Origin of the sequence: Coprococcus sp. AM100_B19A (assembly GCF_027662015.1) — a bacterium.
GTDB lineage: Bacteria > Bacillota > Clostridia > Lachnospirales > Lachnospiraceae > Allocoprococcus > Allocoprococcus comes.
The window spans coordinates 1-115343 of sequence record NZ_JAQDKN010000006.1; the positions used below are offsets into that span (position 1 = coordinate 1).

The following is a 115343-nucleotide window of genomic DNA, read 5'->3' on the forward strand; positions in this document are numbered from 1 at the left end:
GTTAGATATAGCAAAAACGGCCTTTCAAAAACAGTTAACTTCTAAATCAACTGTTTTTTTTCTCTCTTTATTACATTTTTTCTATATAAAGAAATTCCCAGAATACTTACTGCTATCACAATAAGGAATTTTCCGAACCCTGATATTGTATATTCTAACCCTCTCCCATAAATAATCTGGCTTATCGGTTGAAACATATTGGTTATCATAGATACAAATCCCATAATTCTCCCCATATATTCTTCTTTTGTTTTTCTCATAATATCAGATAAACATACTATTGAAAAAATATTAATATTAAACTGAATTATGCTACATAGCACCAAAATAGTAATAAATATTACATTCCTTGTTTGACACATCCACAAAATAATTCCCGTTATCATAACGCACCCGCCTATTCCAATAACAAGATTATTTGTTTTATTACTATCCCACTTTCTTCTTGTAAAAGAATAATAAAAAGTTGCACCGATTGCAGCTATTCCCAGGCTTCCTTCTGCATATCCATAGACTGTTGTACTATACTGTAACGTATTTCTTATGATATATGGAAATGCAATTGTAAGCAGCCCTGTTATTTCACAGGAAATTACGCCTGCATACAACACTAATTTAAGAATTTCTTTTTCTTCCACAAACAAATACTTTATTCCCTGTTTTATTCCCAATATCGCACTATCCCTTATGCATTGTTCATTTTTCATTTTTATTAAACTTTCCAAAAAAGCGGTAATCCCAAAACCAATTATAGAAAAAATAATAATCTTATTTATGGAAAATGTATTATATATAACTCCACCTAGAATTGGTGCTAATATTGCTGAAATAGACGATATCTGTGCTATTTCTGTATTAGTTTTATTTAAATCATCTGTAATTAGTGGTACTGCCGCCTGAGTAGCTGGTGTTTCTAACGTCCCTAATATCCCTAATATAAATAAAATGATGCAAATTGCTATTACTTTATTAGATAAAAGGAAAAACAAGCTAAGTATTATGCCTGATGTAAAGTCTAACATAACTATTAATTTTTTCTTTTTCACATAATCACAGATCCAGCCAGCAATTGGACTAAAGAAAATTATTGGTAGCATAGAAAATGCTATGATATTCGAATATATAACTGATGAACCTGTATTATCTAAAATGTACATATATAACGCAAATTTTAGCATTTGATTAATTACCAGCGAGTTTGCCTGTCCTATTAAATATAAATAATATGTATTCATTTTTTTCTCCTTTACATACCGATGGTATGTTATGTTCAAAAAATAAAATGGGGAAATTCCCATTTTATTCACAATATTCCATAAAGACGTGTTTCAATTTCTCTTTTAATTCTTTATCTAAAAAATCTACTCCCATATTTTTTGTCCATTCTGAAATAAATTCTATTTTTCCTGTTAATTCTTTCTCTGTAATATCAGAAATCGCGAGTAACAAACCTATATTTATTTGTAATAATATCTGTTCCGAAATCTCCATCGGATATTTTGTATCTACAGATCCATCCTTAATACCCTTTTCTACTATTTTGCATAAATCAGGTGCCAAAATATTTTTATTAATTTCAATCATTTTTGCAATCATCTTAGGACTTTGAATCTTTTCACTTTGGCGCCAAATTTTCATACTTATTTTGTTATAATATTGCTGCTCTTGATCTTCTATTCCTAACAAAAAAGCCTTTTTTATCAACTCAATACCTGTTAATTCAGAATATACTAATACCTTTTTAAACGGATTATTCTCTACTAATAGTTTATCCTCTATAGCATCCAATATATCATCTTTTGATGAAAAGTGATGATACACCGCTCCCTTAGTTAATCCATCCAAATTATTTACAATATCCTGCAAAGATGTGTTTTCATATCCTTTTTCAAAAAATAACTTACTTGAAACTTCTAATATTTTTTCATATGTTTTTTCTGGATCTCTTCTCATATTTTCCATCCTTTCTTACATACCTTTGGTATGTTCATTATACTTGTTATATTTGAAAAAAGCAATCTCTTTAATGTACCCGATGGCTACTCAACTGAGCAGCCATCTTTTCGATTTTCCAGACACCGTCTGGAATTTTTAATATGCCGGAATACCGTATCCATAAATATTGCTACTTCCGACTGTGTACTGTCTTTGCTTGCAGGCATCGCTTGAGTTACCCTCTACGGTATAAACTGTGCCATTCTCGCATTTCTCTACGATACCAACGTGGTCTGTTGTACCGTTGCCCTCCCGATAATATCTCCCGTCTTTGGTTCATAAGTGCGGCTTTGCCATTTCCCGTTTGACTTAAACCAGTTTGCACCGTCCACGCAAGGGTGTTCCATTCTCTGCCACAATCCTTACACTTCCACCAAGCCTTTCGATTGGCAAAGACCATAACCTGAGTTGGAAGTAACGGATAATTTCTGTCCGACCACTGCTTTTCCAGTAGCGGCTCTAATGTTGCCAAATCATTAATCCCTGCAATCACTCTCGCACCGGAACATATCGGGCATTTCTCTCCATTGGAACGAGCCTTAACGCTTGTCTTCCATTCGTGACCACAAGCACCTTTCCACCATACTTTTTTATTTGAACCGAAAGTAATGTCATCAGGTGTAAGCGGTAAGTTCTTCTCCGACCACTCCGAAACAAGCTCCGGGTGTACTTCTGCTAAACTGTTACTCATATCAAAACCTCCACTTCCTCTGTGATTAGAGTATATGAAGTTTTAGCTTTATCTTGTAGTTTGCGAATATCTGTATAAATAGAAAAAGCCCTTTGAGAAAAGGATTTCTCCTCTCTCAAAGGGCAAGTTGGCAAACTGGAATTTGGAACGTGCTTTATAAATTTTTTCCGATCCCCTCAAGTTCGTTCATGGAATCCTTGTTTTTTTCAAGTTCATCTTTGGCTGTTGCGTAATATGATTTTTTGAAAAGCATATCCCATGAAAGATATTATGCCATACAGTCAAACTGCTTATCAATCAGCTCATACTGGATACTGTCTATGGGAGAACCGCCTACAACAATCGTGCCAACTTTTTTATTTTTTAACCGTAATGAGTACAGACATGATCTTCATACAGAAACTTACGATCAAAGTTTCCAATGCCAATATCACAAGTTCCCCGATCTCCATGCTTTCCAATGTAGTAGATAAATCTGTGATCGCAGAGCTGATATCAATGGATGTATCTCCAGAAACCAGCCCTGCCGCCGAGTTTACGACGCTTTGTCCTACATCAAAGACTGCCATCGTGATGGTAAACGTATTGCTTACCAGATAAACGGCGATCCACATTTTTACAAAATACTTAAAGAACATCCATGTATCAATATCATGCATATTATTTCGCTCTGTCAGCATGGAGATCAATTCATAACACAGTACAAATGTTATGATGATACCTGCAATCGGCATGATAACTGAATTTGACAGTCCTTCGATCATACTAAAGATACTGCCATTCCATCCTTGTGGTGTCTGTCCAACCTGGCCCGCAATCTCGCTTGTCTTCTGATTGACATCCGTAAACATACGGTCCAGGTTAGAACTGATCATACCTGTTAGAAGTTCCCTCATCCATTCCTCAATCGCATCAAAAATTTGATTGAACATGGATCTCTACTCCTTTCTTTTAACCAAATAATCCACTCAAAAGCGGAATCAACTGTGTACCGATCAGGATCACACCACCGCCACTCATAAGCTGCTTAATTCCCTGTGATTTAGCACCCGGATTATCATTTCCGTAACCTTCCATCAGGTTGATGACTCCCCAGACACCAAGACCTGCACCAATCGCTACGACTAATGTCTGTAAGATTGTAATTGCACTTCCGAAAAATCCCATATTCTTTTCTGAATAAACGCTGTTTCTATGGTCTGTCAGCGTTTCCTCTCTCCTTCCCCTATTATTCAGACCTCTTTTTTTACTGGTTTTATTTGCAAGGTGATCTTATTTTTATCTTCACTTTCCTCTCCTTTCTGCCTGATCATCAGGGCTTTTCTTAAAAAAACGCAAAAAAAGAGCACATAGACGGATATCTACATGCTCTAACGCTTTTTATTTAATTTTTAATACTACACTTCAATTTGACAAACTGAAATTTGACAATCCATGTGAATAATAGTTTCCACATTCAAGAAAAAATTGCCTTGAAAATAGCACTATAATTATGAGTTCCTATTTTTAAATTTGCTGATAATTGTAGTTATACCAACTGTAATAAAAGAAATCAAACCACTAAACACGCATAAAAATCCAATTGGGACAAGAAAGAAATTCTCATGCAGCACCCCTTGTGCATCAATATACTCTACCGACAGTCCCTTCACAAAAAGCAGTATAATTCCGATTAAAATCAAGAAACTGCCTATAATCGAGCACACCATATTATACTTGGCTCTTCTGGTTTCACTTCCATCTTTGATTACTTTTTCTGTCATGTTGTTCATTTCGTTTTCTCCTTTAATCAAATAATCCAGAGATATTTGAAACACATCAGACATCAAAATAAGCATTCCTATATCTGGAAGATTTTTGTTATTCTCCCAGTTTGAAACAGCTTGTCTACTCACATTCAGTTTCATAGCAAATTGTTCTTGTGTCAATTTTTCTTTTTGACGAATGTTTTTAATTTGTTCTCCAAAATCCATGTATTTCACCTCCGTGTTTCCAGTCTATAATTCAACCAAGTTTTTTTCAAGAAAGTGCCTCTTGCATATCAAAAAAACAGACGCAAGAACCTCTTGCATTCCTATATTGAGGCTAATATTCCCTTCTCCAACATTTAAATTTCCCGTTTTATCTATTTCCTTTTTTTTACTGATATATCTTCCAGCAAAACTATAAAAGCACAAAACATTATTAACCAAAAATTAGGGTACATTGCCATTTCACCTTCACAACTTGAAATTTAGTTCAATTCAAATTTGTTTTTATAAAAGAATATCACATTTCTAACCCAAAAGATACTCTTTTTAGTTTACTTCTTCCTCTATCACTTCTTTCACATCCTCTTCTGTTACATTTACTTCATACATCTCAAACTCTGTATTCTGAGAAAAGACCAGTTTATGCTCCAGATATTTTTCCACATCAAACGCATTCCTTTTATCCGCATCCGACAATTCCTTATATCTCTTATGCTTTGTGATATCATATTTGTTACTAAGAAATGGCCGTACGCCTCGAAGCTGTAAGATACATTTATTTCCATCCATTACAGCCAGTTCATCCCGGCTCATCAATTCTTTCCCTGTCTTCTGATAATTCAAACCATAGGACTGACTTGTTCCTCTGGTATCAGAGGTATTGTAAAGATCGATGGTCTCTTTTCCCAGCGTTTCCGAGATTTCCTTTAACGTGGAACTTTCTTTTCCTCCAAGAAATAATACGGTATCGCAATTCCCCGTGATGGTTTCAGCAGCATCCTTATAAATGGTTTTCAACTGACTCTGCGACTGTAAAATAATAGAGGCGGAGATCTCACGGCTTCGAATCGTTGCGATCAGTTTATCAAATTTCGGGATCTGACCAATATTACTGAACTCATCCAGCAGTAATCGCACATGGTACGGAAGTCTTCCACCATGCTCATCATCTGCTTTATCACAGAGCAGATTAAAAAGCTGTGTGTACATGATTGCCACCACAAAGTTGAAAGTATCATCAGTATCACTGATAATGACAAACATTGCTGTCTTCTGATCTCCGATCATATCCAACTCCATCTCATCATAGGACATGATTTCCCGAAGCTCCTGGATATCAAAAGGAGCTAATCTGGCTCCACAGGAAATAAGGATCGACTTCGCTGTTTTTCCGGCGGCCAGCTTATATTTTCGATATTGTCTGACTGCAAAGTGTTCCGGATTCTCTGCTTCCAATTCTTCAAACAGTTCATCTACCGCATTCTTAAATTCTTCATCATCTTCTCTCGTTTCACTGGCATTGATGAATTCCAAAAGAGTAGAAAAGTTCTGCTCTTCTTCCGGTGCTTCATACCAGATATAACCGATCAGGGCAGAATACAGAAGACGTTCCGCTTTTACCCAGAAATCCTCCGTAGATTTTTCTCCTTCCCCTTTCGTATTTGCTATGATGGTATTCACCAGTTTTAAGATATCCTTTTCACTACGGATGTAATGGAATGGATTATAGTGCATGGACTTTTTAAAATTGATCGTATTCAGCACCTTGATCCGATAGCCGCCATTTACCAGCATCTTGCCACATTCCACAATGATGGTTCCCTTTGGATCAGTACAGACATAACTGACATTTGGAGTCATCTGCATAAGCTGAGGTTTCAAATAGAACCTTGTTTTTCCAGAACCTGAACTTCCGATCACAATCACATTTTTATTCCTGGCATACTTCGGCTGTTTTGGTCTGCTATTCAGCGTAAGCCGTTCTGTTTCGGTCAGAATAATGTTATTTTCAAATATCGGATCTACAAACGGTTCAATATCCTTCCGGTTGCCCCATCTGGCCGATCCATACTCTTCTCCATGCCGGAACTTCTTCGCATTCTTCGCTTTATAATACAAGATCAACCGAAAGATAAGCGCGGTCACCAATCCTCCTAACAGATCTTGCATATGAAAGCTTGGAAGCCAGTTGGTAAATGCCAGTTGGAAATTCATCAGCATCACACCGATTTTTTCAATCATACTGTCACCAATGCAATGGCGGTATAGCCAAAAGCATTTATCTGCAAGATAGAAGATGATCAGATACGGAATGCTTAATATCACCACTCTCTTCATCTGGATATTCTGCATCTTTTCCCGGATCATCGTTCCTGCCCTCTGACTTTCTGCCTCGTCTTCACTCTCTGACGTTGTTTTGCTTTCCTCTCCTGTGTCTTCTGTAGTTTCTTTCGGACAGAAGGCTTTTTCTTTTTAGACTGATCCAGCTCTACGCCTGCATATTCTTTAAAAGCAGCCGTCATCACGTCCACATCTTTCGATTTAAAAAATACCAGATACAACGGCGGTTCCATATGGGAATCCTTTTTCAGACTATAATCGATCCCATATTTACGGGCTACCCGGTCAAATGACTTGATATTTTGATCCGTGATCTGAATATTTGTAAGCTGTGCTCCCTGTGCGATCAGTTGTTTTATCGTCTGCTTTCCATGAGGCTTTTTCATCTCCTGTCGTTTTCTTTCTTTTTCTCTGCCCTTTTCCTGTGCTTTTCCTGTTTTGACAGCCTGTTTTACCTGTACCCGTTTCTGTTTCTGTCTGCTCATTCCATCCAGAAATTTTCTCATAGATGCCTTTAGCACACCGGTACTCATCCGGGTTGTCTGGACACACAGAGCTATGATTTTTTCATTCACTTCATCCTGCAATTAACCACTCCCTTTCTTCCCTTGATCCTTTTGGGGAAGCAAATAATAGCACTGCTTCTCAATGCAGCCCTTTTTTCTACCTTCCCACCAGTAACAATATTTACAAGACCAGGGTTTTTCTTCACTGTATTTTCTCCCCGGCATTGTTGCATTTGGTTCCACGATCAGGTTCTTATCTCTTCTCCTGTCCATCCTCATGTTCCTCCTAACAAAAAAGCGTTCACAGATTCCCTCAGGTTTCCATGAACGCTTTTTCTTACCTTATTTCTTCTTTATTTTTCTTCCAAGGACTACCACTCCACTTAAGCTCATTCCAAGCACAATCAGCCATAACAGCAAGTTGGTGTTATCCCCAGTCTTCGGTGCATCTTTAGAAGGTTTTCCCCCTTCCGGAGTACTTTCTTTTGGTTTTTCCTCATCAATCATAACAACCTTCTGCACTTCGGCGGTATCTTTTACTTCAAATTCCACATCCTTTGCAACCAGATAACCTTCCGGTGCCGTTTCTTCCCTGAGCGTGTACTTTCCGATCGGAAGCCTCTCTATATAATGTGCCTCTTCTGTAGATGTCCAGCTTTCTACCACTTTTCCACCTTCATCTAAGATCGTAAGTTTTGCACCTGGCAACTCTTTTCCTGCGATATCCTGTTTCGAGATCAACACCTTTGTCACATCATCTTTCATCTCCTGTTTCTGGATTTCTGCAGTATTTTCTACTGTAAAGGTAATGCTCTCAGCAGTTACATATCCATCTGCCGGTTTTGTTTCTGTCATCCTGTCTTGAACAGACTGAAACATAAGATCACCGTATATGCCATTACGCCAAATAATGAGGAACTCAGATTATCTGAAAACTGGATGCCTGCCACTAATACTGCATAAATCGCAACACATACCATCATCAGAAATGCCTGGAATGCCAGGGCAAAGAGTCCTCTGAAATAATTCGTTCCGATCTGTCCCCACTCTCTGTTGCTCATCGTTGCGAATGGGATCGGTGCAACTGAGGTATAAAGGTAAATTTCTATCATACGGACATACAAGATAATCATTCCAAATCGTTCACTTAAAAATAAAGCTACCGGAATCTCCCATAACTCAGAAACCGTCAGAAACAATACTGCAATCAACGCTCCTCCAACTGGAACATGTGTCGTTAGAAGAAAGCCTCCAAGCGTTGCTCCTGCAAACACAATCACATTAGAAAACAAAATCATGTACCCAATATAAATAATTTTCCCCAGCAACAATTTTCTTCTGTCTGTGGGAATAGTCATTAAATGATAGTATTTTATCTTTTTCTCCTGCGCCACAGAAAGATAACAAAATAGAGCAATCATCCCCGGCAGCAAAAGTGTATACCACCAGTTCCAAACACTTTCTGCATAAGCATTTGTCATCCCAAGAGTAAATATAAATGCCATGACAAATGTAAGAAGAGGAAATCCCCAGATAAACTTTTTTCGCATGGTTCTTTTGGCTTTTTGATGTTCTGCTTTTATAATATTAACCATGGATTTCACCTGCTTTCTGGTTTTTTCTTACCACATTCATAAACAAATCTTCAAGATTATCTCCCTGCTTTAATGCTCCTTCGTATCCTAAGATTCCACCTGAAATAATCCCGACTTTATCTGCAAGTAACTGTACCTCTGAGAGAATATGACTGGAGAGAATTACAGTGATTCCCTGTTCCGGAAAAGACCGGATCAGCTCTCGTAATTCCTCGATGCCTATTGGATCTAATCCATTCGTAGGTTCATCCAATATCAAAAGTTCCGGTTCTCCAAGCAATGCCATTGCAATGCCTAGTCTTTGCTTCATCCCCAAAGAAAACTGTCCTGCTTTCTTCTTTCCGGTGTTTGTAAGTGATACAATCTGCAAGACCTCATCAATTCTGTTTTCATCTGTACCAAGCAATAATTGTCTTACCTTCAAATTCTCTCTGGCGGAAAGATTTTCATAAATAGGCGGATTTTCAATTAACGCTCCTATTTTTGATAAATCTTTCCTATCCAAAAGTTTTCCATCAAAGTAAATCTTTCCTGCAGTTGGTTTCATCATACCGGTCAGCATTTTCAATGTGGTAGATTTACCAGCGCCATTCGGTCCAAGCAGTCCATAAATCTGTCCCTTTTCGATATTAAGTGAAACATTATTTACCGCTTTCTGTTTTCTAAAATATTTACATAGATTTTGTGTCTGTAACATCATTTCCATCTTTACTATCCTTCCTTCTATATTTCATTTCTTACTGAAATATAACCTAACAGAAAAAAATAAAGATTTGATGAAGATTTATTCCCGTATGGAATAAACCATCAATTGAATATCATTATCAGAACTCGGCTTTCCACTGAAATCAGCAAAGCTGTTACAAATACGAAGTCCTAATTTACAGAATATCTCCGTGATTTCATCCAAACTATATAACCTTATAGGATTTCCTTCTTTCATTTCAGGCTTATAAAGTGCTTCTCCATACATATAGTCTACCTGCCCATATATCAGCGTTTTTCTATCCTTCTCCCATTCAAAAGCAGATAATGTAAGTCCCTTTTCTCCTGCATCCCATAACTTGCAAGGGAAATGTGTTTGGGCATAGCTTCCATTCATGATAGCCATACTGTAAAATACGACCAACGAAAAGACGGATTTCATCTCCGGAAATAACCCCATTGGCTGCAAGGTTATTAAAATAATTTTCGTCATACTTATTCATTGTCTGACCGACCTTGAGCGAAATTCCCGGCTCAATACAATAAGCAACATTACCTGAGTATGAGCCAATAGCCTTAAGATTGGTAAAATTGGAACGTCCGGTATCTATCATATTTATCTGCATGAACAAAGCGGACAAGTCCGCTTCAAACTCCCTGAATCCCTCAGTCTTTGAGGGACTTGTTACGCTTTGCGCGCCAGATGCAGTCTGCTTTAGCAGACATATTCCACATGCATCTGGTCGCATCCTCGCGGAGCGTTTTTGCTTTATTGGAACATTACGGAGTAATTTCCTATAAAGCAAAAAAGGACAATTTATCTGAATTTCAGATAAGCTGTCCCTTTTCTATCTACATGTTTTATATTTTTGCTATAATACTTTCGCAAGAAAACTTTTTGTTCTCTCATGTTCCGGCTGTTCAAACAGCTCTTTCGGCGGTCTGTCTTCCACAATCGTTCCATGATCCATAAATATAACACGGTTACTTACATTTTTGGCAAATCCCATCTCATGCGTTACAACAATCATTGTCATTCCCTCTTTTGCAAGAGAACGCATAACTTCCAACACTTCTCCTACCATTTCCGGATCCAAAGCAGAGGTTGGCTCATCAAATAACATCACTTCCGGATTCATTGCCAATGCACGCGCAATTGCCACGCGCTGTTTCTGTCCACCAGATAATTTATTCGGATAGGTATCCGCCTTATCCTCCAGTCCTACCCTTTTCAAAAGCTCTACTGCTTTTTTATCCGCTTCCTCTTTTGTCCATTTCTGGAGACGTACTGGTGCAAGCTTGATATTTTCTTTCACTGTCATGTTCGGAAATAAATTAAAATGCTGAAATACCATGCCAAGATTCGCCCGAAACGCATCTAAATCTAACCCTGGTTTCAATATATCCTTTCCGTTAATAAGAATCTCTCCTGCATCAGGCTGTTCCAGTAAATTAATACACCTCAAAAATGTAGATTTTCCGGAGCCAGAAGGTCCAATGACACAAACACATTCGCCTCTTGTTATTTCAATATTTACACCGTTTAATACATGGTTATTTCCGAACGATTTTTCCAAATTATGAATCTTAATCACTTTCCTTCAGCCTCCTCTCAAATTTTCCAAGCAGAATCGACAATACTTTTACAATCAGATAATACACGATACCTGCTGCCAATAAAGGGATAAACATCTGATAAGTACGTGATGATACATAACTTGCCGCTTTTGTAAGATCAACAATTCCCACATAACCCAAAATGGATGTTTCTTTGATCAACTGGATAAATTCATTTCCCATGGCAGGAAGAATATTTTTTACTGCCTGCGGAATCACAACAAAACGCATTGTATCATTATAACTAAGACCCAGGGAACGTCCCGCCTCAGACTGTCCTTTATCTATTGCCTGAATGCCACCGCGAATCACTTCAGAAACATAAGCACCACTGTTAATTCCAAAACTTACCACTGCAGCAATATATCCCAAACGACTATGGAAAACTGCAAAATATACAATCATCAGCTGTAGTACTGATGGCGTTCCTCGAATCACATCTACATAGAAAGCCGCAACAGAAGAAGCAAGCGTTCTTTTTCCTCTATTGTCGGCATTGATACGTATAATTGCAACCAGCAATCCAAGAATCACACCTATCAATACGGAAAGCAACGATACGATTAATGTCGTACCAAGACCATTTGCATAGTATTTCCATCGATTATCCTGTACAAAAATAAACTTCAGAGTTCCGATAAAGCCATCCTCTTCCTGTGTAGCAATAATCTGTTCGCTCTTTTCTCCTGAAAAATACTTTGCATACAAAGTATCATAGGTTCCATTTTCTTTTACCTTGGCAAGACCATCATTAATCAACTCTGTTATTTCGGTGTTACCTTTTTCAATACAAAATACAGTATCTTCTTCGGTTCCCTTCACCGGGACTGCTTCAATCCCATCGGTCTGTTTGCAAAAAATCTCTGCGATGATCGTATCAATGATCACAGCATCTGCGCCTTTATTCTTTAGTTCCATAATTGCACTGGAGGCATTTTTAAAACGCTTTACTGTCGCATCCTCTACTACACCATAGTCTGTATTTTCACCCGATGCGATCATATCACTTTGGGATCCTTCCAATACAGCAATCGTCCTTCCTTTTATGTCTGAAAAATCAGTATATTTCTCATCTGTCCTATATACAAGGCTCTGGGATCCCGAATAGTATACATCTGAAAAATCTACGCTCTTTGCTCTTTCTTCCGTAGGTGCAATTGAAGCCGCGATCGCCTCAATATCTCCTGCTTCAATAGACCCAAGCAATGAATCAAAAGGTAGATCTACCCACTTCACTTCAAATCCAGCCTCTTTGGCAATAGCATTCATCAGTTCAATATCAAATCCTGTAAGATTTCCGTTGCTGTCAAGATACTCAAATGGTGCATATTCTGCATTTGTTCCGATTGCAACCATTCTCTTTTCGTCTGCATAAGCATTACTGGCTGCTGTACTACTCCTTCCTCTCGCCGCAGCAGCTCAAAAATGTTGAGGAAATCATCGAGACCCTACGACCGCATATTCGTGACATCAGTTTCAGAACCTACTACCGCAAACGCCGGGAAGCTATTGAAGCCCTCAGTTCCGTCCTTTGGGGCTATACCTCCAAGGACAGTTTTGATGACATTGATGGCGCTATCCGAAGCGGGTACTTTCTCAAAGAGGGCCTTGCCAACAACGAGGACTTCTACTACTTGAATCTGCTGATTACCATTACTGCCTCCAACGAGGAAGACTTGGAATGGAAGGTCAGTGAAATGAAAAAGCTCCTGCTCTCACAGGACATGAACGCCTGCACCTGCCATTTTCGGGAGGAACAGGCGTTTTTATCTGCCCTGCCATTGGTGGCAATGGAAAAGAAACTGTATGAGCGGGGTAAGCGCAACCTGCTGACAGGCGGTGCGGCAAGCTGTTATCCCTTTACATCCTATGAGATGTGTGATGATAACGGTATCCTGCTGGGTGTCAACAAGTACAACAGTTCCCTTATTATCGTGGACATCTTCAATTCTGCGGTCTATAAGAACGCCAATATGTCGATCCTTGGCACGAGCGGAGCCGGCAAAACCTTTACCATGCAGTTGATGGCGCTGCGAATGAGGCGGAAAAATATCCCCATTTTCATTGTTGCGCCCCTAAAAGGCCATGAATTCCATCGCGCCTGCTCCAATGTGGGCGGCTCCTTTATCCAGATTTCACCGGCCAGTCCCCACTGCATCAATGTCATGGAGATTCGGCGGGTAGACCGCTCGGTGAATGAACTTCTGGACGGTCCAGGCATCCAGTTATCTGAACTTGCAGCAAAGATCCAGCAGCTCCACATATTTTTCAGTCTGCTGATCCCCGATATGTCTCACGAGGAACGACAGCTTTTGGACGAAGCCCTTGTTCGTACCTATAACACAAAAGGCATCACTCATGATAACGCCTCTTTGGAAGACCCTGCACAGCCCGGCCAGTACCGTGAGATGCCGGTGCTTGGTGACCTGTACGAAATTTTGAAAACCTCCAAGGAAACGATGCGCATGGCCCACATCCTAAACCGTCTGGTAAACGGAAGCGCCAGCACCTTCAATAAGCAGACCAATGTTCGGCTCGACAACAAGTACACTGTTTTGGATATTTCCTCCCTCACCGGAGACCTGCTCACCGTAGGTATGTTTGTGGCGCTGGACTTTGTTTGGGACAGAGCCAAAGCCGACCGTACAGAAGAAAAAGCCATCTTCATTGATGAGTGTTGGCAGCTTCTATCCGGTGCCGGTGCTGCTGGTGTAAGATTGGCCGGCGATTTTCTTTTGGAAATTGCCAAAACCATACGCGGTTACGGCGGCGCCTCGATTTTTGCAAGCCAGGATCTTGCCGATTTCTTTGACCTTGACGGCGGCAGATTTGGTAAGGGCATCATCAACAACTCCAAGACCAAGATCATTCTGAATCTGGAGGACGACGAAGCCCAGCGGGTACAGGAAGCCCTGCACCTGTCCGATGCTGAAACAATGGAGATCACTCACTTTGAAAGAGGTCACGGTCTGATTTCTACCAATAACAACAATATTATGGTAGAGTTCAAAGCCAGCCCTCTGGAAAAGGATCTGATCACTACCGACCGCCGCGAGCTGCGTGAAATCGTAGAGCGAAAACGCCGTGAACAATCCACATCTGCCGAACAGCAGATATAACAATTTGAAAGGCGAGGTGATTCCCATGTGCAACTTTCCTGCCAGACGCCGCTATGCGTCTGCTTTGCGTCTGTATTACGCCTAAAAGCCAGTTTTGCCAGCCAGATCATCTTTTGGGCTTACACTGACTGGCTTTCCTTCCTATTTAATGCGTCTTGAATACGCCTATATTACGCCATTGGAGGTGATACCCATGAAGACCAGGGCTGAAATCTATGGAAATGAAGCTGCGGCTCTGCTGCGGATCGTCACGATGTATCCCGGTCTCAATATGCAGCAGCTTCTTTGCTTTCACCCTGGCAAAGAAGAAATCATCAAGACCCTGCTCTCCCATCTGCAAAAGCAGGGCCGTATTTTTCAAACTGATACAGGCGGTTACTTTCCGTCTGGTTGGGCAGCAAAATCGGACAGCTCCCTGATACGGGCTGCCTGGGTACTCTTGGATTTTATCGGGCAGGTGGAATACCATGCTCCCGGTGATTTTCCGGTCAAGCTTATCTTCTTTGCAAACGGTGAACTATACGAAATCGTCTACGCAGCTTCCGGCCAGGAGGCCCTGATCAACCATGCGCTTCGGGATGACCGCAGCGGTGGACGCCGCATCATTTTGGTCGATAATCCGGAAGACATTCGCCGCATTGACTGCCCTGGCATTTCCGGTTTCTGCACCGTGGATGCAGCGGGCCAGGTGCATTACTTTAAAAAAACAGGAGGAACTTGATTGGAACGAAAAATCATCTCACACCGGATTGGAAGCATTCTTGATGATATATCCCGTTTGAGCAATGCTCTTTACGCGATGGATACCACGGATATTCAGCGCTATCCGGACAACTATGAAGTCTTATCCACTGATGCCGCCCTGCGGGCAGAGAAAATTGCCTGCAGGCTGCGGCATTTGATATATTCCAGCACCACCATCCGCAAAGGCGATTACCTGACATCCGCCGGTATTGTACACGGAATTGAGGTTGTCTATGAGGACGGTGTACTGGAGGTCACCCTGCCTGGCCTGCTCCCAAAACGCAAGCAGAGGCAAAACACTGAGTTTCTGCTCGACCCGTTCTACTTCTCATTGGAGCAATACGCCAAAGAGCATCCCATGCCCCACTTCAGCGATTGTGTGGTGTGCTTTACGCAGGTTTATGACCAGTGCCTTCCCACCCGGCGTATCCGTGACTACGACAATCTGGAAGAAAAGCAGCTTCTGGATGTCCTCTCCACCTTCGTCATGGCTGACGATACCGGCCTGCTCTGCGATGCCTACAACACCGCTGCGCTGGGCGAAAAGGACTGTACCAGAATCAGTGTCATGGAAAAAAAGCGGTTTCCCGCCTGGCTTGCTGAGCATGAAAACACCCTAAAATCCATCTCGGATTTTTGAGCATTTTCAGCCATTGCTTGTCCGACCTGCCGCAACATCGTATTTCGCCCCGGATTTCGGGGCTTTTTTCTGTCGTTACACCACGGATTTTTACCGAAGTTCCTTGCAGTCTCGGTAAAAGCCACACACCACAAGGAGGTGATCACTTGGGAAATTCCCACAGCCAGACACGATGGCGTACAGGCTTCTCTCTCTGACTGCCATCTCCGGCGAGTTCCCCACAGACCAGCTTAACAGACTTCCCGGCAGTCCGTATTATCTGGAGTCTGTTATCACTGCACTGAAAAAAGACGGGCTGCTGCGTACCTATTACCGGGATAAACTGCGCGGCTACCGTCTGGGGCCGCGAGCCAAAGCCACCCTGCTGGAAAGCCGGCCGGACAGGTTTGCCAGCTACCTGACAGGAAATACCGACACCAACCGTTTGAAATGCGAAATTGACCGAAGACTCCGGCTACACCGCCTGGCAGAAACCTATGTGACCATGGATAATGCGGGTGTATGTGTGTATCGGGATGAAAAACCGGCAATTTTTGCGCCGGAGGGTTACGCTGGCGGCAGGATTGTCTATCCTGCTTTTTTCAGTTCCAGAGAAGTGAAAGAAATGGGGATCGACACCACGAAGATCCGCAGTTCCCGCTCCACTGGAATACTCCTTGCGCCCTCCGGCATCTTCGTGACCTACAACAGCAGCAGCGCCCTGATGAAGTGGCGCTACAAATCGGAAATGCGGGTCAAGGCATTGATTTGGAGCGTAATCTGCCAACAGCGCCTGTCCCCACAGTTTCGCCACGAGGATGTTCATGGACTGATTCTGGGCAACAGCATGGATCTGGCTTACCAGATTTTGACCAGCACCGGAGGACGCAAACATGATTTTTTCATGCTGGATGGCAGCTATGAGCATTTTCTTTATCTTACCAACGACCATCAGGGGGAGGTGATACTTGCACTGCTGTGCGACCCTGGGAAAACTGCGGAGCTGGATCGCATTCTGCTCCAAGGTCTTACTGCGAGGCAGCCCGGACTGGCTATTGAGCATGACGGCATTTCACCGGATGGCTCACCAGTCCTATTTGGCTATTTCTGCGATCTGCCCCGTATCGCACGCTTTAACACCTCTCTCGAACTATCCGAGCACCCGGGCACACTGATCTGCTTTGACTTCCAGGCAGAGGTACTTCGCAGCTACTGCGGTTCTCAGGTGCGCTTCCAGACTATTGACTTCACAAAATTCGAGGGGAGGTTGTTCCCATAAACAAGAAAAAACTGATCGTGAGCCTGATTGCAGCGCCCTTTGCCATTCTTGCAATCCTATACGCAGGCGGCTTTCTGGCACAGCTTTTGGGTAACTATGCAACCTGGAAACAGGGCGGCGGTATTCCCGGCGATGGTACTTCACCGCTGGCCGCTTCGCCCGACTTCCTTCTCTGCCTTTCCTCTGTGCTCCGACCGCCTTATGGCGTGTATGGCATTTTGATCTGCATTGGCTTGTTAGCAGTGTTGCTCATCATGGTCATGCGCATGGGATATGGTGATGCCGGCGAGTATGATGAAGACCGTAATTTCTCCTACTCCGCCAAAGGCACTTATGGCACCTCCGGCTGGATGTCCCGCAAAGAAATGTCCGGCGTACTGGATCTGGTGCCCGATCTGCGCAAACACAAGGGTGTTGTACTGGGTATGCTGGATGGCAAAGCAGTCTGCATACCGGAAGATACCAGAATCAACAGTAATCTGGCAGTCTACGGCGCCAGTGGTTCCATGAAAACCCGTTCGTTTTGTATGAACCGTATCCTTCAGGCCACTGTCCGAGGCGAAAATGGCGCCGGAGAATCGTTGATCATCTGCGATCCCAAATCGGAATTGTACGAGAAGTCAAGCGAATTTCTCCGCAGCCGGGGCTATTGTGTCAAGGTATTCAACCTCGTTTCGCCTGAAAACTCAGATTCCTGGTGTTGCCTTGCCGAAGTTGAGGGACAGGAACTAATGGCCCAGCTTTTTGTAGATGTCATCATCAAGAACACCACGAACAACGGCAAGAGCGACCATTTCTGGGATGCCTGCGAGATGAATCTGCTCAAGGCCTTGGTACTGTATGTGGATCAAGGCTATGCGGAAGAAAACCGCAACATTGGCGAAGTCTACCGGCTGCTGACTCTCAATGGGGAATCCCAACTTGACACATTGTTCGAGGCGCTTCCTTCCACGCACCCTGCCAAAGCACCCTACAGCCTGTTCAAGCAGGCCAGCGACACAGTGCGAAGCGGCGTGATTATCGGTCTGGGCAGCCGCCTGCAGGTATTCCAGTCTGAGCTGATCAAAAAAATTACCGCTAAGAATGAGATCGATCTGGAGCTTCCGGGTCAGCAGCCCTGTGCCTACTTCCTCGTTACCAGCGACCAGGACAGCACCTTTGATTTTCTGGCCTCGCTGTTTCTATCTTTCTGCTTCATCAAACTGGTGCGATATGCAGACCACAACTGCGAGGGCGGCAAACTGCCTGTGCCTGTCCATATCCTTGGGGAAGAACTGACAGCGTGCGGCACGATCCCCGACCTCTCCCGCCGGCTCAGCGTAATACGCTCCCGGAATATCTCCATGTCCTGTGTGTTCCAAAATCTCGCAGGATTGCAGAACAGATACCCGCAGAATTTGTGGCAGGAAATCATTGGAAACTGTGACGCGCAGTTGTTTTTAGGCTGTACAGACCAGCTTACTGCCGAATTTATTTCTGCCAGGACAGGGCTTGCCTCTGTAGCAGTATCCAGTAAATCCAAACAGCTGGGCACCTGGCGTATCTCCAACTATACACCGGAGTTTCGTGAGACCTCCGGTGTTGGAAAACGCCCTGTACTTACTCCTGATGAAGTCCTGCGGCTCCCGCTAGATCAGGCGCTCATCATCATCCGTGGCAAGAAGGTTCTGCAGGTAGACAAAATGGATTACTCAAAACACCCGGAAGCCAAGTACCTGCGTTCCTGCAAAGCATCTGCCCATGTGCCGGAATGGCGTCGCTTGGAAGAAGAAGCCGCCAAAACACCGCAGCCCACGCCGAAACCGGCTCCTGCAGCAAAGAAACCGGCAAAGCGCAAAGCCACCAAGCCGGCATCCCCCACGGATAAATCACCCAAAGAGGCTCCGGCCCCTAAATCTGCCGGTACGCCGGAAGGCATTATCACCACAGACAAGGATTCCATCCTGTCTTGAACAAAACTATCAAATTCATAGGAGGTTTTAATCTATGGCAACCAAGAAAAAAGAACTTCTGGAACAGGACGCTCCTGTTACCGAAACCGTTATGTCGGAAGGCGAAACTCTGCTGGCCGATACCGCTCAACCTGAATCCCTTCCTGCTGACGCTGGCGATGGTCTGGATTTGAACGAACTGCTGGGGCAGATGGATCAGCCCCAGGAGGACACCTCTGCCGAAGATATGGCTGAAGATCCCCTTCCTGAACTCACCGAGGAGGAAATGTTCGGGGATACGCCTGCTGAAACAGACGATCAAAGCACTGCTCCCACTGATATGCCGGAAGACTCTGATGTGCAGCCGCCTGATGTTTACGAAAATAACGCCGACGCTGTGCAGGAAGCCCCTGCACCTCCCAAGCCCAAGCGTACCAGCCGAAAGAAGAAAGAAGCCGCTGCTCCTGAAAAAACTGTCACAGAGGAAGTTCCTGCCGAAACAACAGAGTCGGCGGATACAGCCGACACTATTCTTGATACGGAGGAACCTGCTGTGGAGCCTGATGTTCCTGTCGTGGAGGAAGCTGCCGCTCCTGCCCCCACTCCTTCTCCTCCCCGGCGTCAGCCCCGCCCCCAGCGCAGCGAGGTCCCCGTCCTTACCATCCGCAGCCGGGATGATGTCGAGACTGCCGAAGACCGTGATGATGTAATCTGGCATGAAATCCATAATGCCTACCGCACCCGCAAGATCATCACCGGCAAGCTGGGCGGCATTGAACAGCTGGACAACCGCAAGACGGTGGCAGTTGTGGATTACAAGGGGTTCCGTGTTATTATCCCTATCAAGGAAATGATGATCAATCTGGGCCGCAGCCCTTCCGGTCAGGAATATGCCGACCTTATGCTGCGCCAAAATAAGATTCTTGGCAACATGCTCGGCGCTGACATTGACTTCATCGTGCGTGGTATCGACTCCAAAACCCGCAGCGTAGTTGCCAGCCGCAAGGAGGCCATGCTGCGCAAACGCCAGATTTTCTATCTGGATACGGATGCTGCCGGTATGTACCGTGTCTATGAGGGCCGCATCGTCCAGGCGCGTGTGATTGCTGTGGCCGAAAAGGTTGTGCGCGTGGAAGTTTTCGGCGTTGAAACCTCCATCCTTGCCCGTGACCTTGCCTGGGACTGGATCGGTGACGCCCATGAGCGTTTTTCCGTAGGCGATGAGGTGCTGGTCCGGATTCTCAGCGTGCGGCGCAACAGTCTGGAGGACTTGGGCATCAAGGCTGACATCAAGAGTATTTCCGAGAACACCGACAGGGACAACCTGCAGAAGTGCCGTATCCAGGGCAAGTATGCCGGTCGTGTCACAGATGTCCACAAGGGCGTTGTCTATGTGCGCCTCTCCAACGGCGTCAATGCGGTAGCCCACTCCTGCTATGACTACCGGATGCCCGGCAAAAAGGACGATGTATCTTTTGCCGTCACTCGTCTGGATATGGAGCGGGGTGTGGCCGTAGGTATTATCACTCGGATCATCCGTCAGAACCTGTAAGCAAAGTGCCTGGGAAGCAGCGGCGAACTGTTTCCCAGGCTTGCTTTTTATCATTACCGAAACTCCCGCCGCATATCCTCTCCACACGGCTGTTCTCTTAAATCCTCTATATAGATTTTTATTTTTCGTTTGCGTTGATTTTTCACAAAAATGCGGATATAATATATTATAGCAAGGATTTAGGAGGTTGTTTTATGCTGATTCAATTTAGTGTAGAGAACTTTCTCTCTATCAAAGATAATGTCGTGTTATCCCTGCTTGCCAGTAAGGATAACGAACATCCGGAGCACCTGATTGTGGACGGAAACAAAAAGCATTTAAAGTCTGCCGTGATTTACGGCGCCAATGCTTCCGGAAAGTCCAATGTCTTGAATGCGTTTTGGTTCATGGTAAATTATGTGCTGACTTCGCATAACCAGCAGCTCCACAAAACCATTGAGCGTTCGCCGTTCAAGTTTGACCGGGAAACACCCTCTCGCCCCAGCAGCTTTGAGGTCATCTTCACCACAAATGGCATCCGATATGCGTATGGCTTTTCTGTAACAGACAAGGCTGTTATTGAAGAATATCTGTATTACTATCCCAATGGCAGGCAGGCACTCATTTTTGAGCGAAAAGACACAAAAGATTTTCGCTTTACCGTTGATGTCGATGAACAAAACACTCTCAAGGATCGCACTTCGGCCAACAAGCTCTATCTGTCTGTCGCATCAAACTGGAGCTATTCCAAAGTGATTCCGGTTCTGGAATGGTTTGCTTCCTGCCAGATCATCACGAAAAATTCTGTTGCAGATGCCTACGGCCTTGAAGCAGAACAACTCAAAGATGATGACTACCGGCATGTGATCGCCTCTATGCTGCGTGTTGCAGATTTTGGCATACAGTCCCTTCAGATGCGTGATGCAGAACCCGCTCCTTCTCAGCGTAATGATATCTTTACCAATATTGAGGCCATTCACACGGTACAGGATACAGAGGGAAATACTTCTTCCTACGCGCTGAACATGGCAGAGGAATCTGATGGCACCAACAGTTATTTCAAACTGATCGGTGTTGTAAAAAAGGTGCTGGATGAAGGAACGCTTCTTGTCGCTGACGAGATGGACGCTCATCTGCATCCTCTTCTGACAAAGCACCTGGTCTCGCTTTTTAACAGCGTGGAGTTCAATCCAAATGGAGCCCAGTTGATTTTCACATCACACAACACCAATCTTCTTGACTTGGATGTACTGAGGAGAGATCAGATTTGGTTTACCGAAAAAGACGAGCAAACAGCGGCTACCGATCTGTTCTCCCTTTACGATTTTTCCATCCGCAAGGATGCCAAGGTAGAGAAGGGCTATCTGATTGGCCGTTATGGTGCGATCCCCTTTATCAAGGGAGGGCTGTAAAATGGCACGTGGAAAAATTGAAAAGCGTGGACAGCGACGCAGAAAAATAAAGCCTGTCATTCTGATTGTGACGGAGGGCTCTCAAACTGAGCCTAAGTATTTTGAACACTACCGCAACCGTCAGACAAACATTGATATTCGTGTGGTCGGCAGCCGCACCAGCGGAGGTGAAACTGATTACCTCAGCCTGATCCGGAAAGCCGTGGAATATCAGAACAAAAATCAGATTTCCGTATCAGAGGGAGACTCTGTATGGGTAGTTGCAGACGGCGATGTGAACTACAACAACCCTGACCCCATCACTGCAAAGGACAATCTGCTCTCCAAGGCAAGGAAAATGGCAGATGCGAAGGGGATTCAGATTGCACTCTCTAATCCCTGCTTTGAATTTTGGTATCTGTTGCATTTCCAGTACACCACCAAATTTTTCAAAGACTACCCCGCAGTGAAAAACGCATTGACCACTTATCTCCCTGATTATGAGAAAGCTGGCGATGTATATACCCAGTTAGCAGAACATACAGCCATTGCGATTCAGAACGCCAAACGTGTAGAGCAATACCATCTTCAAAATGACAGCAGCAAACCGTTTGGAATTGCTGTCAATCCATTTACCGACATCTATAAGCTGGTGGAATCACTGCTGTAATGTCTCAAAGAAACATGGTTGGCACAAAATTGTCTCTACATTGGCACAGTTCTGCCCTTTCGCCGTAAATCCATATCTGTTATACTTGGTACAGTCAAAACTTTGCATAGCAGCCGCTCCGGTTTGGAGCGGCTGTTTTCAATTTCAGTAAAGGTGGTGGTTTCTATTCTCTTTCAAAAAGCCCGGAAGGTGCTGAACAACGAGCGGGGCGAAGCCAACTATTTCAGTACGGTGGTCTTTATCTTCATCGCTGTCCTGCTGCTGGCCTTCATTATTGACCTGTTCAGCATCATTTCCACCAAGCAGGAACTTGACCATGCTGCCGATCAGATGGTCAAACAGATTCAGCTTTCCGGCGGCGTCAACAACGAGACCGATGAGCTGTTTGAATTTTTGAGTTCTCAGATCGAAGGAGCCGAAAATATTTCCTACTCCATTGACGCTACCTACACATCACCCAGGCCATCCGGTATGACAAATGCCATCCAGTTGGGCACCCCCTTCTTCATTACCATCGAGGGAGATGCCAAACTGGGCGGGTTCTGGAATTTTGACCTGGTAAACATCACAGTGGTTGCCCGTGGCAGCGGCGTCAGTGAGCACTACTGGAAGTGAGGTGACCTATGAAACGCATATTCCTGCGGCTGAAACAGCCGCTGCGAAACGAACGGGGCGAGATCACCTTTTTCGCCTGCTTTTTTGTGGTAGGTATCGTGATGCTGATTTCCTTCCTGCTCCTGTACGCTTCCATCCGGATCACCTGCATCAACATCCGCAATGGCGCTAAAATGGAGTTAAATAACCTCAGCGGCACTATTTATGCAGACACCTACCGCTCCCAGCGTGAAACCAACTTTGAAGAGTACCTAAATACCCTTTACTCCAGCAATGATTATACCGACATGCTGGAGGCTACAGTGGCAGGCGGCCTGGACTCCAAGATTCCGCTTTCAACGGAGGATTACAAGGTTTCCGACATCAGTCTGGAGTTCAATGTAGAGGATGGACGGGTTGAGTACATCTTTTACTGTGACGTGGAGTTCTATGTGCGGATGTTCGGCCACAGTTATCCGGCTATCACCCAACGGGTGGAGCTGACAGGCTACCACAACACAAAATTCTAACAATACTGTTGAAAGCCCGGCACATTCTACCGTATAGGCTTTATATAACAGCAAAAAAGGAGTGTATGTAAAATATGAAGAAGTTTTTCCAATCCAAAGGCTTTATTGTTTCCTCGCTGGCTCTCCTCTGCGTCACTATTCTGGGTGTCTGCTGGTTCGTAAGCCGCGACCGTACCGGAGATTTTAGACCGGATGAATCCCCACCCAGCAGCGTCACCGGCGATTGGTCAGATGGTGGCACACAGACAGATGGTGATAATGGAGCAGATGCTTATGCTCCCGGCCAGTCCACAGATTCCGAAGAAGAATATCCCAAAGTAACCTCCCAAACGGAGGATGAGGTTGTGATCGACTTCACCGATACTGAAAAGCTTGAAGAAACGCCTCCTCCGGTGCCGGAAGGTAAGACCGAAATCAAAGATCCTGGTCAGGAGCATACCATCAATCCCGACCCGTCAGTTCCAGAGGTTACTGCCCCGCCCGCCGAGCAAGCGCCGCCCAGCAATGAGCCGGTTCCAGGCTCCAGCAACGGAAATGGAGCTGTATATGATCCGGTGTTTGGCTGGGTTGTTCCCGGCAATGTACAGCAGTCCACCGGTGACAGCGATGGAGATCTGAACAAACAGGTCGGCAATATGGGCTGATTTACTACAACTGAATATGGCACTACTTGGTCGTCACAGGATTGTGGCGGCCTTCCTATTTTCCAAAGGAATGGAGCGTGATGTATTTGAAACGACTTCTCGCCTTCCTATGCTGCTTTACCCTTGTTTTCTGTCTATTCCCCTCCTCTGCCTTTGCAACGGGCGGAAATGGAAACATAGATGGCGGCGGTGGCAGCATGGGTCACGGCACAAGCAGCAACTTCTGGAACTCAGGCAACGATGGCGTCCGCATTACTGTTGTTGACGCATCCAGCGGAACTGCCGTATCTTCTCCGCTAGACTTTTCAAACCGGACGCAGAAGACCAGTCTTCTCCATTTTGGGAAAGTCAACAAACTGCAATACCTGGGCGGCGCCGGCCTATCCCTCCAGTCCGGCGTTGCCTATTCCTGCATTAGACCTACGCAATCTATGCCCACAATCGTCAGCAGCAAGGGGCAGAGCAACATCGAAGCCATCAAACGGTATTTCTGTTCTGAATATGCGTGCATGATGGTCGCTCAGGCAGCCGGAGTCGATTATGAGCGGATGATTGCCGGCGAGTACAAGCTGCTGATCGAGCCCATTGCCTATTTCACGCACAACGGCCAGTATTACTGTATGACAGCTACTGAAGCCGGCCTGTATGATCAGATGTCCGGCGGCAACCTGCGGAAAACCATGACCTCGCTTACCCATAAAAATCTGCCGCTGTCAATGTTCCTGGAATTCAGCGACCTTGGCATCTCCGCCTGGACAGGCAGCACCACTGGAAAGCAGAACAATTCCGACATCATCAGCACCCTTGGCGTTGGTATCGTCTGGTTTGATGAAGCTCCGCCGGAAGGAGAAATTGAGGCCCCTGATGTCGAATACCGAGTAGATACGGATGTGATCACCGCCGTCACACTGCGGACAGATCAGGATCTGACGCCGGATAATCCGGCATCGGTTACCTTCCATATTCTCGGCACCACCTACTGGGTCAATGATATAGTGATCCCAGCCGGTGACAGTCAGGTAGTCTGGATCAAATGGCATACCCCCTCCACCCCACAGACCGTGACCATTACAGTATCTGTCAGCGGCGCCTATACCGCTCAGGATACCTTTGTTGCAAAGATCGTGGATCTGAATGAGCACATTCCGCCTGACCCTGTGGCAACCGACACGAATCCCGGCTACTCTGTGCCGACCCTGCCCAATGAAACGCAGAAGCTCACTGCCAACTGGGGCGTCTGGAGCTGCTACTGGGTGCCTGTATGGGTATGGTGCGACCACGGTGAAGATGGCGGGCACTGGGTTGATGAAGGATATTGGGAATACGAATATACGGGCTACTCCGCTTCCATCAGCGGCGAGATGTCTCTAATGCCAGATGATATTGTACCCACAGCATCCGGCAAGACGATGAAAAGCGGGTACGGCGTTAAAACCGAAGTGCGGGCAACGCTGTCCACAGATGCCCCGACCAGCCACATTACTTATCCCCAAACTGCTTTTTCCGTATTTCCTGAGTTCCAGTATCAAACCTATCTGCGGCTTCTGCAGCGTTCCGGCGGCCAAAGTGCAAAATTCATCTTCAAGCCCAACGAATTTTCCACCTATGACCGGACAGTGCATTTCACACCGCTGTGGTTCCCCGATGCCACCGACTACACCATCTATACACAGGTGTGGGATACCTGGACTCCTGACGGCATGTTATCCATCAACCTAAATGACTATGTTTCGATCCAAGGGAGCCTTTATGATGACTGGTATACCAATCGAGAATAACCTCTGGACAGCTTACCTGCTTACCATATTTTTTGTGGTGGTCGGCTTTGCTGTCTACGATGTGCTTTACAGACGGGTGCCTGACCGGGCACTCGTCTTTTTTATCCCCTTAGCTTCCCTGGCGCCGGTCCTGCAGGGGTATTTTCTGTTAAATCATGGGCTCCCGCCGCTCTTCCTCTGGCCGGTCGCTACCCATGCCCTGGTAGGCGCCCTGCTCGGCTTTTGTATTCCATTGGCAGCTGCACTGGCAACAAACGGCACCGGTCTGGGCGGCGGGGATATCAAGTTCTGCGGGATATTAGGGCTGGTCTATGGCCCTTCCGGCATGGCGCTGGTCTTTCTGACTGCCGCTGTTACCGCAATGCCTGTGATCTTTCTTCTCAGGCGGCTTTATCGAACTGGGCAGCCCCTTGCTATCCCGTTCCTGCCATTTCTCGCCTGTGGCTGCTGTACAGCGACCCTGGCCCAACTATTTTTAAGATAGGAGACAACGCTTATGAAACTGAATAACCGATTCATCTTCGGTATCCTCTCTCTACTGTTGGCGGCAGTTATCGCCTTTGTGGCACTTCCAACCATCGCCCGTCAGACCAATGGAAAAGAGGAAATCGTCCGTATCACCCAGCCGGTATTGAAAGGCGAGCAAATCTCGTCAGAAAATGCCGAGGTGGTTGAGGTAGGCGGCTATAACCTCCCCTCCAACATCGCCCATCAGCTCTCCGATGTAAATGGTCTTTACGCTACCGCCGACTTGGCTGTGGGTGACTATATCCTTACCAGCAAGATCAGCTCTGTACCGGTTTCGTCCGATGTGGCGCTCAACAGCATCCCTTCCGGTAAGGTTGCTATCTCGCTGACCGTTAAAACACTTGCTTCCGGCCTCTCTGACAAGCTTCAGCCCGGTGACATCATCCGTATTTACCACTTTCTTGATACAGCGGCCGAAGTACCGGAACTGCGTTTTGTCAAAGTATTGTCCGTCACAGACTCAGACGGCATCAATGTGGATAATGCCAAGGAGCCCACGGAGGATGAAGAAAAGCAGCAGTCAGCCACCATCACTGTGCTGGCAAGCCCTGAACAGGCGAAGATCATTACCGGTCTTGAAAATGACGGCGTAGCTCATGTGGCTCTTATCTCCCGCAACAATGACAAACTGGCAGATGAGCTGCTTGCCGAGCAGGATAAGACTCTGCAGGAAATCTACTTCCCCGAAACTTTGATTGAGGAAGAAGCTGCAGATGCGGAAAATTCTGATGTTGAAAGTGAACCCCAGGAAACGGAAACTGCAGAGTCTGCACAATCCACTAATGAAACTGCACCCTCGGCAGAATAATCAAATCAAGGAAGGAGGATCTTCGTTATGGGTAAAGTTATCACCGTCTGGGGAAGCCCCGGCAGCGGCAAATCCATGTTCTGCTGTATTCTGGCCAAAGCCCTGACCCGGGACAAGCGGAAAGCCATCATTATCAATGCCGATATGAATGTCCCTATGCTGCCGGTCTGGCTGCCGGAACAGATCATCCAGACCAATACCTCTATCGGCCAGGTTTTGAGCAGTGTGGAGATTGACACATCTCTGGTTGCCAGTCATGTGACAGTGCTGAAAAACTATCCCTTCATTGGGATGATGGGCTATGCGGCAGGAGAAAATCCGCTGAGCTACCCAGAGGTCAAATATACTATGGTACTGCAGCTCATTCATGCTGCCGCCAAACTGGTAGATTTCGTCATTCTGGACTGCAGCACCAGCATGACCAATGTGTTCACTCCCGCCGCTATTGAAGCCGGCGATGTGGTCATCCGTATCCTCACCCCGGACCTAAAGGGCATCAACTACCTGAAAGCCCATCAACCTCTGCTTGTGGACGAGCGCTTCCGGTTTTCTGAGCATATGACATTCGCCGGTCTGGCACGCCCCTTCCACGCCTTGGATGAAATGGGCTATATCATTGGCGGGTTTGACGGCCTGCTTCCCTACAGTAAGGAGATCGACCGCTGTGCTACCGAAGGCGGTATGTTCAAGGCTATCACCTACTGTAACCCCAAATACACTGCTTCACTGAACAAGGTACTGGAAATTCTGGAGCAAATGGAACTGGCCGAGCAGTCAGAGGATGATGCGGCGTATGAATGTGAGGAGGATGCCGATGAGTAATTTGAATGATATATTCTTCACACCGGCCGCCAATCAGGAGCTGACCTATGACCAGGTACTAGAGGATGTACAGCGGTATTTTGCCGAAAACCATGCCTCCACCATTGCCGAAGCTGGGGAAGGCAATGCAGAGCGTGCCACAAGTCTGCTCAAAGAACTGATGGAACACTACATTGTCAAGCGAAAGTATGCCCTTGACGGGCTCTCTACAAAAGAACTGTGTTCCAAGCTCTATGAAGACATGGCCGGCTACTCCTTTTTGAAGAAATGGATCTATAAGCCCGGTGTTGAGGAGGTCAACATCAACGCCTACAACGACATTGAAGTGATCGAATCCAGTGGGCGTAGCATCAAGATCCCTGATAAATTCAGTTCGCCCCAGCACGCCATCGATGTGATCCGCAGGATGCTCAACGCCTGCGGCATGGTCATTGATGACACCATGCCCAGCATTGTGGGATTTCTGGACAAGAACATCCGTATTTCGGTGGATAAAACTCCCATTGTGGATGCGGATGTAGGCGTCAATGCCTCCATCCGTATTGTCAACCAGCAGACCGTCAGTGAAGAAAAACTGCTGAACTCCGGCAGTGCCACTGCTGAAATGCTTCACTTTCTGACTGCCTGTATCCGATATGGGGTGTCCGTCTGCATTGCCGGCTCCACCGGCTCCGGCAAAACCACGATCATGGCCTGGCTGCTGTCCAATGTGCCCAATAACCGGCGCCTTATTACCATTGAAGAAGGCAGCCGCGAATTTGATCTGGTCAAGCGGGATGCGCAGGGCAATATCCTTAATTCCGTAGTACATCTGCTGACCCGCCCCAGCGAGAACCCTGCGTTGAACATCAATCAGGATTTTCTTCTGGAGCGGGTGCTGCGTAAGCATCCAGATGTCATCGGTGTAGGTGAAATGCGGTCAGCGGCAGAAAGCCTGTCCGCAGCCGAAAGTTCCCGTACCGGCCATACTGTATGTACCACTATCCACTCCAACTCCTGCAACAGTACTTACCGCAGGATGATGACCCTTGCCAAACGCAAGTACAACATGGATGACTCCATCCTCATGCAGATCATGGTAGAGGCGTATCCCATCATCGTCTTTACCAAGCAGCTGGAGGACCGTTCCCGTAAGATCATGGAAATCATCGAGGGCGAGGACTACCAGGACGGGCGGCTGATCGCCCATTCCCTATACAAATATGAAGTGGAAGACAATGTAACTGATGACCGTGGTGAAACCCGTGTGGTGGGGCACCATAAAAAAATCGGCTTGATCTCCGATTCCTTAAAGAAAAGGCTATTGGACAATGGCATTTCCAACAAGGAATTGGACGAATTCATGCAGCCGCCAAAGGAGGTGGGGTAATTGCAATGGATCTATCTTATCTGTTTTATCCTGATCAGTGCTGGGCTTTTGGCTCTGTTTGGTGTGAAGCCGGGTGATTTTATTGATGCCCTCTTCCGCTCCCAGCGAAAATCCGCCACCTTGTCGGATGAACTGAATGTTCTTCTGGGCACACCAGCCAAGGGCTTTTTTAATCAGGATTACGAACTGAAACAGATCTTGAAGGGCACCGGACGGGCGGACCGCTATGAGGCAATAAAACGACTGTCTCTGATCCTGTTCGCTGTGGGGGCTGTACTTGCCCTTTTGATTGGGAATGTGTACATGGTGCCCATTCTGGGTATCGGTTTTTCCCTTATACCGATCTGGTATCTGCGCAGCACTGCCGCCAGCTATAAAAAGCACCTGAATGAAGAACTGGAAACCGCTATTTCCATCATCACGACTTCCTACCTGCGCACCGAGGATCTGATCCGTTCTGTCAAGGAAAACCTGCCCTATATCAATGAGCCGGTAAAAGCCAACTTTGAAGCCTTCGTTTATGAAGCGGAACTGATCAATGCCAACATTACCAGCGCTATCAACAGCCTGAAGATGAAGATTCCCAACCGGGTCTTCCATGAATGGTGCGGCACCCTCATCCAGTGCCAGTCCGACCGCAGTATGAAGAATACCCTTCCTACCATCAACCAGAAATTCTCCGATGTGCGTGTGGTGCAGTCGGAACTGGAGGCAATGATGCAAGGGCCGCGGCGTGAAGCCATCACCATGATATTTCTGGTTATCGCCAATGTGCCGCTGCTCTATTTCTTGAATGAGGATTGGTTCCACACCCTTATCTTCACCACACCGGGCAAAATTGCACTGGCGATCTGTGCAGCCATCATCCTGTTTGCGCTGACCCAGATTATGAAACTGAGCAAGCCCATCGAATATGGAGGTGATAGCGTATGACTTTTCTGGCGCTCATCGCCATCATCTTCTTCGGTTTTGCTGTCTACAACCTGACCTGCGCCTTTGTGGACATCCCGACCAAGAAGACCTCACAAATGATGATGCTCTCCCGCAAACAGCAGGGCACCAAAAACGAAAAGCTGCTTGATGTCTATGTGACAAAAATCGCCGGTTGGATCGCCCCTTATTTGCGGCTGGACCGGCTCAAGCGCAATAAGGTACAACGCGCTCTGGACATTGCAGGTCTGCAGCTTACCCCAGAGGTCTATACGGCCAGAGCCTGGGTAACTGCAGGGGCAGTCGGCCTGTGTGCCATCCCCATGGCATTTCTTATTCCGCTGCTGGTGCCTATTTTGATTGGTCTTGCGGTGGCACTGTGGTTTTCAACCTACTATGCAGCCTTTGATTTTGTTAAAAAGCGCCGCAAGCTGATCGAGGGCGAGATTCCCCGATTTGCTTTGACCGTCGGCCAGAGCCTTGAAAATGACAGGGATGTACTTAAAATTCTGACTTCCTACCGCCGTGTAGCTGGGAAAGACTTCGGCGCCGAACTGGATCAGACCATTGCTGATATGAAGACCGGCAACTATGAAAATGCCCTCATTCGATTTGAAACCCGCATTGGCAGCCCCATGCTGTCCGATGTGATCCGTGGCCTGATTGGTGTCCTGCGCGGTGATGACCAGCGGATGTACTTCAAAATGATTACCTTCGATATGCGTCAGATCGAGCAGAACAATCTGAAAAAGGAAGCTGCCAAACGTCCCAAAAAGATCCAGCGTTACTCTATGATGATGCTGATTTGTATTATGATCATCTACCTGGTGGTGCTCTGTACCGAGGTTATGAGTTCACTCGGGGCGTTCTTTGGCTAATCGGCATCCGCCACGGTACTTCCAGGCGTTTTCATACCTGCTCCTCATATGGAAGACAGATACACAGGGAGGTGAGCGTTTGTACCCAAGCGATTTTCCATAGCGGCAGGCACATCATTTCTTTTCATCTGAACTGAGCCGGACTGTTTCATCAGCCCGGCTTCATTTTTTACAGGAGAATGCCTATGCCCAAAAAGAAATTTTATCCGCCGAATGATACCGGCACCAAAAAACGCCGCTTTCGTTGCTTGCTGTTCCAGCGGCCTAAAGCATATCCGAACCGGCCCCGTTCCAACAAAAACAATCTGATCAAGCCTATCCGCCGCGCTTAACAGACGGTGGACTTGATATACCTATCCACTCAATCATCAAACATATAACAGGAGGTTACCCATGAGAAAATTCACGACCCGTATCTATACCAAAGCCAACTATCTGCTCAACTGCGGCCGTATGGCATTGTCCAATCAGCGCGGCGATTTTTACATTTCGGACGCCGTCAAGATCATTATCGCCGTAGTTTTGGGTGCGCTGCTCCTGTCGGCTCTGACCCTCATCTTCAACGATACGGTCATCCCCCGCATCACTGAGGAGATTGAAAGTCTGTTCTCCTAAGCACCAAATCAGGGGCCAGTTTGCAGAACTTCTGCAGCTGGCCCCCTTTTTATTTTTAGAAATGCAAATGTACTGTAACGGAGGTGAAAGCATGAATCAAAAACCGTGTCAGTTCTATTCCTTTCTGCAGGCAGTCCGGGGTAACTGGCGTAACGCCCTGTTCATCCGCTGCAGCGGTTCACTTTGTCCAATGATCCGGCAGGCATCCTGTGAGGGGTTCCTGATGGCAACAGACGCAGGCTGTCAGCCGATCTTTCTGTCCGTCCAGACAGTGCGGAAGCTGAGTGGAGAAGCAGTAGACCCCGAAGAATGCTCTGCAATTCTGGAGTGCCGCTCGTTCCGGACTGCTTATACCAAGTTTCTGGAATGGCATACCTCTTCGGACCATGTATGTCCATTTTTACAGCTATGCCCAGACCGGGATAACTACTTCGGATGATTCTGCCTGTTAAGACGCAATGCCGCCGTCATCGGCGCGTAATGGAGGTGATTTTATTGAAACAAAAGCAAATCAAATGTCCGTACTGTCATGCGCACGCTTCTCTTCGACCTGCAAGCCTTGTGTATGGATCTACCCCGCAAACCAGAGGGAAGTACCTGTATGTCTGCGACAGATGGCCGGCCTGCAATGCCTATGTCAGTGCTCATGAGCGCACACTGCTCCCAATGGGGACACTGGCGAATGGCGATCTGCGCCACAAACGCATTTTGGCCCATCGTGCCCTAAAAAAACTGCAGCAGGACTGCCATATGGAAAAATGGGAGGTCTATATCTGGCTGCAAGCCAAGCTGGGGCTGGATGCGCGCCAGACTCACATCGGCCAGTTTTCCGAATATATGTGTGAGCAAGTCATTTCCCTCTGTCAGCAGGCTCCGGCGTACACATCCGGGCGTGCTGCCTGAACGGAGGTGAAGCCTGATGAAGCAAAACTTTAAGCTTACCAAAGACCAGCAGACTCTGGTAGAAAAAAACTTGTCCATCGTTCACTGGGTCATTGTCAACAACATCCATGTAAATCCCGGCATCTGTGGTTTGGAGTATGGAGATCTGTTTCAGGAAGGGTGCCTGTGGCTCTGCAAGGCCGCCTTTACCTACCATGCCGGACAGGCACAGTTTTCAACCTACGCCAAAAAGGTTGTGAAAAATGGACTCCTCTCCTACTGCCGCAAAATATGTAGTCAGGGACGGCACATCAGTCGGCTAATCATCGGAGAACAGGGCGAACTGGCTGCAGATGGAGAACAGATAGACCAGCCCGACGACCATTTTGACTCCCACCTTTCTCGTCTGGAGACCCTTGATCTGCTGGAAGCCAGCAAACAGAACTATCAGGGCGTTGCCAGACTCGGCATCGAAGCGCTAGCACTGAAGGTTCAGGGAATGCGCATTACAGACATCGCCGCCCTCTATCAAGTCCCTCCTTCCCATGTGGGTGCCTGGATTTCCCGCTCACTGGAAAAACTTCGCAACGACCCTGACTTTTTGACCTGCCTGCTTTGATTTGTTGAAAATCAGCATCAATAACAGTAAGGGATATGTATAAAAAGGAGGTATCGAAATATGGCAATCAAAACCCTATACACTGCGGTCGGCCGGTTTGAACGAAGGACAAACGGCTGCAACCGCAGTTGTCCAATCATCCTGTTAGGCGGTCAGGAATACATGGTCGATATGCAGGAAATGGTGATTTGGAGCATGCTCAACTGGAGAATCCTGCGCTGGGATGACATCGCACAAGAATACGAAAAGCTAGCCACCGCATCCGGTTACTGTACCGAGCGTTCTTGGGAAGACTGTACAAACCGACTGCTTACCCGCGGTCTTCTGGTATCCGGCAGCGGTGAAACAGAATACGATGCTCTGTATGACCTGCTTGGTTCGCTCAGCATTATCCCAACCAGCGGACCGTTCTTCCTCCGGCTCGCCTCTTTTGTCAAGCTGACGCTGCTGGCACATGTTCCGGTATCCGCTGCGCGGAAACTGTTCCAGAAAGATAAACGCACCAAATACGAAGCTCTGGTCATGCGCCTTGCCGGACAAGCCCTGCTCTCCACTGCAGAGATCATCAAGTGCATAGATAAAAATATTTCCCGCCTCCCCAATGAATGTGCGCTTTTGGATTCCCTCTACGGAGATGAAACGACCACCAGTGACAACATTGCAAGCATGGTCAAAATCAGCCAGAGCAGCAAGCCGGTAACATTAGCCGTTGCCAATCTTTATCTGCGGCAGCAGATTATCTTTGAGAGGGTATGAGCATGATGAAACAATGGACTCTTTTTCCCACTGTATTGCAGCGAAAGTTTCTGCTCACTCTGCTGGCCGGAATCGCCAGTGCGGGAATCAGCGTCATCATCTGCGTGGCGACTAAAGATCATATCCTGCTGGCATTGGGGATTGTCGTACTCTGCGCCTGTCTTATATCCTGTAGAGGAATCTGGGCGACTGCAGCACATAAGAACTACGAGGTAGTGGAAGGCATCTGCGCCGGTATCAGTACACCTATGCTCCGCCGCTACCGCAAAGTACATCTGATAGACAGCCATGGCATAGAGATCACACTGCTTCTCAGTAAATCGGCCCTGCTTAAAATAGGCGAGCCCTACCGATTTTACTTTCAGAAAGGGTCACGGCCTGTCGTTGGAAATGACTATCTGGACGCAGCACTTTCAACGAACAGCTTTTTGGGCTATGAAGCAATCAGCGAGCCGGAGGAGCATCCCGATCCGTCCTCTGAATCCTAAAAATGCGAGGTGGTTTTGAGCCACCTCGCTTTCTTAAAGGGCATTTTGCAAATCACAATGACCAACGCCTGATTTCCTTATATTTTGCAGAATACATTCCTTCTGTCCCTATTTATTGGGTAGATCAAGGAAAGGAGGGTTTCCTATGTATAAACCCCATACCATTGAACAATATAAAGTCTATCGCTTTCTGGAGGAAAACTTTGCGCTGGAGCATTTCCTGCTCGCCCCTTTGTCACGCTTCGGACTGATACTGGAGGACAAAACCGGTGAGAAAATCGCGTTTGCCTTTCTCAATAACTGTGTGCAGGAAATACCCGTACCGGCTCCAGCTGCTCCGGAAACAGTAACCGCTTTTCTAAAACAATTCCGCAGCCTTACGCCCCGCCCAGTCATCCATGACTTTGAAGCGCTGACCCGCTGGTGGCTGAACAATCCCAACCCGCTTACCTACCAGCAGGCACTTGGTATGTCCGATATTCTTTACCGCCATTTTCTGTCCCATCCTTTGATCAGTGAAGATGAGACCCTTCGGCTGGCACGCAAAGGACTCGTTACCGAATCGGAATATAATGACCTGCAGCTATGGTATTTCAACGGCCATACAATGTCCTGCTGGTTTGGTCCTCTGGGAGTAGATGGTACCGGCAGCCTGTACGGTCTGATCTTTGACTATCAAACGGCATCCCCAACAAAGACTCAGTTCTACCTATTGGATGACTACTACCGTGTTATGAACCATCTTACAGAGTAAAACCTTTTCAACTACTACATATCGTACTTGTCACTGGCTACAAATCTATATATAGCGTTTTACATCTTGACAGGCACAAGATGCAGTGCTATACTGTATCTGTAATTGATTTTTGTGCGTATCCCATTTGGGAATACAGGTCTTTTTGATCTGTACCGTAGGCCAAAAGCCTGCATTGCACACGCTGTTAAGTTTGTATGCAAGTGTCAGTGATTTTTTGCGCCCTTTTAGGGCCGAAAAACTACTGGCACTTTTTTATATAGATAATAATGCCAATGGCAGAAAGGAGTGTTATGGCACAGATTTTTGTGTTCGGGCGCGTCATGAACGACCTTGTACCCAAAGAAAGCCAGTCCAAACAAAGCTATGTATGCTTTGATCTGATGGAACGCACCAAAAACTGGACGCAGTTCTATCAGGTATGGGCCTGGGATGCAGATGTCACCCGGCTCATGCAATTCAAGGTCAAAAAAGGCAGTATGATCTGGCTTGCCGGCTCACAGCGGCTGGTAGATGTTCGCATGAAGGACGGTAAATTGGAAAAGAAGCTGAAGGTCAGTCTAAATGACTTTGGTTTCCTCCCCAAACAGCCCGCCGCAGCGAACAGACAGGAGAATGACCCGGACATTACTGCGGAACCCGCACCGCCTCTCACAGAGGTATTGGACGGCGACCGTGAATCCCTGCCGGAGTAGTTTACTTCGGCGCCCAAGAGGGACCGTATCAAGTTTTTCAGAATGAAACTGAAAGCTTGGTGCGGTCCCTCTTTTTTTGTTCTCCAACAAATTCAGAAAAAAGGATGGTATCAAACATGAATAATGACAGAGGACTTTTGAGCGGTAGCATCACGATCCTGATTGGTGCAGTCATCGCAATTATGGCTCTGGTACGCGGGCCCTGGCAGGTTTGGCTGCTTCTGGGCGTTTTCACTCTCTGGGGACTGTGGGTAGTTTTGATCCTGCTGCTCCCCTATATGCAGCAGGCTAAACGGCGTCGCCAGCGTCAGCAGCGCACCAGACAGCTCCATGCAGAAGGCATCCAGACAAGAAGTTTTGAGATCCCTGATCTGGGTAGCACCAGCTCCGATGACCTGCTGGTTCGCCACACCAACCATCGTATTCTGGCATATCTGCGCTCTGCTTATCCGAAAGCCACCTTCGAGTGGTGTGAAAAGCAGCCGGAGCAGCTGATCCGCAATGGCGGTACCGGCCGCATCCGTGTGTTTGGCATTGACGAGTTTGATCACGCTGATGTGACACTGGATCAGAACGCCAATATCAAATGCGATATGGTCAAGATCATTCCGCTATCCAAGGTCGGCGGAGAAACAAACGAGGATGATGCAACACCTCCGAACAGGCAGCCTGTTGATCCCCGTATCTGGTATGAAACGCAGGGACGCTCTGTACTGGAAGCACTGATCTCCGACCTTAATTCCCGTGGACACAGCAAACTGACGCTTCGGGAAGACGGTGATATCTGCATTGAGCAGGGCGAAGATGCTGTTTCTCAGGAGCATCTGAACAACTTTCCCCAGAAGGTCTACTGGCCCCGTCTGACAGAGGTACTGGAAAGCAATGGTCTGGCGGCTGAAGTCACTGCCCAGGGTATTCAGGTATCCTGGTAATGCTTCTGCTGACAAAGAACACAGAGAAAGGAGTGAACTTGACGAATGAAATCAGGACTTACCATCGTGGAAATGGCACAGCAGATTGAACGCCAATCCAAACTCAAGCAAGACTATTTGCTTGATACCAGGCGACTTCAAGTAGAACCTTTTGGTTCTCAACTTTATCTCCACACCTTTGATGACCACGATGACCCACTGGTGGAGCCATTGGAGATCAACCAGATTGCCCATCGGCAGATCGGCACACATCTGAAGATTCCGGCTGCTTACTATGACCGTATGCTTTCCGATTATCCGGAACTGCTGGCAGAGAATGTGAATTCCTGGTTCCAGCGGGAACCGACCCAGCGTATGGTCCGCACCCTGGATGGCACTGTACGGGCGTTTTTGAGCAACCGCTATCGCCGCATTGACAACCTGGACATTGCAGAAATCGTCCTTCCTGTCATTCAGCAAATGGAGGACGCCTATTTTGAAAGCTGCCAGATCACGGACAGCCGTATGTACATCAAAGTAGTCAACAAGCGGCTTGAAGCCGAAGTTGTACCCGGTGACATTGTGCAGTCCGGCGTTATCATCAGCAATAGTGAGGTTGGACTGGGTTCCGTCAACATCCAGCCTTTGGTCTATCGGCTGGTATGCAGTAACGGCATGGTCGTCAACGATGCCCAGACTCGCCGCACTCACATCGGCCGGGTCAATGAGGCAGATGAAAACTTCCAACTGTTCTCACAGGAGACATTGGCCGCTGATGACCACGCATTTGCCATGAAGATCAAAGATACCGTGATGGCCGCCGTGGATGAAACGCGGTTTACACGGGTAGTTGGCATGATGCGTGAAGCCACAACCGTTCAGATGAATACCACTGATATTCCCGGCGTTGTCCGTCTGGCAAGCAAGGATTTCAATATCACCGAGGAAGAAAGCACCGGCGTTCTGCAGCGTCTGATTGAAGGCAAGGATCTGACCCTCTATGGGCTATCCAATGCCGTAACACGCTTTAGTCAGGATGTGGACAGCTATGACCGCGCCACTGCCCTGGAGGGGATTGGATACAATATCCTGTCCATGCCCCGGCAGCAGTGGAACCGTATCAATCAGATGGTCGCCTGACCATCTGCAACCATCACATTTTTAAGGAGGAACCACTATGTATAATCAGAACAGCGATTTGATGAAACAGGAAAAATTCATGCTCCCCACTATGATCGAAGGCGATTTCAGCGCCGAGGAACTGGCTGAGGACGCCGATGGTCTGCAGATGAGCTTTCAGCGTGTCAAGATTCCCGCCGGCGGCACACTCCAATTTGAGATGCCGTCCGATGATCCGGACAATCCCGACTATGAAAAGACTCTGGTAGGCGTCATTCTGCATAACCACGCCACCTGCGCCTACTGGCCGGCTGGCAGCGAATATGACGACGATACCACGCCGCTTTGTTCTTCTGTGGATGGCAAGGTTGGCATCGGCACTCCCGGAGGCGCCTGTGCTGCCTGCGTGATGAACCGCTTTGGTTCTGCACCTGATGGCAGCAAGGGAAAAGCCTGTAAAAATATGCGTGTGCTCTACCTGCTTCGCAGTGGTGAGTACATGCCTCTGCAGGTAAATCTGCCTCCTACCAGCATCAAGCCCTTCAAGGAATTTCTGAACCGGGCCTTCATGCTCCGCCGCCGCGCCACTTACGGCAGTATCGTGCAGATTGGTCTCAAGCGTGAGAACAACGGCACCAATGACTACAGTGTTGCTACCTTCAAACTGCTGCAGGATTTCCAGGGCGAGGAGCTGGCTCAAATCCGGGCTTACGCCAATAGCTTTAAGGAGCAAATCAAACTCCTGCTCCAGCAGCGTGCCGAGATCACTGAGGAGCAGCGCGACACCGGCTGCGATTATGTAATCGAGCCTGGCGCCATGACCAACGAGCCGGCAGACGGTCACTATACTGTCAGCCAGATCAATGGTGACTGCGAGCAGCTGCCCGCATAAGTATCTTGATGTGACCTGCACCACATGACACATGAACAAAGGGATACCTTCGGTTTAACACACCGGAGGTATCCCTCTTTTTTTAAGGAGGAAAACACAATGTTATGTGAAGTACCATTAACCAAAGAACAACAGGCATTTGCCACTGATCATCACGGACTGGTCTACAAGTTCCTGAATGAAAACCATCTGCCGGAAGATGAATTTTATGATGTAATCATTTTTGGCTATCTCCGAGCAGTGTACCGCTATTTCAACGAGCCAAAGCTTCAGAAATATTCCTTCGCCACAATTGGCTGGAAATCAATGCAGGGAGCTTTATCTAATTACAATCGATACCAAAGTCGCCGCAAGCGCAATATGGAGGTTCTCAGTATTCACGTCGGATTATATCCCGATGGTGCGCCTTTAGAAGATACCATTCCTGCCCATGACCCAATCATGCAGCAGTTGGAAATGGATCTTCTGCTCCACGAGCTGGCCGGCAGAGTCTCCAAGCAGCAAATGGATATTGTTCATCTGAAACAGGGCGGCTATGGTCTCCGTGAGATTGCCCGCACCCAGAAGGTTCCCATGCGGCGCATTAAAGAGTTGCTGGCTGAAGTCCACGATGTGCTGCTGGATATTTGCTATGGATGAACCCATTACAGATAAGAAATACCCTTACATCCACATTTTCAAAAAGATTGGAGGTCAAACCGAATGAAGAAAGAAAAGAAACAGATCGTTTTGAATGGCTCTCTGCTGCGTCCGCTGTCTGTTGGGCGTGGTGCGCTTCTGCACGCCGGAGGAAACATCTACCATACTTCGCGTGTGGTGACGATTCTGGAGGAGTCGGAGGATTGCGTCCGTTTTGAAACGCAGAACTCCCACTACCATCTGTCCATGTCCCCTTTTCCGCTGGCGGCTGTCAGTCCGCTCCCTGTGAGATTGGCCGCATGTGCGTGAAGGGACTGTAAATGGTTTGGAACAGCCGGCTCCCGCTGACTATTCCACAAGTTCTGGCCGTGGCGGATACCATTCCGTCACGGCTCTTTTTATGGAGGAACAAAATGAATGAAGAAATCATGAATGAGATCCAACCAGTCCGCCCCAAAGACCAGTTTCCCTTTTCCTGCCGTCAATGCGGGGCATGCTGCCGCAATATTGAAGGCTGTGTAATGGTGGAAAGTCTGGATGCCTACCGTCTGGCTCGCTATCTCCGAACAAAAGGTGAGCTCATCGAAGGAATAGAGGATTTCCTGTTCCGCTACTGCGATCCGGAACCTCTGACCGAAGAAGGCTTCCCTATCTATATGCTCAAGACAAAAGCCCCAAACGGCTCCTGTATCTTCCTTATGGATGGGCGCTGTTCCGTCTACCCTGCCCGTACCCGTACCTGCCGTATCTATCCTCTTACCGTAGGTCCAGGGGAGCGTGGCCGTGATTTTGAATACTGCCTGTGTCTGGACCGGCACCGGAGCCACTTTACCGGCAGCCGGGTATCCGTCAAGGACTGGTTGTATCAGAATTTTAAGAGGGAAGACAAAGAATATGTAAAGCGGGAATATGAGATTGCCACCGAACTGGGCAAACTGATGCGCGCCATTGACCCTGCCATGCGGCAAGGCATTGTATTCAAGGTACTCTACTACCGCTATTACAATTTTGATTTAGACCAGCCTTTTCAGCCTCAGTATGAGCAGAATAACCGACACCTGTTAGCAGACCTGCACCGGATTGCCGGGGAACAGTAAAAGGCAAATGGCTTTTAGAAAGGGGGCCTTATTTTATGAATTTACACGAAACAGCAATGGGGCAAAGATTTTTTAATGTTCAGCTCCCCGCACTGATTAACACACTCAAAGACATTGCGGCGGCGCTTTCCCGCCCTGCACCATCTGCTATATCCTTTCCGGCAGACCCACGCTTTCTCACTTCGCTCTATTACGGCGAATATGAAGCAGATGTGTTCAAGCCCGATAAACGCCTCACACCTTTTAACCAGACAGTACAACAGAAAGAAAAAGCTCTGCTTCCGCTGCTCTCCAGCGAGGCGTCCATCGCTTTTGAACAGTATCAGACTGCGGTACAATGCCGCAATTCTGCTGTATTGGAGCAGGCATACGCCTCTGGTTACCGTACCGCTGTGCAGATGTTTGCGGCAGGCTTAGGCCCACAGCCGCCAATACCGGAACATGAGGAGGATAGCAATGGATGAGAACAGACTGCCCGAACTGCCCCAGGAATCTTTTCGGCCAATGATCGCACAATCAGTCCAACTGGAACAGTTTTTGGGGGAAGAACTGATTTTTTGCTTTCGGGATCTTGATGGCGTCCATACCTTTACTACCTGCCATGGCGATATCTACAAAACAGTCAATGCACTGCGGGACTATGTCCGGCTTTTGGAATCGGTGTGCGATCAGTGGGAGCTGACTGGATTCCATCGTGCTACCTATGAGTACCATGCCGAAAAGCTTCGTAAAATTGCGGATAAGCTGCAAGCTGGTATCGGCTACGACTATGACAAAGCCGTGGAAAGATGCAAAAAGAAACGAGCCAAAAAGTCCCACAGCAGCGATGTCGGGGAAGATGCCCTTCTGCTGACAGTACAGGCTGCCAACAAGTCCGCTGACAATAAAAAGGAGGCTGCGCCTTATGAGGAAGATACCCCTTGGGAACCTGAACTCGAATAACCCTATAAAAACATCTGTTAAAAAGTATCATGCAAGCGTTGCCCGGCAATCTTCCAGAGAACGGAACCGATTGCTGGCCTGCAAGAGCTTTGCGTTTATCCACGCCAATGTGCATAAGCACTGCCGCCACTTCCGGCGCGGATAGCCGCCCGGAAGCTACCCACGGAGGATGCCTATGGAACGAGATGAACTACGCACCACTTTAGTGAACCATCTGGAAACCCTGCGGCGCAATCTGCAGGTCGTATCCATGGAGGTGCTGAAAACCAAGTACAAAAAACCATTTGATGCCCTGCGGCAAGACATCTGTAAAGCCGCTACCGCCTATACCCGCTTTCTGGTATTTGACGGTATGCGGATCAAACACAAATACTTTGATGAGGCTGTACCCTATATCGATACAGCTGTGAAGCAAACCAAGCGGCTCAAACAGATTTCAGATGCTACCTTTCAGCGTCAGGATATTGACGAGATCGAATCACTCGCCCTTGCCCTGCGCAAAGAGATAGAAGCTGCTCTGCAGCCCTTCTATATGGGACATATGTGCCTTTATGTGACGCCGGAATGCTTTGACGACCCGCCCAAGACGCCGGAAGTCTACAATGATGCAACCGCCTGTGTCTGGCGGGATGGTACATGGCAGCTTCTGGAGGATACCAGCAAAGGGTTCCTGCTCTTTGTTCAATCCAAATTCAAGGAGGAAGCTGCCGCATGAAAAAGACATCTCAGCAATATCTAAACAGCGAAGCACACGGTTATCTCATGGAGGCCAAAGCCTGCAAGCTTTTGCTCAAAGACTTGGAGCGCATCCGCGCCAAGCTCAGGCGGCACATCGAAAAGGAAGCCGCAGACCGCGAGGCAGAATTTGAAGCAGCTATGCAATACCATAGCGAAAGTGACATCCAGGAAGCCTACGGCTGGGAATTCATCAGCGAACGGCAGTATGAGCGCTATCTGGAATTGTTCCGTCAGGGCCGCAAGGCACTTGATGAACACAGCCCCACTGTTACAGAGCTGGCTCTCTCCATTCTGAACCGCATCTTTCAGGATATTGATAGAGACTGCCGCCAATGCGAGTTTGAAGCCCTGTCGCCGGAAGAACAGCTTGCCGAGTTGAAGCGTGCTGAAGAATCCAGGCAGGCATGGAAACAGTATATCGCCAGTCTGAAAGAAATGGTCGGCTCTATGACTGGAAAGACCAATGACCACACTGAGTCAAAAAATGTAGCAACTATACACAAGGAGGATGCAAAATGAAAATTCATGAAGATCGTTCTCATATGAATATTGATACCAGATGGTTTGAAAAAGGCTATGCCAAAGAAGACGTCCACTCCCTGCGCCTGCAGTCCCTATGCACCGAAGCAGAGGCAGCAGCCAACAAACAGTTTTATGACAGCCACACCCGCGAAGAATGGGAGCAGTATATCCGTCAGGCAAGTTTTGAGAGCAGCGCAGCAATGAAACCCGTCATGGAAGCCATCGCACAGGACTTTGTCTGCTACCAGTATGACGAAAATATCCCTGTGTCCTATGGCAGCGACCGATGGGATCTGTACTTCTGGTGTAATCCCTTTAACGGCGCCGCAGACGCATCCGAACGGGATTTCTCGTATTTCACGCTGACCTTTAACGAGCGTCAGACGCTGGAGAAACGAAGAAAAGTCTGTCAACAGGTGCTGGAGCTCCTATGCTCACGCTTTCAGGAGCATCCCCATCTCCATGTAGCCGTACAGTGTTCCATATGGTTTGACCATCCGAAGATCCACGATGCGGTGGAGCGCGCAAAGCCCCGTCTGCATGGCCTGCGCTGTATTCAGGACCAAAAAGAAGGAAAGCTGCTCCTGCAGGACGGTACCCTGCTCTTCAGGCCAAAATACGCAAAGAAATATACCCGCACGCTGAGCCAGAGCCAGATTTTGTCCCTTAGTTGGGAACTGGGCGTAGAGGACGGAGAGCCTGATACCGATGCTGCACCTGTTACCTTGCCTTACAAGAAATTTGGTGCCACGCACCCCATCCAGCTGCAGGTGACTTCCTACCTGAATGGAAACCTTGCCATACAAATGGTGACATGGGAAAGCGGTGACCCGGAACCCTGGGCGACTCTCACCGTCAACCTGCCCGGCCAACGGCAAAAAGACCATGCCTTTATCGACACCAATGCCGATTCGGAATTTCCCACCTGGCTCGTCCGACATGGTCTGGCTATCCCAACCGGTCGCACCATGCAGAGTGGGTTCTGCACCTATCCTGAATATCGTTTTCGTGCCAACCGGCTACAGGAGCTGGACCCGGAAGGGTATGCAGGCTACCTGAAAAACTTTGAAAGGCGGTGCAGTGCATGAAATATAAGGCAGTTTATGATGTACTGAATGAAAGGCGGCAGGCTACCCCCGGTTTCTGTTACCATGACCGCAGCGGCTGGCGTGCTTACCCCCAGACCTACATGACCATGCAGTACCCTTTATGGATTATTGCTGAAGATGCTGCCACGGGCAGGCGTCTGTGGATCACCCAGGAGGGCACCCGATTTAGCATTTCCATTCGAAGGATGGATGAACAGAGGCGTAACTATGGCCCTACCTATCGCATTACTTGTGAAAACAGGACAAAGCTGGCTCAGGTTCTGCGCTATCAGTTCGAGTCAAAGACTTTGGCTGTGTAGCTGACGATGACCAGAGAGGAACTGCATTCCTCTCCCTGCTCCGGTTTCCTTGTCCAGAACACACTAAGAAGCACCGGCAATCTGCATTTTTGCAGGCGTCCGGTGCTTCTTTGGAGGAAAACGCTTATGAATACTCTCGCATTTACGCTGGGCGAACACCGAGCCCAGCTTACTTTGAAAATCAGTACATATCCCAACGGCAATCTCGCCATCAAGCTTTATGAAAAGGATCATGGCATCCTGATTTTGTGGGAAACCCTTACCACCAACTTAACCGGAATCCGGCCCGACCACTGCGCTTTCATCAATATAAAAGCCGCAGACGGACTTTTTCCGGCCTGGCTGTCAGACAATCACCTTGCGGAACCCACTGGACAAATTCTTGAATCGGATGGCTGTCTTTACCCTGAATACCTGTTTTATGGCAAAGAACTGGATGCCCTGGATCATGAGGGGCACACCCTCTACATCCGGCATCAGAAAGGCGAACTGGGGTGCCACTTTGAGCGGCTGTATATTGCCCTGCGCAGACTGGCGCGGGAAATCAACGGGTTCAGCTACACCGATTACAGCGGCTGGCGGTGTCTGGATGGGAGTTCCTCCACCCTGCCCCTCTGGATTGAGGCATCTGATCCTTCTCATGGCCGCAAATTCATCTTCACACAGAAAGGTCCCGCACTCCAGACTATCATCCGCTATGCCGATGGTACGGAGAAGCAGTGCATCTATCGGCGCAAAGAGGACATGGCAGGCGATCTGATGACCATGTTCCAGGATGAGCTGCGTGTTTACCCTCCCTGGTCTGAAGACCGAAGGAAACGGTACGAATATTAAACACGATAAAATAGGAGGACATCATCATGAAGATCCGTATCTATCCCAAATCCCTGTTGGAAACCATGTGGCAGCAGGACAAACTGCTGTTTACCCCAGAGGCGGAGCAACCACCCCTGTGTCTTCGGTGTGGTCAGCCGCTGGATTGCAGGCTGGTCATCAACGCCCTGAGCCGCTATGCAGATGTCCATATCTGCGAGGCGTGCGGTATGGATGAAGCCCTGCGTGATGCCAACCGTTGCCCACTCCCTCTAACAGAATGGGCAGCTGTCAAAAACGGTTTGAGCCAGCAGCAGACCGACTTTGAAAATCCGTTGCTGACTACTTCCTGCACCTTTGAAGATCTGTTTCAGCAGGGCTCCCGTCCTGCCAGCGAGATAGCCTATTCCCGTTCTGATTATGACGGATGGAAATGGTGGACCACCTGGCATCAGTGCCAAAAGGATACGCCTGTTCTGGAAGTTGCCCGTGAAATTGATGCTTTCCAGAATGCGCTGTTCCAACTGCCGGAGTTTCTGAATTTGGATACCCTGACACGGTTCTGCCGAGGGTACGCCCAGCCCACCAGCGAGCCCACCGAATTCAATTTGTATTCGGAAACTGCCCACTTTTATATCTGGCTGCGGTTAGTCACCCGGCATCGAGATTATAATGCCTATGTGCATTACTATCTGAAAGGTTAAAAATTTACAACGCACCGGATACAGTATGCCTATCGGCTCTGTATTCGGTGCGTTTTTCTCTCTTTATATACCGCACCATAATCATATCCAAAATATTTATGAAAAATTAGATGCCACAAATTCTATTGAGGGATAAAACAAAGCTATTATTTTAGGATACATTAGCCCCTTACTGTAACCCAGTGATAAAAAACGTCGGCGAAAAGGTGTCAAATCCTCCACATCTGTCTCTCCTTTTTTGTCCGTTTTCCCGCATTTAGAACCTCGTTTTGAGGGGAACAGGATAACTTTATCTAGCCGACCATGCGGAAAAACCTTTGATTTCCGTGGACTTTTACCGTCCTAAATGCGTAGACTTGACTTTTGGGGACTTTCTAACTATAATGATATTCAAGCAGGGGGACTACCTTGTAGTTGAGAAGGTTAAAACCTGACCCTTTGAACCTGTTGGCTAATACCAACGCAGGGAGCTAAAGAATACAGATTCGTATTTTTTGGACATTCTCTGTTTTGGGAATGTCCTTTTTTAATTGAATAAGATATGATATGTGTTTGCGAGGGAACTGAACAAGTTGAAAAAGGTAAGACCTGACCTCTGGACCTGTCGGCTAATACCGGCGTAGGGAAGCAATTTCTTACGCTCGTATTGCGTCTGAAAGAGCTTCTAATTGTTTTAGAGGCTCTATTTTTTTATTTTAGGAGGAACAAACATGGCATTTATGAAAGACATTTTAACCCGCAACATCCCCATTTGGGAAGAATGTGCAGCTACCCCATTTGTGCAGGAAGTGCAAACTGGAAAGCTACCTCTTGAAAAGTTCAAGAGATATATGATTCAGGATAGTATCTATCTGAAAAACTATGCCCGTATATACGGCAAGGCAATTTTTCATGCTGATACATTAAGAGAAATTCAGCTTTACTATTCCATGCTGAATTTTGTAAATGATACGGAATCAGAAGTGCGTCTGGATTATCTAAAGCAGTTTTGCATGACGGATAATGATATTGAACTGATCGCTCCTCTGCCTGAAAATCAAAATTACATTGATTTCATGTTTGAGATTGCGTCACATGGAAAGAATGAAGAAATTTTAATGGCGGTTCTTCCCTGTATGCTAAGTTACAGCTATATATTCCGCAAATTGGCGGCTGTTCCTACAAGCAGACAGTCAAGATATTGGGACTTTATCAAAGATTATGCGGATGAACAATATGCAGAAAGCTGCAAAGAATGGTCTGCTTTTGCAGAGCATAAATGTGCCGGGTTATCAGTAGCAAATAAAAAGTATCTGGCTGATATTTTTGAAAAAGCAAGTTTGTTAGAGCTTGCTTTTTGGAAGATGGCCTATCGGAACGAGAGAATGGAGGAAAATGCAAAATGAAAAAAGTATTGTCCATTGCCGGATCAGATTGCAGCGGAGGTGCAGGTATTCAGGCTGATTTGAAAACTTTTTCTGCTCACGGTGTATTTGGAATGAGTGTTATTGTTTCTGTTGTTGCAGAGAACACCAGCCGTGTTATCGACATCCAAGATATTACCCCGGATATGATTGAAAAACAGATTGACGCCGTATTTGAAGATATTGAAGTGGACGCAGTAAAAATCGGTATGCTTTCTACACCAGAATGTATGAAAGCGGTGGCAAAGAAACTATTACAATATAAGCCCCAAAATGTCGTAATCGACCCGGTTATGTATGCCAAAAATGGCTGCCCATTGATGAATCCTACGGCGGTTTCCACCTTGATAGACACAGTAATTCCACTGGCCGATGTACTTACTCCGAATATTCCAGAGGCAGAGAAAATAGCAGATATGCAGATTTCCACAGTTTCAGATATGGAGGCTGCCGCAAGAAAAATATATGCCATGGGTTGTAAGGCGATTGTTGTCAAGGGTGGACATCATATAGGAAATGCTGTTGATGTCCTATTTAATGGAGAAAATTTCTACCATTTTGAAACATCCCACATTGATACGAAAAATACTCATGGGACAGGCTGTACCTTTTCTTCTGCAATCGCTTCCCAGCTTGCAAAGGGAAAAAGTGTTCCGCTTGCAGTCGAATCTGCAAAGGCATATGTCACAATGGCAATCGAACACTCTCTTGCGATTGGGAAAGGCTGTGGCCCGACGCACCATTTCTACGAATTGTATCAGCATGGTTTATCTAAAGAATAGGCAGGTGCAAAATGAACTTTGATTATACACTTTATCTTGTTACTGATCGTCAACTAATGAGCTGCGATAGCCTGACAGAAGCGGTGGAACAGGCAATTTTAGGAGGCTGCACAATGATACAACTCCGAGAAAAAGAATTGTCCTCATTAGAATTTTACAATCAGGCTGTTGCCGTGAAACAGGTTACGGATAAATACCATATTCCCCTTATCATAAACGACCGGATAGATATTGCAATGGCTGTGCAGGCTACGGGGGTACATATTGGACAGCATGATTTACCTGCGGCTGCCGTCCGCAAAGTAATTGGGGAAAATATGCTGTTGGGAGTATCCGCATCTTCCATTGCAGAAGCAATACAGGCACAACAGGATGGTGCAGATTATTTGGGAGTTGGCGCAATGTTCCCTACTGGAACTAAAACCGACGCTGATTCTGTATCAATGGAAGAATTACAGAAAATCCGCGCAGCCGTTTCTTTGCCGATAGTTGTTATTGGCGGTATCAATAAGGGAAATGCAGGGCGTTTCAAGCCCATGGGAATTGACGGGCTGGCTGTTGTATCTGCCATTATAGCGCAGTCTGATATAAAAGCTGCTGCTGCGGAACTGAAAGATTTATTTTGCGGAAAGGAAAAGAAAAATGGATTTTAATGCGGCAATCTTTGATTTAGATGGAACAATTCTGGATTCAATGGATGTATGGGAGCATATAGATATTCAGTTTTTGAAAAAGAGAAAGCTTCCCGTCCCGGAAAATTATGTAACTGAAATATGTGCAAGGAGTTTTGAGGAAGCCGCACAATACACCATTGATCTTTTTGGATTGCAGGAAACGGTAGAGGGAATTATTGAGGAATGGAATAATATGGCGGTCGAGGAATACAGCAACCATGTCGGTCTGCTGCCCCATGCCCTTGATTATCTTCTGCGCTTAAAAGAACATGGAATAAAACTTGCAGTTGCTACGGGGTTGCCGGAAAAGCTCTATATGCCATGCTTAAAGAACAATTCGATTTTAGAATTATTTGACGCCTTATGTTCAACAGATGAGGTGCAGCGGGGAAAAGAATATTCGGATGTCTTTGAATTGGCTGCAAAAAAATTAGGGGTCGCACCTGAACACTGCATTGTGTTTGATGATGTACTTCCAGCAATTAAAAGCGCAAAGGCAGCCCGTATGTTAGCAGGTGGGATTTATGATAAGTATTCCGCAGATCAGCGTGCAGAGATAGAAAGGATTGCTGATATTTACTTACTTGATTTTCGGCAAGCACCGATCCCACACAAAGAGGCATGAAAATGGAAAAATGGGATTTATATAATGCAAAACGGGAAAAGTCTGGAATAACAGTGTGCCGTGGAGAAATCATACCCAAAGGGCTGTATCATTTATCTGTGAGTGCATGGATCGTCAATCAGCAGGGGCAGTATCTTTTATCACAGCGGCATCCGAAAAAGCAATACCCTCTTTATTGGGAATGTACGGGTGGTTCTGTACTTTCCGGGGAAACCAGCTTGCAAGGAGCAATCCGAGAGGTAAAAGAAGAATTAGGAATACTGCTTACTCCCGGAAGTGAAAAATTGATTTATCAGACCAGACGGGAAAATGTGCAGGATTTTTACGATGTTTGGCTGTTTCATAGGGATATAAAGATTGAAGAAATGCGTTTACAGGAAACAGAAGTTGTAGATGTTCAATGGGTAAGTTCAGATAAGTTATTTGAGATGTTTCGCCTGAAACATCTGCACCCTCTAATTACCTATGTAGATCAGCTAATAGGCTGAAAAACCCTTGATTTCCGTGGACTTTTAACGCCCTAAATGCGTAGACAGGAGGTATCTTTTCCGCTGGCGCTCAGCCTTTTAATTCCGTGTTGCACATGAGGCGGAAATCTTACTGCACCAGACAGCGAAGAATCATTTTGACGAACTGGGAATCAAAAAGCTCCCCTCTGTCAAATCTCTCCGAGAGGAATACACCGATCTTCTGGAACAAAAACGGAAAGCCTATTCTGCCTATAAGCAGGCCAAAAATGATATGAAAGAACTTCATAATGTTCGGGCCAATGTGGAATATCTATTAGAGATTTCTTCCCCACCACAACCGCAGCGCAGCACAGAAAAATCCCGTCAATAAGATTTGTCTGCTTTTGGTTTTCAGCGTTCCAACGGAACGCGCAGCCATTGCCACCGGCAATGATCTCAGGGGTTTGGGGATATGTCACCAACAAGCATTAGCAGGAATTCCGGAAACGGGATTTCTGCTAAATACGCAATCTTACGTAAGATTGCATTGCTTGCCAGTAGTTTACCAGTAGTTTAGCCCCATGTATTGACATCTTATCCTCACTTGTGTTATACTGTTATGCACAACAGCATAACAGTTAAAACACACGGAGGATGCAGCAATGAAACTGATTATTTCAAATGTATCTGGCGTCCCCATATACGAGCAGATTAAACAGCAGATCAAGGCGGCTATTTTATCTGGCGAGCTTCAAGCCGAAGAAACTTTGCCCTCCCTTAGAACACTTGCCAAAGACTTAAAGATCAGCGTCTTAACAGTGACAAAGGCATACACAGAATTAGAGCAAGAGGGCTTTGTTAAAAATGTGCAGGGGCGTGGATGTTTCGTAATGGGGTCTGGTTCAGAACTGATTAAGGAGCAGCTTATTTGCAAAGTAGAAAACAATCTCACCGAAGCAATAAAAGCTGCAAGAATGGCAAATCTATCCACAGAGGAATTACATCGCCTTTTGGACATTTTAACGGAGGTAAAAACAGATGACTAATTATTTAGAGGTAACGAATCTTTCAAAATCTTTTGATTCTTTTCAACTTCATAATATCAGCTTTACTTTGCCAAAGGGATATATTATGGGCTTGATCGGCCCGAATGGTTCTGGCAAAACAACGACAATCAAACTGATTTTGAATATGCTCAAGCGCACCGGCGGTACAGTCAAAGTGATGGGGCTGGATAATATCGCAGAAGAACAAAAAGTAAAATCAGAGCTGGGCGTTGTTTTCGATACAAATTATTTCAGTGATGATTGGAAAGTGTCGCAGGTTGAAAAATCCATTTCGGTATTTTATCCAAATTGGGACAGCCAGAAATTTGCGGATATGTTACGGAAATTTCACATTGCACCAACCAAAAAGGTAAAAGAACTTTCCAAAGGTATGCAGATGAAGTTAATGCTTGCCTGTGCGTTTTCATACGACGCCAAACTGCTGATCCTCGACGAACCGACCAGTGGACTTGACCCGGTTTCCAGAGATGAACTTTTGAAAATTCTTTCAGAGTATATTGAAGATGGTGAGCATAGTGTTTTGTTCTCCACCCATATCACAGGCGATTTGGAGCGTGCAGCCGATTATATTACCTACATCAGTTATGGCGAGCTGTACTTTACTGGCAGCAAAGATGATTTTGTAGATATGTTCCGCATTGTAAAAGGTGGAATTGAGGAACTGTCCGATGATCTGAAAAATAAGGCGGCTGGTATTCGTACATTCCCTACGGGATTTGAGGCGCTGATGAAAACCGAAGATATTAGCGGTTTCCCTAACCTGACCATTGAGCCTGCCACCATTGATGAAATTGTAGTGTTTACAAGCAAGAAAGGTGACGATTATGAGTAATATTTTGAAATCCACAAAATTAGATATTGCATTGGTAAAACCCTATTTTAAGACAATTTGTTTCACCCTGCTTCTGCCGATTGTGTTTGCCGCAATCAATCGTTCTTTGCTGACAGGGGTATCATTTGCTATGTGCTTTATTGCCATGACGACGGGATATACCTTTTCCATCACAGAAAAAAACAGTATGGATCGTCTGTTTGGTATTTTACCTGTTCGTAAAAGTGAGCTTGTGATCGGACGCTATGTTTTCGTCCTTGCAATGGGGCTTCTTTCCTTGATTATTTCTTTGATTGCACAGCCGCTTGTCTTGAAAGTGCTGGGTGAAACAGTTGGCGTATTTGATATTGTAACTGCCGCTATTGCAGGAGTATTCTTATTTGCACTCTATACCGTGTTCCAGATTCCGGGATATTACAAGTACGGCTCAATCAAAGGACGGGTATTTATGTATATTCCAGTGGCCGGTTTTTTGGTGACTTTACTTCTTCTCTCTAAAATGCCAGCTATCGGGAACTCAATTATTTCAGTCGTTGAATCTTCTCCGATACTTCTTGTGTTGCTTGCGGTTTTTGCTATTGTCGTGATGTATGCGGTTTCAATCTTCTTGTCCATTCGGGTTATGAAGAATAAGGAAATGTGAGGTGATTGTATGGATTTCACAATTTTGGCAGTTGTGCTTTTGATTGGTGTTGGCGTTCCTATCCGTAATAAACTCATACGGAAATATCGGGATAAAAAGAAACAAGAAGATAATAAGGATAAGCTAAAATAATATATAAACAGCACCGGGAGGAATATGAAAATATCTTCTTTAGTGCTGCTTTTTAATAGAGCTATATTTTGCTGATAGATTTTTTGAAAAAATCCGTCCGCTGTAACATTTCGCGGACATTTGCCTGTTATACTATCTGAAAAAGATAAGGGGGGATTGATATGGCAGCAGTAAAGACAGTATCTTTAACAAAAGAATATTCTAATGGAGAACACTATTTAAGAGCAGTTGATGATATATCTTTCACAGTTGAAGAAAATGAATTTGTAGCTATTATGGGAAGTTCAGGTTGCGGAAAGACCACGTTGCTCAATTTACTAGGTGGTTTGGAAAATCCCACACACGGATGTGTCTATATCAATGATGTAGATATTACACAGTTATCTATGGAGGAAAGGAGTTCCTTCAGAAGATGGCATATTGGGTTTATTTTTCAAAATTTTAATTTAATCCCAGAGATGAATGTATTTGAAAATATAGTTTTACCTGCCAAACTTATGGAAAGAAATATCAGTAAAAAAGAAGTAATGCGGATAGCTGAAGAACTGGAAATTGAGGAAAAACTATTACAAAATCCTATGACTTTATCTGGTGGACAACAGCAGCGGGTCGCAATCGCCAGAGCTATTTATACACATCCTACCATACTTTTGGGAGACGAGTTGACAGGAAATTTAGATTCTACAACCAGTATATCCGTTATGAAATTTTTGAAAAAGATGTGTAAAAAATATAGCCAGACAATGATTATCGTTACACATGATGAAAGAATAGCAGCTATGGCAGATCGGATTATTCAGATGAAAGATGGGAGGGTTGTATAGGATGGAGAATTACGATTGTAATCAGTCGGCTGAAAGAGTGCTTATGGATGCTTCCAGGAAAAAGAATCAAAACAGAAATCGTCTACTGTTTATCGTAATTACAATTACTGTAGGCGTGATTTTTAGTGTGTTCTCTTTAATCTATGGGAAGATGGAGATTGATATTCAGAAAAATATGAAAGCCGATGGTATGGCTGTATCGACCTATATTGAAAATGGTACAGCGGATATGACACAACAGCTTACACAGCTACCATGCATAGAAAGCATTGGGAAAGAAAAGTTTGCAGGAAAATTATTAGATGATTCCATAAAATATTGTGATTGCGTCATTACAGATGTGACCGGATTTGAAAAAATGATACGTCCTGCATTTACAAATGTGGTAGGGACCTATCCAGAAAAAGAAAATGAAATTATGCTTTCTACGAAAACTCTGCAATATCTTGGAATCAAGAATCCCGAAGTGGGCATGGAAATTGAACTGGATTTTTATTGGAATGACATTTTCAATACCAGTGGAACCGGTATGCAGAACTTTTTACTTTCTGGGTATTTTACAGAGTATCAAAATCAAACCTCCGGTGCTTCTGTGGCTTTTATATCAGAGAAATCAATGGAGAAGAATGGGCTTCAATGGGAGCCATGTAGGATTTTAATAGATCATACAAAGAAATATTCCAGTGGTTCGCAAATAGAACATATGCTGACAAATAACATAAAGTTGAATGAGGGACAGAGAATTGTAAGTATGAACCCAGCAGAATATCGGGCAATAAGTGAAATGATGGGAAGTTATGGATTTGCAGTCTTTTTTTCGGTTATGGTTTTACTTTCTATGTTTTTGTTTATTTACAATATCCTAAATATTTCGCTGGAAAAAGATTTACAACGTTATGGCCTTTTACAAGTAATTGGTGTGGAACAAAAGCAGAATATTAAAGTTATGAATCGTGAGATGCTAAAAATAGGACTTACGGGAAGTATCGCTGGAGCAGTTTTAGGGGGAATGTTTATATGGGGTATTATGCCATTGTTATTAGAAAAAATGTATGCAGAGAATACATGGAAATTAGAAAGAATGGTTTTCTTTCAACCCAAACTTCTTATCCTAGCGATTGTTCTTGTGATTTTCACGTTGGGAGTGGCAGTGGAATGTCTGAAAAGAAAAATGAGAAAATTAAGTCCGTTGGAGTGTATGAAATATACGGAGGCGGTTACTTATCATAAAAGCAGGAAGAAACCGAAGATAAAGAAATTCCGCTGCTGGGGAAAACATCCTGAAATTTATCTTGCAAAGAAATATTTATTTCGGAATAAAAAAACATTTGGGATAACAAGTTTGTCATTATGGCTTGGGTGCGAATTGGCATTATGTTCTGCGGTAATTGTGAACGGAGTGGATTTACAGAATTATTATAGTAAAGAGCCGGACTTCCAAATAGGAATTACAGAGGAAGCTTGCAATTATTTAATTGAATCATCACCGGACACAAAGAATATGAAGTTTTTTCCGAAGTCCCTTATGAATGATATTGAAACGACCATAGGAAACGAACTTCATTCAGTAGAAAACATTAAAGGATTTTATCCGATCGTCGGAAAAAATGGCAAGGAGAATATAAAGATTCTAATCGATGGAGATAAAATATCCACGGTAATTCAGACAGTTAGTATCGGGGAGCAGGAAGAACTAAAAGACTTTATTCAGAAAAATGATAAGCTAGTAAATTGGGAGCAGTTTCAAAATAATCATGGAACAATCGTGCTACATGATCATAGGATGTCAGATTATATAGCAGGAGAAGTGCAGGATTATATAGGAACAGAGATGGAATTTTATGATCTGGTTCCGGTTGGTACGGAAATGAGCAGTTTAGTTCCTGAGAAATTAGTAAATTGTGGTTATCTGGATATAACAGAGGATGATTTCCCAGAGATGAAATTGTGCTGGGATGGTAAAAATATAAATATCCTATTGGTAACAGAGACTACATATGATTGGCTGGTAGAAAAATTAACACCACAAATTTTTGAAATACAATTTAATGTTGACAAAAATCAGGAGTCAGTTATCCGAGAAAGACTGAATCAGATGATTCGCAATTATAATATGGAATTTCAATCAAAATATGGACACGCTGATAAATTGAACTTGTTTTATTTAGATTCTAAATCAGAACGTTTGCTAAAGGAGCAGAACTATATTCAGACAAGTAGATGGCTACTTATGAGTATTAGTGGAATTTTAATATTTATAGGAATTATGAATTTCGCAAATACAAGAATATCGGATATTATGCTTCGGCAATGGGAGTGTAAAATCCTGGAACGTGTAGGGATGACAAAAAAACAAGAATATCGAATGTTTGTAACAGAGGGTCTTTTCTATTGGTTACTGTTATGTGGATTGCTTATGAGTTTTGGAAATTTAGGGATTGGTATCATGCAGTGGTATATGAAAATGCAGATTTCCTATTTCGCTTTCCGCTATCCGGTAAAAGAAATGATTGCGTTGATGGTATTTTTATTATTGTTCAGCATTATTTTTCCAGGAATTATTTATAAAAAACTAAAAAAGAAAAGGAAGTGAGGATATGAAGCAGATTTTAATTGTCGAGGACGACAGTTTTTTGAATAAGATGTTGGCCTATAATCTGACCGCAGACGGCTACGGCGTGACTTCTGCCCTAAATGCCAGAACCGCAGCCGAAGCCATCCGCCAGCGGGAATTTGATTTAGTGTTGCTGGACATCAACCTGCCGGACGGGAATGGTTTTGAACTGTGCAAGCTGATAAAGCCCCGGCACCTGGACACCATCCTAATTTTCCTGACCGCCAACGATCAGGAGAGCAACCAGATACGGGGCTATGAGGTGGGCGCGGTGGACTACATCACAAAGCCTTTTGTGATTGGGGCCTTGCAGCGGAAAATCAAAGCCATGTTCGCCATGCTGGAACACCATAAACCGGCCAAGGACATTTACGACGACGGGCGGCTGTTTCTGGACTTCTCGGAGCAGACCGCTTCCCTGAACGGAAAGCCACTGACCCTATCCCAGATGGAGTACAAAATGTTGAACCTGTTCCGCAAAAATCCCCGGCAAGTGCTGACCCGTGTGCAGCTTTTGGAAAAGCTGTGGGATATAGACGAGAGGTTTGTAGACGAACACACCCTGACAACCTCCATCAGCCGGATTCGCAGCAAGATTGAAGCCGACGGCGGCGCACCCTACATCAAGACCGTTTACGGCATGGGCTATCAATGGACGGGAGGCGAGGCAAAATGAAGTTTCAAAACCTATCGGTAAAGCGGCTGTTTGGCCGGGTGACAATAGGGCTTGTCCTCTCCATGTCCGGGATCACCATAGCCCTGTTTTTTGTGACAAAACAGACGGCGGTGCTGCTGACGGGCGGGGCGCTGCTGCTGTGCGCCCTTGTGGGGATTTTTGTACTGACGCAGGCGTTTGGAAAGCGGCTGTCGCAGTTTACCGCTGACCTGTGCCAGACCTTAGACCACATGATCGCCGGAAATGAAGCACCCCAGCGGCCAGAGGACAGCGAAACCCAGCTTGCCAGAATCGGACACCGGCTGGCAAGGCTTTATCAGATCATGCAGGAGAACCGCCGCCGGGTGGACGAGGAACGGCAGGAGTTACAGACCCTTGTATCGGATATTTCCCATCAGGTAAAGACGCCGGTAAGCAATCTGAAAATGGCGACGGACACCCTGCTGGAAAAGCCCATGACCGAGGCGGAGCGCACCGACTTTATCCGGGGAATCCGCAGCCAGACGGATAAGCTGGACTTTCTCTTTCAGGCCCTTGTGAAAACCTCCCGTCTGGAAACAGGCGTGATCCAGTTGGACAAGAAACCGGGTCGCCTCTTTGATACCGTGGCGCAGGCCATGAGTGGGATCGTGTATGCAGCGGAGAAAAAGGAAATCGCCGTGTCTGTGGACTGCCCGGAGGATTTGACCGTTTCCCATGACAGCAAGTGGACATCCGAAGCTCTCTTTAACTTGCTGGACAATGCGGTGAAGTACACCCCGGCGGGCGGGAAAATCGCTGTGTCGGTGGTGCTGTGGGAAATGTATGTGGAGATCAAAGTGACCGACACCGGCAAGGGCATTTCCGAAAGCAATCAGGCTGCCATCTTCCGGCGCTTCTATCGTGAGGAAGAAGTACACGAACAGCAGGGCGTGGGCATTGGCCTGTATCTGGCTCGCGAGATCGTAACGCGACAGGGCGGCTATATCAAAGTGGTTTCGGAGCCGGGCAAGGGTTCGGAATTTTCTATTATGCTCCCTACAAAATAAAGCACACTTATAACAGGAGAAAACACCATGAAAAAAATCAATTTTTGCAAAGCAACAACAATCATCTTAATAATCAATGTTATTTTATCTATTGTTTTATTTTTCGTTGTTCCTGATAAAATAGCAATTCAATGGGTAGGTACATCCCCCAGCAATGCAGTAGATTCTTACTATGTATTTTGGGTTCCGGTATTGTCAGTGCTTTTTGCTTTTGCGGGAAAACCTATTTTTACAATGTTCCTGTTTAGATTGTGGAATAGAACTAACGAGCATTTAGTGACATACTTAAATTTGTGTCTGCAAGTTGTATTTCTTACTTGTGAAATCTATATCGGATTATATAATCTATGTAATTTTAATGTTGCCATTAGTATAATTCTCATTGTGGAACTTATGATAGATGTGGTGATTGGATTGAAATTATTTCACAATCAATCTATCTAAAAGATTGTGTAGTATGTTTCGGCGGACGGCCATTTCCGGCTGCCCGCCGTAATTTTTTTTGAAATGTCCGAGCGTTGTAACATTTCACCCCGATTTTCAATGAAATTTTTTAGCCGCTGTAACATTTCGCGGACATTTGGGTTTTACAATAGCCTTATCAACAGGCAGAAAGCCTTGAAAGGAGTTTTGAGTATGAGCGTTTTGCAGACGATTGATCTGAAAAAGTATTACGGCACAGAGCCGAACATTACCCGCGCCCTTGATGGTGTAAACTTCTCCGTGAACGATGGCGAATTTGTGGCCGTTGTGGGAACCTCCGGCAGCGGCAAGTCCACTCTGCTTCACATGATGGGCGGGCTGGACACTCCCACCAGCGGAACCGTGATCGTCCGGGGCGAAGAACTGGCAAAGAAGAACGATGAACAGCTCACCATCTTCCGCCGCCGCAACATCGGTTTTATCTTTCAGAACTATAACCTTGTTCCCATCTTGAATGTGTATGAGAACATCGTCCTGCCGGTGGAGCTGGACGGGGACACGGTGGATCAGAAGTTTTTGGACGAGATCGTTCACCTGCTGGGACTGGAAGATAAACTGAAAAATATGCCGAACAATCTTTCCGGCGGCCAGCAGCAGCGTGTGGCTATCGCCCGCGCCTTGATTACCAAACCGGCTATTGTGCTGGCCGACGAGCCGACCGGCAACCTTGACAGCAAGACCAGTGCCGAGGTGCTGGGGCTTATCAAGCGTACCAGTGCGGAGTTCCGGCAAACTGTTGTGATGATTACCCACAATGACGACATAGCCCGCCTTGCAGATCGGATTGTCCGCATTGAGGACGGCAAGATTGTGGAATAAGGAGGTGGTAGGCTATGACATGGCCTTTTGAGAATGATACCAGTGCGATCACGAAAAAAATTGCTAAAAACGATATAGATAAAAACCGAGTTAAAAAAGTTTTCTCGCTTGCTACGATAGTCTTTGCAACAGCACTACTTATGATGTTGGCTATGTTTGAAAGCGGATATGAAACTACAAAAGATAGAATGGCAGAAGGGCAACCACAAGTTGTTTTTTATGATCTTTCCCAGCAGCAAATTGAGTTGTTGTATTCAGAGGAAAATATCGAATCTATCAAAGTAACTGAAACAGAAAATGGATATGACGCTTCAATTACCATTGTTGATGCCACAAAAATGACGCAATATGGTTTTTCTTCTGCGGTCGATAATATATCTTCAAAATATGACATTCATCATGTAAGAAGAAACGACTTATTCATGGATAGTTTGCCCAACGGAGGACTATTAAATCAGAAAAACATGGTTCTTATGGGGGTGGCAATCTTCATTATAATTGTGAGTGCTTTAGTAATTTACAATGTTTTCTATTTATCTGTTGTAAATCAGGTGCGCAATTTGGGCAGCTTCGTACTGTCGGAATGACACAGCAGCAAACAAAGAAAATCATCCGCTACGAAAGAAAATTTTTATGTAGAATTGGGGTTCCGATTGGTCTACTAATTGGTGGCCTTGCTGGATATTTGTTGCAACCTGATGGTTGGGATTGGATCGCTGCGGTAGTCTGGGGGATAATCATTAGTGTTATCATCAATTTCGTTGTAAAAGTATCGTTAAATAGACCTACAAAAATAGCCCTCAGCATTTCCCCGATCCTTTCCAGCAAATATATGATGGAACGCTTTGATTGTAAGGTTACTAACAAAGAAAAACGAAAATTATCTTCTTTGGGGCTGGCAATCATAAGCATAACATCACACTAGAAAAGCATTTTAGTTTCTGTGCTTTCTTTGGGCCTAAGCGGGCTTTTATTTGTCTTAGCTGCAACATATACCGCTTCCATTGATCCCGAATCTATTGTAAAAAAAGATGTCTACCAGTATGGACAATTTGTGATTGATACTACTGGTAAATACAGTGAGAAAGTTTCGGAAATTGAAAACTTCAAACAAAAGATAATGGAGCTTCCAAACATTAGCAATATAAAGCAAGTTGTTGAAACAGATATTAGTTGGGCAGGGAAAAATAGCACAGGCAAAGATCAACTTTCTATTATTACCGATAATGATTTTGCCTCTATTCAGCAATTCAGAGAATCAGGCGATTTGGATTATCAACAGCTTGTTCAATCTAACCAGATCGTTGCTGTAAATGGTGTAGAAGGTATTTCTAAAGGCGATACAGTAGAATTTACATTTGGGGATGGCACCCAAAAAACTTATACGGTGGGAGGCGTATTAGATGGTGATCTGTATTCAAATACAGCAATTTATGGCGGCTGGTTTTTAATGCCTGCTGAATTGATAACAGAAAATTCGGCTTCTTTTGATGTTTCTATCAGGTTGATCGTAAAGGCAAATGATACCGGATTGGAGCACACCATAATATCTTTAGAGAAATTAGTGGATATGTCAGATGGATTAACACTGACGACTATGCAAGAAGCGATTGCTTCAAAAGAAGCTACTATAAGGCAGGTAGGAATATCTATCATAGGCGTAACACTATTCTTGCTGCTTTTTAGTATCATTACTTTCGCAAGTACAATCATTACAAATATAGCAACAAAAAAGCGGGAATACGCTATGTTTCAATCCATCGGTATGACTAGGAAACAAACAGAAAAAATGGCACTATGCGAAAGTTGTGTATTGGCGATAGGGAGCTTGATACTTACTCTGATATTGGGAATTATTTTAGGGCAGATATTGATAAAAGGCTTGATAAGTGCAGGGATTTTCTATTTGTCATATACATTTCCATTAGCATTGTTTTCTGTATATTGCATTGTGGTGGTTCTGATTATTTTGATGATTACTATTTCCGCTTTTTACAGTTTACAAAAAACTCCGTTGGTTGAGAGATTACGGATTGTAGACTAAGGAAGTAGACCCAACTAATATAAAAGTGTCCGAGCGTTGTAACATTTCACCCCGATTTTCAATGGAATTTTTTGGCCACTGTAACATTTCGCGGAGATTTGGGTTTTACAATGACCTTATCAACAAAAGAGCACGCATAACGGAGGCGACGCAATGGAACTGACCCCGACATTGATTTTGAATCTGGTGCTGCTGATCGTCCCACCCGTTGTCCTTGTGCTGGTGTTCCGGCAATGACTGGCCCGGCACATCCGCTGGACGGTTGCCTTGACTGCTCTCTGTGATGTTCTCCTATTTTGGGATGAACTGTTCTACTATGAGAGTTTCGGTCTGTTTGCTGTGCTGCTTCTGGTACTGTTGGCGGCCACTGGCGCAGCAGTTTTCCGCATTTACCCCAAGCAAAGGAGGCGAACAATATGGGCAGAATTTTAATATTATCCGTCACTGACCACGAAGAACATATACTCAATAAAATTATGGAAACTATCGCAAACGAGCCGGAGCTTAACCATATTGCGCCTCCTCTCCCTTGCAACATTCTTTCTTTTACAAATCTGGAAATCCGGCTGAAGGAGCAGACAGTGTCCTGCAGCGGTCAACTTGTTACTCTGACTCACCATGAGTTTGCTGTCCTTACATATCTGGCTCGTCATCCTGGCTGGGTATTCTCAGCCAGCCAGATTTATGAGGCCGTATGGGATAGAGACGGTGAACGCTGCGGCACTGCCGTTGCCAGTATCATCAGTCAGATCCGGCGCAAGTTGACGCCGGATACACCAAAGGGTGGCTATATCCGCACTATACTGGGCAGTGGATATAAATTTAGCAGTTCTCCCTTTTAAGTCAGTAAGAAAGGCTCCGAGGCCGTAATGATCTCGGAGCCTTTCTCATTGACTTAAATCTTAAACAATTTGATCGCCTTCAACAAAATAATGCTCAATTCCTGGTACAGATCCTCATCCAGCACGCCGTCAATAATAGCATACTTGAGCAGCAATGGTCGATACATCTGTAAGATCGCCGTAATGGCATCCTCGTTTCCGTCCTTGGCACTGAGGAGCAGACACTCAAAATTCATCTCTTGTCACCTCCTTCAATGCTCTTTCTGATTTTCTGGATCGTCCTGTAGTAAAGTGCAGCCACCCCTTTGTAGGACAGCCCAAACTTTGCTCCCAGAGTCTCGAAATCTTCTTCCTCCAGCGTTCGAGCCAGAAATATCTGGCGTTCCCGTTCATTGAGTTTCTGCAACGCCTCCAGAAGCGCTCCATTCTCAATGACATCCATAAGCGGTAATCTGTCCAAGACCACTTCCTCTGAGCTGGGTTCAGACTCATAGACCACTTCCACAGTACTCTCTATACTGCTGCGCTTATAAAACTGGATCAAATAATCTTTTCTGCGGCGCTTGACCGCCGAAACTAAATATGCTGTAAACCTGAATTGCAGGTCATCTTCTGCCTGCCCATTGTTCCGTTGCCACATGGCTTTACCTCCAAAAGTCTCAAGAATTCCGATGGATTTCCTGAGCTTCTGGCGGTGACCTGCACCGGACAAAACCTGGCTGTGATAGAGAAAAACAGCCAGCTTTGTACCAATGGACAAAACCAGCTGTTCCTTGAATTGCTGCATCGAGCAGTTCAATAGATACCGTCCGAGCAGGCGGAGGTTTTTCCTTATGTGGAGAGAACTCCCTTGTCCTGCCTCGACGATGCACCCCTATTGAGAGCCGTTCATGAAAAGCCGTGTGTCCTGGAGTTATGAAAGCAATGAACTGCTCGATGTCGTGGAATCCTTTCTCCATAACATCGTTACTCCCTGTCCGCAGTTATGCGGACGGCACACAGGCGGCCTGCATCATCCCCTTTCTTTCGCGATATGGCAGCGCAACGCTGCCGCCCTGCTAATAATTATTAAATTGTGAAATAATACTTTTTTCAAATGCTATTCCAGCTATTCTATTAAATTAAAACAAAAGGCGGCCTCCATCCTTATTGCCAGGATAAAGACCGCCCTCTTCTTCCGATTTTCATTGGGTACTGTACTGATCTCATACCCCCACCTCCACTTATCGAGTTTTCATTGGTTTTGGGATCACTGCCATAATCATAGTGTAACTGACAGTTTTCGGAAACTCTTGGAGTAGCATTGGAATCGCTTTCGAGCAAAAAGAAAATCATTCGACATTATATGACAAAACAAGCTCTAAAACGGACACACTACTTTGCAATCTTTCTTAGTGTTCCGCTTTAGAGCTCTTCCTTTATTTTTTCCATAAAGTTGTATCTTCCATCGCTACCTGTGCCGTATCTGGATGGATATAAATGATTTGGAGTCCTTTCTTCTTGGCGTAGTTGACCGCCTGCTGGGTTCCAGACCGCATATTGTGTGCATTATCATAGACAGCTATCATATATCCGGCCTGCTCCACCATATAGTAATTGCGTTTCTTATAGCTTTCACTTGATGGCGTTTCACACAGTATTAAGACCTTTTCAGCATATCTGCGAATAAAATCCATCCTCTTTCGGTGCCAGTCATCCCAGTCTGAATCGTAACCCTCAAAAGGGAGCGCCAAGCACAATTCCACATCTTGATATGTTTGCTGTTCTTTCATGCGCAGCAGTATCTCCGCTGCCCACATATCAGCGCCCATTGCTCCTCCAACCCAAAAGCATCGTACTCCCTGGTTATAAAGTCGTATGAGTTGCTCCTGCAGACACTTTTTAATCCGTTGGCAGCGTTTATCCTTTTCATTATATTTGAACTTAAATCTGGTCGGCCTGTGGCCTGTAATCACACACGAAAAACTGTTCATATGGTTCTCCTTTCCCGTCATACTCCTCTGCATATTATACTTGCCATAGACGAGATAAATCAACCATGACCGCTTAATAATCCATGTCATAGCGGATAAAATGTAACTATAGCATGGAGGTGACGCATGGAAAATCTATTGAAAGATATGGGTAAACGGATCTTCGACCGGAGGAAACAACTGAATATGACCCAAGAAACTCTGGCAGAGCTGGCTCATGTCACACCACAGACCATCTCCACCGCAGAACTGGGGCAAAAGGCTATGCGGCCTGAGACAATCCTCAAAGTCTGTGATGCACTTCACATCAGCACCGAGTATTTGTTGCGAGGCGTCATCACAGAAGCAGATTCTTCTCTTCTTATGAAGAAGATTTCCACACTAACGCCCAAACAATACAGGCATTTTGAAGATATTTTAGACAGTTTTATCGCGGCCATACAGGAAGAGGCATAGGAGCATCACTGGCTCCCATGCCTCTTTTGATTATCCCCTGCTGCGGAACGCAGATAAAGTACTGGCAATCAGGCTGCGTGTCCTATCGTCCATTTCCGGATCATCGTCCACTTCCTGTGCAGTCGAAAGCATCACAGGCGCTGCAGGCTTCTCCACCAATCTGGCTGTGGGAATCTGCTCTTTTGCTTTTTCCTGTCCCATACCTTCCTGCCGCAAAATCTCTTTGACAATAGCCACCACCGCTTCTTTGCTGATGATTGAAGCATTTAGCGGCTGTGGCTCTTGCCCAAAGTGCTCATTATAGTAGACCACTGCATTTGCCACATATTGCGCTTTTGTGCGGGGACTCTGCAATTCCAGTAATCCAATGGCCGTCTCGTGTATGGGATCGCCCTCATTAAAGCGCAGCGTAAACCGTCCTCGTTCTTTTTTCTCGCCCATACCATCACCTGCCTGCTGTTTCAATCCGGTACAGATACTCATAGCCATCCGCATTTGCATTGATTTTCGATACGAAGAATGGTGCTCCCACCTTGCCCGAAGTTTCGATCTGCCGCTTCAAAAGAATGGCACCGCCGCCTACAAATACTACCTTGCAATATTGCAAGTCCAACATTCGCTCCCGCAACGTGCTGAACAGGTCATTGATAAATTCCTGCGCCATCTGTTCTGTCAGCCGTATGGCTGCATCCGGATATTGAGTCTTTTTTCCCATCAGTATGGCATCCACATCTCCTTCATCCAACAACAGATCCAGCTCCGAATTCACCTTTGAACGCACCTTATTGTACAACAGGATCACGCCATTTTCTAACGAATCACAGGAGGTAAGATCAATCTCTCCGTTTTTCATCAGCAGATAGTCAGCAGTAAACCCACCAATATCCAAAATTACCGCCTTTGGCTCTTCAACAAGCGTGTGAAGCATGGTGGCCGCCGCTGCATATGCCTGTGGAAAGCAGGCCACATCTTCAATATAGATGGAATACGGCTTGCCCTGCACCTCAAATTCTACCATTCCCCGCTGCCCAAAGTATTGTATAAACCGCTCCACCTGGGCGCCAAAGTGTGCCGGCGGCAACCCTACTGCCAGTTGGATACGCTGAACCTCCGAGGAATATGCTCCCCTCGCTTCAATCTCACCAGCCAGAGCAAATAGGGTCAGGATAAAGAAGCGATCGTCCTCCGTTTTATCTTTCCGATAAGGAATCCGCTCAGTAGACAGCGTATAGTAGGTATTCTGATACCTCAGCACATTCTGTCCAAAGGGACGGGTGACACTCTGCTTAAGACCGGACACAAAGGGGTTGCAATGAACCGTTTTAATTTGTTTGTTGCCATGATCAACGCCAATAAGCATATGTAATGCCTCCTTTTTGCTTTATACATATCCTTTACGCCTATATGACGCCTATTCTCAACAATCACACACTATTTTTATGAAAACAAAAAGCAGGAGACCCATCATAAAGGTTTCCCGCTTTTGGCTGCTTCATAATGTGCGCAGCTAATATATATTTGATTGTTCTATTCTGCCATACCTTGCGGAACTTCAAATTTGTATCCGCTCCCCAAAACAGTACGGATATAACCCGCTTTCGGCATATCCGGTGTCAGTTTTCTGCGGATCTGACCAATGACGCTGGCAACGGCTGTTCCGCAGTTTTCACCATCCTCACCCCACACTTCTTCATAAATCTGCCCGGCAGAAAATACCCAGGACGGGTGGTTTGCCAAGTATACCAATGTCGCAAATTCCCGATGGGTCATAGAAATTAACTCGCCGTTTCGGTGTACCGTTCTCTCCTTCAGGCGAAGCTCCAATCCCGGAAAAACAAGAGTATTACAAGGGTGAAATGACACAATATGGTCAAATCCTGGCTCGGCTGCAATAATCTCCATAATTCTGCTAAGTATGTATTCTTCATGGTCTGTTACCGACAATACAAAGATTTTTCCCATATGTCCCTCCCTTATTCATAATTAGAATGCTGATACCCTGCAGCCAATATAAAGTTTACTTGTTTATTTCAGTAATAACGACTGTTCCGTTTTTATCCAGCAAAGGGGTAATCCCCGTATCATGGACAAGGTAGTTTACACCTGTTTCGGTGTCTACAACAATACTCAAGGAAGTTCCCTGTGTATAGATTGTTTCAAAGCGCTTTTCTTTGTTTGCCATAGTAATCCACTCCTTTGCATAGTGTAAGGTATCAGCATTTCTAATTTATTACTCTATGATAAAGGCCAAATGTTGCAGAAATCTCCTAACCGCTTTCTTTTTCGGCAAGAAAACAGGCGGAATTGCTTCATTTTTGTAACAATTCAATTTTTATCTCATTTCAGGCCGAAGAATAACCCGTTTGAATAAGAACATTGTTGCACCAAAATAGGTCAGGTAGATTGCACAGAATAGCAGGATCGTCACCAAACCATAAAGAGGCACAAGTCCCTGCTGCAAGATTGCCTCTCCGAAAAAGAACTGTGCCCCTACTATCAGCAAAACCGTCAGCAAAAGAGGGAATAGCAGTGGGATCAAAAAGACTGTGGACAGTTCCCTGCGTATCAGGGAGGCTTGCCTGTGCCCCGGTACACCCAAACGGTCAATGACTGCATAATTCTTCTGGTTTTTGTCTATGGCAGAAAGCTGCTCGAATGCAAGAACCGAGCAGGATAGAATGATGAAAATAATGCTTAAATACAATCCGCAGAACGAAATAGCTGTAAATCCCGTCAGCGAATTGGCAACGCCCCACGCCTTTACTGTAACACCCATCGTTACTTTTTCCGGGAGCTGTTGACCGGACTGCAATTCCAGCTGCCATTTCCCACTGTTCAGGAATTGCTTCAAGTCGCTTTTCAATTCCGGGTATCCGCCATCTTCCAGTTTCATTGCCAGACGGATTTTTCTCCGACTAATTGTGAAGCTGCTTCATCCGGCAGAACAAGTACATATCCCTTCGTTCCGGCCATTTGATACTGCTCCATCGGCTCCGTCAGGATTGGTGTCTCTGCAATAGTCAAGGTTCGACCATTTAATGTGATCTCCGGCTGCTGCTTCAAGCCCTGCCGGATTCCGTCCATATAGTTCCATGTATCACAATGAACCAAAAACTCGTTGTCGCTCATGGAAACAGGAAAAAGCCCCAAAATCTCACGCAGGTGGTTATAGTCGGACAAGGACAAGGCTTCGATCGGTTTTTCAGGAACCGCATACAGATAATAGCTCACAGAATCCTCGACTCCACAATGCTCCTCTGTAAAGGAAACGATGGAATCCATGCTGGATTTTTCCAAAGGTGCATCAATCGCCACGCCTGCATCATAGGGATAATAGGCTTTCATGTTGGCTTTGTAGCCTGCTCCCATTGTAAGCCCCACAAACATGGTTGTCAGGGATATGGTTAAAAGAATCGCCACCACAGCCATTGTCCGGCCAGCAGAATGGATGCGCCGCCCAATCTGCCCCAGGAAGAACAGATTTTCTTCTTTGTACTTATGGCGCAGATTTTGTTTTGCAAATCGGTGCAGCAAAAGCGGAATCTGGCGATGCAGCTCGTAAACACCCACCAGAATGAGCAGGCAGGCTCCGCCAAGGTACAAAAATGCTTCATTGGTTTGTGTCTGAAGCATCCGCCCAAGCAAAATCACGCCTGCAACCATTGCGGCTATTGAAAGCAATACTACCAAAAGACTATGGCGGAATGATTTGAAACGGTATTCTTCATTCTTGCGGTTATCATACAGCAAATCGATTACTTTCTGATGCCGGATAATCTTTGCTGCTCGGAGCATCCCAAAACCATACATCAAGGCAAAAAACAAAAATGTTACTGCCCAGGCCCGGAGAGAAAAGGAAACCTGATAGGTATGCGGCACCTCAAAGATATTTTTTACTACCTGATTCAGCAAACCGGAAAGTCCTGTACCAACCAAAGAACCAAGCAGAAAGGCCCCTGTACCGATGATACTGTTTTCAGCAAGGAACAAATTCCGTACTGTCTTTGCTTCCATGCCAATCAGTTCGTAGGTTGCAAACTCCTTTTTCCGTCGTCCCAGCATAAAGCGGATCGCATAACCGATTACAAACGAGGACATAAAAGCAACCAGAGCTGACATAAGCAAAATTCCAGTAGTCAGCATCGACATATTTTCTGCCATAGCAAGAACATCTGATGAAAAGCCCAATGCCAAAAATGAGTACATCAATGCCGCAGTCAAGGTAAGCGTCACCAAGTAAATGATATAATCCCGCAGGCTTCTGCGGATATTTTGAATTGCTAACTTCCAGTACATATCTTCCTCCCATCACCTTACGCTATCGGAGTTGCTGCGAATCGAACGCTGGAACAGCAGCCATGTACTGAGAAAATAGCAACTCAGCAGCAAAGCGAAAATCCCGACAATGATACCTATTTGCCGCATCAAGGCTCCGTAGCCAATATAAGCTGAGATTTCAGCAGAAACATTTTGAAGAAAATAGCCAATCACAATAATTGCTACAACGATTGCCGCTGTGATCGGCATCCCAAACCAAACACCAAGCTGTTTTAGAACCAAAGTATGCAGGTCCTTCTCTTCCACTCCCATTTTTCGCAGAACCGAAAATCTGTAGTTGTTTTTTTCTGCATCTAGGAGCTGCTGAAGAGCCAGCACGGTAAGACACATCACCATCAGCACAATTGCACCATAGATCAAGGACGCTTTTAGGATAAAGTTAAGGGCGATTATACGGTTCACTTCCGTAGTATGGACAGTTGTACTGTATCCTGCCAGATTGTCTTTATCAGGATCTTCTGGATAAGAACGCCCAAGAAGCTGTTCCAGCATTTCTGCCGTTTTGAAGGGAAGCGGATATTGGGTCATCACAAATCGGTTGCTCTGTACCGGAAGCAAGACTTGCGCTATCTCGTCAGGTATGATATACACCACATCTGTATAAAGATTATAGATGGATTCCCCCACAGGCTCCTGAAACACGGCGTTCTCACTGAGTTTCAGGGTGCCTGCGTCAGTTTCCAGTAAGGTATGCTCAGCGATGTAGTTTTCAATATCCTTGTCCTCTGCCGCACGATGCCAGTGGGTAGCAAATTCATCCGTTTGTAAGATAATAGGTTCATATCCCAACATTTTCCGAACAGCGTTATAATCCTTCAGTGCAATTGCCAAGGGAGGAAAATCGTACTTTACCCGCTGGTGAAAGTCGCTTTTTTGGGGAAGATATTCCGAAAAAGTCAAATCGTCCTTTATCGCTATGTTGTTTTGTTCTATGAACGCAGTAATTTCCCCATAGTCTGTATCCGGAAGATTTTCCACTTCATAAACATCGTTGTAGCGGCTTGAAATTTGAATATCATAGACTGCCCGACTATCCAAATAGCCCAGACTCCATCCTGTCAAAACTGGCGCAATGACAAACAAGCAGATAGAAAAAGTCAGGGTCACACAAATTATCGTCATCGTTTTCGTATTGGTAGCCAGCTTAGAGGAAAGCTGTCCAAACAGAAATAAACTCGTATTGTGATATTTGCAGGACACTTTAGACTCCTTCCAGTATAGGAGCGCCGCATTCGATAAATAAATGACTGCGGAAATGATAAACAAAATATCCGCAACCCCAAACAGCAAATATTGATTCAGAGTTGGGGCGTCAAATCCAAGGAAGTAGGCTTTTTCCAGTTCTGCGATGAAAAAAATCGGGATAGCGGTCAATACAGCACCAGCCAGAAGCCCGCAAAGATATCGGGAAAATCCTATTTTTCTGTGTAAAACAGCACCTGCGATTGCCCAAAGCAGCGTCAGTGCAGGGAATAGGACATTCCCCCAATACATGAGCTTTACAGGAAGCGGATGTCTGGGATCGAAGTAAAAATGATATTTTACAGCACCTACCTCCAGCATCCACAGCAGCATAATGCCATAGAAAATACAGATCATCGGCATCCATCTGCTTTTATGAAGCGGTTTTTCATTCTGACGGTTTGCCGTCATAAGCTCAATAATCCTGCTTTTGTTGAGAATTCTGACATTCCCGACTCCAACCAGAATCTGGCAAATAACAAAGAAGCCCACGGTCAGTAGCACGGTATCTGGAAAAAAAGACCAAGAAAAAGCGTAGGGTTCCCCAAAAGAAGCAAGCAGCATAGCCGTAATGACCTGAGAAACGATCATCCCCAGAAGGATTCCCACCGATACAGAGAATATGAGCAGGAAAAAAGTCTCTCCAAAAAAGAGCAGTCCTATGGTTTTTTGCTCCATTCCCAGGGTTGCCTCAACTGCAAACTCCGATTGTTTTTTTCTCAGCATGAAACGATTGACATAGTGGATCAGGAACAACAAAAGCAGACTAATCCCGCAAATTGCCAGTTTCATACCTCCAGCCAGCAGGGAAATATTATATTCCGCACCAATGGTCGGATGATAATGGGTGCTGCTGATAGACAAAAACGCATAGAACAGGGTGACACAGAGTGTCATGGTCACAATATAAATCAAACAGTCCTTCACAGACCGCTTTGCATTTTTGAAAATGAGTTTAGCGTACATCGCTCATGCCCCCTCCCATCATGGTGAGGACATCCAGGATTTTTTCAAAGAAAGTCCTGCGGGAATCACCACCCTTACGGATTTCCGTGAAGATCGCGCCATCCCTCAAAAAGAGAATGCGATTGGCGTAGCTTGCCGAGAAAGCGTCGTGTGTCACCATCAGGATCGTGGCTCCGAGATCTTCGTTGATACTCTGAATCGTAGAAAGCAGCATCTGGGACGAATGACTATCTAACGCGCCGGTGGGTTCGTCCGCCAAAATCAGCTTAGGCTGGTTGATAATGGCTCTGGCACAGGCGCACCGCTGCTTCTGGCCGCCGGACACCTGATATGGGTACTTATCCAGAATATCCATGATATTCAGCTTTCCGGCCATTTCCCGCACCCGTCCATCGATCTCGCCTGCTGGAACCTTGTTGATGGTCAGCGCCAGGGCTATGTTTTCCGAAATGGTCAGCGTGTCCAGCAGGTTAAAATCCTGGAACACAAATCCAAGATTTTCCCGGCGAAACCGGGCAATCTGTTTTTCATTGATTTCCGTCACATCGGTCCCATCCAGATAGATATGTCCCGCACTGACGGTATCAATGGTGGAAATACAGTTGAGCAGGGTGGTCTTGCCGGAACCGGATGCTCCCATGATTCCTACAAATTCCCCCTCCTGAACGGAAAAGCTGATGTCCTGAATTGCTTTTGTAACATTCCCACTATTGCCATAATATTTTTGGATATGATCCAGTTTCAAAATTTCTTTCATTGTTATCACCTCTGATCTCTATTGTAAAATAAGAGCGGCTTCGTTTGTATCAAGTTTTCTTACAAAGTTCTAACAAAAATGTAAGAAGTGCAGAACGGTTCTCAGCTCTGCACTTCATGAATCAAACAGTTAATATGAAAAGAAAGGGAAATTGCTGTGCCATGTTCCGACGACTCCGCCGTAATGCCAATGCCCAGCTTTTCACAAAGCCGTTTGCATAGGTACAGGCCAATGCCTGTGGACTGCTGGACCATACGACCATTCTGACCGGTAAATCCCTTTTCAAAGATACGGGGCAGATCGGACGCAGCAATCCCGATTCCATTGTCCTCCACGACAAGAACAACCTGATCCTGCCGTTTATGAGTAGAAATGCGGAGAACCGGCTGTTCCGTACGATACTTGACCGCATTGGCAATCAGTTGGTTCAGAATAAAGCGCACCCACTTTTCATCTGAATAAACCGTGTCCTGCATTTCCTCCACTTCCAGACGCATACCACTTTGGAGCAGCAGATATTTATTATCTGCAATCGCCTGATGCACCACTTGGGACAGTGCCATTTCCCGGACAGAATAATCTTTCTCTGTATGCTCACTGCGGGCATAATAAAGAGCCTGTTCGGTAAAGCGATTTGTCTTTTCCAGTTCCAGCAGAAGTTCTTTTGTCCAGTCCATCCGATGGTTTTCACATAGAAGTTTCATGGCAGTAATGGGCGTTTTGATTTCGTGAATCCATTGTTCAATGTATTCCTTGTACTCCAGGCGTTCCCGCTCGACCTCCCCGATCTGCTCCAACATGGATTTTCCAGCCATTTTCAAAAGCTGATAGTAAACCTGATCCTCGGCCTGTTCCGGCAGCTCCATCACTTCGGAAATGAGGTATCTCTCGGAGAGCTGCTCCGCCATATCCAGAAGTTTTTGCATCTGCCGCTTTCGTTTCCAGTAAGTGAGGACAAGTCCCGTCAGCAAAATCAATGCCCATACGATCAGGATCAATACTACTGCGGAAACCGAATTGCCGCACACCAGCAGAAATACAGTGAGCGCAGCCATACAAACAAGGTTCGTCAGCAGAAACGGCAGCCTGTTTTTCCAATATCGTCTGCTGTTCATATCGTGTACCCCTGTCGGTGCTTTGTCTTGATAAAATCCGTCAGGCCGATGCCCGCAAGTTTTTCCCGGATGCGGTTGATATTGACGCTCAAAGCATTGTCATCCACATATAACTGATTGTCCCACAAATACTCAATCATATCTCCACGAGAACAGATTTTTCCTCCGTTCTTGAAAAGGTAATAGAGAATCTTCAATTCGTTTTTGGTAAGTTCTACGCTCTGTCCATTATAGTCCAAACTACTGGATTCCAGATGCAGCACCGCATCTCCATAGACGATCTGCTCCCGTTGCTGTGCGGGATAGGCTTTCTTCAGCAGGGAAGCGATTTTTGCAAGCAGGATCGCTGTGTTATAGGGCTTCGTGATAAAAGCGTCCCCACCCAGCATGATGCTATTTAGTTCGTCCATATCCGTGTTGCAGCTTGTCACAAAAATAATCGGCACCTCGGAAAATGTGCGAACCTCGGTGCAGAGAGAAAAGCCACTGGTTCCCGGTAGCTTGATGTCCAGTAAAATCAAGTGTGGCTGTTCGGCTTTGATCCGATCAATCACATCAGAAAAATCTTCCGGAGCCGCCGCTTCATAGCCATTGCTTTGCAGCAGCGTTTTCAATTCATTCCGTATCAACGGATCATCTTCTATTATCAATATTTTTTCTTTCATATCAGCCTCCGTGAAAAAAATAATATTCTATGATATAGTCGCTCATGCTCCCATTGACATTTGCATCAGGCGAATATAAAAATGCAGCCTTAATGCGTTAGGAACCTTATCCCTCAACAAATGAAAAATGGTAAACTTATATTTCTTCAACATCAATGACATGATATCCTTTTTGTTTTAATGCCTTTGCAAACAAACCCATTCCAGAAACTAACTTTCCAGTGAAGCTACCATCATATATCTGATTAACACCACAGGTAGGGCTTCTGGATTGTAATATAACTAAATCAATCTCTTCATTCTGAATTTTCGATAATGCAACTGCCACTGCCTTATTATATTCTAAACTAACATCATTTCCGTTTTCATCAACTACTCTCCCATTCACAATTTCTGCGCAGGGTCTGGGAGTTTCCATTCCTGCTAATACTTCCGGGCAGATAGAAATCACTTCTTTATCTTTTAAAAAATGGATAGCTGCTGAATTTTTGTTGTTTTTCCCATTATATTTACAGTTCTCTCCCATAATACAGGCACTAACCAATACTTTCATATTTGTCACCTCAAAGCCCAATGGCTTGCTCGAACAGTCCACAATAAAGTCCTTTAACGAATAGTCGAGATTACCAGTCTGTCAACGCACCATAGACGACAGTTCAAAAGCAAACTATGTGTTAAAGCAAACTACCCTTTAACCCTTTTTTGAAAACCAGTACAGCTCTTTCGGTTCCCCAAAAAGACATCGTAACAAGTCGATAGCTTTCCTTTTCCATTTCTTCTATTTTTGCATTGATTTTCTCTGTTACATTTTCCACGGTAATTCCTTCTACTAATTCTGTCCGATACATTATATTTTACCTCCATAAGCACTCAATTCAAAACCAATTCGCTTTTTCTGCTTTGAATTGAGGGGTATCGCCTTCCTGGTATGGATTATAGGTATTGCGATTACACCCAAATTCTTTTAATGCCTTTATTTTATTATCCTCTGTCCATTCAACCAGCGATATTCCATCAAATTCCTCTATACTTCCATTGTTCATTTCATTTTTGAAATACCACTCCACAATCGTTTGATCTTCCTTATGAAAAAATTGCTTGATTTCCCAAATAACCACCTTGCCACGGGTATTCCATTCCTGAAACCAATGCTTTACTGTTTTTCGGTTGTTATACTGGGGACTCCAGCTTTCTGTATAGATCACATCTTCTGTAAAAATATCATCAATCCCCATATCCTGCTGATTGAGCCACATATCAAACCATAATCGGATTGTTTTTTCTCGTTCATCCATGATATAAACACCTCACCATTCTTTTGTCTTACCTTCGCGTTTGTTCTGCATAACCTGGGTTTGATATACGAGAACAGGAATCAGAGAAACCAGGGCAAGCACACCAAAAACTACCGAACATTTTGCAACCGCAAATATTGCGAACATGAGCAATATCAGCAACCACGGATTACGCAGATTTCTGTAATAGTTTTCCTTGTCCTCATAAGAAGTATGAAGTTCAAACGGCTTACCGTCATTATCTTTTTCTACGATCAACAGTTCCCGATTAAAGGTGGTGGCATTTGTTGCTATGCGTCCGCCTTTTTCAGCCCATGGCCGTAGGCGTACTTTACCAACAGAGTAGTTCAGGTTGATGTTTTTATAAAATACTTTGTAACCCATCCCCTCTAAAAACTCATGATAATCGGATGCGTTGGCCTTCGATTTTTGCCCGATAAACTCCACGCAGTATTTTACCTGATCCGGTTTACACTCCTCAAATTCATACAACATTTTTTCCGCCCGAATCAGACGATAGCCCTTTTCAGACATTTTATTCAGCCAATGTTCCTGGGCAGTCAACAAACCGCCAAAGAAACGATAATACTTTTTGCTCATACCGCACCTCCAATAATTCCATTAGCCACGCCTACAAGTTCATTGAGCCTTATCAGCTCCTTTTCTGCAATTTCTTTTCCTTGCGTTGTAATGAGATATTCTTTTTTCCGTCCCGCACTATCTCCAAAAGGTGCAATCCAGCCTTTTTCCTGCAACGAGTTCAACGCACCATATAAAGTACCTGCCCCCAGCGTGAGCCGCCCTTTTGTATTGTCTTCAATAAATTGCATAACAGCATATCCATGTTTCGGGGTATAAAGGGAGAGCAAAATAAAGAATGTCACCTCTGTGAGCGCACCGCCTTTCGCATTGTCTCGCATAACACCTGCCTCCTTATTACGGTTACTGTAATAAATATATCACTAACCGTAATAGAAGTCAATAACGATCCAAAATATAACAGCAAACTTAAAAAGCGGGGCAGCACACGCCGCCCCGCCGATCCTATATGCTTATTCCATCGCTCGCATTTCTTCCACAAGCGATTGATTTTTCTGCCTGCGCATTGTCCAGAAGGACAGAATCACCTCCAGGCCAAACAGTACCAGAACGAACAGCCCCATTTGCAGGAAGGGGAAGGAATATGGCATTGCTACATGGAAAGTCATTTCGCTGAATTTTCGGGCAAATATCACTGCAATCGGGAGGCCGACTGCCAGGGTTGCCAACGCAGCAGAAAACGCATAGCAAATTCCCTCATAGATGGTCATTTGACAGAGCTGTTTTCTGGTCAGACCGATGGCACGAAAGACGCTGTTTTCCCTCTTTCTGGACATCTGATTGGAGAGGGTGGTGTTGATGAGATTAACCACGCCAAAGAGAAATACCAGCCAGGACAGCGCCTGAAACCCTCCAAAAACGACCCGGTTTTCCATTTCCTCATAATCCTTATGTATCCCAATGGTATCCAAGTCAAGATCCGGATTGGAAGAAATGATCGCACTCAGACTGTTTTCAATCTGCTCCGCCTTTTGGGGATCGCTGACAATGCTCCAGGAATAATCAAAACAATCAATCATAGGCATTGCTTCCTGAAACAGCTCTTCGGTTGCAACCATGCAGGTGCTGTCCAATGCCAGAGGACCATGACCATTTTTAAGCCCATCGTTTATGAACAGACCGGAAACAGTGACAGGAATCTCTTGATCCCCTATGGTAAGTTTTATAACTGACCCCACATCTACACCGATCATATCTTCTGCATATTCCATATCGAGTGCAATACTATGGGAATCTTGAGGTAAAGTTCCGGACACAAGCGCCGCTTCCATCTGATCCCTGTTTCGGTCACTCAACAGATCACACATTCCGCCGGAAGAACTCTCCTCATTTTCAAACCGCACATGAACCGCCTGACGATTCTCTATCACATCTGTTACGCCGTCTACGGCCAGCACTTCCTGCCGAAGCGCTTCATTCAAAGGATTTCCTTTTGACATTACCTCATATTCTGTTTTTTCAGAATGGATATAGATTTTATAATCCCCATCCGGGAAATACTGTCTTGCGATCCGCTCCGGCGAACGAACCAAAAGAATAGAAGCTGTCACCAAAAGGATCACCCCGCCCAGACTCAGGGAAGCCACGATACTGATCGTCTTTTTGCGGTCACGCCTGAAATTTGCAATTCCCATGGAGAGGGGATTTAACCGCATATTCTTCTTATGTGTGTGGGTCTTTCCGCTCTGATTGCCGGTAAAGCGGACTGCTTCAATCGGGGAGATACCGGCGGCAATCTTTACCGGTCTGCGGATCGCAATGGATACCATAAACCAGCCAAGCAGTGCAGTCAAAACAATCGCAGCAACATAAAATGGCAGATGAAACCCACGGGGAAACAGCGCAAACCCGGCTGCACATCCCAGCAAAATACCGATACCAATGCCAGCCCATCCTAAGAAACGGCCTTCTTTTTTGACAATACGGCGGATCTGTTTTGGCGTTGTTCCGATAGTCCGCAGTTGTCCATAACTTTGGATTTTGTCATTGATAGAAATTCGGAAGATACTTTGTATCACAACATACCCTCCGATGATGACCAGAACTGCAATTCCGGCAACCAGCGCCAGCATACTGACATTCACAGGCTGCTTATAGAACTTCATATAGCTGAGGTTCATGATCGGCATTTCCAGCTGATATTCCTTGGCAATCTCCCGGCTGCGGGCAGTCAGCTCTGTTTCATCCATTTGCTGCTCATTCTTAAAATGCACATAGGCACGATAATCAGCGGGGTCATAGCCGCTCCATCCTTTCAGGGCTTCTTTGGAAAGAAGGATGGAAGATCCATTTACCTCTTTTTCCTTATAGCCTTCCATAATGCCAGTCACCGTGTATTCTCCGTGAAAGCTCTCGCTGCTTAGCATAACCTTTTCGCCAATCCCGGCGTCTGCACCATAGTTGGAAAGGAAATAACGGCTCACCACCACCTCATCCTCCTTTTGGGGCAGTCGGCCTTCCAGCAGCTTCATCTGGTCACGGGCAATATACATCGTTTCCTCATCACAATAAATATAGGAGGCATTGTATCCCTGCTCCGTAGGTTCCACAGCCAGCATGTAATACTCTCCTACCCTTGAGAAGTCATCCAGCCCCTTCAGGGTGGACACATCTTCTTCGGTAATTCTGGTATAGACCGCCTCATAGGTATCCTCCACATGATTTTTCTCTATCTGCCGGGTAGACAAAGCCATCACAATCGAAAAACAGATCAGACAGGATGCCAGCGCAACGGCGATCACCACCATCAAATTCCGGCGTTTTTCGCTTTTCAAACTCTTTCTTGCCAGTTTCCTGACAATATTTCCTGTATCATTTTCAAATGGTACTGTCATTTTGATCATCTCCTTTAAGTCTTATATTTCTGCTGTCAGCAAAGCGGCGGCTTCACATCGGAAGCCGCCTCTGGTTAGTCCATGGTCTTGATCCGCTCTACAAGGGAAAGCCGTTTAGAGTAACGGACAGCAACCAAAGAGAAGATTCCGGTCACGACCAAAAGTGCCAGAACAAAAACAACCGTTTCCATCAAAGGGAATTGATAGGACAGTTCCCCAAAAATATTAAAGCTGCTGATCACATAGTCAAAAATCCAGCCCAGGATTCCGCCAATGCCAACCGACAAAAATACCGTAACCCCTGCGTACCACAGGCATTCTGCGATCAGCATACGGGAAACCTGCTTTCCGGTCATTCCCACAGACTGCAAAATCCCAAGCTCCTGCTGCCTTGCCAGCAGATTGGTCATCAGGGTGTTGACCAGATTTACCATGGAGAACACAAACAGGAATGCCAGCAGCAGATAAACACCGCGGGTCATCATCTTTAGCTGCGATTCCAGGGATGCCGCATGGTCTGCTCTGGAAAAGACCGTCAGCACCGGATTTTCCAGCAGGCTGAAAATAGACGCCCTGAGCGCATCCGAGTCCTCCGATGTATGGACATTCCAAACAGCCTCTCTGTTCTCAATGTCCGGGTAGAGCTGATCGGCCAGTTCTTCTGTAAGGGTAAACAGGCCCCATGCGCCGGTGCCCGATGTCACTGACGGTTTCGCAATCCCCATGACCGTTACTTCTATGGCCTTACCGTCCATGGATTCAAAGGTCAGCACATCCCCAACAGCAGGCGTATAGCCATAAAACATACTTAAAAGATGATCTTCCGAATCAGTCACGACCACACCGTTGTTTGCGGCAAGCTCCTCATAATCTGCGCTGCCTTGTTCCAGATTTTCCTCTGGCAGCCATTGTTCCATCTGCTCTCTGTCAAATACAGGGAACTTTAACGCAACACTTTCCTGGGGGAATTTCACCGTTGCGGATGTTACTTCATGGCTGGTGATAGATTCCACACCATCTATGGCAAGAAGCTCCTGACGAAGTTCTTCTGTCAGTGGATTTTCCCGCGCGATGGCAGGCAAGCCTTCCGCGCCTCCCGAATCCATCCAGCTGACCTCATAGTTACAGTGATCTCCCATGGCTTCTATCGCCATCTTTTCGGGGCTGATGGAGTTAAGTACCGTAGCGGCTGTTACCAAAAACACACCCGTCAACCCGAGAGATACCAGGGTGATGACCGTCTTTTTCCTGCTCCGCCTAAAGTTCATCTGTGCCATAGAGAACGGCGTAATGCGGTGGTTTTTCTGATCCTTCCGGTCTGTTGCCGTTTCATAACCACTGGAGCGGACCGCTTCGATGGGGGATACCCTCGCCGCCATGCGGACAGGCGCATGAATGGACAGAAATACCGTCAGGGCGCAGGCTGCTGCGGTCGCAGCCAGATAGGGCAGATTGCCCATCCAGCTCCAATGTGCCGGGAAAATAGCAAACCCGATAGCCCCTCCAACCAAAAGCCCCAGCGGGATACCGCAAAGAGATAACAGCAATCCCTCCCGCCGCACGATCCGCCGGATCTGTTTTGGTGTTGTGCCGATCACTTTCAGGCGTCCATATTCCCGCATTTTGCCCTTTACGGAAATGAAAAAGATACTGTAAATGACCACGGCACAGGCAACCAGCAAAAGGATTGCCACGGGAATGTAATATTTCATCACGCCGGACTTAAAGCCCTGCATATCGAAATAGTTGGAACTGTAAAAAATCTGATCCTCTGAGACATCGTTGGCAGAAAGGAATGCTGCAATACCCGCCTTGAGCTGCTCCAGCTCCATATCATCAGCACCGGTATAACGAAGCCGAAATTCAAACAGCGGCTCTCCCTGCGCCATCTCCTCCACAAATGCTTCAGATACATAAAGCTGGAACATACGGGAGTCATTCTCCACATCCATGATACCGCTGACGGTATAGGTCTGCTTTCCGTTTCCAAGATTCACTTCTATGGTCTGCCCGACTTCTGCGGGGATTTCAAAATAATCAAGAAATGCCCGTTCTACCAGAATTTCATTGGCAGCCTGCGGAAGCGTCCCGGTAAAGGAAGGTTTCTTCCCCAATTCCATCCAGTTGGCATCCGCATACTCCACAGTCAGAACGCTGTCACCATAGCGGGCGGAACCGTAATTCTGGGAAAGACCCCAGCGTTCCACTTCCGGGCAGTCTTTCAGTCTTTCAATCGTATCACGGTCACAATTCACCACAACCGCCTGATACTGTCCCCGGAGATCCGCCTCCAGTTTTCTGTCATTTCCCGCTCCTGCGCAGAAAATCGCCGCCATCAAAGCAGCCGCCAGAGCGATCGTTACGATCACAAACAGGTTGCGCCGCTTGTCTGTCTGAATACTCCTTGCCGCCAGTCTTTTAATAACCGGCCCTGTGTCATTTTCAAAAGGCAATGTCATGTCTGCCACCTCCTTTATCCAACGATTTTGCCATCCTCGATCCGTACAATACGGTCTGCAAGCTGGGCAATGGCATCATTATGTGTGATCATCACCAGCGTCTGGTTAAATTCACGGCTTGTTCTCTGCAAAAGCCCCAGCACATCGGCGCTGGTCCTGCTGTCCAGGTTTCCGGTGGGTTCATCGGCAAGGACGATAGCGGGCTTTGACACCAGCGCGCGGGCGATTGCCACACGCTGCTGCTGTCCACCGGAGAGGTTGTTTGGCATATTCTTCAGCTTATCCTCCAGTCCCAGCATGGACACCACATCCGCCATGAATTTCTGATCCACCGTATCCCCATCCAGCTCCACCGGCAGGACGATGTTTTCATACACATTTAGGATTGGCACCAGATTGTAGTTCTGGAAAATAAAGCCGATATTGCGGCGACGGAATATGGTAAGCTGCTCGTCGTTCATCTTCGCCAGCTCCTTATCCCGCACCATCACGCTGCCGGAGGTGGGTGTGTCCAGACCGCCCATCATGTGAAGCAGGGTGGACTTACCGGAGCCGGAAGTGCCGACCACCGCCACAAATTCGCCCTCCTCCACAGAAAAGTTCACGCCATCCAGGGCGCGGGTAATGTTCGGCTCTGTGCCGTAGTATTTTTTAAGATCAGTTGTCTGCAAAATTTTCATAACAGTTACCTGCCTTTCTTAATTTGTTGAGTATAGGGTAAAGGGCAAATGTTGCAGAATTGTCCTAAAGGGTATGAAAATCCATAATGAATTGCTTCAATTTTAGGACAATTCATTTTCGTGTGTCTTTTTTATAAAGCCGGATAGATATAAGCAAAACCATTGCTAACTGAATTACAACAAAAAACAGCGTCAGCCAAACGCTCTCATAATAAAAAATATCTGTCCAGAAGATCACCAGATCTACCAGAGCCACCACACCAGCCGACCATCTAATTTTTCTTGGAAAGAAGTGCCGGAGCAGCAGCACAACAACAACCGGCGGGATCAGCAAGCAAGCTGCATTGATGAGTAATGTCTTTGTGATTTCCATAAGGCCACCTCCAAATTCATGATGTTGCTGTCAGCATAAATCCCAAATGTTGCAGAATTGTCCTAAAATCCATTGTCCTCTAAAAATTTTTCAAAAAAGGCAGCCTGCCAAAACAGACTGCCTCAGAATTATTTTATGGGCAGGAACACGGAAAAAGTTGATCCTTCCCCAACTTTAGACTCGACGGTAATATAGCCCCCCTGCATGGTAATGATCTCTCGGGCAAGGTATAAGCCGATTCCGACCCCATCTATATCATGCACCGCTTCATCCCGATAGAAGCGTTTGAAGATCGTGCCCTGAGAATGCTCCGGGATGCCTCTGCCTGTATCCGTCACATCTATCCTCAAATACATCTCCCAATCCCGTACCCTCACCTGAATGCTGCCACCAGCAGAGGTGTACTTTACCGCATTATCCAGAATGTTAAACAATGCTTCGGAAGTCCAGCGGCTGTCATGGGATATTGTCAAATCAGATGGGCAGTCCACCGACAGGCTGATCTCTTTTTGTTCCATCGGAGCCAAAACACCATTGATGGCGCTCACCAGCGTATCCCCGATCACAGCATCCTGTTTCTCCAGCGTAATGACACCCGTTTCCAAACGGGAGGTTTTCACCATTCCCTGAATGAGAAAATCCAATTTATCCAGCTGCGTGCCTGTGGCCTGCAAAAACTCCTTGCGCTTTTCTTCTGTCAATGGCCGTGTCAGCATGGTATCGTTGATCAGCTTCAAATTTGCGATGGGGGTTTTGGTCTGGTGGGAAATATCTGATACTAGGGATTGCAGTTCTTCCTTTTCTCCCTCTGCCGTATGTCTGGTTTTCTGCATCACATTATAGAGCCGTTCCAGACGATGGCTAATCCGAGACAGCAGTGTTTCCGCTTCATAGTCTACCTGGGGCCGGTCTGTACTGTCCATCATGTGATCCAATGTCTGGCACAAACCATCGGTGAACAGAGAAAGTTTCTTTTGAAAATAGTGCAGAAAAACCATGCCCCAAATGTAAAATGCAGCTGTCAAAATAATGCCGCAGATGACAACACGCACATCTTTCGTCAACAGGAAAAAAATCAACAGCAGCAAAGCGGCAGTGAGCAGAGTCCCCGCCACAATTTTTCTCAAAAATACCCTGACAGATAAATTTTGCAGCTTCATCGTGGCTCACCGCCGATCCACTGGTATCCCATTCCATAAGCTGTCTTAATATATTTCCGCTCATCTGTTTCGATTTTTTTGCGGATACGGCTGATGATCGTCGTTAGAGTATGCTCATCCACAAAGTCTCCATCAATGTCCCACAGCTTCTCTAAAATCTGCCGCTTGGTCAGAATAATCCGGGGGTTCTTTACGAACAGGAACAGGGTGCGGTATTCCTTCGGTGTAAAGTCCAGGGATTCTCCGGCAAGGGACGCACTTTGTTCGGAGAAGTCGATTTTCAGAAAGCCATCGTCAAACAGATCATGCCGAGGTGTCCGCAGCTCCAGATTTGCAAAAACCGCCGCCACTTTTTTACAAAGCACTGTCACAGAAAAGGGCTTAGTCACATAATCCGCGCCGCCGACTTCATATCCCTTGAGCATATCGCTCTCCTTATCATTGGCTGTGATAAAGATGATATAGGTATGCTGACCGCGATTCCGGATTTCTTCACACAGATCCAGTCCGCTGCCATCGGGCAGGTTAATATCCAACAGTGCCACATCAAATTCATTTTCCCGCAGCTTTCTTACCGCGCTGTCAAAATTAAAAACAGAAATGACCTCATATCCATCAGAGGTCAGATTGTATGCCAATGTCCGATTCAAAAGCTGATCGTCCTCTACAATTAGAATCTTCTTCAAGACATTCACTTCCTTCCTTATTTTTCAACTATACTGATAGGATAAACACAAAATGTTACAGAAATGTCCTAATCAGATATTTTTCTTTTTAATTATAGGATAGCCTACTTTTCAGCACAAGAATAAAAATATGAATACATACAATAGTTTCAATGTCATGTTGGACAACAAGAACACCGCCGCAAACTATACGATTGCGGCGGTGTTAACTATGTATAAAATCTTCCTACAGGTTTTTATGTATGTATCCCGTATTTCGCCGTTTGGATGTTCTCTTCACCATGCAGGATTACTCCGCCACAGGTCTTTGTGCCCTGTACCATGTAGCCCTCAAAAAAGAAGCTGTAAGGCAAGTAATCATCTGTCAGGACGATGCGTTCGTAGTTGTACCAGTTAAAATGCTGATCCAGAAATTTCCCCAGTTTGTGCCGCAGGATAGGATTCTCCACTACAGCCTTGAGATTTTTCCGGCTGTGAAACTCCAGCGTTGGTCTGTTCTGTTCCGGAATGGACAACAGCCGCCACCGTGTTCTATCAACGGTTTCTCCCTCACCTGCCGCATATGAACGGAACGGCTCATAAGGCAGTCTTATTCGCTCGGTATAACCGGAAACGCTGTCTCTGCCAGCATCCTTCAGCCATGTGAAGGAAAACTCTAGCACTTTGGCACCGCCTACGGCATCACACAGCCGCAGTTCTGCATAGGAATGGATATCTTTGGTGATCAAATACTTTTTCTCCTCCAGCCGCTGCAATTCCTTTTTCAAAATAATAAAGTACTGCGGCGAACAGCCACTTCTGGAACGGGTCTTGAGGGAAATACTATCCCGATCCACATAAACTGTTGCCATTGTCCTATTATTCATAATCCACCTCGTTTCTGTTATGTGCTCCTGCATGATGCATGGCAGTCTGTATGACCAGGAATGGATGCTCTACATACTCCTCTTTTGCTGAGGTATATGCTGCTCCTCCCAGAGAGTCCAGATACTGCCATCCGTTTTTGGATTTTGAGATGTACACATAGAACGGTGCAAGCACATACTCATCCCGTTCATAGCAGCCCAGATACCGTCTTGCAAGTACTGCCACAACACCCAGCTCTGCCGCTTTCTGTGTCGTTAGGGAAACTGCCAGTTTCATTACTTCCTCTTTTTCAATATCATTGAGTCCGAAAGTATAGATACTCTCCAGGAACAGCACAGGCTTCTCACTGGTAACAGGCTTTCCGATATCCATGTTCTCCTGCGACAGATCAGCAAAAGAAAAATCGACGGCAGGCGGTTTTTGAAATGCACCTTTTGTCAAGCGGAGACAGGCACGAGCCACCACCGCTTCATCCTTTTTCACAAGGACAATCTTCTTATTAGAGTCAAAGGCAGCTAACAGGCACTCCCTCTGGCTTCCAGTACGGTAAGACAAGCAGGTACTATGAGGAAGTTCACCAAGCCGCAGAGTGTGGTAAAAATCATCCACCTCTTCTGCCCAAAATGCACCTCGCGCCAACGAAAGATTTTTCTTCCAGAGGCTCTCCTGCATCTCGCTGACAGGGTAGCGAATCTCACGCTGCAGGTCACCAGCAAAATATTTGAGTTTATAGAACTGGCCCATCAATTCAGCCTGTACGATCCGTCGCAACGCTTCAACAGCCAGCTCCTGCCCGTCCAGTTCCCCATAGAGAGCGCGTACCATAGCCGCGCCGCCCTGCAGTAAAAATTCCGTGACAGTCTCCCGGTTCTGCTCCACAAAATCGTCCGAAAATGCCAGTTTTTCTTTTAGATCCAGCCAGTCTGCATCTGTTGTCAGAATATCTTTCCGCACCTGCTTCCAATCCGTCCTTTCCAAAAGAGCCGTCATATTATTGAGGGTAAATACCGCATCCGACTCTGTAGTGAAATCCGGTATGAATGCCTGCAGCTGCGTATAGTGTTGCAGCAGCCCCATGGCAATCCGCCGGGTCAGCCCACAGATATGTCCAAATGAACCCCGATACCATTCGCTAAACGGCCTTTCCAACAGACATTTTCCAAGCTGCTCCAACTCTGCATCTCCTGTATACTGGCTGACCAGATCCCGTTTTATCAGCTGCCGAAGCGTCAGCAAACGCTGATCTATGGAAAGAGGTGTCAGCATAGTGTATAACCGGACATAAACCTCTTTCTGATGCCAAAGCTGATACATTTCCTCAAAGGTGTACTGCTGCCCTTCTTCCAGAAGCGTAAAGAAGCTGTCGCTGCGGTTCACAGAATCGCTGGCTTTCAAATTCTTCAGCGTCAGGGAATTGATGTTGCAGTGCTCACAAAAGCCCGGCTCAAACAATAGAGAGTATCGCCCCAAGGACAGGAACACTTCACTGTTCTGATCCACCAATTCCAAAAAATGCTTTTTTCTATGTTCCACCGCATAAATGAGAATTGAAAACTGGAATTGCCGGACAGCATTAAAATCCAGATGGAGCCTGCCGGCATACAGAGCATTCAGATAACTCAGTTGGTTGCATAAAATTTCTTCCCTCTGTTCCTTGCTCAAAGGATGTGGCTGGGAGATAAACCAGTTGAGGTCATATTGTCCGGCATGGTTGTCCAGCCAGAGGCCAAAAAAAGCAGACAAATCCTCTGCGTCATATTCAAATACAGCCAACAGCCGGCGGAATTTTCCCACATCGGTCATTTTCATCCACCGGAGATCTTTCAGTCGCTCTACTGACAGAAACAGCCGCACGCCATACCGATAAAGCAAGATGCAGACTCTCTGGAGCGGACAATTCTGTTCCAACAGTTCCAGAGCTTCCCGTTCATTTTGATGCCAGCAAAAAAGATACGAACCAAGAAACGGCTGCCGCATCATATCCCGCTGGTGCTCCGTCAGCATGGAAAGTCCCTTCCACTCCGCAATGGGAAAAGTCTGCAGGTTATCCAATATGACCTGCTCCTCTTCTTCATACATCACAAAGGGAAAATAGTATTTCAGGTATTCAAACCGCAGGGAAGGCAACAGTTCCAATTTCATGACTGCCAGCACCTGCTCTTGGGGATACGCTGTCAGTCTCTCTCCATACCCGTCTGCCGACTCTAAGGCTGAAGCAATTTCTTCATCGCCAATCTCCTGCCTGCACAACGCACCATAGAGCGCTGCAAAGTCCGGCACCCGAACCAGTTCTTCCTGTATCCGCTTTGTCTTTCGGATGTGCAGCCGTTCCTGTAATTGAAGTGTCTCCACCTGTCCACATGCCTGCGCTATGGCATCCTCTGAAAAGCTGCCTGTAAGCGTCGGAAGCAATCCGTCATCTTTCATTCTGGTCAATAGGGTCAGATGTTTTAATGTATTTCTCATGCTGCTTCACCTCCGATCATTGTCAGTACCATATTCAAAATCTCATGCCTTGGCCGGGGTTCAGACTCTACCAGTTCACCACACAGCTCAAAAAAGGCGTGTGCATCTTTGGCATCCATTGTCTGCACACAACCGGCGGGCCATTCCACTAACTTATCAAATGCCATATCCAGTACCTCTTTCTTCTCATCCCTGTAATAATATCCCCCTATGAATTTCACAAGAGATTCGGCGCTGCCGTTATAAAGTTGCTGCAGCTTTTCCCGTTTCTGTATGGTCCGTTTTTCCTGCTCCAGTCGTTTTTCCTGCTCCTTTCTCTCAGCTTCGGCTCTGTGCTCATCCTCCAACTCTTCCTTGGAATAGAATGTTTCCTTCAGCCGGTTGATTTCATAGCCGTTATACTCCCTGTGGAGCAAAAACTGCCGCAACACCGCTGCCAGCGCTTTTTTATCATAAAGGCGTTGGATCTCCGGTGCTTTTAAGGCACTTAAAACGAAGTCCTCATATTTTTCCGGCTCAGTCTGGAAAACTGAACGCTCCACCCAGTCATAGAGCTGTCGATGCTGCTCTGCAGATAGGAATGGACGGCTGATGTATGTTTTATATTCCCTTCTGCTGTAATACCCCTCACTCCTGACAAAGCATTCGTGAAAGTAAAACCGCTTGCCAAATATCGTTTGAAGTTGGGAAAAAGTGTACTCAGCCAGTAGCCTCTCTACAAACCGGAAACACCTCCAACTTGAAATTCTCAGGGCATACTCCCGCAGCAGTTTCAGTTGTGGCGCATCTTCACCATCTTGCCGATGCTGCTTGAAAAACTCCCATAGATTGATTTCCTTCTTTTCCGCCAGAAAGGCAAATGCCCGCCTACCGTTCGTATGCCAACTTCTGAAATATTCTCCATAGTCAGCTCCGGTCAGTTCCTGATATCTGGAAAGCCACTGTTTCAAAGGGATCGTCTGTCTGGAATGCAGCATCTGCAGGGTAAACAACTCCATGTAGTTATCCCGCTCCAGTTCCTTCGCCAGATTATCGTACTGAGGATCAAACACATCAAATCGGTACGGAAAATCCTTCTGTATCGTTTGATTCATCCATAACAGTGTTTTCGGTGCTGTGGGGTTCAAACCATATTGAACCGCTTCCCAGAGTCCCTGAAATCCTTCGTACTTGACCGTAAAGCTGTTATAGAACTGAAACAGCCAGCCAAGATACTCGTAAAATTCTTCCGAAAGATCCTTTGGAGCATTCAGAAGCATCCGCCCACACGCTGTTGCGATTTTCTCGGCAGTGATGCTCTTGGAACTCAACCGGTCCGGCAGCCTGTCCGCCCATACAGCGAGAGAGTTTGCCAAAATGATTTCATCGCAGCGATACCCTGCTTTAGTCAAAACCGAAAATTCGCGGCTGTCGGGCTTCATATTCATATATGGCAGTTTCATCAGCGTGCGCAGCACCAGGTCGGCTTTCCCGCGGTATTTCTTTGCCTGCTCTTCATAGAACCGGATGAACCATTCCAGCACACCAAAATCATATACCAGTGAAAGTGTCCGATTTTGTGTGAATAGATGACTGAGTTGGGTATGCATCACCTCATAGCCATGTTCCCTATCATCAAATAACGACAGTACAAACAGGGCTTCTTCCGTTCTCGTACACTCTCTTTCTGCCAGTTTCTCCAACAGGGCATGGCGCTGTGCCGCATCTGTTTCCAAAAGATACAGAGCGCCCTGCAGGTACACATCTTCTCCGGCAGATCGCCGCAATTTCTGGAGGAATGCTCCCCGCTGATTGCCCACAAACATATTGTCAGACTGGATCGCACAGGTATTTCCCAGCGCCAGGGCCAGAGCGCGGAGAACTCGGACATCATTGCCCAGTTTTTCCTCAAACCGCTCCAACACCTCGCCAGGATAACGCAGATGATATGGTTCAAAATAGCCGGACACATCCGTTTCCACCTGCCATATCTGCATCGCCCTTGTTTGTCGGTAAGTCCTTCTCGCCGTATCGTCCTGAGAAGTCTGTACTACCAATTCGGCAAAGGCATGGTAAAGCTCCAAATCAATAGCCCTCTGATATACCCGGTAAACCGGTATCCTGTCGATATGCATTAAAATCCCTCCTACCTGAAATCTTCCATAAAAGATATGGGGAGAGAGCCGCAGCATGGCTCTCTCCCCATTGATCAACTGACAGCATACCGATGGTATGCTATATTTTCTTACTCAGCGCCGGCCATGCTGAAGAACTCCGCAGGTGACAGTACCGTAACGCCCAAATCCCTGGCCTTGGACAACTTGCTGCCGGCATTTTCGCCGCAGACCAGATAATCCGTCTTCTTGGACACCGAGCTGCCGGCATGGGCTCCCAGTGATTCGATCAGGTCATTGATTCCGTCCCGGGTGTAGGGTTCCACCTTGCCGGTAACTACGATAGTCTTTCCTACAAAGGGATTATCCTGCACCCTGTCTTCGCTGTGTTCTGCCACAGCAGGCTTTTGAATACTCATCATAGTCTGTAACTCCTCCCAAATACAAAAATTATCTTCCACGCAGAACCAGTCGTGGATATTGTTATGCAATGTCTCCCCGAAATCCGGAAGCTGCCGGAAATCATAGCCGCCATAGACCGCATCCCGAAACTCATCCAAATCATAGTGGAACACACGACCCAATACCTTGCTGGCAGTATTGCCGATCATAGGAATGTCCATAGAAATCAGATACCGCTCAAAGGTGGTGTTTCGGCTCTGCTGGATAGCGTCCCAAAGGCGCTGCCAGGACTTTTCACCAAACCCATCCATGCGGACGATTTCAGCCCGGTAACGATCCAGACGGTAAATATCCAGATAACTATGGATAAATCCCTGACCGATGAATTTTTCCAATGTAGCCTCCGACAGCCCTTCAATGTCCATTGCCTTCTGGCTGACAAAATGGACGAACTTTTTCAGCCGACGTGTCTCGCAGTCAGGGTTATCACAGTACAGCGTCTTGATGATGCGATCCTCGCCATTTTCGCCCTTTCCACTTGATTCATGGATGCGGGTAGGCTGTCCACAGCAGGGACAAACATGGGGAATCGTATCCACCATAGAGAAGCCGCCTCTGTCCAGATTTTCCTCCACGTGGGGGATGATCATGTTTCGTTTGCTTACCAGAATCCGGTTTCCAGCCATCAGTTCCAGATCCTCAATAAAGGACAGGTTGTGCAGACTGGCCCTGCTGACCTCACAGCCATCGATTTCCACCGGCGTAAATACTGCTACCGGAGCAATCTCTCCGGTTCTGCCCGGCGTCCATTCGATGTACTGCAGCAGGCTCTCATGCAGGTCATCTTCAAACTTATAGGCCAGACCGTCCTTATAGTGATGTCCGGTGCGGCCGCAGCTCTGGGCATAGGCGATGTCGTTAAACGAAACCACGATACCGTCAATGGGGATATCTTTGTCAGTGGCATATTGCCGCAGCTGATAGATACCGGCTTCCACATTTTCCAGCGTCAGTTTCTGCTTTGTGACCAGATACTTACAGGGCTGGAACCCCAACGCGCGCAGTTCCCGTAGCTTATCTGATTTCCGGGTCAGGTGCGGAAAGCCCTCCAGCACACCAAACGGCATGAAAACCAGCCGACGCTCCTGGCATATCTTGGCATCCATCAGACGGATGGAACCGGCAGCCAGATTGCGGCCGTTTTTATAGGGCTTACCGCTGCTGTCCTGTAGGCTGGTCTTCAGTTCCTCAAAATCACTGGGTCTGATAAAGCCCTCGCCCGTCACAACCAGTCTCTCTTTGTAGGTGATGTGGGAAGGGATACCGCTGATGGCTCGGGTGTTATGGGTAATGATCTCCCCTTCGTCACCATCGCCACGGGTAGCCGCCTCCAGAAGTTCTCCATTCTCATAGGTCAGCTTTACAGTCAAGCCATCCAGTTTGAGCATCAGCATCACCTGCTGCTCACCCATGAAATTCAGAAGATCCATACTGCTCTTAGTCTTATCCAAAGACAGCAGCGGGATCTCATGTCTGGTTTTCTCCAGCCTGCTCACCGCAGGATAGCCTACTGTCTGGGTTGGCGAATTTGCCATTTGGATTCCCGTTTCCTGTTCCAGCTCTTTCAACTCGTCAAAGAGTCTGTCATAGACCTCATCTGACACACTGGGAGCGTTGTGGTTATAATACTCATCCCGATAACGGTTGAGCCGGTCATTCAAGTCTCTCTGCTTTTCAAAAATATTCCGTTCCATTATGCTGCCTCCTTTTCAAGTACCCGGAAGGACATAACCAGTTCTTCTTCCGTATGCTTCTGTTCACTGTCGAAAACACTGCAAACACCGTCTGCAAACTGCCAGTGGGCGGCTCTGCCCCACCAAAGGATCGGGCCGCGGCCGCCGTTGCCTCTGTTGGCAGACGCATCTGGCTGATTCGCTACGGTACTATAAAAGCCCTGCGTGTTTACCAGCGTAATGTTCCGTATCTGCCCAATACATTCCGGCCGACAGTGATCCAATATCTCCAACTGCGTCCCTTCCCGAAGTGTCCTGCGCAGCTGATTCAGGTTTTTGATCATGCAATTTTCTCCTTTCCCCGCCCCACAGGGCAATCCTGCTGTGCGGTATGCAGCCCATTTCTGCCGGCTGCATATCTGCCAAAATTCAATTCATGGACAATACGCTGAATGGCGTCATCATCGTCCCACGCTGCGTGAAGCGTATTCCGCTCTGGCCCGGCTCCCACATGGACACATACCTTTTCACTGCCAACCTGCAGCAGCACATCCTGTCGCCTGGCGCAAACCACTGCCAGATTTCCAATTTGTTTCATGCTCTGCTCCTTCCTTCTTCATCAATGACCGGACGCCCTCAAGGACGCCCGGCCATTCTCATTTTGTCACGCTGCAGCAGCCAATGCCGGAGACTGGATGCTATCCGTGTTTTCCATCAGGTCAGCCATCAGCACATCCGCCAAAAGCCTTCCTGCCAAATGGCCGGTATGAATGATGACCCGATCCTTCTTCAACTGGATAAACTCCTTCTCACGAAGAATCCTGCTTTCCGCAGCCAGCGCCTTGTCGCTTTCTGTCAGCCTGGCAGTAATCACCCGCTGCCACTTCTGCAGAAACTCGGTCGCCTGCTCAATGTCCTTCTTCTGCCGGTCATATTCCGTCCGTTTCTGCCGCACTGTTCCATCTGGCTCCACTTCCAGCGTGTAATAGGCATGGAAAGGATCAGCCGTTTTACGCAGAAACATCACAAAGCTTTCTCGCCGCTCAATCCGGTCCCAGTAGCGGTCACTGCTGCCTGCACAGTGATGGAGCGCACGCCCCTCGGTAATAATGTCCAGAATACCGTCTGGCACCACTACCATGTAATCCGCATCGGCGTACTCATATTTCGCTTTGATTTCCTGACAGATAGCATTAACATGGGGGAATTTCTCCTCCATCTCCTCGGCCTGCAGTTCAATATCCTTCTCCTGGCATTTGAGCACCAGATCATCGTGGCGCCGCCGCAGTTTTCTGGTGCGATATACGATCTCATCATATACATCCATGTGCAATTTCTTTGCCATGGAAAGATAATCCTCCCAGGTACGCAATACCTCATGGCTGTTTCTCCGGAAGGATGGCATCTGACGCCGTACATAGTTATAGACCTGCACCATGCTCATGCGGTCAGCAATGAACTGGACATCCCTGGGGCTAATGTTCTGCTGACACATCCACAAAAGGACATTATCTGGGATTTCCCTGTCGGTGCCCTTTTCATATTGCAGCCACCGCAGCAGATCACAGCCTCCATTATGGAGCCGAAGTCGCTGAAACCTCCTGCTGTCAAGGCCCAGAGCTTTAATCAGACTCCCGGCACTATGGTTTTTGATTAGTTCACTGACTGTTCCGCAGGAACTGAAACATTCCTTGGTAAGCTTCGGCAGGTTCACCTTGCTGATCTGCTCCATTTGCGGTATCCGTTCAAGCACTGCCAGATATTTTTCCGGGTCAACACTTTTCTGCTTCCGAATCCAGTTGACCAGCCCTGTGCATCGAAGTTCCTTCTGTTCCAGAGTTGGCAGCGTTTTTCCATAGACCCGTCCATCATGTGAACCAGACCAACTATAAGAACAGGGGCTTCCGGAAATCCAGCGCATATTTCGCTGTTTATACAGACCCCAATAGTAGGTTCTTGGTTTTCTTTCCCGGTCATAAATCGTGCGCCGGATTTCCTGACAATAAAGCTTGGAGTTTGGAAGGCTTTCTTTCCCATATGTCCGGTCAGCCTGAAATTCACGAACTACAAAACCGTCTTTGCATCGCTGGATTAGGTAGGCAAAATGTTTTTCTGTCTGCATATACCCCGCTCGTCCATAGGCTTTGAATACCACCGGATGTCGGCAGCAGCTACAGCGGCCTTGTTGATTGTGATGGGGATGCACCTTGATCGGCACTTCCTTTTCGCAGTAGGTACAGTAACCTGTTTTGGCGCCGCCCTTTTTGTAGTGGTAGTAAATGTAATTTTGCCGGATGGCAACCTTATCCACCCAGCGGTTCCAGTCCTTGGGAAGCTCCGGCACCTGTTCCATATCCTTATCCCATGGATCAGTTTCCCGCCGGTGCCGCTGTTCGAGCTGTTCCTCACGCACATTCCGCTGAAACTGCCGGATTGCCTCTACCGCTTTTTTATTGATGTTCAGATATGCCTGTATAGATGTCTCATCTTCCTCGCTGACCCAGTAGGCTTTGATATACCAGTATCGGCGCTTCCAGTCCAATCTGTCCAGTTTGGCCTCACACCATTTCTGGTTCAGGCTATTATAAGTAATAAATTGCCGCTTTTCTTTATCCAGATACACTTCGTAAGCTGGGCTATTCCCGTCTATGCGAAGATGCTCTGGGAAAAAGAAAGCCACCTTCAATATCCCATCCTGCGTGATGCATCTCAGGTAAACATAATACTCACAAACCTCCTGAACATATCCGTAGGCGATTTTTTCTTTTCTTGGCAAGTCTGACGCCGCGATCTGCTTCATCTCATCCGTCGCTGTCAGCTTGGGAAGTGCCATCAGGGCTCTTTTTTTCATCTCAATTCACCGTCCTTCTTGTCAAATCCACGCCATACCACACATCCGGCAGTAATGTGACACCATCAATTTGTCCTACAGCAACCTGTACGATACTTTCCGAATCCGGCGCTTCCTTCGCAAAAGCAAGGATGTCTCCCAGTCTGCCGGTGGCAACGGGGTCTTTCCCCCGTACCACCGCATAACCGCAGTTCGCCATTGCCCGGTTGGCTGCCACATGGGAACTCCACACCCTGCGCGGGTGATCTACCATGTAGGCCAAACCATGTAAAAACAGCTCCTCTTTGGTTAGCCGCTTAATCACAGTCAACTCCGTACAGGCGATTTTGGAGTCATGCTCATCTTCATCGATGTCGCCGCCGGCGTTGACAATATAATATTCCGAATGCTCCAGGCTGGAATAATAGCTAAGGCAGTCGAGCGGATTTTCCGCACAGTGAAATCCATTTTCCCTGCAATTTGCTTTTTCAGTCGTATTGAGCCCCATCACAAACTGATAGCCACGGCATATCAGCCCGGGGCGAAAACCCTTATAAGCAATCATTCTGCATTTTTCCTCCTTTGCCGGCTCAGCCTGCCTTTGCCATCCCAAAATCCAGCAGCGACATCTGCCCATCCTGAGAAGGCTTTTTTTCCTCCTGCTTGGGTGCCGCCTTGGGTTCCGTCTTTTTCTTCTCTGCCGCCTTCTTGGGTTTGCTCTTTGCAGAGGACTTCCCAGCATACGGCTTGGGAACAAACTTCTCCTCATCCTCATGGTCTTCCTTGGCATCAGGGTCACGGAAATAATCTTCCGCCCACTGATAGCACATATCATCCGGCACATCGCAGCCATATGTCTGCTGTCCGGGACCAGGGCGGGTTCCGCTTGCTTTTAGTTCATCCTGCACATAATCCCATGCCTTTCGGTTGATGTACTGGAAACAGCGGATCATGTTCTTTTTCGGATGCATCGTCAGACGGGCAAACGCCGTATCTTCCATACAGAGCATCTGGATATGCTCGGACACACATTCCTTCATATTTCGCCGTGTCAGTTTTTCTACATCGGTACTCACCCTCTGGGTAGAGGCCGCGATTACTTCTTCATCACTCATCGCTTCCAGACGGGCGATTTGCTCCTGCTCCGCGGCTTTCTTCGCCTGCTGTTTGGCGTCAAATTCCGCTTTGCGCTGGGCTTCAGCCGCCTCATGCTCCGCACGCTTTTTTTCTTCATCTTCTGCGGCGGGCGGTTGTGCCGAATTCCCCTCCTCAGCAGACTTCTCTTCCCCAGCAGGCGCTACTTCATCCGCAGGTTCCTCCTCTGCATCAGCCAAAGCAGTCTCACCGGCAGAAACCGAAGCCGCCGATACTGGGACAGTGTCTGTACCTACAGGCGGCACAGGCAAAGATTCCATCTCCTCCAGCTCAAAGGCTTCATCATCCTCAAAGGCTGCAGACGAATCGAACATACTGTTTTGCTGCTCCATTGCTATTTCTGAAAAAACACCCATTGTAAAATCTCCTTTCGCAAAAAATGGCATGGAGTAGGCCGTTATGACCCTTTCCATGCCATTGTGTGTTGCTCACAGCACATATAAAAGTGTGCTGAAGCTGTCAAAACAGTAGCAGACCACGCCAGTATACTGCCTTGACCATTCCTTGATTTTGTCCTGCACCTCCTGCGCAGTCTTTTGATTGCTCATGTTCCAGGGTGGAGGTACCGTTACGGTAAAGTAGCCATTCTCCAGACAACTTCTGACATCTGCCGGAAGATTGGAGCACTGCTCATACAGTGCTGTAATCTGGCTTTTCTTCTTTTCTGCAATACGCATCTGACCCCTATCCCTTCATTCCTGTTTTTGAGCAGGCTCCGGAAGTCTTTTACACAAGAATGGGGAGAAGCGTACCGGCGCAAAATCCCGGCAGTCATTCACATAGAAGTATGTGCGTTTGCCTTGGCAGTCCAGTTCCACCACATCAGATGGAGCCAACGGACGGCCTCTGTAATCTTCCGGCAAATGCTCATTAAAGTCCAAGAACAGGCGCCCCAGCACTTCCATGTCATTCTGCCCCTTTGGGCAACAGACCTCTGCGCTCCATACCGTCTGATAGGCGACGGCAGGCGGCTGTTCATATCCAGCTTTACGCAGTGCATCCAGTTGCTTGAACGCGAAAGGTACCGTCTGTGTCTCACCCAGGCAAAGCTGGTAAATGCAAAATCTCCGGAAAACTCTCTGGCTGTCCAGAATATCCTTCAGCGCCCGATTGCCCTGAGCAAGAAATATCTGATACTCTTCCTTTGTCAGCCCCAGATACTCTGTCAGATCCAAATCTTTCTCCGCTCTGGTGTGCCAAAGCTCGACGCAGCCATCTATATAGGTAAAATCACACTTACCGCACAGATATTGCTGCTTAAAATTCATTCTCTGCACCTCCTTTTCCTTCTGTTCTTTCTCCCGAAGGGCAAGCTGCCAATCATCAAACCCTTTATAATTCGGATTCCAGGTCAGCCGACGACATGCCATTCCATTTTTTCGGGCCATCAGATAGATCTTAGATGCCCCATTAGAGGTCATTTGGTTACTGTACTTATCCATATCATGAGCCTCAATGATCTCCTCAGTGCCATTCTGTGCCAACAGTGCAAACAGCGTATCCAACTGGCTTGTGTTGTTTGCGCCGGCAATCGCCGCAAAAGTCCGGTTTGTCAGGCAGTGTGAGATGTCTGCTTTCAGCAGTCCCTCAATGACATAGACCACTCGAGCAGATGGATGGCCAATAAAATGTACCGGGCTCCCGGATGTGACGCCCATATTTTTGGACGAGGACGAAAACCAGATGTATTTGGCTCCTGACTTATCCGGTGGATCATCTTTTTGCTTGAGCGGACTATCCAAAAGTATCTGCAGGCCATGTATCATACCGTCGTATCCCACAGCCGGAATCAAAATCCCTGCGTTTTTTCGGTAGAAGTTCATGGTCCAGCGCCCGCTGTCATCCAGATAAAAGCCGGGCACCCCCTCCACCTTGCATCCCTGTTTCATCAGCCGCTCGGTAATGGAGCGGCAAAGGAATGGGGGTGGAGTGCTCTTGAACCCAATCCGGTCGATCTGTTCATCAGACAGTCCCCGTTTTGGGGAGTGCAGATGGTTGCGGTGGGCAGGCTGAAGAGGCAGCATAGCGAGCAGCAGCGAAAGCGTTTGATGAATTTCCTGTCCGCTGGCCCGTTCTGCTTGCTGCACTGTTTTTAGTTCGCCCCTCCTCTCATATCCGGCAAGGTCGGTCTGAGTCCCCGAAACCGGGGACCCAGTGCCAGCCTGCTGGTTTCCTGCCATCTCATATCCAGAGTTCGGCCGTTCCCTGTGAAAATCGTTGCACAGGGCTTCTCCTATCTCCCAATACGCATCGGATGTAGTCGTATTGTTTAGCCGCGCATAAAGCGCAAGCATACCGCCATGCTCATCACAATAATTGCACCGCCAGACATTTTTGACGAAATTCACATTCATCTTGCCGCGGCGGTCACCACAAAACGGGCAATCCACATATACACTGTTTGCCTGTCGGCGTCTGATTCGTAGATGTAGAAGTTCCACTACATCCATAATACCGAACGGAAAATCTCCTGGATATGAGTCCATCTGTTCTCCCTCCCTTCTTGACCCCATAGATGGGGCTGCTTATCATCCGGCTTTCTGTGCGGCCATACCATCGAGCATGATCTGCGCCGCAGCACGAACGATATTGTTGGTGCTCTTGTTGCCTGGGGTGAGGTAGAATTTCAGACTCACCGGACGCTCCTTGGCAACTGTTGCCATGGTCTTTCCTTTGCTCAGACCACTATCCACCACCACATTCTGCGCTTCTTCAAAGGTCATTACCTTCAAGATGTCTTCTACCGGAGTGCTCTCCGTATAAGAAGGCGCCACAGGCTGATCGGGTGCTTCCTGTTGGACAACAGGCGCCACAGGCAGTTCTTCCGGTTCATCCGATTGGAATACGGAGGCGGCCGGCTGCTCAGACGCATCATCCTGTTTTGGACTGCTATCCAATGTAACCTCGCGGCTCGGTACCGGCAGCTCCATATTGGGAGCATTCTCCTCTACCTTGCCGGCAGGCAGTGTATCCATATTCTCCTTCTCTTCTGCAACCATCTGTTGGACAACTGGCTGTACCGGAGAAACCGGGGGCTGTTCATTCTGAACCGGCTTTGCCGCAGGTTTCTGAATAGGCGCCGGACGAGCAGGAGCATTACGGCCCTCTACGGCGTTCTGAGGCGCTCTTTCCGGCCGGGCATGAACTTCCCCGCCAGATTGCCGCAGCGCCGCTCCAGGGGCTTCTACGGGCCTCTGCGCCGCATTTGGCATCGGTTGCTGGATAGGAGCCGTCCCGGAAAGCGGAATACTGCTTCCAAACACCTTGCCCGTACTGTCAACAGCAACATCGGCAAACTGCAGACCGAAACCGGCATCCGACAGCGCAGCACTCAATGCCTCATCCTGGGCAGCCTGTACATAGTCGGTACCTTCTTCTGCACTGTGTTGCGAAATGTAACTACTGATAGGCTCTGCATCACTGCGGTCCAGATAAACTCTGGCCTCCATAATCGCAAGCTGTTCCGTGATCCGCAGAGTAGTCAGTTTCATGCGGCCCTGGGGGTGACGCAGGCGAAACCACAGCTTCTGATAGGGCAATTCCAACTGCAGCATTTCCTCATTGGTTTTTCTGGACACCTTATGGCGCAGAAATTTGAGCGGGTCAAAGCCCGGCACCTTGTTCAGTTCTGCCACTGCCGGAATTGTTTTGTACATCATAGGCATCGGATTACTTTTTTCGTTCATGTTGGAAACTCCTTTCTGACATAAAAATAGGAGACGCCAAGTGCCATTTCTGCACCTGACCTCTCTTTTTTAACTTGCGTTCTTTAATTGTTCTTCCAACGCAGCCGGAATTGGGATACCGGCTTTCTTTGCGTAGGCTTTGAAGTACATCTGAATACGCATACCCAGCAGCGTATTCCGCTTGCCGATCTCATTACGATGGATTGCCATAAACAATACCTGTTTCTGCCCAATCAGCACCACCCGCTTTTTGGCACGCGTGATTCCGGTGTAGAGCAGATTACGGTACATCATGATGGTGTGCGCTTTGAGCAGCGGCATAATAACGGTCTCATACTCAGAGCCCATAGCCTTGTGGATCGTAGTAGCATAAGCCAGATCCACATTGCTCAAATCATCTACGCCATATTCCAGCGTCCTGCCAGCACCAAAATCCATGCCGATCTTTTTGCCCTGGTCAGTGTCCTTAATATACCGGATGAAACCCAAATCACCATTAGATACCTTTTCTGTGTTCTTGGTCTGCATGATGCGGTCATTGACCCGGAATATCCTGGGGCCAAACTTGATTTCCTCCTCCGCAGAGCGGAATGGGTTGACCAATTCACGAATGGTCTCATTCAGCTGTTCCGACGACGCGGCACCTTCTGAACGGAAAGGTGAAAGAATCTGCACATTCTCAATGCCACTCTCCTGTATCTCCAAACAATACTGTTCTGTAATCTTTTCAGCGGTGTCTTCCTGACTATCACCAGACACGAAAACAAAATCCGGTCCATAAAACAGTTTGGTATTGCCCTCGTTGATAAATTTGGCATTATAGGCAATCAGACTATCCTTCGACTGACGGAAAATCTGATCCAGCACCGTTACTGGGACGATTTTGGTCTCGATGATTTCACGAAACACATTTCCTGCTCCTACGCTCGGAAGCTGATCTGGGTCGCCTACCAGTACGATTCTGGCATTTATCTTCATGCGTTCAAAAAATTTCTCAGCAAGCCACATATCCACCATGGAAAACTCATCCACAATGATTAAATCGGCCGACAGTGGCTCTGACTTTCTGTTCCGGCTACCCTCATCCTCTTCACTGGTCAGTCCCAGACCACTGTGTAATGTTCGGGCATCCTCAAAGCCGGTACTCTCCGACATCCTGCGGCTTGCCCGACCGGTAGGTGCCATAAGAGCAATTTTGCCATCAGGGTGCAGCCGCCGGTAAACCTCAAGTATCGTCCGCAGCACTGTTGTTTTACCAGTACCAGGAGAACCCGTAATTACTGACAAGCCATGCCTAAATGCTGCATAGACCGCAGCCTCCTGCTGTGCAGACAGGCGCAGTCCCATTTCAACCTTGACCTGTTCCAGCACCGGCGCAATATGCTCTACTGGCATCTGGGCGACCAGACGCTGGGCGATCCGGCGCGCCGTTTCGTCCTCTTGGGCAAACACTCTGGGAAGATAGATATTATCCTTCACGGAAACGACTGCTCCATTCAGGATCATTTCCTGCATCATATCCCTGACTTCCTGCTGATGCAGACGAAGCTCCGGTACAGGTATCTTCTCATTGAGCAGTTTCAGCGCTGATTTCTCCAGTTCTTCAGAACTGATGTACAGATGGCCTCGTTTACTCTTGCCCTCATCCAGCGCACAAAAGATAGCCCCTTTGATACGCATAGAGTCATGGAGATTGCCCCCGCTCTTTTGTACGATTGCATCTACCCGCCGAAATCCAAAGCCGGAGATCTGGCAAAGCTCAAATGGGCTCTTTTCCAAAATCTCTACGCTGGTCGGGCCGAAATATTGATATATTTTCAATGCCGTCTTGGGAGTAATCTTAAACGGTGCCAGCAAGGTCATAATTCCTTGGAGCATACGGTTTTCTGCATAAGAAGCTTTGATGTCCTCCAATTTACTTTCCGTAATGCCCCGGATCTCCAACAGCCGCTCCGGCTGGTGTTCCAGAATATCCAGTGTGTCCACACCGAACCGCTCCACAATGTCTGCGGCAGTTTTGGGACCAATCCCTTTGATAAGCCCGGAGGCAAGGTAGCCCTCTACGCCGTTTTTTGTTCTGGGCACAATTTCACGCCACTGCTCCACCTGGAGCTGGACACCATACTTGCCCTTTGTCCATTCACCATCCAGTTCCAACTCTACCGCATCTGTCCGTGGAATCTCATACCCCACAGCTGTAAAGCGAATCAAATGGTCTTTGTATCGCCTGTTTGACCTGGCCTCGGCTGGCACGCTCTGATCTGCGGTTTTTACACTGACGATACAAAACTTATTGGCAGGATTATAAAAAATCGTCCCGTCGTAGGTACCAATACAATTCATCCTTTTTCACCTCACTAAGCGGCCTCCATAATCGAGGCTCTAACACTGAACCGTCTGGATTCGGATACTGTAACAAACTGCTCGTAAATATCCGGATGCTCCAGTTTCAACCGAAGCAGGTTATCCTTGTCGATGATGGACTTGCGAACAGGGGTATAGGTAACCGTATAGTTCACTCCCTCCTGCTCACAGACTGCAGTGCAGCTGGTACCCATTTCCGCAATCAACAGTGCCTTCAGACGCTGAATATCCTTGTCGATTTCTTTGGAGTACACCTCTGCATTTTTCTTTTCATCCAAAAGCCGCAAATACTGCATGAGTTTTGCAGTCATATCCAGGTCGAGTGCAACGGCCGGGGCATTTTTATCTGCCGGGCCAAAGTGTTTGCGTGCGCTCTCAATAATCAAGGCCCCACTTTCTGTATAGGGCGGCGGCACATGGCGCTGCACATGGTTTTCCCAGAAATACTGCTCCAAAAAGACCATCTCAGCCTCATACTCGAAATCACGCTTGACCTCCCGGATAATAACTTCCTCCTCGTTGTTACCATACAGGCAGCAAAAGAAACATCGGTCAAGATCCGTTACTGCCATATAATGACGCCCCTGAGATTCATAGTAGACTGGAACAGTCTCCTTCCCATTCATCCACCAGTTATCTCTGGCATTATAGTTTGTGGTCTTGATCTCAAGGATCGCTGTGGTGCCATCCGGCAGTTCCACAAAGTAGTCCACATCAGCCAGCATCCAAGGATACTGGGGGTGCTGGAACATCTTTTTGATTTGGTAGACCCGATATCCGGTTTTCCGCTCGAATATCTTTGCTACCAGAGGCTCCAGCAAATGCCCCATTTCCATGGCAACCCAGTTGCCCTCATCATCTTCCACTGACGCTATGTTCAGTTTGTCGTAGTACAGATCCCTGGCTGTCCGGAATGGAGAAGTGCCAAAGATCGCCGATACATCGCTGCCGCCGATTCCACGGCGCCGGTAATCCAGCCAGTCTTCTTCTGAAAGATCTGCCGTTTCTACCAGCACCAGCGGTTCATGCCGCTTTCGTTCAGCACTATTGCTGCCAGACATATCAAATCCCCCTTCGTGATCTTCGGGGCAAAATAACTGCCCTCGCCATTGGTGCAACATTTCGGGGCCGGAGCGAAGATACTGCCTGTCTCTTCATCTTCCAGTCCGTGGAGTGTGCCGGCTTGACCCGCCGACCATTCTGCTTTCTTTTCTGCTTCACATTCATGTACATGACCTGCCTTTCTCAGTTTTGATTTATCCTTAAAGCCCTTTCAGGCTTACAGGCAATAAAAAAGCGAGAATGACAGACGGCATAAAGCCTGGCGTCCATAGTTGCCTATGAACCGATGTCATTCTCGCAATGGTGGGTAAATCCCGTAAAATAAAAAAGCCAGCAATATACCGGCCTGAAAAGGCGCAGTGATACTACTGACACAAGTACAAAATTAACAGCGTGTGCAATGCAGTCATTACTCCGCAACACAAGCCCTAAAGCCTGTGTACCCTGACGGGCAACGCACAAAAATCAATTACATTGCAATTCTAACACAATATATAGTGCTTGTCAATTCAAACATTCTATATATTGATTTTTGGATTTTCTTTAAATTTTCTTTCCTCTTTGCAGAAGTTCTTTCTTCCCCGCCTATTTATAGGATGTATCGGATCATTTGGTAATACCGGATGATCCCTACGCTCTTTTAGTACCTTGACAAATTCATAACCTCTATGGGGAGTTATACAGGAATTCTGGACAGTGTGCGATGACCACAGAAGCGCGCCCATAATCGAAGTGCTGCACAGCAGCAGCCTGAAATACACGGCAGAACCGTTCTGGCGTAGGAAATGGCCCCATTAGAGTTCTTTTGTTATTTCAATACCTCCTGACCTCAAGACCGTTTTCATTGTTTTTGTTGAAAACCTTCTTCTACAAATCGTAAGGGATCATTGTAATCGAAAAAAGGAGGACGATTATGGAGAAAAGAAAACCGAATGACCTACCGCCGGAGCAGTGCTTGGCTGTTGATACCGATACCCTTTGCAAACTGTTGTGCTGTGGAAGGCACACTGCAGTACAGATTGGGGATCTTGCCAATGCACGCATTACCATGAACACCCGTGTCCTATGGAGTGTCCAGCGTATCAAAGAATATCTTTATGATATTTCCGGCTAAATAACCATGCCAGTAAGGCGCACTACACTTTTATAATCAGGAGGTACCAGTAATGGCAAAAGTGAGAAAAGACAACAAAGGACGAAATCTTCGGCCCGGAGAAACACAACGGGCAGATGGCAGCTATATGTATGTCTACAAATTAGGCACTAAAAAGAAATATCTTTACGACTCCGATCTCGCAAGTCTTCGTGTCAAAGAAAAGCAGATCAACAAAGATAAGGATGATGGCATCCGTACTCAGGAAGCCATGAAGCTTACCCTGAATGATATGTTCAAGGTCTACATGAATAACAACATCAAACTGAAGCCCTCTACCAGAGCAAATTATCTTTACCTGTGGGACTTCTATGTGAAAGAAGAGCCTTTCGCTAACATGCCTCTGCCACAAATCCACAGAAGTGATATTCTCGCGTTTTATACCAAACTGCTGAAACACGGCTTTGCTATCAACTCACTGGAGAGCATCAACACCATTGTTCACCCTACGCTTGAAATGGCCGTGGACGACGATTACATCCGCAAAAATCCCAGCAAGGGCATTTACCGCAAGCTCAAAACGGATGGCAGCGCTCCAAAGCCTAAACGGCGGATCGCGCTCACTAAAACGCAACAGCAGAATTTCCTGCGTTTTATTGCCAAGTCCCCTACATACAGCCATTGGCTCCCCATCATGACTGTGCTCCTTGGAACAGGAATGCGTGTCGCAGAATGTACCGGCATTACCAAAAGCGATATTAACTTGAGCGAAAACACAATCTCGGTCAACCACAACTTAATCTACCGGGTCATTGACGGAAAAGCCGGATTTCACATTACCACTCCCAAAACTGAGAGCGGTACACGAATTATCCCTATCCTCTATCCAGAGGTGGCCGAGCAGCTTCGCCTCCAGATTGAAACCATCGACGCATTGTATCCAGACGATCAACTGGTGTTAGGAGGAGTGCACGGTTTTGTTTTCCGCAACCGAACCGGCTCATTCATGAGCGCCCACAATATCAATCGGGCGATTGAGAGAATCAGCGTAACTTACAACATGGAGGAAATGGATCAGGCTGAACTGGAAGACCGTGAACCGGATCTGCTCCCTCATTTTAGTGTTCACAACTTGCGGCACACCTTCTGTACCCGGCTCTGCGAAAGCACCAACGATGTTAAATTCATTCAGCAAGTCATGGGGCATGCCGATTTCTCTACTACAATGGACATCTACACCCATATCACACAAGAGAATATGCAGGAGAAGGCAAAAAACATTAGTGTGAACATGAAGCTGATGTAAAAAAGAAAGGCGAATCTGCATTTTATAAGCAGATCCGCCTTTCATATTGCTTCATCCGGTTTCGTAGGGTCTCGCGCAAAAGTTGTAGAAAAGTTGTAGTAACGCGATTTTTTGTAGTAAATGACCTCTTTAGTACAGCTTTGCTCCTGCCGGAATACTGTCATCCAGCATCAAAAGATTTAAGCCTTCCCGTCCGTCATACTCGTACACTGCGGAAATCAGCATACCCTCGGAATCAATACCCATCATCTTTCTCGGCGGCAGGTTTGTGATTGCCACACAGGTCTTACCAACCAGCTCTTCCGGCTCGTAATACTCGTGAATACCGCTTAAAATGGTGCGTTTCCGGTCTGTTCCGTCATTCAGTGTGAATTTCAGGAGCTTCTTGGACTTCGGCACTGCCTCACAGGCTTCGATCTTAACCACTCTGAAATCAGACTTGCTGAATGTCTCAAAGTCTACATCATCTGCAAACAACGGCTCGATTTTCACCTTGGAAAGATCAATCTGTACGCTTGGCGCGGACACGGTTGCATCCTCTGCAGAACCATTTACCGCTGCTTTTTCGGCTTTGTTTTCAGCCTTCTTTGGGTCCAGGGTCTTCATTGTCGGGAACAGCAGCACATCTCTGATCGCCTCAGCCCCTGTCAACAGCATACACATACGGTCGATACCGAATCCGATACCACCTGTAGGCGGCATACCAATTTCCAGTGCGTTCATGAAGTCTTCATCTGTTGTGTTGGCTTCATCATCACCCTGTGCAAGCAGTTCTTCCTGTGCTTTGAAACGTTCTCTCTGATCGATCGGGTCATTCAGCTCTGAGTATGCATTTGCCATTTCCCATCCGTTCATGAAGAACTCGAAACGTTCTACATAGTCCGGATTTTCCGGTTTCTTCTTTGTAAGTGGTGAAATCTCAACCGGATGATCCATAACGAATGTCGGCTGAAGAAGGTGTTCTTCTACATATTCTTCGAAGAACAGATTCAGAATATCACCTTTTTTATGTCTTTCTTCAAATTCAAGATTGTGTGCTTTCGCAAGTTCTCTTGCCTGTTCAAGAGTTTCTACTTCGTTCCAGTCAACACCTGCATATTTCTTAACAGCATCAACCATTGTGATACGCTCGAACGGCTTTCCGAGATCCATCTCGATTCCTTTATATACAATCTGAGTAGTTCCAAGAACTTCCTGTGCAACAAAACGGTACAGGTTCTCTGTCAGATCCATCATGCCATGATAGTCTGTGTATGCCTGGTAAAGTTCCATCAGAGTGAATTCCGGGTTATGTCTTGTATCAAGACCTTCGTTACGGAATACACGTCCAATCTCATATACTCTTTCCAGACCACCAACGATCAGTCTCTTCAGATAAAGTTCCAGAGAGATACGGAGCTTCAGGTCTTCGTTCAGAGCGTTGAAATGTGTCTCGAACGGTCTTGCAGCTGCTCCTCCGGCATTCTGTACAAGCATCGGAGTCTCTACTTCCATAAAGCCTTCATTTCCAAGATATTTACGGATTGCGGTAAGGATCTTGGAACGTTTAATAAAAGTATCCTTTACTTCCGGGTTCATGATCAGATCCACATATCTCTGACGATAACGGGTATCTGTATTTGTCAGTCCGTGGAACTTCTCCGGAAGGATCTGCAGACTCTTTGAGAGAAGCTTTACAGCAGATGCATGAATGGAAATCTCCCCTGTCTTTGTTTTGAATACTTCTCCTTCAAGACCTACGATATCACCGATATCCATCTTCTTGAATGCTTTATATTCTTCTTCTCCGATACTGTCTCTTGCTACATAAGACTGGATATTTCCCTGTAAATCCTGCACATTACAGAAAGATGCTTTTCCCATCACACGTTTGGACATCATACGTCCTGCGAGTACAACGTGTTTTCCTTCCAGTTCATTAAAGTTGTCTTTCACTTCCTGGCTGTGATGTGTTACGTCATATTTTGTGATCTCAAAAGGATTCTGTCCGTTTGCCTGCAGTTCTGCAAGCTTCTCACGGCGCACCTTTCTTAAATGATTCAAATCCTGTTCTTGTCCATTGTTCTGCTGTGTTGCCACTTTTTTCACTCCTTCTCTCTGCTGTATACCATCTTATACTGAACGATTGATCTTCAGTACTTCGTACTCAATAACTCCTGCCTGTGTCTCAACTGCTACTACGTCTCCGACTTTCTTACCGATCAGGGCTTTTCCTACCGGAGATTCATTGGAAATCTTACCTTCCAGGCTGTTTGCTTCTGTAGAACCTACCAGCTGAAATACGATTTCCTCTTCAAATTCTTTATCATATACATCTACTGTACATCCGATGTTGATGGTATCAAGATCCACGTCATCTTCTACTACAACTTCTGCATTCTTGAGGATTTTCTCAAGTTCTTCGATACGTGCCTCGATATCACGCTGCTCGTCCTTTGCTGCATCGTACTCAGCGTTCTCTGAAAGGTCTCCCTGTTCTCTGGCTTCTTTGATCTTTCCTGCTACTTCTTTTCTTTTCACAACTTTTAAATTTTCAAGCTCATCTTCCAGTTTCTTAAGTCCTGTATAGGTGAGTAATGTTTTCTTTGCTTCCATTATAATTCTCCTTACTTACCGACAAATCATTTTCTATTCAAGCCGCAGATACTGATTTTATCCGCATTTAAAGCTACTTTCACAATTTCATTATTATACATATTTCCAGCGGCTGTGTCAACAATTCTTTGCTGGTTTAATATATGCAAAAACGCATTCTCTCATGCGAAAGAACACGTTTTATGTCTATCCGATTTTTTCCATTAAAAGGTTCTCCAGTTCTTCATAACTTTCCACCTGATTGATCTCATCTCTGAGCTTCGCAGAACCCTGCATTCCCTTGGTATACCATGCCACATGCTTGCGCATTTCACGGATTCCGATATAATCTCCCTTGAACTCGATCTGCAGTCTTGCATGACGCAGCATTGTTTCCCGGATCTGGTCTGTGCCCGGTCTTTCCGGAATGGATCCGGTCTCTTCATATGTCAGTAATTCCCTGAAGATCCATGGATTTCCCTGGCAGCCTCTTCCGATCATCACACCATCACAGCCGGTCTGCTCAAACATATCCAGTGCCTTCTGTCCGCTTGTCACATCCCCATTTCCGATTACAGGAATCTTCACTGCTTCTTTCACCTTACGGATAATCTCCCAGTCTGCATTTCCGGAGTAATACTGTTCTCTGGTCCTTCCATGTACTGCGATTGCCGCTGCACCTGCTTCTTCTGCAACCTTCGCAATCTCCGGTGCATTGATACAGGTATCGTCAAATCCTTTGCGGATCTTTATCGTCACCGGTTTCTTGATCGCTCTCGCTGTCTTATATACAATATCATAGATTCGCTTCGGATCCTTCATCAACGCCGAACCTTCTCCATTGCGCACGACCTTTGGAACCGGACAGCCCATATTGATATCCAGGATCTGAAATGGAAGTTCTTCGATCCGCTTTGCCTGCTCGGAAATGATGTCCGGATCTTCCCCAAAAAGCTGAAGTGATACCGGGTATTCTCTTGGATCGATCGCAAGTAACGCCTTGGTATTCTTATTCTTATACCGGAGCGCCTTTGCACTGATCATTTCCATGCACAGAAGCCCTGCTCCCTGTTCCTTGCATAACAGACGAAATGGCAGGTCTGTTACCCCTGCCATCGGTGCCAGCACATAACGGTTCGGAAGCTCTACATTTCCTATCGTCAGTGTCTTTATCATTCAATCTCTTCCCCCAAAAAAAATACTTTGTAATAAAGCTGAAGCTGTGTCAGAAGCTCCTGCTTCTTCTCGTCTGTCTGAATCTCCTTGATCTTCAGACGGCTTCCGATCTCGTCAAACATCGGATCTCCCTCTGCAGAAGTCACTTCAAATTCCAGCTCCCCATTCTCCTCAAATACAAGTGTAAGGATTCCCCCGACATCATGTACATACAGCACACACATGATCTTCAATTCATCTTTGATGTGCTGTGGCAGATTATCAAAATCCGGATTCATATAAAATTTTTCTTCGTAAGAGTTGGCTCCGCATAATACGATCTTATCCTGATACATAAATTCTCCTTCTATACATACCCATAAATTCCACGTACCGAAACTTCTCCGGCAAAGACAGACTTTCTGCTGCCGTCTTCACATTCTACCTGCAATTCCCCGGTCTTGTCAATCCCCAGTGCCAGTGCATCATATTCATGTTCCGGTTCCAGTACACGCACCCGACGCCCACAGTTTACCAGCAGACGGTTATAATCTTCCATGATCGGCTCCAGACTCCCCGCCTCGCAGACCGCTTCGTAGGCTTTTTCAAAATGCTCCATGATCGTAGCGATCAGCTCAAACCTGCGAAATTCTTTGCCCGCTTCGATCCGCAGTGAAGTCGCTGTCTTTGCGATATCTTCCGGAAAGGACTCCATATTGACATTGATTCCGATTCCGATCACTACATGATTGATGTAATCGATCTCTGCGCTCATCTCCGTCAATATCCCACTGATCTTCTTTCCACTCACGACCAGATCATTCGGCCATTTGATTCCTATATCCAACTCGGTCTTTTCACGCAAAGCTTTCGTTGCCGCATATGCCATGACAAGTGTCAGCATCGGTGCATCTGACGGATTCATCACAGGTCTTAACAGAATCGACATGGAAATACTGCTGCCCGCCGGTGATTGCCAGCATCTGCCGCGTCTTCCTTTTCCCGCCGTCTGCGTCTCCGCAACAAAAAGAGTTCCATCTGCACCTCCGGCCTCGCCAAGTGTTTTAGCCCGGTTATTAGTCGAATCGATCTCGTCATAATACTCCAGATTTTTCGCCATCCATTTTGTCTCCAGACAGCTTTTTATCGCATCTGCGGTAATCCGATCCGGAATATCCACAATGCGATAACCTTTGTTTCTCACGGCTTCAATCTCATAGCCTTCTTCTTTTAACTGGTTGATTGCTTTCCACACAGCAGTCCTGGACACCTGAAAGTGGTCACAGAGCTGCTGCCCCGACAGATACCCATCGCTCTGCCGGAGCATCTTTAATATCTCCGCTTTCATGCTTATTATTCGTTCTCTCCTAAAGTTGCAACCATAACTGCCTTGATTGTATGCAGACGATTCTCAGCTTCATCAAATACTCTTGACTGTGGTCCTTCAAATACTTCTTCGGTAACTTCTTTTTCTTTGATCGCCGGCAGGCAGTGTGAGAAGATTGTAGTATCTTTTCCTGTACGTTCCATCAGAGCTGCATTTACCTGATATGGCTTTCCGAGACGCTCTCTTTCCTGCTCTTTCTTTTCTTCACCCATGGAAATCCATACGTCTGTGTAAATGACATCTGCTCCCTTTACACCATCAAGGTCATCGGTGATCTCGATAGTTGCTCCGGATTCTTTTGCATATTCGTCACATCTCTTCCACAGAGATTCCGAAGTCCAGAGTGGCTTCGGTGCAACGATTGTTACATCTACTCCGATTTTGGCGCATCCTACCAGAAGGCTGTTCGCAACGTTGTTGCGTCCATCTCCAAGGTATGCAACCTTCAGACCTTTCAGGTGTCCGAATTCTTCTTTCATGGTAAGGAGCATAGCCAGACATTGTGTCGGATGTGTAGTATCTGTCAGACCATTCCATACCGGAACTCCACTGTACTCTGCAAGTACATCTGCGTATCTCTGTTCAAATCCACGGAATTCGATTCCATCGAACATTCTTCCAAGTACACGTGCTGTATCTTCGATACTCTCTTTATCGCCTAACTGGATCTCATTACCTGCAAGGTATGTCGGGATTCCACCTTCATCCTGTGCTCCTACGGTAAATGCACATCTGGTTCTTGTAGATGGCTTTTCAAAAATAAGGGCAATGTTCTTTCCTTCCAGGCTGTGTCCTTTAATTCCTGCTTTCTTCTTTGCCTTTAATTCACCTGCCAGGTCAACGAGATATTCAATCTCTGCCGGTGTATAATCTTCCAGTTTCAAAAAACTTCTTCCTTTTAAATTCATCTTGTAGTCCTTTCTCAGCTTTGCAATCGCATGGACGAATTTCGGCAGTTTTTCTTTTTCCTCATCTGTACGAGTCTCGTACTTTCTGCTCGTCTCATTCCACAGTTCATCTGCTGTATAAATATTATATTTTGGAATTCTCATGAGCTTCGCACTTGCCTCCAGCATTCCATAGAACAACTCTCTGTCTGAACAGCCGATCGGCAACTTGAGTTTGAAACGATATTCCGTCTTTTCAAGTTCGCTCAAAAGCTTCATTATTTCTACATAATAACACTCTTCTCGTGTTTCTTCAATATAGTAAATCGATCCAGTGAGCCCGTAAAGCGCTCTTTTTGCATCATAATAGCCAATTTTCAAATTCTGTCTGCTCCGCTTTGCCGAAAATTCAAGAATACTGCCAAGTCCTACTCTCGGTTCGATCTCCAACAGAGAGCCGTCTTCCGGAATCGTCGTCTTCGGCACTCTTCCCGGACCAAAGATCCTTACCTGGATCAGATCCTTATATCCCCTTTTTAGGAGAGACGCGGTCGGCACATTATTGACCGCACCACCATCAATATATGTCTTGCCGTGCAGCGGTTCATTTTTAAATCCAAGCAGATATGCGCTGGCAAGAAGAAAATCCTCCAGAAGACCTTCCGGTATATCTTCAATACTCAGATCAAGTTCCTTCATATCCGATACAGAAAATGTCAAAAGGCAGAATTCTTTTCCGCATTTCCTGATCTTTTCTTCGTCTACAACCTCATGGATCAATTCCTTAAGCGGTGTAATATCAATTCCACCATCTGCAAGCTTCTTCCAGAGACCTTTCAAAATCTCTCTTATGGATGCCTCTCCATCAAAGAACTGTTCCATCAACTCATCATCCACATCCATAACACGGGAAAATGCCATCTCTTTCCAGATATGTCCTGCTTTCTCCAGATCTCCCATACAAACAAGGGCGCCATTCAGGGCGCCCACAGAAGTACCCGCTACTGCACTGATCTTCACACCAGCTTCCGAAAGAGCCCGCCACGCACCGATCTGATACGCACCTCTGGCTCCTCCTCCATCGAATACCAATCCATATTCTTTATTTAAATCGATTATCGGTTTCATCAAATCACACTCTCCTTTGCGCTTGACTTCCCCTCATCACTACCGTCGCTGTCTTGCCGCCTCGAACATCAGAATCGAAGATGCAACCGCCGCATTCAGTGATTCTACCTCTCCACACATCGGAATCTTGATATAACACTCTGCTGCATCTGCCACTTCATCCCGAAGTCCGTTACCCTCATTTCCAATTAAAAATGCTGTCCCTCTTGTGTAATCCTCCTGATCGTAGCTGTTCTTTCCTTTCAGATGTGCCGCATAGGAATGAATCCCGGCTTCTGCAAGTACTTCCAGGGTTTCTGGCAAATGCTCTACATACACAAACGGCATTCGGTAAACCGATCCCATCGTTGAACGGATCACCTTGGGATTGTAAATATCCACACAGTCGTGACTCATGATCACGCCGGTTACGCCTGCCGCTTCCCCTGCACGGAGAATGGTTCCCAGGTTTCCCGGATCCTGCAGATTATCCAGCACCATCAGAAGCGGTTTCCTTCCCTGCGCGTCCAGATCCAGCATCTCACATATCTCACAGCTCCTCTGCTCCATCACAAGCAGGATCCCCTGTGGTGTCTTTGTATCTGACACGTGGGAAAATACATGATCTGACAGGATTTCCAGCTGTCTTCCCCATGCCGAAAGTCCCAGCTCTTCTCCATATCGGCTGTAAAACTGCTCCGATACATAAACCTCTCTCACCTGCGCACGCGGAGCTTCCCGGTACATCCGGATCCCTTCTACGATATAGACGCCTTCTTCATCACGTGCCTTTCTCTTTTTCTGCCATGTAACAAGCTGTTTTACCCTGGCATTTCCTGTACTGGTTATCATACTGTAATCTCTTTCCTTTTATTCTTTTTCATTACATCTTGAAACGATATCCCACACCCCAGATTGTCTCAATATACTGTGGGTTTGAGGTATCATATTCAATTTTCTCACGGATTTTCTTGATGTGCACAGTTACCGTTGCGATATCTCCGATGGATTCCATATCCCAGATCTCGCTGAAAAGTTCATCCTTGGTATATACATGGTTCGGATGACTGGCAAGGAAGGTCAGAAGATCAAACTCTTTTGTTGTAAAATTCTTCTCCACTCCGTTTACCCACACTCGGCGTGCAGTGGTATCAATCTTAAGTCCACGGATCTCGATCACCTTATTCTCTTCCACGGCACTTCCGATCAGCCGCTCATAACGTGCCAGATGTGCTTTTACCCTTGCCACCAGCTCGCTTGGACTAAACGGCTTGGTCATATAGTCATCAGCCCCAAGTCCGAGTCCTCTGATCTTGTCAATATCATCTTTTTTCGCAGATACCATGATGATCGGTGTATTCTTTTCCGCACGAACCTTACGACAAATCTCAAAGCCATCCACGCCCGGAAGCATCAGATCCAGGATCACCAGATCAAAATCACCGAAAAGCGCCTTATCAAGCCCTGTCTGTCCATCATTTGCAACCTCTACTTCAAATCCACTCAGCTCCAGATAATCTTTCTCCAGATCTGCAATACTCTCTTCGTCTTCTACAATTAAAATCTTACTCATTTATCGGTACCTCCTGATATTTTCTGATTACAAAATACATCACTGTGCCAACACCTTCCCGGCTGGTCGCCCAGATTTTGCCACCGTGATCTTCAATGATCTTCTTCACAATCGAAAGACCGATTCCGCTTCCGCCCTTGGATGAATTCCTTGAAGCATCCGTCCGGTAGAACCGGTCAAATATATTCGGCAGATCTTTCGCTGCGATTCCTTTTCCGTTATCCTCAAGCTCTACCTGAATAAAATCACCTACGTCCTTTACCCGCAGATTGATCAGCCCGTGCTCTCGTTCCATGTATTTCAAAGAATTGCTGACAATATTGTTGATCACTCTCTTTAACTGTTCCGGATCTGCAATGATCTTCTGATCACCCTCTACATAATTGAAATAACCAAACTCTACATTCTTTGAATCCAGCTCCATCTCAATATCTTCGGCACAGTCATTGAAATAATCGTTGACTGAAAGCGGTGCAAAGTTGTACGGGATCCGGTTTGTATCGATCTTCGCATATAAGGTCAGTTCGTTGATCAGCGTATCCATCTCATTCGCCTTATTATAAATGGTTCCGATATATTTTTCCATCTTCTCCGGCGTATCTGCAACCCCGTCACGGATTCCTTCCACATAGCCCTTGATCGCTGTGATCGGCGTCTTTAAGTCATGGGAAATATTGCTGATCAGTTCTTTGCTTTCCCGGTCACTCTTCAGCTTCTCCTCTGCATTATCTCTCAGACGGATCCGCATCTTTTCAAATGCCTGCATCAGCCGTCCCATCTCATCATCTTTTTCCGGCTTGATCTCAAAATTCAGATTGCCTTCTTCTACGTTCTGCGCTGCTTCCTGCAACTTGTGAATCGGACTGATGATACTTCCATAAATCCACACCATCATGATCATCGCTGTAAATGCCAGAATCAGGACTACTGCGATACATGCGCTTATAATAAACTGCTGGATCTCCGGCATATCTCCCAGCACTCTGATGGATTTTGCAAAATCTTTATATTCCTCACCGGTAATTCCATAAGTATGCTCGATGACTCCGATCTGATAACGCGCAATTCCAAATATAAATGCCGTTGTCAGGATAGTCGGTATCATGATCATCGTCACAAAAGAAATCACCAGTTTCGTCCTTAGTTTCATGCTATATTCATCCTCCATTCATCGTGCACGCCCGGTTATGAGGTCCGTATGGCGCTCACGCAAGTCTGCCTGATAACTAATAGCATATCATAAAAACGGGTGCTTCACATCAAAGCACCCGTAAAATTTTCTAAATTTTTTCTAAAACGATCAAATTCAGAACCTGTTATTAAAGATATTTCTTCAAAGTATCCACTTTATCCAACTTCTCCCATGGAAGATCCAGGTCGTTACGTCCAAAGTGTCCGTAAGCTGCTGTCTGTTTGTAGATCGGACGTCTCAGATCAAGCATCTTGATAATTCCAGCCGGACGAAGGTCAAAGTTCTCTCGAACGATTTCCACAAGCTTATCATCTGCAATCTTTCCTGTTCCGAAAGTATCTACCATGACAGATGTCGGCTGTGCAACACCGATTGCATAAGAAAGCTGGATCTCGCATTTTTTGGCAATTCCTGCTGCTACGATATTCTTAGCAACATAACGTGCTGCATAAGCTGCTGAACGGTCTACCTTTGTACAGTCTTTTCCTGAGAAAGCTCCACCGCCGTGACGCGCCATTCCCCCATAAGTATCTACGATGATCTTACGTCCGGTAAGGCCGCTGTCCCCATGTGGTCCACCGATCACAAAACGTCCGGTCGGATTGATGAAGAATTTTGTATTCTCATCTACCATATCTGCCGGAAGGATTTCATCAAAAATGTATTTTTTCACGTCTTCATGGATCTGTTCCTGTGAAACATCCGGATCATGCTGTGTAGAAAGTACTACTGCATCAAGGCGGGCCGGAACTCCATTTTCATCATATTCTACTGTTACCTGTGTTTTTCCATCCGGACGAAGATATGGAAGTGTTCCGTTCTTTCTTACTTCTGTAAGACGTCTTGCAAGTTTGTGTGCAAGAGCGATCGGATAAGGCATATATTCTTCTGTCTCATCAGATGCATATCCGAACAT

At 46.4% G+C, this 115343-nt stretch carries 122 protein-coding genes, 7 pseudogenes and 1 riboswitch (1 of these 130 running past the window's edge); of the genes and pseudogenes, 64 read left to right on the plus strand and 65 right to left on the minus strand.

From position 1 onward, the window contains the following. Positions 1-41: 41 nt before the first annotated feature. The 17 genes and pseudogenes from PGQ33_RS07265 to PGQ33_RS07345 form a co-directional block, all read right to left on the minus strand. The gene (locus PGQ33_RS07265; RefSeq protein WP_270205549.1) at positions 42-1235 is read right to left on the minus strand and encodes an MFS transporter; all 1194 of its coding nucleotides are present in this window, start codon (positions 1233-1235) and stop codon (positions 42-44) included. A 64-nt stretch (positions 1236-1299) separates the two neighbouring features. Beyond that, positions 1300-1953: a TetR/AcrR family transcriptional regulator gene (locus PGQ33_RS07270; protein WP_055158537.1), complete on the minus strand. Its 654-nt coding sequence runs from the start codon at positions 1951-1953 to the stop codon at positions 1300-1302. A 138-nt stretch (positions 1954-2091) separates the two neighbouring features. Further along, positions 2092-2330, minus strand: a pseudogene (locus PGQ33_RS16980) (CHAP domain-containing protein); the annotation flags it as partial. A gap of 14 nt (positions 2331-2344) precedes the next feature. Then, positions 2345-2686: pseudogene (locus PGQ33_RS07280) on the minus strand (zinc-ribbon domain-containing protein); the annotation flags it as partial. Between the two features lie 154 nt (positions 2687-2840). Beyond that, positions 2841-3059 (minus strand): annotated as a pseudogene (locus tag PGQ33_RS16985) (flavodoxin family protein); the annotation flags it as partial. Then, positions 3052-3618: pseudogene (locus PGQ33_RS07290) on the minus strand (VirB6/TrbL-like conjugal transfer protein, CD1112 family); the annotation flags it as partial. The pseudogenes PGQ33_RS07290 and PGQ33_RS16985, both read right to left, overlap by 8 nt. Positions 3619-3637: 19 nt before the next feature. Further along, on the minus strand, positions 3638-3853 hold the full coding sequence (locus tag PGQ33_RS07295) for a Maff2 family mobile element protein (RefSeq protein WP_009268903.1): 216 nt from the start codon (positions 3851-3853) through the stop codon (positions 3638-3640). Between the two features lie 323 nt (positions 3854-4176). Beyond that, a complete protein-coding gene (locus PGQ33_RS07300; protein ID WP_117537619.1) occupies positions 4177-4659 on the minus strand; it encodes a DUF3955 domain-containing protein in 483 nt (160 codons plus the stop codon). A 324-nt stretch (positions 4660-4983) separates the two neighbouring features. Then, on the minus strand, positions 4984-6804 hold the full coding sequence (locus tag PGQ33_RS07305) for a VirD4-like conjugal transfer protein, CD1115 family (protein ID WP_173753070.1): 1821 nt from the start codon (positions 6802-6804) through the stop codon (positions 4984-4986). Beyond that, positions 6801-7364: a PcfB family protein gene (locus PGQ33_RS07310; RefSeq protein ID WP_118052351.1), complete on the minus strand. Its 564-nt coding sequence runs from the start codon at positions 7362-7364 to the stop codon at positions 6801-6803. The genes PGQ33_RS07305 and PGQ33_RS07310 overlap by 4 nt, the downstream gene beginning before the upstream one ends. Beyond that, complete coding sequence (locus tag PGQ33_RS07315; protein ID WP_118052352.1) at positions 7365-7556, minus strand: hypothetical protein; 192 nt, start codon at positions 7554-7556, stop codon at positions 7365-7367. Between the two features lie 69 nt (positions 7557-7625). Beyond that, a pseudogene (locus tag PGQ33_RS07320) lies at positions 7626-8138 on the minus strand (SpaA isopeptide-forming pilin-related protein); the annotation flags it as partial. Continuing rightward, complete coding sequence (locus PGQ33_RS17150) at positions 8135-8878, minus strand: ABC transporter permease (RefSeq protein ID WP_270205550.1); 744 nt, start codon at positions 8876-8878, stop codon at positions 8135-8137. The gene PGQ33_RS17150 and the pseudogene PGQ33_RS07320, both read right to left, overlap by 4 nt. Continuing rightward, the gene (locus tag PGQ33_RS07330; RefSeq protein ID WP_005609481.1) at positions 8871-9584 is read right to left on the minus strand and encodes a lantibiotic protection ABC transporter ATP-binding protein; all 714 of its coding nucleotides are present in this window, start codon (positions 9582-9584) and stop codon (positions 8871-8873) included. Before PGQ33_RS07330 ends, PGQ33_RS17150 begins: the two co-directional genes overlap by 8 nt. Before the next feature lie 78 nt (positions 9585-9662). Further along, the gene (locus tag PGQ33_RS07335) at positions 9663-10076 is read right to left on the minus strand and encodes a hypothetical protein (protein WP_243000014.1); all 414 of its coding nucleotides are present in this window, start codon (positions 10074-10076) and stop codon (positions 9663-9665) included. Between the two features lie 379 nt (positions 10077-10455). Continuing rightward, positions 10456-11178: an amino acid ABC transporter ATP-binding protein gene (locus PGQ33_RS07340; RefSeq protein WP_117835030.1), complete on the minus strand. Its 723-nt coding sequence runs from the start codon at positions 11176-11178 to the stop codon at positions 10456-10458. Further along, the gene (locus tag PGQ33_RS07345; protein WP_270205551.1) at positions 11171-12556 is read right to left on the minus strand and encodes an ABC transporter permease subunit; all 1386 of its coding nucleotides are present in this window, start codon (positions 12554-12556) and stop codon (positions 11171-11173) included. Before PGQ33_RS07345 ends, PGQ33_RS07340 begins: the two co-directional genes overlap by 8 nt. 200 nt (positions 12557-12756) lie before the next feature. Here PGQ33_RS07345 and PGQ33_RS07350 point away from each other — a divergent pair. The 61 genes and pseudogenes from PGQ33_RS07350 to PGQ33_RS07650 form a co-directional block, all read left to right on the plus strand. Then, positions 12757-14319: pseudogene (locus tag PGQ33_RS07350) on the plus strand (VirB4 family type IV secretion system protein); the annotation flags it as partial. Positions 14320-14512: 193 nt separating this feature from the next. Beyond that, the gene (locus PGQ33_RS07355) at positions 14513-15040 is read left to right on the plus strand and encodes a DUF5697 family protein (protein WP_025529812.1); all 528 of its coding nucleotides are present in this window, start codon (positions 14513-14515) and stop codon (positions 15038-15040) included. Next, positions 15041-15703 (plus strand): DUF6100 family protein, encoded by a 663-nt coding sequence (locus tag PGQ33_RS07360; protein WP_118024156.1) that lies wholly within the window; start codon positions 15041-15043, stop codon positions 15701-15703. A 172-nt stretch (positions 15704-15875) separates the two neighbouring features. Then, positions 15876-16961, plus strand: coding sequence for a hypothetical protein (locus PGQ33_RS07365; RefSeq protein ID WP_118024157.1), 1086 nt, complete (start codon positions 15876-15878; stop codon positions 16959-16961). Positions 16962-16972: 11 nt separating this feature from the next. Continuing rightward, entirely contained in the window at positions 16973-18913 is a 1941-nt protein-coding gene (locus tag PGQ33_RS07370; RefSeq protein ID WP_442872455.1) for a VirD4-like conjugal transfer protein, CD1115 family, read from the plus strand. A 34-nt stretch (positions 18914-18947) separates the two neighbouring features. Further along, positions 18948-20444, plus strand: coding sequence for a S1 RNA-binding domain-containing protein (locus PGQ33_RS07375; RefSeq protein WP_118024159.1), 1497 nt, complete (start codon positions 18948-18950; stop codon positions 20442-20444). A 194-nt stretch (positions 20445-20638) separates the two neighbouring features. Continuing rightward, positions 20639-21835 carry an AAA family ATPase gene (locus tag PGQ33_RS07380; RefSeq protein ID WP_050624201.1) on the plus strand — a complete coding sequence of 399 codons (1197 nt, stop codon included), beginning with the start codon at positions 20639-20641 and terminating at the stop codon, positions 21833-21835. Between the two features lies 1 nt (position 21836). Next, positions 21837-22484 (plus strand): RloB family protein, encoded by a 648-nt coding sequence (locus PGQ33_RS07385; RefSeq protein WP_118024160.1) that lies wholly within the window; start codon positions 21837-21839, stop codon positions 22482-22484. Between the two features lie 123 nt (positions 22485-22607). Then, positions 22608-23099, plus strand: coding sequence for a DUF4320 family protein (locus PGQ33_RS07390; protein WP_330414459.1), 492 nt, complete (start codon positions 22608-22610; stop codon positions 23097-23099). Positions 23100-23107: 8 nt separating this feature from the next. Continuing rightward, positions 23108-23608 (plus strand): hypothetical protein, encoded by a 501-nt coding sequence (locus PGQ33_RS07395; RefSeq protein ID WP_118024161.1) that lies wholly within the window; start codon positions 23108-23110, stop codon positions 23606-23608. Positions 23609-23682: 74 nt separating this feature from the next. Then, positions 23683-24252 (plus strand): DUF6550 family protein, encoded by a 570-nt coding sequence (locus PGQ33_RS07400; RefSeq protein WP_118024162.1) that lies wholly within the window; start codon positions 23683-23685, stop codon positions 24250-24252. 80 nt (positions 24253-24332) lie between these two features. After that, a complete protein-coding gene (locus tag PGQ33_RS07405) occupies positions 24333-26030 on the plus strand; it encodes a hypothetical protein (RefSeq protein WP_270205552.1) in 1698 nt (565 codons plus the stop codon). After that, complete coding sequence (locus PGQ33_RS07410; RefSeq protein WP_118024164.1) at positions 26002-26514, plus strand: prepilin peptidase; 513 nt, start codon at positions 26002-26004, stop codon at positions 26512-26514. Before PGQ33_RS07405 ends, PGQ33_RS07410 begins: the two co-directional genes overlap by 29 nt. 12 nt (positions 26515-26526) lie before the next feature. Then, positions 26527-27366, plus strand: a complete 840-nt coding sequence (cpaB, locus tag PGQ33_RS07415) for a Flp pilus assembly protein CpaB (protein WP_003499634.1) — start codon at positions 26527-26529, stop codon at positions 27364-27366. A 27-nt stretch (positions 27367-27393) separates the two neighbouring features. Continuing rightward, entirely contained in the window at positions 27394-28188 is a 795-nt protein-coding gene (locus tag PGQ33_RS07420) for a hypothetical protein (RefSeq protein WP_003499635.1), read from the plus strand. Further along, on the plus strand, positions 28181-29557 hold the full coding sequence (locus PGQ33_RS07425) for a CpaF/VirB11 family protein (RefSeq protein ID WP_118024166.1): 1377 nt from the start codon (positions 28181-28183) through the stop codon (positions 29555-29557). Before PGQ33_RS07420 ends, PGQ33_RS07425 begins: the two co-directional genes overlap by 8 nt. Beyond that, positions 29558-30490, plus strand: a complete 933-nt coding sequence (locus tag PGQ33_RS07430; RefSeq protein WP_118024167.1) for a type II secretion system F family protein — start codon at positions 29558-29560, stop codon at positions 30488-30490. Beyond that, positions 30487-31365 (plus strand): hypothetical protein, encoded by an 879-nt coding sequence (locus PGQ33_RS07435; protein WP_050624192.1) that lies wholly within the window; start codon positions 30487-30489, stop codon positions 31363-31365. The genes PGQ33_RS07430 and PGQ33_RS07435 overlap by 4 nt, the downstream gene beginning before the upstream one ends. 185 nt (positions 31366-31550) lie before the next feature. Beyond that, entirely contained in the window at positions 31551-31697 is a 147-nt protein-coding gene (locus tag PGQ33_RS07440) for a hypothetical protein (protein ID WP_006873413.1), read from the plus strand. Between the two features lie 61 nt (positions 31698-31758). Beyond that, on the plus strand, positions 31759-31980 hold the full coding sequence (locus PGQ33_RS07445) for a DUF6133 family protein (protein WP_118552417.1): 222 nt from the start codon (positions 31759-31761) through the stop codon (positions 31978-31980). Between the two features lie 91 nt (positions 31981-32071). Next, positions 32072-32419 carry a hypothetical protein gene (locus PGQ33_RS07450; RefSeq protein ID WP_118523207.1) on the plus strand — a complete coding sequence of 116 codons (348 nt, stop codon included), beginning with the start codon at positions 32072-32074 and terminating at the stop codon, positions 32417-32419. A gap of 56 nt (positions 32420-32475) precedes the next feature. Continuing rightward, a complete protein-coding gene (locus PGQ33_RS07455) occupies positions 32476-32883 on the plus strand; it encodes a zinc-finger-containing protein (protein WP_330663245.1) in 408 nt (135 codons plus the stop codon). 16 nt (positions 32884-32899) lie between these two features. Continuing rightward, positions 32900-33481 carry a sigma-70 family RNA polymerase sigma factor gene (locus PGQ33_RS07460; RefSeq protein WP_118502042.1) on the plus strand — a complete coding sequence of 194 codons (582 nt, stop codon included), beginning with the start codon at positions 32900-32902 and terminating at the stop codon, positions 33479-33481. A gap of 60 nt (positions 33482-33541) precedes the next feature. Then, the gene (locus PGQ33_RS07465) at positions 33542-34237 is read left to right on the plus strand and encodes a hypothetical protein (protein ID WP_117497652.1); all 696 of its coding nucleotides are present in this window, start codon (positions 33542-33544) and stop codon (positions 34235-34237) included. 2 nt (positions 34238-34239) lie between these two features. Beyond that, on the plus strand, positions 34240-34725 hold the full coding sequence (locus PGQ33_RS07470) for a hypothetical protein (protein ID WP_330663246.1): 486 nt from the start codon (positions 34240-34242) through the stop codon (positions 34723-34725). Between the two features lie 145 nt (positions 34726-34870). Continuing rightward, positions 34871-35479 (plus strand): hypothetical protein, encoded by a 609-nt coding sequence (locus tag PGQ33_RS07475; protein WP_118523209.1) that lies wholly within the window; start codon positions 34871-34873, stop codon positions 35477-35479. A gap of 293 nt (positions 35480-35772) precedes the next feature. Continuing rightward, a complete protein-coding gene (locus PGQ33_RS07480; protein WP_050624186.1) occupies positions 35773-36174 on the plus strand; it encodes a single-stranded DNA-binding protein in 402 nt (133 codons plus the stop codon). 116 nt (positions 36175-36290) lie between these two features. Continuing rightward, positions 36291-37106, plus strand: a complete 816-nt coding sequence (locus PGQ33_RS07485) for a hypothetical protein (protein ID WP_118523210.1) — start codon at positions 36291-36293, stop codon at positions 37104-37106. Positions 37107-37151: 45 nt separating this feature from the next. Continuing rightward, positions 37152-38225, plus strand: a complete 1074-nt coding sequence (locus PGQ33_RS07490) for a DUF932 domain-containing protein (RefSeq protein WP_118552411.1) — start codon at positions 37152-37154, stop codon at positions 38223-38225. A gap of 37 nt (positions 38226-38262) precedes the next feature. After that, positions 38263-39096, plus strand: coding sequence for a hypothetical protein (locus PGQ33_RS07495; RefSeq protein ID WP_050624184.1), 834 nt, complete (start codon positions 38263-38265; stop codon positions 39094-39096). A 99-nt stretch (positions 39097-39195) separates the two neighbouring features. Next, on the plus strand, positions 39196-39735 hold the full coding sequence (locus tag PGQ33_RS07500) for a sigma-70 family RNA polymerase sigma factor (RefSeq protein WP_118523211.1): 540 nt from the start codon (positions 39196-39198) through the stop codon (positions 39733-39735). A gap of 63 nt (positions 39736-39798) precedes the next feature. Next, on the plus strand, positions 39799-40044 hold the full coding sequence (locus tag PGQ33_RS07505) for a hypothetical protein (protein ID WP_117497642.1): 246 nt from the start codon (positions 39799-39801) through the stop codon (positions 40042-40044). A gap of 104 nt (positions 40045-40148) precedes the next feature. Then, complete coding sequence (locus PGQ33_RS07510) at positions 40149-40832, plus strand: YkgJ family cysteine cluster protein (RefSeq protein WP_243022920.1); 684 nt, start codon at positions 40149-40151, stop codon at positions 40830-40832. Between the two features lie 35 nt (positions 40833-40867). Further along, a complete protein-coding gene (locus PGQ33_RS07515) occupies positions 40868-41296 on the plus strand; it encodes a DUF6809 family protein (protein ID WP_118523213.1) in 429 nt (142 codons plus the stop codon). Continuing rightward, complete coding sequence (locus tag PGQ33_RS07520) at positions 41289-41774, plus strand: hypothetical protein (protein WP_118523214.1); 486 nt, start codon at positions 41289-41291, stop codon at positions 41772-41774. The genes PGQ33_RS07515 and PGQ33_RS07520 overlap by 8 nt, the downstream gene beginning before the upstream one ends. 175 nt (positions 41775-41949) lie before the next feature. Continuing rightward, positions 41950-42489 carry a decarboxylase gene (locus tag PGQ33_RS07525; protein WP_118552409.1) on the plus strand — a complete coding sequence of 180 codons (540 nt, stop codon included), beginning with the start codon at positions 41950-41952 and terminating at the stop codon, positions 42487-42489. Continuing rightward, positions 42486-43031, plus strand: coding sequence for an adenylosuccinate lyase (locus tag PGQ33_RS07530; RefSeq protein WP_118523216.1), 546 nt, complete (start codon positions 42486-42488; stop codon positions 43029-43031). Before PGQ33_RS07525 ends, PGQ33_RS07530 begins: the two co-directional genes overlap by 4 nt. Next, on the plus strand, positions 43028-44122 hold the full coding sequence (locus PGQ33_RS07535) for a DUF4313 domain-containing protein (RefSeq protein ID WP_118552408.1): 1095 nt from the start codon (positions 43028-43030) through the stop codon (positions 44120-44122). The genes PGQ33_RS07530 and PGQ33_RS07535 overlap by 4 nt, the downstream gene beginning before the upstream one ends. Next, positions 44119-44442 carry a hypothetical protein gene (locus PGQ33_RS07540; RefSeq protein WP_118523218.1) on the plus strand — a complete coding sequence of 108 codons (324 nt, stop codon included), beginning with the start codon at positions 44119-44121 and terminating at the stop codon, positions 44440-44442. Before PGQ33_RS07535 ends, PGQ33_RS07540 begins: the two co-directional genes overlap by 4 nt. A 126-nt stretch (positions 44443-44568) precedes the next feature. Further along, a complete protein-coding gene (locus tag PGQ33_RS07545; protein ID WP_003501990.1) occupies positions 44569-45276 on the plus strand; it encodes a DUF4313 domain-containing protein in 708 nt (235 codons plus the stop codon). Between the two features lie 26 nt (positions 45277-45302). Beyond that, positions 45303-45959: a hypothetical protein gene (locus PGQ33_RS07550; RefSeq protein WP_003501988.1), complete on the plus strand. Its 657-nt coding sequence runs from the start codon at positions 45303-45305 to the stop codon at positions 45957-45959. Between the two features lie 386 nt (positions 45960-46345). Next, positions 46346-46445, plus strand: a riboswitch (TPP riboswitch). Positions 46446-46669: 224 nt separating this feature from the next. Then, on the plus strand, positions 46670-47344 hold the full coding sequence (locus PGQ33_RS07555; protein ID WP_055200141.1) for a TenA family protein: 675 nt from the start codon (positions 46670-46672) through the stop codon (positions 47342-47344). Further along, on the plus strand, positions 47341-48144 hold the full coding sequence (gene thiD, locus PGQ33_RS07560) for a bifunctional hydroxymethylpyrimidine kinase/phosphomethylpyrimidine kinase (protein WP_270205553.1): 804 nt from the start codon (positions 47341-47343) through the stop codon (positions 48142-48144). The genes PGQ33_RS07555 and thiD overlap by 4 nt, the downstream gene beginning before the upstream one ends. Before the next feature lie 11 nt (positions 48145-48155). Continuing rightward, a complete protein-coding gene (thiE, locus tag PGQ33_RS07565) occupies positions 48156-48797 on the plus strand; it encodes a thiamine phosphate synthase (RefSeq protein WP_004611584.1) in 642 nt (213 codons plus the stop codon). Next, the gene (locus tag PGQ33_RS07570) at positions 48787-49443 is read left to right on the plus strand and encodes an HAD family hydrolase (RefSeq protein WP_064786729.1); all 657 of its coding nucleotides are present in this window, start codon (positions 48787-48789) and stop codon (positions 49441-49443) included. Before thiE ends, PGQ33_RS07570 begins: the two co-directional genes overlap by 11 nt. 2 nt (positions 49444-49445) lie before the next feature. Continuing rightward, positions 49446-49931: an NUDIX hydrolase gene (locus PGQ33_RS07575; RefSeq protein WP_242973598.1), complete on the plus strand. Its 486-nt coding sequence runs from the start codon at positions 49446-49448 to the stop codon at positions 49929-49931. A 623-nt stretch (positions 49932-50554) separates the two neighbouring features. Continuing rightward, on the plus strand, positions 50555-50938 hold the full coding sequence (locus PGQ33_RS07580) for a GntR family transcriptional regulator (protein WP_002578893.1): 384 nt from the start codon (positions 50555-50557) through the stop codon (positions 50936-50938). Beyond that, positions 50931-51791, plus strand: a complete 861-nt coding sequence (locus PGQ33_RS07585) for an ABC transporter ATP-binding protein (protein ID WP_118480289.1) — start codon at positions 50931-50933, stop codon at positions 51789-51791. The genes PGQ33_RS07580 and PGQ33_RS07585 overlap by 8 nt, the downstream gene beginning before the upstream one ends. Then, positions 51784-52434, plus strand: coding sequence for an ABC-2 transporter permease (locus PGQ33_RS07590; protein ID WP_015567057.1), 651 nt, complete (start codon positions 51784-51786; stop codon positions 52432-52434). Before PGQ33_RS07585 ends, PGQ33_RS07590 begins: the two co-directional genes overlap by 8 nt. A 9-nt stretch (positions 52435-52443) precedes the next feature. Continuing rightward, a complete protein-coding gene (locus tag PGQ33_RS07595; protein WP_262348839.1) occupies positions 52444-52566 on the plus strand; it encodes a hypothetical protein in 123 nt (40 codons plus the stop codon). Positions 52567-52727: 161 nt separating this feature from the next. Continuing rightward, positions 52728-53390 carry an ABC transporter ATP-binding protein gene (locus PGQ33_RS07600; RefSeq protein WP_117715689.1) on the plus strand — a complete coding sequence of 221 codons (663 nt, stop codon included), beginning with the start codon at positions 52728-52730 and terminating at the stop codon, positions 53388-53390. Position 53391: 1 nt separating this feature from the next. Beyond that, positions 53392-55983 (plus strand): FtsX-like permease family protein, encoded by a 2592-nt coding sequence (locus PGQ33_RS07605; protein ID WP_227085120.1) that lies wholly within the window; start codon positions 53392-53394, stop codon positions 55981-55983. Positions 55984-55987: 4 nt separating this feature from the next. Next, on the plus strand, positions 55988-56680 hold the full coding sequence (locus PGQ33_RS07610) for a response regulator transcription factor (RefSeq protein ID WP_270205554.1): 693 nt from the start codon (positions 55988-55990) through the stop codon (positions 56678-56680). Then, a complete protein-coding gene (locus PGQ33_RS07615) occupies positions 56677-57708 on the plus strand; it encodes a sensor histidine kinase (protein ID WP_270205555.1) in 1032 nt (343 codons plus the stop codon). Before PGQ33_RS07610 ends, PGQ33_RS07615 begins: the two co-directional genes overlap by 4 nt. 27 nt (positions 57709-57735) lie before the next feature. Then, complete coding sequence (locus PGQ33_RS07620) at positions 57736-58152, plus strand: hypothetical protein (protein WP_117715690.1); 417 nt, start codon at positions 57736-57738, stop codon at positions 58150-58152. 192 nt (positions 58153-58344) lie between these two features. Beyond that, the gene (locus PGQ33_RS07625; protein ID WP_055158491.1) at positions 58345-59010 is read left to right on the plus strand and encodes an ABC transporter ATP-binding protein; all 666 of its coding nucleotides are present in this window, start codon (positions 58345-58347) and stop codon (positions 59008-59010) included. A gap of 14 nt (positions 59011-59024) precedes the next feature. Then, complete coding sequence (locus PGQ33_RS07630) at positions 59025-59597, plus strand: hypothetical protein (RefSeq protein ID WP_270205556.1); 573 nt, start codon at positions 59025-59027, stop codon at positions 59595-59597. Continuing rightward, on the plus strand, positions 59594-59935 hold the full coding sequence (locus PGQ33_RS07635) for a hypothetical protein (RefSeq protein ID WP_270205557.1): 342 nt from the start codon (positions 59594-59596) through the stop codon (positions 59933-59935). Before PGQ33_RS07630 ends, PGQ33_RS07635 begins: the two co-directional genes overlap by 4 nt. Positions 59936-59953: 18 nt before the next feature. Further along, positions 59954-61054 (plus strand): ABC transporter permease, encoded by a 1101-nt coding sequence (locus tag PGQ33_RS07640; protein WP_270205558.1) that lies wholly within the window; start codon positions 59954-59956, stop codon positions 61052-61054. A gap of 153 nt (positions 61055-61207) precedes the next feature. Then, positions 61208-61486: pseudogene (locus PGQ33_RS07645) on the plus strand (hypothetical protein). Further along, entirely contained in the window at positions 61471-61896 is a 426-nt protein-coding gene (locus PGQ33_RS07650) for a winged helix-turn-helix domain-containing protein (protein ID WP_118479244.1), read from the plus strand. The pseudogene PGQ33_RS07645 and the gene PGQ33_RS07650 overlap by 16 nt, the downstream one beginning before the upstream one ends. Before the next feature lie 53 nt (positions 61897-61949). Here the strand turns inward: PGQ33_RS07650 and PGQ33_RS07655 are convergent, their stop codons facing one another. The 3 genes from PGQ33_RS07655 to PGQ33_RS07665 all read right to left on the minus strand — a co-directional run bounded on the left by PGQ33_RS07655 (position 61950) and on the right by PGQ33_RS07665 (position 63959). Continuing rightward, positions 61950-62132, minus strand: a complete 183-nt coding sequence (locus PGQ33_RS07655; protein WP_118479242.1) for a helix-turn-helix domain-containing protein — start codon at positions 62130-62132, stop codon at positions 61950-61952. Then, complete coding sequence (locus PGQ33_RS07660; protein WP_243022887.1) at positions 62129-62695, minus strand: sigma-70 family RNA polymerase sigma factor; 567 nt, start codon at positions 62693-62695, stop codon at positions 62129-62131. Before PGQ33_RS07660 ends, PGQ33_RS07655 begins: the two co-directional genes overlap by 4 nt. Before the next feature lie 619 nt (positions 62696-63314). Further along, a complete protein-coding gene (locus tag PGQ33_RS07665; protein ID WP_330663247.1) occupies positions 63315-63959 on the minus strand; it encodes an SLOG family protein in 645 nt (214 codons plus the stop codon). 36 nt (positions 63960-63995) lie between these two features. Here PGQ33_RS07665 and PGQ33_RS07670 point away from each other — a divergent pair, with 36 nt between their 5' ends. Then, the gene (locus PGQ33_RS07670) at positions 63996-64325 is read left to right on the plus strand and encodes a helix-turn-helix domain-containing protein (RefSeq protein WP_118479240.1); all 330 of its coding nucleotides are present in this window, start codon (positions 63996-63998) and stop codon (positions 64323-64325) included. 30 nt (positions 64326-64355) lie between these two features. Here PGQ33_RS07670 and PGQ33_RS07675 read toward each other — a convergent pair whose 3' ends face one another. From PGQ33_RS07675 to PGQ33_RS07845, 35 genes are all read right to left on the minus strand, one after another. After that, complete coding sequence (locus PGQ33_RS07675; protein WP_117497766.1) at positions 64356-64766, minus strand: hypothetical protein; 411 nt, start codon at positions 64764-64766, stop codon at positions 64356-64358. Positions 64767-64770: 4 nt separating this feature from the next. Further along, the gene (locus tag PGQ33_RS07680) at positions 64771-65685 is read right to left on the minus strand and encodes a ParM/StbA family protein (RefSeq protein WP_118479238.1); all 915 of its coding nucleotides are present in this window, start codon (positions 65683-65685) and stop codon (positions 64771-64773) included. 167 nt (positions 65686-65852) lie between these two features. Then, positions 65853-66287 carry a winged helix-turn-helix domain-containing protein gene (locus tag PGQ33_RS07685; protein WP_118479236.1) on the minus strand — a complete coding sequence of 145 codons (435 nt, stop codon included), beginning with the start codon at positions 66285-66287 and terminating at the stop codon, positions 65853-65855. 55 nt (positions 66288-66342) lie between these two features. Continuing rightward, entirely contained in the window at positions 66343-66507 is a 165-nt protein-coding gene (locus PGQ33_RS07690) for a DUF6440 family protein (protein ID WP_117497604.1), read from the minus strand. A 150-nt stretch (positions 66508-66657) separates the two neighbouring features. Beyond that, on the minus strand, positions 66658-67218 hold the full coding sequence (locus PGQ33_RS07695; protein ID WP_243022886.1) for a hypothetical protein: 561 nt from the start codon (positions 67216-67218) through the stop codon (positions 66658-66660). Then, positions 67215-68621 (minus strand): ABC transporter permease, encoded by a 1407-nt coding sequence (locus PGQ33_RS07700; protein ID WP_243022885.1) that lies wholly within the window; start codon positions 68619-68621, stop codon positions 67215-67217. Before PGQ33_RS07700 ends, PGQ33_RS07695 begins: the two co-directional genes overlap by 4 nt. 12 nt (positions 68622-68633) lie before the next feature. Next, on the minus strand, positions 68634-70871 hold the full coding sequence (locus PGQ33_RS07705) for an FtsX-like permease family protein (RefSeq protein WP_270205559.1): 2238 nt from the start codon (positions 70869-70871) through the stop codon (positions 68634-68636). Beyond that, positions 70861-71628: an ABC transporter ATP-binding protein gene (locus PGQ33_RS07710; protein WP_118479232.1), complete on the minus strand. Its 768-nt coding sequence runs from the start codon at positions 71626-71628 to the stop codon at positions 70861-70863. The genes PGQ33_RS07705 and PGQ33_RS07710 overlap by 11 nt, the downstream gene beginning before the upstream one ends. 101 nt (positions 71629-71729) lie before the next feature. Then, positions 71730-72743: a sensor histidine kinase gene (locus tag PGQ33_RS07715; protein ID WP_118479230.1), complete on the minus strand. Its 1014-nt coding sequence runs from the start codon at positions 72741-72743 to the stop codon at positions 71730-71732. Next, positions 72740-73408, minus strand: a complete 669-nt coding sequence (locus PGQ33_RS07720) for a response regulator transcription factor (RefSeq protein WP_118479228.1) — start codon at positions 73406-73408, stop codon at positions 72740-72742. The genes PGQ33_RS07715 and PGQ33_RS07720 overlap by 4 nt, the downstream gene beginning before the upstream one ends. Before the next feature lie 136 nt (positions 73409-73544). Then, positions 73545-73961 (minus strand): DUF523 domain-containing protein, encoded by a 417-nt coding sequence (locus tag PGQ33_RS07725; RefSeq protein ID WP_077138745.1) that lies wholly within the window; start codon positions 73959-73961, stop codon positions 73545-73547. A 121-nt stretch (positions 73962-74082) separates the two neighbouring features. Then, complete coding sequence (locus PGQ33_RS07730; protein WP_158575090.1) at positions 74083-74256, minus strand: hypothetical protein; 174 nt, start codon at positions 74254-74256, stop codon at positions 74083-74085. 27 nt (positions 74257-74283) lie between these two features. Then, complete coding sequence (locus tag PGQ33_RS07735; RefSeq protein WP_270205560.1) at positions 74284-74703, minus strand: nuclear transport factor 2 family protein; 420 nt, start codon at positions 74701-74703, stop codon at positions 74284-74286. Between the two features lie 12 nt (positions 74704-74715). Continuing rightward, the gene (locus PGQ33_RS07740) at positions 74716-75303 is read right to left on the minus strand and encodes a DUF2812 domain-containing protein (protein WP_002578898.1); all 588 of its coding nucleotides are present in this window, start codon (positions 75301-75303) and stop codon (positions 74716-74718) included. Then, positions 75300-75623 carry a PadR family transcriptional regulator gene (locus tag PGQ33_RS07745; protein ID WP_002578897.1) on the minus strand — a complete coding sequence of 108 codons (324 nt, stop codon included), beginning with the start codon at positions 75621-75623 and terminating at the stop codon, positions 75300-75302. Before PGQ33_RS07745 ends, PGQ33_RS07740 begins: the two co-directional genes overlap by 4 nt. 132 nt (positions 75624-75755) lie before the next feature. Further along, positions 75756-78137 (minus strand): FtsX-like permease family protein, encoded by a 2382-nt coding sequence (locus PGQ33_RS07750; protein WP_118479224.1) that lies wholly within the window; start codon positions 78135-78137, stop codon positions 75756-75758. Positions 78138-78211: 74 nt separating this feature from the next. Next, positions 78212-80596: an ABC transporter permease gene (locus tag PGQ33_RS07755; protein WP_118552398.1), complete on the minus strand. Its 2385-nt coding sequence runs from the start codon at positions 80594-80596 to the stop codon at positions 78212-78214. A 14-nt stretch (positions 80597-80610) separates the two neighbouring features. Further along, positions 80611-81276, minus strand: a complete 666-nt coding sequence (locus PGQ33_RS07760; protein ID WP_118024200.1) for an ABC transporter ATP-binding protein — start codon at positions 81274-81276, stop codon at positions 80611-80613. A 112-nt stretch (positions 81277-81388) separates the two neighbouring features. Then, positions 81389-81649, minus strand: coding sequence for a hypothetical protein (locus tag PGQ33_RS07765; RefSeq protein ID WP_080908638.1), 261 nt, complete (start codon positions 81647-81649; stop codon positions 81389-81391). 128 nt (positions 81650-81777) lie between these two features. Continuing rightward, entirely contained in the window at positions 81778-82809 is a 1032-nt protein-coding gene (locus tag PGQ33_RS07770; RefSeq protein WP_118479222.1) for a sensor histidine kinase, read from the minus strand. Then, a complete protein-coding gene (locus tag PGQ33_RS07775) occupies positions 82806-83495 on the minus strand; it encodes a response regulator transcription factor (RefSeq protein ID WP_039959333.1) in 690 nt (229 codons plus the stop codon). The genes PGQ33_RS07770 and PGQ33_RS07775 overlap by 4 nt, the downstream gene beginning before the upstream one ends. 236 nt (positions 83496-83731) lie before the next feature. Continuing rightward, positions 83732-84361: a hypothetical protein gene (locus PGQ33_RS07780; RefSeq protein ID WP_118479220.1), complete on the minus strand. Its 630-nt coding sequence runs from the start codon at positions 84359-84361 to the stop codon at positions 83732-83734. Beyond that, positions 84354-86828: a hypothetical protein gene (locus tag PGQ33_RS07785; RefSeq protein ID WP_118479218.1), complete on the minus strand. Its 2475-nt coding sequence runs from the start codon at positions 86826-86828 to the stop codon at positions 84354-84356. Before PGQ33_RS07785 ends, PGQ33_RS07780 begins: the two co-directional genes overlap by 8 nt. Continuing rightward, positions 86825-88942 carry a hypothetical protein gene (locus tag PGQ33_RS07790; RefSeq protein WP_118523227.1) on the minus strand — a complete coding sequence of 706 codons (2118 nt, stop codon included), beginning with the start codon at positions 88940-88942 and terminating at the stop codon, positions 86825-86827. Before PGQ33_RS07790 ends, PGQ33_RS07785 begins: the two co-directional genes overlap by 4 nt. A 110-nt stretch (positions 88943-89052) precedes the next feature. Beyond that, on the minus strand, positions 89053-91077 hold the full coding sequence (gene ligA, locus PGQ33_RS07795; RefSeq protein ID WP_118479214.1) for an NAD-dependent DNA ligase LigA: 2025 nt from the start codon (positions 91075-91077) through the stop codon (positions 89053-89055). Next, positions 91077-91400: a hypothetical protein gene (locus tag PGQ33_RS07800; RefSeq protein WP_003501931.1), complete on the minus strand. Its 324-nt coding sequence runs from the start codon at positions 91398-91400 to the stop codon at positions 91077-91079. Before PGQ33_RS07800 ends, ligA begins: the two co-directional genes overlap by 1 nt. Beyond that, positions 91397-91654: a hypothetical protein gene (locus PGQ33_RS07805; protein WP_025529721.1), complete on the minus strand. Its 258-nt coding sequence runs from the start codon at positions 91652-91654 to the stop codon at positions 91397-91399. The genes PGQ33_RS07800 and PGQ33_RS07805 overlap by 4 nt, the downstream gene beginning before the upstream one ends. A gap of 66 nt (positions 91655-91720) precedes the next feature. Then, positions 91721-93907 (minus strand): PcfJ domain-containing protein, encoded by a 2187-nt coding sequence (locus PGQ33_RS07810; RefSeq protein WP_118479212.1) that lies wholly within the window; start codon positions 93905-93907, stop codon positions 91721-91723. Between the two features lies 1 nt (position 93908). Then, positions 93909-94523 (minus strand): DUF7666 domain-containing protein, encoded by a 615-nt coding sequence (locus tag PGQ33_RS07815; protein WP_330663248.1) that lies wholly within the window; start codon positions 94521-94523, stop codon positions 93909-93911. After that, complete coding sequence (locus PGQ33_RS07820) at positions 94477-95397, minus strand: PcfK-like family protein (protein ID WP_182439116.1); 921 nt, start codon at positions 95395-95397, stop codon at positions 94477-94479. The genes PGQ33_RS07815 and PGQ33_RS07820 overlap by 47 nt, the downstream gene beginning before the upstream one ends. Positions 95398-95469: 72 nt before the next feature. Next, a complete protein-coding gene (locus PGQ33_RS07825; RefSeq protein WP_025529719.1) occupies positions 95470-95718 on the minus strand; it encodes a hypothetical protein in 249 nt (82 codons plus the stop codon). A 15-nt stretch (positions 95719-95733) separates the two neighbouring features. Next, complete coding sequence (locus tag PGQ33_RS07830; RefSeq protein ID WP_118479208.1) at positions 95734-97527, minus strand: YodL domain-containing protein; 1794 nt, start codon at positions 97525-97527, stop codon at positions 95734-95736. Between the two features lie 42 nt (positions 97528-97569). Beyond that, a complete protein-coding gene (locus PGQ33_RS07835; RefSeq protein WP_118479206.1) occupies positions 97570-98727 on the minus strand; it encodes a hypothetical protein in 1158 nt (385 codons plus the stop codon). Between the two features lie 69 nt (positions 98728-98796). Next, positions 98797-101070 carry an SF1B family DNA helicase RecD2 gene (gene recD2, locus PGQ33_RS07840; protein ID WP_270205561.1) on the minus strand — a complete coding sequence of 758 codons (2274 nt, stop codon included), beginning with the start codon at positions 101068-101070 and terminating at the stop codon, positions 98797-98799. Positions 101071-101084: 14 nt separating this feature from the next. Next, positions 101085-102152, minus strand: coding sequence for a YqaJ viral recombinase family nuclease (locus tag PGQ33_RS07845; protein WP_050624129.1), 1068 nt, complete (start codon positions 102150-102152; stop codon positions 101085-101087). A 914-nt stretch (positions 102153-103066) separates the two neighbouring features. On the opposite strand from PGQ33_RS07845, the gene PGQ33_RS07850 reads away from it, so the two are divergent. Further along, a complete protein-coding gene (locus PGQ33_RS07850; protein ID WP_003501914.1) occupies positions 103067-103267 on the plus strand; it encodes a hypothetical protein in 201 nt (66 codons plus the stop codon). 52 nt (positions 103268-103319) lie between these two features. Continuing rightward, on the plus strand, positions 103320-104552 hold the full coding sequence (locus tag PGQ33_RS07855) for a site-specific integrase (protein ID WP_006874387.1): 1233 nt from the start codon (positions 103320-103322) through the stop codon (positions 104550-104552). A 129-nt stretch (positions 104553-104681) separates the two neighbouring features. Here the strand turns inward: PGQ33_RS07855 and lysS are convergent, their stop codons facing one another. From lysS to metK, 10 genes are all read right to left on the minus strand, one after another. Further along, positions 104682-106631 (minus strand): lysine--tRNA ligase, encoded by a 1950-nt coding sequence (gene lysS / locus PGQ33_RS07860; protein ID WP_270205562.1) that lies wholly within the window; start codon positions 106629-106631, stop codon positions 104682-104684. Between the two features lie 33 nt (positions 106632-106664). After that, positions 106665-107147 carry a transcription elongation factor GreA gene (gene greA, locus PGQ33_RS07865; protein ID WP_008370118.1) on the minus strand — a complete coding sequence of 161 codons (483 nt, stop codon included), beginning with the start codon at positions 107145-107147 and terminating at the stop codon, positions 106665-106667. Positions 107148-107333: 186 nt separating this feature from the next. Beyond that, positions 107334-108302: a tRNA dihydrouridine synthase DusB gene (gene dusB / locus PGQ33_RS07870; protein WP_270205563.1), complete on the minus strand. Its 969-nt coding sequence runs from the start codon at positions 108300-108302 to the stop codon at positions 107334-107336. Then, entirely contained in the window at positions 108299-108637 is a 339-nt protein-coding gene (locus PGQ33_RS07875; protein ID WP_008370111.1) for a DUF6145 family protein, read from the minus strand. The genes dusB and PGQ33_RS07875 overlap by 4 nt, the downstream gene beginning before the upstream one ends. Before the next feature lie 11 nt (positions 108638-108648). After that, positions 108649-109629: a biotin--[acetyl-CoA-carboxylase] ligase gene (locus PGQ33_RS07880; RefSeq protein ID WP_270205564.1), complete on the minus strand. Its 981-nt coding sequence runs from the start codon at positions 109627-109629 to the stop codon at positions 108649-108651. Positions 109630-109634: 5 nt separating this feature from the next. Further along, the gene (argF, locus tag PGQ33_RS16990) at positions 109635-111683 is read right to left on the minus strand and encodes an ornithine carbamoyltransferase (RefSeq protein ID WP_270205565.1); all 2049 of its coding nucleotides are present in this window, start codon (positions 111681-111683) and stop codon (positions 109635-109637) included. Positions 111684-111722: 39 nt separating this feature from the next. After that, the gene (locus tag PGQ33_RS07890) at positions 111723-112514 is read right to left on the minus strand and encodes a TrmH family RNA methyltransferase (protein ID WP_270205566.1); all 792 of its coding nucleotides are present in this window, start codon (positions 112512-112514) and stop codon (positions 111723-111725) included. A gap of 31 nt (positions 112515-112545) precedes the next feature. Beyond that, the gene (locus PGQ33_RS07895; RefSeq protein ID WP_008370100.1) at positions 112546-113235 is read right to left on the minus strand and encodes a response regulator transcription factor; all 690 of its coding nucleotides are present in this window, start codon (positions 113233-113235) and stop codon (positions 112546-112548) included. Further along, a complete protein-coding gene (locus PGQ33_RS07900; RefSeq protein ID WP_055249057.1) occupies positions 113228-114385 on the minus strand; it encodes a sensor histidine kinase in 1158 nt (385 codons plus the stop codon). Before PGQ33_RS07900 ends, PGQ33_RS07895 begins: the two co-directional genes overlap by 8 nt. 169 nt (positions 114386-114554) lie before the next feature. Continuing rightward, on the minus strand, positions 114555-115343 hold the 3' portion of the coding sequence (metK, locus tag PGQ33_RS07905) for a methionine adenosyltransferase (RefSeq protein ID WP_008370096.1). 399 nt of this gene lie beyond the right edge of the window; only the last 789 of its 1188 coding nucleotides appear in the window; its start codon lies off the right edge, out of view; the stop codon is at positions 114555-114557.

What these genes read in the sequence shown, in the direction of transcription:
- PGQ33_RS07265 (WP_270205549.1), bottom strand. Translation starts at nt 1,235, where the DNA reads ATGAATACATATTATTTATATTTAATAGGACAGGCAAACTCGCTGGTA.
- PGQ33_RS07270 (WP_055158537.1), bottom strand. Translation starts at nt 1,953, where the DNA reads ATGAGAAGAGATCCAGAAAAAACATATGAAAAAATATTAGAAGTTTCA.
- PGQ33_RS07295 (WP_009268903.1), bottom strand. Translation starts at nt 3,853, where the DNA reads ATGGGATTTTTCGGAAGTGCAATTACAATCTTACAGACATTAGTCGTA.
- PGQ33_RS07300 (WP_117537619.1), bottom strand. Translation starts at nt 4,659, where the DNA reads ATGGATTTTGGAGAACAAATTAAAAACATTCGTCAAAAAGAAAAATTG.
- PGQ33_RS07305 (WP_173753070.1), bottom strand. Translation starts at nt 6,804, where the DNA reads ATGATCCGGGAAAAGATGCAGAATATCCAGATGAAGAGAGTGGTGATA.
- PGQ33_RS07315 (WP_118052352.1), bottom strand. Translation starts at nt 7,556, where the DNA reads ATGGACAGGAGAAGAGATAAGAACCTGATCGTGGAACCAAATGCAACA.
- PGQ33_RS17150 (WP_270205550.1), bottom strand. Translation starts at nt 8,878, where the DNA reads ATGGTTAATATTATAAAAGCAGAACATCAAAAAGCCAAAAGAACCATG.
- PGQ33_RS07330 (WP_005609481.1), bottom strand. Translation starts at nt 9,584, where the DNA reads ATGGAAATGATGTTACAGACACAAAATCTATGTAAATATTTTAGAAAA.
- PGQ33_RS07335 (WP_243000014.1), bottom strand. Translation starts at nt 10,076, where the DNA reads ATGACGAAAATTATTTTAATAACCTTGCAGCCAATGGGGTTATTTCCG.
- PGQ33_RS07345 (WP_270205551.1), bottom strand. Translation starts at nt 12,556, where the DNA reads ATGGTTGCAATCGGAACAAATGCAGAATATGCACCATTTGAGTATCTT.
- PGQ33_RS07355 (WP_025529812.1), top strand. Translation starts at nt 14,513, where the DNA reads ATGAAGACCAGGGCTGAAATCTATGGAAATGAAGCTGCGGCTCTGCTG.
- PGQ33_RS07365 (WP_118024157.1), top strand. Translation starts at nt 15,876, where the DNA reads ATGGCGTACAGGCTTCTCTCTCTGACTGCCATCTCCGGCGAGTTCCCC.
- PGQ33_RS07375 (WP_118024159.1), top strand. Translation starts at nt 18,948, where the DNA reads ATGGCAACCAAGAAAAAAGAACTTCTGGAACAGGACGCTCCTGTTACC.
- PGQ33_RS07380 (WP_050624201.1), top strand. Translation starts at nt 20,639, where the DNA reads ATGCTGATTCAATTTAGTGTAGAGAACTTTCTCTCTATCAAAGATAAT.
- PGQ33_RS07385 (WP_118024160.1), top strand. Translation starts at nt 21,837, where the DNA reads ATGGCACGTGGAAAAATTGAAAAGCGTGGACAGCGACGCAGAAAAATA.
- PGQ33_RS07395 (WP_118024161.1), top strand. Translation starts at nt 23,108, where the DNA reads ATGAAACGCATATTCCTGCGGCTGAAACAGCCGCTGCGAAACGAACGG.
- PGQ33_RS07400 (WP_118024162.1), top strand. Translation starts at nt 23,683, where the DNA reads ATGAAGAAGTTTTTCCAATCCAAAGGCTTTATTGTTTCCTCGCTGGCT.
- PGQ33_RS07405 (WP_270205552.1), top strand. Translation starts at nt 24,333, where the DNA reads ATGTATTTGAAACGACTTCTCGCCTTCCTATGCTGCTTTACCCTTGTT.
- PGQ33_RS07410 (WP_118024164.1), top strand. Translation starts at nt 26,002, where the DNA reads ATGATGACTGGTATACCAATCGAGAATAACCTCTGGACAGCTTACCTG.
- cpaB (WP_003499634.1), top strand. Translation starts at nt 26,527, where the DNA reads ATGAAACTGAATAACCGATTCATCTTCGGTATCCTCTCTCTACTGTTG.
- PGQ33_RS07420 (WP_003499635.1), top strand. Translation starts at nt 27,394, where the DNA reads ATGGGTAAAGTTATCACCGTCTGGGGAAGCCCCGGCAGCGGCAAATCC.
- PGQ33_RS07425 (WP_118024166.1), top strand. Translation starts at nt 28,181, where the DNA reads ATGAGTAATTTGAATGATATATTCTTCACACCGGCCGCCAATCAGGAG.
- PGQ33_RS07435 (WP_050624192.1), top strand. Translation starts at nt 30,487, where the DNA reads ATGACTTTTCTGGCGCTCATCGCCATCATCTTCTTCGGTTTTGCTGTC.
- PGQ33_RS07440 (WP_006873413.1), top strand. Translation starts at nt 31,551, where the DNA reads ATGCCCAAAAAGAAATTTTATCCGCCGAATGATACCGGCACCAAAAAA.
- PGQ33_RS07445 (WP_118552417.1), top strand. Translation starts at nt 31,759, where the DNA reads ATGAGAAAATTCACGACCCGTATCTATACCAAAGCCAACTATCTGCTC.
- PGQ33_RS07450 (WP_118523207.1), top strand. Translation starts at nt 32,072, where the DNA reads ATGAATCAAAAACCGTGTCAGTTCTATTCCTTTCTGCAGGCAGTCCGG.
- PGQ33_RS07460 (WP_118502042.1), top strand. Translation starts at nt 32,900, where the DNA reads ATGAAGCAAAACTTTAAGCTTACCAAAGACCAGCAGACTCTGGTAGAA.
- PGQ33_RS07465 (WP_117497652.1), top strand. Translation starts at nt 33,542, where the DNA reads ATGGCAATCAAAACCCTATACACTGCGGTCGGCCGGTTTGAACGAAGG.
- PGQ33_RS07470 (WP_330663246.1), top strand. Translation starts at nt 34,240, where the DNA reads ATGATGAAACAATGGACTCTTTTTCCCACTGTATTGCAGCGAAAGTTT.
- PGQ33_RS07475 (WP_118523209.1), top strand. Translation starts at nt 34,871, where the DNA reads ATGTATAAACCCCATACCATTGAACAATATAAAGTCTATCGCTTTCTG.
- PGQ33_RS07480 (WP_050624186.1), top strand. Translation starts at nt 35,773, where the DNA reads ATGGCACAGATTTTTGTGTTCGGGCGCGTCATGAACGACCTTGTACCC.
- PGQ33_RS07485 (WP_118523210.1), top strand. Translation starts at nt 36,291, where the DNA reads ATGAATAATGACAGAGGACTTTTGAGCGGTAGCATCACGATCCTGATT.
- PGQ33_RS07490 (WP_118552411.1), top strand. Translation starts at nt 37,152, where the DNA reads ATGAAATCAGGACTTACCATCGTGGAAATGGCACAGCAGATTGAACGC.
- PGQ33_RS07495 (WP_050624184.1), top strand. Translation starts at nt 38,263, where the DNA reads ATGTATAATCAGAACAGCGATTTGATGAAACAGGAAAAATTCATGCTC.
- PGQ33_RS07500 (WP_118523211.1), top strand. Translation starts at nt 39,196, where the DNA reads ATGTTATGTGAAGTACCATTAACCAAAGAACAACAGGCATTTGCCACT.
- PGQ33_RS07505 (WP_117497642.1), top strand. Translation starts at nt 39,799, where the DNA reads ATGAAGAAAGAAAAGAAACAGATCGTTTTGAATGGCTCTCTGCTGCGT.
- PGQ33_RS07510 (WP_243022920.1), top strand. Translation starts at nt 40,149, where the DNA reads ATGAATGAAGAAATCATGAATGAGATCCAACCAGTCCGCCCCAAAGAC.
- PGQ33_RS07515 (WP_118523213.1), top strand. Translation starts at nt 40,868, where the DNA reads ATGAATTTACACGAAACAGCAATGGGGCAAAGATTTTTTAATGTTCAG.
- PGQ33_RS07520 (WP_118523214.1), top strand. Translation starts at nt 41,289, where the DNA reads ATGGATGAGAACAGACTGCCCGAACTGCCCCAGGAATCTTTTCGGCCA.
- PGQ33_RS07525 (WP_118552409.1), top strand. Translation starts at nt 41,950, where the DNA reads ATGGAACGAGATGAACTACGCACCACTTTAGTGAACCATCTGGAAACC.
- PGQ33_RS07530 (WP_118523216.1), top strand. Translation starts at nt 42,486, where the DNA reads ATGAAAAAGACATCTCAGCAATATCTAAACAGCGAAGCACACGGTTAT.
- PGQ33_RS07535 (WP_118552408.1), top strand. Translation starts at nt 43,028, where the DNA reads ATGAAAATTCATGAAGATCGTTCTCATATGAATATTGATACCAGATGG.
- PGQ33_RS07540 (WP_118523218.1), top strand. Translation starts at nt 44,119, where the DNA reads ATGAAATATAAGGCAGTTTATGATGTACTGAATGAAAGGCGGCAGGCT.
- PGQ33_RS07545 (WP_003501990.1), top strand. Translation starts at nt 44,569, where the DNA reads ATGAATACTCTCGCATTTACGCTGGGCGAACACCGAGCCCAGCTTACT.
- PGQ33_RS07550 (WP_003501988.1), top strand. Translation starts at nt 45,303, where the DNA reads ATGAAGATCCGTATCTATCCCAAATCCCTGTTGGAAACCATGTGGCAG.
- PGQ33_RS07555 (WP_055200141.1), top strand. Translation starts at nt 46,670, where the DNA reads ATGGCATTTATGAAAGACATTTTAACCCGCAACATCCCCATTTGGGAA.
- thiD (WP_270205553.1), top strand. Translation starts at nt 47,341, where the DNA reads ATGAAAAAAGTATTGTCCATTGCCGGATCAGATTGCAGCGGAGGTGCA.
- thiE (WP_004611584.1), top strand. Translation starts at nt 48,156, where the DNA reads ATGAACTTTGATTATACACTTTATCTTGTTACTGATCGTCAACTAATG.
- PGQ33_RS07570 (WP_064786729.1), top strand. Translation starts at nt 48,787, where the DNA reads ATGGATTTTAATGCGGCAATCTTTGATTTAGATGGAACAATTCTGGAT.
- PGQ33_RS07575 (WP_242973598.1), top strand. Translation starts at nt 49,446, where the DNA reads ATGGAAAAATGGGATTTATATAATGCAAAACGGGAAAAGTCTGGAATA.
- PGQ33_RS07580 (WP_002578893.1), top strand. Translation starts at nt 50,555, where the DNA reads ATGAAACTGATTATTTCAAATGTATCTGGCGTCCCCATATACGAGCAG.
- PGQ33_RS07585 (WP_118480289.1), top strand. Translation starts at nt 50,931, where the DNA reads ATGACTAATTATTTAGAGGTAACGAATCTTTCAAAATCTTTTGATTCT.
- PGQ33_RS07590 (WP_015567057.1), top strand. Translation starts at nt 51,784, where the DNA reads ATGAGTAATATTTTGAAATCCACAAAATTAGATATTGCATTGGTAAAA.
- PGQ33_RS07595 (WP_262348839.1), top strand. Translation starts at nt 52,444, where the DNA reads ATGGATTTCACAATTTTGGCAGTTGTGCTTTTGATTGGTGTTGGCGTT.
- PGQ33_RS07600 (WP_117715689.1), top strand. Translation starts at nt 52,728, where the DNA reads ATGGCAGCAGTAAAGACAGTATCTTTAACAAAAGAATATTCTAATGGA.
- PGQ33_RS07605 (WP_227085120.1), top strand. Translation starts at nt 53,392, where the DNA reads ATGGAGAATTACGATTGTAATCAGTCGGCTGAAAGAGTGCTTATGGAT.
- PGQ33_RS07610 (WP_270205554.1), top strand. Translation starts at nt 55,988, where the DNA reads ATGAAGCAGATTTTAATTGTCGAGGACGACAGTTTTTTGAATAAGATG.
- PGQ33_RS07615 (WP_270205555.1), top strand. Translation starts at nt 56,677, where the DNA reads ATGAAGTTTCAAAACCTATCGGTAAAGCGGCTGTTTGGCCGGGTGACA.
- PGQ33_RS07620 (WP_117715690.1), top strand. Translation starts at nt 57,736, where the DNA reads ATGAAAAAAATCAATTTTTGCAAAGCAACAACAATCATCTTAATAATC.
- PGQ33_RS07625 (WP_055158491.1), top strand. Translation starts at nt 58,345, where the DNA reads ATGAGCGTTTTGCAGACGATTGATCTGAAAAAGTATTACGGCACAGAG.
- PGQ33_RS07630 (WP_270205556.1), top strand. Translation starts at nt 59,025, where the DNA reads ATGACATGGCCTTTTGAGAATGATACCAGTGCGATCACGAAAAAAATT.
- PGQ33_RS07635 (WP_270205557.1), top strand. Translation starts at nt 59,594, where the DNA reads ATGACACAGCAGCAAACAAAGAAAATCATCCGCTACGAAAGAAAATTT.
- PGQ33_RS07650 (WP_118479244.1), top strand. Translation starts at nt 61,471, where the DNA reads ATGGGCAGAATTTTAATATTATCCGTCACTGACCACGAAGAACATATA.
- PGQ33_RS07655 (WP_118479242.1), bottom strand. Translation starts at nt 62,132, where the DNA reads ATGAATTTTGAGTGTCTGCTCCTCAGTGCCAAGGACGGAAACGAGGAT.
- PGQ33_RS07665 (WP_330663247.1), bottom strand. Translation starts at nt 63,959, where the DNA reads ATGACATGGATTATTAAGCGGTCATGGTTGATTTATCTCGTCTATGGC.
- PGQ33_RS07670 (WP_118479240.1), top strand. Translation starts at nt 63,996, where the DNA reads ATGGAAAATCTATTGAAAGATATGGGTAAACGGATCTTCGACCGGAGG.
- PGQ33_RS07675 (WP_117497766.1), bottom strand. Translation starts at nt 64,766, where the DNA reads ATGGGCGAGAAAAAAGAACGAGGACGGTTTACGCTGCGCTTTAATGAG.
- PGQ33_RS07680 (WP_118479238.1), bottom strand. Translation starts at nt 65,685, where the DNA reads ATGCTTATTGGCGTTGATCATGGCAACAAACAAATTAAAACGGTTCAT.
- PGQ33_RS07685 (WP_118479236.1), bottom strand. Translation starts at nt 66,287, where the DNA reads ATGGGAAAAATCTTTGTATTGTCGGTAACAGACCATGAAGAATACATA.
- PGQ33_RS07690 (WP_117497604.1), bottom strand. Translation starts at nt 66,507, where the DNA reads ATGGCAAACAAAGAAAAGCGCTTTGAAACAATCTATACACAGGGAACT.
- PGQ33_RS07695 (WP_243022886.1), bottom strand. Translation starts at nt 67,218, where the DNA reads ATGAAACTGGAAGATGGCGGATACCCGGAATTGAAAAGCGACTTGAAG.
- PGQ33_RS07700 (WP_243022885.1), bottom strand. Translation starts at nt 68,621, where the DNA reads ATGTACTGGAAGTTAGCAATTCAAAATATCCGCAGAAGCCTGCGGGAT.
- PGQ33_RS07705 (WP_270205559.1), bottom strand. Translation starts at nt 70,871, where the DNA reads ATGTACGCTAAACTCATTTTCAAAAATGCAAAGCGGTCTGTGAAGGAC.
- PGQ33_RS07710 (WP_118479232.1), bottom strand. Translation starts at nt 71,628, where the DNA reads ATGAAAGAAATTTTGAAACTGGATCATATCCAAAAATATTATGGCAAT.
- PGQ33_RS07715 (WP_118479230.1), bottom strand. Translation starts at nt 72,743, where the DNA reads ATGAACAGCAGACGATATTGGAAAAACAGGCTGCCGTTTCTGCTGACG.
- PGQ33_RS07720 (WP_118479228.1), bottom strand. Translation starts at nt 73,408, where the DNA reads ATGAAAGAAAAAATATTGATAATAGAAGATGATCCGTTGATACGGAAT.
- PGQ33_RS07725 (WP_077138745.1), bottom strand. Translation starts at nt 73,961, where the DNA reads ATGAAAGTATTGGTTAGTGCCTGTATTATGGGAGAGAACTGTAAATAT.
- PGQ33_RS07730 (WP_158575090.1), bottom strand. Translation starts at nt 74,256, where the DNA reads ATGTATCGGACAGAATTAGTAGAAGGAATTACCGTGGAAAATGTAACA.
- PGQ33_RS07735 (WP_270205560.1), bottom strand. Translation starts at nt 74,703, where the DNA reads ATGGATGAACGAGAAAAAACAATCCGATTATGGTTTGATATGTGGCTC.
- PGQ33_RS07740 (WP_002578898.1), bottom strand. Translation starts at nt 75,303, where the DNA reads ATGAGCAAAAAGTATTATCGTTTCTTTGGCGGTTTGTTGACTGCCCAG.
- PGQ33_RS07745 (WP_002578897.1), bottom strand. Translation starts at nt 75,623, where the DNA reads ATGCGAGACAATGCGAAAGGCGGTGCGCTCACAGAGGTGACATTCTTT.
- PGQ33_RS07750 (WP_118479224.1), bottom strand. Translation starts at nt 78,137, where the DNA reads ATGACAGTACCATTTGAAAATGATACAGGAAATATTGTCAGGAAACTG.
- PGQ33_RS07755 (WP_118552398.1), bottom strand. Translation starts at nt 80,596, where the DNA reads ATGACATTGCCTTTTGAAAATGACACAGGGCCGGTTATTAAAAGACTG.
- PGQ33_RS07760 (WP_118024200.1), bottom strand. Translation starts at nt 81,276, where the DNA reads ATGAAAATTTTGCAGACAACTGATCTTAAAAAATACTACGGCACAGAG.
- PGQ33_RS07765 (WP_080908638.1), bottom strand. Translation starts at nt 81,649, where the DNA reads ATGGAAATCACAAAGACATTACTCATCAATGCAGCTTGCTTGCTGATC.
- PGQ33_RS07770 (WP_118479222.1), bottom strand. Translation starts at nt 82,809, where the DNA reads ATGAAGCTGCAAAATTTATCTGTCAGGGTATTTTTGAGAAAAATTGTG.
- PGQ33_RS07780 (WP_118479220.1), bottom strand. Translation starts at nt 84,361, where the DNA reads ATGAATAATAGGACAATGGCAACAGTTTATGTGGATCGGGATAGTATT.
- PGQ33_RS07785 (WP_118479218.1), bottom strand. Translation starts at nt 86,828, where the DNA reads ATGAGAAATACATTAAAACATCTGACCCTATTGACCAGAATGAAAGAT.
- PGQ33_RS07790 (WP_118523227.1), bottom strand. Translation starts at nt 88,942, where the DNA reads ATGCATATCGACAGGATACCGGTTTACCGGGTATATCAGAGGGCTATT.
- ligA (WP_118479214.1), bottom strand. Translation starts at nt 91,077, where the DNA reads ATGGAACGGAATATTTTTGAAAAGCAGAGAGACTTGAATGACCGGCTC.
- PGQ33_RS07800 (WP_003501931.1), bottom strand. Translation starts at nt 91,400, where the DNA reads ATGATCAAAAACCTGAATCAGCTGCGCAGGACACTTCGGGAAGGGACG.
- PGQ33_RS07805 (WP_025529721.1), bottom strand. Translation starts at nt 91,654, where the DNA reads ATGAAACAAATTGGAAATCTGGCAGTGGTTTGCGCCAGGCGACAGGAT.
- PGQ33_RS07810 (WP_118479212.1), bottom strand. Translation starts at nt 93,907, where the DNA reads ATGAAAAAAAGAGCCCTGATGGCACTTCCCAAGCTGACAGCGACGGAT.
- PGQ33_RS07815 (WP_330663248.1), bottom strand. Translation starts at nt 94,523, where the DNA reads ATGGGCAGATGTCGCTGCTGGATTTTGGGATGGCAAAGGCAGGCTGAG.
- PGQ33_RS07820 (WP_182439116.1), bottom strand. Translation starts at nt 95,397, where the DNA reads ATGGGTGTTTTTTCAGAAATAGCAATGGAGCAGCAAAACAGTATGTTC.
- PGQ33_RS07825 (WP_025529719.1), bottom strand. Translation starts at nt 95,718, where the DNA reads ATGCGTATTGCAGAAAAGAAGAAAAGCCAGATTACAGCACTGTATGAG.
- PGQ33_RS07830 (WP_118479208.1), bottom strand. Translation starts at nt 97,527, where the DNA reads ATGGACTCATATCCAGGAGATTTTCCGTTCGGTATTATGGATGTAGTG.
- PGQ33_RS07835 (WP_118479206.1), bottom strand. Translation starts at nt 98,727, where the DNA reads ATGAACGAAAAAAGTAATCCGATGCCTATGATGTACAAAACAATTCCG.
- recD2 (WP_270205561.1), bottom strand. Translation starts at nt 101,070, where the DNA reads ATGAATTGTATTGGTACCTACGACGGGACGATTTTTTATAATCCTGCC.
- PGQ33_RS07845 (WP_050624129.1), bottom strand. Translation starts at nt 102,152, where the DNA reads ATGTCTGGCAGCAATAGTGCTGAACGAAAGCGGCATGAACCGCTGGTG.
- PGQ33_RS07850 (WP_003501914.1), top strand. Translation starts at nt 103,067, where the DNA reads ATGGAGAAAAGAAAACCGAATGACCTACCGCCGGAGCAGTGCTTGGCT.
- PGQ33_RS07855 (WP_006874387.1), top strand. Translation starts at nt 103,320, where the DNA reads ATGGCAAAAGTGAGAAAAGACAACAAAGGACGAAATCTTCGGCCCGGA.
- greA (WP_008370118.1), bottom strand. Translation starts at nt 107,147, where the DNA reads ATGGAAGCAAAGAAAACATTACTCACCTATACAGGACTTAAGAAACTG.
- dusB (WP_270205563.1), bottom strand. Translation starts at nt 108,302, where the DNA reads ATGATAAAGACACTGACGATAGGAAATGTAGAGCTTCCGAACCGTTAT.
- PGQ33_RS07875 (WP_008370111.1), bottom strand. Translation starts at nt 108,637, where the DNA reads ATGTATCAGGATAAGATCGTATTATGCGGAGCCAACTCTTACGAAGAA.
- PGQ33_RS07880 (WP_270205564.1), bottom strand. Translation starts at nt 109,629, where the DNA reads ATGAAAGCGGAGATATTAAAGATGCTCCGGCAGAGCGATGGGTATCTG.
- argF (WP_270205565.1), bottom strand. Translation starts at nt 111,683, where the DNA reads ATGAAACCGATAATCGATTTAAATAAAGAATATGGATTGGTATTCGAT.
- PGQ33_RS07890 (WP_270205566.1), bottom strand. Translation starts at nt 112,514, where the DNA reads ATGATAACCAGTACAGGAAATGCCAGGGTAAAACAGCTTGTTACATGG.
- PGQ33_RS07895 (WP_008370100.1), bottom strand. Translation starts at nt 113,235, where the DNA reads ATGAGTAAGATTTTAATTGTAGAAGACGAAGAGAGTATTGCAGATCTG.
- PGQ33_RS07900 (WP_055249057.1), bottom strand. Translation starts at nt 114,385, where the DNA reads ATGAAACTAAGGACGAAACTGGTGATTTCTTTTGTGACGATGATCATG.